This is a genomic window from Microbacterium sp. NPDC087592 (assembly GCF_044743585.1).
Taxonomy (GTDB): Bacteria; Actinomycetota; Actinomycetes; order Actinomycetales; family Microbacteriaceae; genus Microbacterium.
Window position 1 is genome coordinate 503,432 of record NZ_JBIUWT010000001.1, and the last position, 114,704, is coordinate 618,135.

The following is a 114,704-nucleotide window of genomic DNA, read 5'->3' on the forward strand; positions in this document are numbered from 1 at the left end:
TCGTCGCGGTCACCGAGCTGGTGACCATGAATACCAGACGTCTTCCCGTCATCGTGCGGGCACTCCCTTGACCACGACCCGCGGCAGGACATCCCTCGTCACGCACGCACTCGCACCCACGACTGCCCCCTCACCGACGGACAGCCCCTGCAGGACCACGGCTCCGGCCCCGATGAGGGAGCCTCGTCCCACGCTGACATCCCCCGACACGACCCCGCCGGGGTTGACCGACACGTCGTCCGCGAGAACAGCGTCGTGACCGATGATGGCCCCGGGGTTCAGGTGGACCCGCAGGCCAAGGCCGACATTCGTCGAGACCTGCACCCCTGCGCAGATGATGGACCCTTCGCCGATCCTGCTCTGTGACCCCACGATGGCCGACGGGTGGACGAGGGTCGCGAAGCGAGCACCTGCCTCGATCAGCCGGGCGGCGAGAAGCGCACGAGTGGCAGGGGAACCTACAGCGATCGCCATCGCGGAGGTCGCCAGGATGTCACGAGTCGCGTCGATCCCGCCCAGATGCGGGTACCCTCGCGCTCCGAGCCGTTCGAGATTCACCGCGGCGGGGGCATCGTCGACCACGCCGACGATCTCCCATTTCGGTGCGCCACCCGCAGCATTGATCGCCTCGATAACGTCGAGCGTCTCGCGCCCGAAGCCTCCGGCGCCGATGACGACGATCCGCTCAGCCATCCGCTTCTCCGAACTTCGACATCGTCACGTGTCCTTCCGCGGAGATCCCGTCCCGCTTCAGCACGGATCCGATCGTCGCGAGGACGATCCGCAGGTCGAGCCCGGCGCTTCGTCGATCGACGTAGCGCACGTCCTGCCTGAACTTACTCTCCCAGGAGATCGCATTGCGTCCGGTCACCTGCGCGAGCCCGGTGATGCCGGGTCGCACCTCATGCCGGCGAGCCTGCTCCGGCGTGTACCGATCCAGGTACTCCACGAGCAGCGGACGCGGGCCGACGATGCTCATGTCGCCTTTCAGCACGTTCCAGAGGCTCGGCAGTTCGTCCAGGCTCGTCGACCGGAGCCGCACGCCGAACGGGGTCAACCGGTCGGCATCGGTCACCCATCCGCGCGCCTCGTCGACCGAACGCATCGAACGGAACTTGTAGAGCGTGAAGATCCGACCGCCCTTGCCGGGCCGCTCCTGCGCGAAGACGACCGGCCGCCCCAGCTTCGTCGCGACCAACACAGCCGTCGCGACGATGACCGGAGAGAGCAGCACGAGCGCGACGGCGGACACGACGATGTCAAGCCCTCGCTTCACCACGTCGTACGGACGCACCCGCGCCCTCATCGGTTCAGGAAGCCACGGATCGCGGTGACCACGCGCTCACGCTGCGCATCGTCCAGAGCTGACCCGCTCGGCAGAGTCAGGCCTCGCGCGAACAGGCTCTCGGACGCGCCGTTCGTCTTGCTGCGCGCACCCTCGAAGATCGGCTGCGCATGCATCGGCTTCCACAGCGGACGGCTCTCGATGTCGTCGGCGGCGAGCGCTGCGGCGAGTTCCGACGGCTCCCAGCCCGTGACGGAGGAGTCGACGAGGATCGACGTCAGCCAGACGTTGTCCGCCTCGTCTCCCTCTGCCCCGAAGACCTCCACGCCATCGACCTCGGCGAAGAGCTGCTTGTACAGCTCACGCATCTCCCGGCGCCGCGCGATCATCGCGTCGAGGCGGGCGAGCTGTGCGCGACCGAGCGCCGCGAGCAGGTTGCTCATCCGGTAGTTGTAGCCGATGTCGATGTGCTCGTAGTGCACCACCGGCTGCCGCGCCTGGGTGGCCAGATACCGCACGTGCTGCGCGAAGTTGGCGTCATCGGTGAGCAGCATTCCGCCACCGGACGTCGTCATGATCTTGTTGCCGTTGAACGACACGATGGATGCTCGTCCGAAGCTGCCCGCCGCACGACCGGCGTGCGTGGCGCCCAGCGACTCCGCCGCATCCGCCACGACCGGCACGCCGAATTCATCGGCGATCGCGAGGACCGCGGTGTAGTCGATGGCCTTGCCGAGCAGGTCGACCGGGACGATGGCCGACACGTGCTCGCCGGCCTCGCGCAGCTCGACGAGAGCCTCACGCAGCAGCGCCGCATCGATGTTCCCGGTCGCGGGATCGGCGTCGATGAAGTACGGCTCGGCGCCGGTGTAGACGATGGCGTTGGCCGTCGCCGCGAAGGTCATCGACGAGGTGAGCACCACGTCGCCCGGCTTCACGCCGAGCGTGAGCAGCGCGAGGTGCAGTGCTGCGGTCCCCGAGCTCAACGCCACCGCGTGAGCCACTCCGACGCGCTCGGCGAGCTCGCGCTCGAAGGCGTCGACATCGGGGCCGAGAGGGGCGATCCATCCGGATCGCATCGCCGCGACGACCGCCTGCTCCTCCGCCTCGCCGACATCGGGCGAAGACATGTAGATCCGCTCGCTCACGCCTCTGACACCTTTTCTGCACGGATCGGCTCGATCGCCACCGTGTCGTTGATCCGCGGGCTCGCGTACATCCGGTCCATCCAGCCCGCTTTGTCGAGCCGCTCGGGCGTGATGATGTCGGCCCGTGTGTGCGACACCTTCGGGTGGAAGGGTCGCTCCAGGTTCTCCCGCGAACCGACGAGCTCTTCGTGCAGCTTCTCGCCACGACGGAGCCCGGTGAACACGATCTCGACGCTCTTGCCCGACATCGCGATCATGCGCTTGGCGACCTCGAGGATCGACACCGGCTCCCCCATGTCGAGGATCAGAACCTCGCCTGCACGCCCGATGCCGCCCGCCTGGACGACCAGCTGGCAGGCCTCGGGAATCGTCATGAAATACCGCGTCGCCTCGGGATGGGTGACCGTGATCGGCCGCCCCTCGGCGATCAACCGCTGGAACGTCGGCAGCATCGAACCGCGGCTGCCGATCACGTTGCCGAACCGCACCGAGAGGTACCGCATCCCGGTCACGGATCCCGCCCAGGCGGTGAGCTTCTCGGCGACGCGCTTGGAGTGACCGAGCACGCTCGTCGGGTTGGCCGCCTTGTCGGTGGAGATGTTGACGAAGGTGTCGACGCCGACGGCACGCGCGGCGTTGATCACGTTGAGCGTGCCCAGCACGTTCGTCTTCCACGCCTCGTCGGGATACTGCTCGAGCATCGGCAGGTGCTTCAGAGCGGCGGCATGGAACACGACCTCGGGGCGACGGTCGACGAAGATGTCGAGCAGATTCTGCTCCTCACGGATGTCCGCGAGGACGACGTCGCGAGAATCGAGCAGCCCGTGTCCGAGCGTCCCGAGCTGGGCCACCTGGAGTCCGGTCTCGTCGCGGTCGATCATGATCAGCTCGCTCGGCCCGTATTTGGCAAGCTGCCGGCACAGCTCCGACCCGATGGAGCCACCGGCACCGGTCACGAGCACGCGTCGACCGGTGATGTACCCGGCGATGAGCTCGACGTTCGTGTCGACGGGGTGGCGTCCGATCAGATCCTCGATGCTGATGTCGCGCACGTCGGTGACCGACTGCTCCCCCGACGCGAGCGTCGCCAGAGTGGGGGTGACCGCGACGCGCAGACCGGCGCTCTCGGCACGGTCGCTCAGGGCACGCAGCAGGGTGCTGTCGGCATTCGGGATGGCGATGACCGCGAGTTTTGCGCCGGTGCTCCGGGCGGCCGACGCGATGTCGCGTGTGGTGCCCAGCACCGGAACGCCCCGCAGGCGGAGATTGCGCTTGGCCGGGTCGTCGTCGAGCAGACCGACGGGCCGGATCGGCGAAGACGGATCGGTCGTGACGTTCGCGAGCAGCTTGTCGCCGAGGAACCCGGCACCGATGATCAGGGCCGCCTCGGCGTCCGCGCCGGGCTTGCGTGCACGCTCGATCGCGAGACGAGCCACGTAGCGCACGCCGAACATCAGCAGCAGCACGAACGGGAAGGCGAGCAGCAGCGTGCCGCGCGGGATTCCGACGAGCGGTCCGATCGGAATGACGATCAGCGACAGCAGCACCGCCTCGACGACGACGATCAACGCCACCGCACGGACCTCGTCGAACGAGCCGTAGGTGAAGCGCCCGCGGTAGAGGGCCGTCGCGAAGCCGACGGCCATCTGGATGACGCCGGCGGCGAGCGCGAGCACGATGGTCGAGATCCACCCCTGCGCGTCCATCATGAACTCGAAGCGGAGAGCGATCGCCAGGACGACGCCGAAAGTCCAGGCGAGCCCATCGACCGCCGCGGCCAGCATCCGGCGTCGCCGCTGCTTCACCGACACCTCGGACAATATTGGAATATTGCCGGTAGACACGTCGACAGACCCATCCGGAATCAAGATACGGAGCCCCCTCAGACTTATTCACTCTCCTGGAGATATGTTCTCACAGCGAATGACCAGGTCTGAGCGTTATGGCGTTCCCTCTCCGTCCGGCGGCGGGTCGGTGCCGGGGTCCGGGTCACCGCTACCGGGGTCCGTGACCGGCGGAGTGACGCCGGTTCCCGGATCGGCGCTTCCCTCCGTGGGCGGATTCTGAGTCCCGTCGCCCTGCTGCTGTTGCTGCTGCGGCTGCCACTGATCCGCCTGCTCGCGCTGGTCGCGCTCGATCTCGAACCGCAGCTGGTCCGCAGCCAAAGCGACGAACGCATCCCGGTAAGCCGCCAGCGCCGAACGTCCCTCCACCGTCCACAGATCCGCGGCCGCGACGCGCGCCGCGGCATCCGTCACAGCCGCACGCAGCGACTCCTCGGCATCCGGGTAGCGGGCGATCGCGGCCGCCGCAGCGGGCACGAACGATGCGGCGTACGCATCCACCGCCACGTCGGCGGTGGGCCGAAGCGCATCGAACCTCTCGCGGACAGCCCGCGCCTCGGCGGTCGCGATATCCAACGCGACCAGACGCTCCTGCACGCCGTCGATCGCGCCGCCGACCTCCACGAGCGAGTCCTCGTCGATGTCGGCACGCGCATACTCGGCGGGCAGCTCGGGAACCGTGATCGCCGCCACCCCCGAGGCATACGCATCGACGGCCGCGAGTGCCGTGGCGAGCGCGGCAGCGTCTGTCACGGCGATCGGCACATCGTCGGGTTCGCCAGCCGGATCCGGGGCGGTGCTCGTCGCGGTGAGCGCGCTCCGCAGCGGGGCGACCTCCGCCGTCTGCGCGTCGATGTCGGCGATGAGCCGGTCCTGAGCCGTCTTCAGGGACTGGTGAGCATTCAGAAGGGCGGCCTCATCGGCCTCCAACGACTCCACGGCACTCGCGGCCGGGCTGGCCGTCGCCATCTGGATGCCGCCGACGGTGCCGGCGACGACCAGCGCCACGACGGCGAGCGAGGCAGCCGACAGCGTCACGGCGTCGACCGAGCGCCTCGGCCGCTTCTTCGAACGGGAGGACTCCCCAGAACCCGCACCGACCGGAACGGCGGTGCGCGCGGCGGCCTGAACCATGTCGGCGAGTGCACGGGCATCTGCGTCGGACGTCGCCGCTGCGCCACTCTGCCGCGGCTCCCCGATCATCTCCCGCAACCGGCGCGCAGTGTGGTGGTCGTCCAGTACCACGCTCCCTGCGTCGCCGGCGCGGGGCCCGTCGGGGAAGAGATCGTTGAGGTGCGTCATGTCGCCTTCATAGGAATCGGTAGTCTCGGAAGACGATACCGCCGATCGCACTCGACCACGCTGGAGAGCTTTGGACATCCATGACTACCTTCGGGTGTTCCGTCGACAGATCGTCGTGATCGTCGCGAGCGTTCTGATCGGGCTCTCCACCGGTGCGCTGGTCGCGATGCTCACCCCTCTCCGCTACCAGGCTTCGACCGAGGTCATGGTGGCCGCGCAGGTCGCCGACACGGCCACGCCCGCGGAACGCTCGCTCGCCACCGGCTACGCGAAGCAGGCCGTCGAGACCTACCGCTCGCTCATCACGAGCTCCCTCGTGCTCGATCCCGTCACCGAAGACCTCGGCCTCACCGCAGCCCCCACGGGCATCAGCGCCTCCGCACCCCTCAACAGCGCGATCATCACGATCACCGTCGACAACCGCAACCCGGGGCAGGCCGCCCGCATCGCGAACGCCGTCGCCGAGAGCTTCGCCACCGTCGTCACCGACACGCTCGAGAGCCGCGACCAGGCCGCCGCGTTCAGCATCCGCATCGTCACGCTCGAACCCGCTCAGGTGCCGACGAATCCCGTCGCGCCGAACCTCTCCCTGTCTCTCATCATCGGCTCGCTGCTCGGGCTCGCCGTCGGCGTCGGCGTCGCTCTCCTGCGTGCGACGCTCGACCGCCGGGTGCGCGTCGCCGCCGACGTCGAGGCCGCCGTGCCGGTTCCCGTCCTCGGACAGATCCCGCTCGACCCGGACACGGGTGAGCACCCCCTCGCCATGAGCACCGCGCCGCACGGCCTCCGCGCCGAGGCCTACCGCAGCCTCCGCACCAACGTGCGCTTCTTCTTCTCCGGCAACCAGGGCGTGTTCGTCGTGACCAGTTCCGGCCCGGGCGAGGGCAAGTCGACCACCGCGGCGAACCTGGCACTCGCGTTCGCCGACGCCGGTCAGCGCGTGGCCCTGCTCGACGGCGACCTCCGGCTCCCCCGCGTGGCGGAGTACTTCGGCATCGAGGGCGGGATCGGGCTCAGCGATGTGCTGGCCGGACGCGTGCAGCTCAACGACGTCATCCAGCGCTGGGGCCGCAGCGCCCTGTTCGTCCTCCCGGCCGGCACCGTGCCGCCGAACCCGGCCGAGCTGCTGGGCTCTTCCGCGATGGAGGGCTTGATCGAGACGCTCACCGAGGCCTTCGATGTCGTCATCATCGACGCCCCTCCGCTGCTGCTCGTGACGGACGCCGCCGTGATCGCCCGCGTCACGACCGGAGCCCTCCTGATCGCCGCCGCTGGATCGTCGCAGGCGAACCGGCTCGCCGATGCGGCCAAGAGCATCGAGTCGGTCGGAGCCCGAGTGCTCGGCACGGTGCTCACGAAGGCTCCGGTCCGCGCGGCCGCGAGCACGGCCTACGGCACCGCCGCGGCGGCGACGACGCACTGACCACACGCAGCGGCCGGTCGTCCCACCGTCGCTGTGGAAGAATACCGGGATACCGTTTTCACGGCCCGCCTTGATCGGCAGCGGTCGCATTGCATCAGGGGGAATCTGCCGCGTGGAACTTCGCGACTATGTGCGTGTGCTGCACAGAAACTGGATCCTGATCCTCGTCCTGATGGTCCTCGGCCTCGCGGGCGGCGCCGGCTATGCCGCGCTCCAGCAGCCGAAGTACGTCGCATCGACGCAGCTGTACGTCTCGGTCCGCACCGAGGGCGCCGCCACCGGCGACCTCGTGCAGGGCACGACCTTCGCACGGCAGATGGTCACGAGCTACGTCGACGTCGTCGGAACCGCCCTCGTGCTCGAACCCGTGATCGATGAGCTCGGCCTCGACGACTCGGTCTCGGGGCTCAGCAGCCGCGTCACCGCGACCACGCCGCTCAACACGGTGCTGATCGACGTCAGCGTGACCGACGGAGACCCCGAGCAGGCCGCGGCCATCGCCAACGCCGTCGCGACCAGCTTCCAGGACGCGGTGCAGAAGACGCTCGAGCAGCCCGCCACCGAAGACGCCGTCAGCCCGGTGCGCATCACCGTGACCGAGCCCGCCATCGCCTCCTCCACTCCGACGAGCCCCAACGTGCGCCTGCTGATCATCCTCGGCGGCATCATCGGCCTCGCACTCGGCCTCGGCATCGCGATGCTCCGCACCGTGCTCGACAACCGCATCCACACGCTCCACGACATCGAGGCGCTCACCGATCGCCCCGTCCTCGGCGGCATCGCGTACGACCCGGATGCCACCAAGCGGCCCCTCATCGTGCACGCCGACCCGCGCAGCCCGCGCGCCGAATCGTTCCGCAGCCTGCGCACGAACCTGCAGTTCCTCAACCTCGACTCGGGCCCCCGCATCTTCGTCGTCTCCAGCGCCGGCCCCGGCGAAGGAAAGTCGACGACCACCGCCAACCTCGCCATCGCCCTCGCCGAGACGGGAGCCCGCGTGGCCCTGGTCGACGGCGACCTGCGGCTGCCCCGCGTGGCCGACTACCTGGGCATCGAGGGCGGCGTCGGACTCACCGACGTGCTCATCGGCCGCGTGGACGTGGCCGATGCGCTGCAGAAGTGGGGCACGTCCGATCTGTACGTCCTGCCGAGCGGGCAGGTGCCGCCGAACCCGAGCGAGCTGCTCGGCTCGGCCGCGATGGATCAGGTGCTCAAGTCGCTCGGCGACTACTTCGACTACGTGCTGATCGATGCCCCGCCGCTGCTGCTGGTGACCGACGCGGCCGTGGTGGGAAGCAAGACCCGCGGAGTGATCCTCGCCGCCGCCTCCGGCAAGACGAAGAAGCAGGAGCTCTCCGGAGCACTGCGCGCGCTCGAGAACGCCGGCGTGCAGATGCTCGGCGTGGTCGTCACGATGCTGCCGACCAAGGGCCCCGACAGCTACGGCTACGGCTCCTACACCTACGGTTCGACGCACGACCTCGACGGCGAGACGTCGACGGATCGCCGGAAGGCGAAGAAGGCCAAGAAGGCGAAGAGCGCCAAGAAGCGCGCAACCGCCCGAGCCTGACCTGCCCGCGACCGAGCCGCACCGCTACTTGGTCGGCGCCACCCGGAAGACGATGCCGTGATAGAGCACGAAGCGCAGCAGGACCACGATGACGATGCTCGTCAGGTTCACGAGGTTGACGGCGACCGCCCCCGGCTCTCGGCCGAGGACCGCACCGACGGCTTCGACACCCACCCAGACGAGCACGGCGCCGATGGCCGTGCAGACGGCGTTGGTCACGAGGAACAGCGTGACCTCGGAGACCCGTCCGCGACGATCGCGGTGACGGAACGTCCACTCGCGGTTGCCGATGTACGCGTTCACGAGCGCGACGAGCGAGGCGACGATCTTCGCGGCGACCACATCCCATCCCCACACGTAGACCAGCAGGTTGAAGACGCCGACCTCGATGAGGGTGCTCAGAGCACCCACGACGAGAAAACGGCTGCCGACGCTGGCGATGCGACGGATACGGGAGGGAGGGTTCATGGCTCAACTAGGCTACTGGCTGATCCCCGCGCCCTCCGCCACCCCAAGGACCCCGTGCCCCTTCGCCACCTCGCCGTCGTCATGCCCGCCTACAACGAGGCCGAGGGCATCCAGGGCTTCATCGACGAGATCCGCGACTGCGTCTCTCCCCTGGCCGACCGCGTCACCTTCCACGTCGCCGACGACCGCTCCACGGATGCCACCGCCTCGGTGTTCGACGGCGTCTCCGACGTGACCGTCGAGGTTCAGCCCCTGAACCGCGGCCACGGCCCGACAGCCCTCGCGGCCTACCGTTCCGGACTCGCCGCCGACCCCGATGTGCTGGTGCATGTCGACGGCGACGGGCAGTTCTACGGAAGCGACTTCATTCGGCTCATCAACGCACTCACGACCGAAGAGGCCGATGTCGTCCACGGCGTGCGCGACGGCCGCACCGACCCCTGGTACCGCAAGGTGCTCACGGGTGCCGTCGGCCTGCTGATCGCCCTCGCCGCCGGACGACGCATCCCCGACGTCAACACCCCGCTGCGCGCCTATCGCCCCGACGCCCTGCGACTGCTCGTCGACGCGACCCCGGCCGACGCCACGGTCCCGCACGTGCACTTCTCGCTCGCCGAGGCGCGCGCGGGCTTCACCGTGCGCTACCTCCGCGTGGCCAGCATCCCTCGTCGGGGCGAATCGACCACGGGCACCATGTGGGGGCGAGGGAACTCCGTCACCCTGCCGCCGAAGCGTCTGCGCCGGTTCGTGCGCGTCGCCCTCGTCGAGGCGTGGACCCTCTCTCTGCGGCCATCCGCTCCCCTGCGCGGCATCCGTCTTCCGGAGACCGTCGCGCGATGACCCGAGCACGCACGGTCGTGTTCTGGGCGGCGGCGGTCGCCCTGCTGATCGGTCACGTCATCGTGGCCTGGCACAGCCTCGTGGTGTGGCGCTTCTGGGAGGACGAGGCCTTCAACCTCACGGTCCCGCTCAATCTGCTGGACGGGCTCGGATACTCCAGCGACGGCGCTCTCTCCGGCTCGACCATCACACCGTTCGACCCGCGTATCTCGACCGGGCCCGTCGTGCTCCTGCCCGTCGCCGCGCTCCTCGCGACCGGGATGGACCCGGTGCTGGCGGCCCGGCTCGTGCCCTTGGCCTTCTGGGTGGCGCTCCTCGCCGGCCTCGCCGTGATCGGGCGACGCATCGGCGGACGCTGGGCTGCTCTGCTCGCCGTGGCCGTGCCCCTGGCGTTCACTGCGGATGCCGGCTTCTCCCCCATCCAGGGCCCCGCCGACCTGCTGGGCGAGATCCCCGCGGCCGCGCTCCTCGTCTGGGCCCTCACGCTGCTTCCGCGCCGCGCCTGGCTCGCCGGGCTCCTCGTGGGCCTCGCGATCCAGGCGAAGCTCATCGCCGCCCTCGCCCTTCCCGCCTTCGCCATCGCCCTGTGGGTGCTCTCCGACGGCACCGGCTGGGCCCGGGTGCGCGACACGCTCCGACGGTCGTGGCTGCCCCTCCTGCTGGCCGCCGTGCCGACACTGCTCCTCGAGCTGGGCGCGCTGCTGTCGCTGGGGTTCTCCGGTTATTGGCAGCACGTGCGCGACTTCGCCCACTTCCTCCGCACCGGCGGGCAGGGTGACGCCGCGACCACGGTGCTGCAGAAGCTCGGGACGCTGGCGGACTCGTGGTCGCTGCCCGGCTTCCTCGCCGTGATCGGAGCGGTCATCGCCCTCGGTCTCGCGGTCACCGGCGTCGTGCTGCGTTGGCGGGACGCGAGCGCGGCCGACCGGATCGTGATCGCGTACGCCCTGGCGGCCATCGTCGGCGCGCTCGCCCTCGTCGGCTGGTGGGCCACCGCCTCCCGCCTGCCGCTGTGGGTGCGGCACCCCGCGCCCGGCATCCTGGCGTTCTTCCCCGTCATCGCCGCGGCCGCGCTGTGGGCGGTGGCCGCCCTGCCCCGCCGCAAGGGCGCGCGCGTCATCGGGATCATCGCCGCGTCCGCTCTGGCCGCCATCATCGCCGGCGGCGGCGTGGCTCATGTCGTGTCGACGTACGAGCCCCGCACCACGCTGGAGAGCCAGCGTACGGCCCTCGTGCCGCTCACGGCCTGGGTCGAGGCGAACGACGTCGAATGGCTGGCGGCCGAGCCCTGGGGGTACGCGGTCGCGCCCATCGTGCTGACGGGTGCGCACGTCGGGCTCTTCGACGCCCCCGCCATGGCCGACGTGCCACGGCTGACCACTCAGCCCTGCACGACCGAGACGCTCGTCGACGCCGGCCAGTACCGCATCTGCGCGGCACCCTGACCGCCGTCCCTCGGCTCCCCGTACACAGAGAACCGGCCGACCGCTGAGATCAGCGACCGGCCGGTTCCGAGGTTCTGCGAGCGTCAGAGCGAGAGGCGCTCCTGCACGACCTCCGCCAGTCGTCCGGCGTAGGCGTGCACCGACTCCGCATCGGCGGCTTCGACCATGACGCGCACCAGGGGCTCGGTGCCGGACTTGCGCAGCAGCACGCGGCCGGAATCACCCAGCTCGCCCTCGATGTCGCGCACAGCCTGCTGCACGACCTCGTCGTCTGCGACCCGATCCTTGTCGACGTCGCGCACATTGATGAGCACCTGCGGGTACACGGTCATGATCGACGCGAGCTCGGCGATCGTCTTCTTCTGTCGTGCCATCTCGGCCACCAGATGGAGGCCCGTGAGGATGCCGTCACCGGTGGTGGCGTACTCGCTCATGATGACGTGTCCGGACTGCTCGCCGCCGAGCGCGTATCCGCCCTCGTTCATGTCTTCGAGCACGTAGCGGTCGCCGACCGCGGTCTGACGCACCGTGATGCCGTGCTCGCGCATCGCGACATGCAGACCGAGGTTGCTCATGACGGTCGCGACGAGCGTGTCGTCGGTGAGGCGTCCGCGCTCCTTCATCGACACCGCGATGATGGCCATGATCTGGTCACCGTCGATGTGATTGCCCTCGGCGTCCACGGCGAGGCAGCGGTCGGCGTCGCCGTCGTGGGCGATGCCGATGTCGGCCCCCAGACGCACGACAGCCTCGGCGAGGTTGTCGAGGTGGGTGGAGCCGACTCCGTCGTTGATGTTCCAGCCGTCGGGGTCTGCCCCGATGACCGTCACCTCGGCGCCCGCATCGCGGAACGTCTCGGGCGAGACGCCGGATGCCGCGCCGTGGGCGCAGTCGAGCACGACGTGGATGCCCTCGAGACGATTCGGCAGCGAGCCGAGGAGGTGCACGACGTAGCGGTCCTCCGCGTCGGAGAAGCGGTCGACACGACCGACGCCGGCACCCGTCGGGCGCAGCATCTCGCCGTGCATGGCCTCTTCGATGCGCTGCTCGACCTCATCGGGGAGCTTGCGGCCCCCACGGGCGAAGATCTTGATCCCGTTGTCGGGAGCGGCGTTGTGCGAGGCCGAGATCATGACACCGAAGTCGGCGTCACGATCGGCGACGAGGAACGCCAGTGCCGGGGTCGGGATGACACCGGCCTCGAGGACGTCGACCCCCGAGGAGGCGAGCCCGGCCGAGACGGCCGACGTCAGGAAGTGTCCGGAGACCCGGGGGTCGCGGGCGACCACTGCGGTGAGTCGCTTGCCTTCGGCTTTGCGAGCCTCCGCAGTACGGCCCTGGCCCAGGACGACAGCAGTCGCCTGGGCCAGGGTGAGCGCCAGGTCGGCGGTGAGGATGCCATTGGCAAGTCCTCGCACGCCGTCCGTGCCAAAGATCGGCATCGGAGCAGTGGACCTTAACGCTTCGAGTACTGAGGCGCCTTACGGGCCTTCTTGAGTCCGGCCTTCTTGCGCTCCTTGACGCGAGCGTCACGCGAGAGGAAGCCGGCCTTCTTCAGGGTCGGACGGTTGTTCTCCTCGTCGATGCCGTTCAGCGAACGGGCGATGCCGAGGCGGAGCGCACCGGCCTGGCCCGAGGGGCCACCCCCGGAGATGCGCGCGATGACGTCGTATGCACCGGTGAGGTTCAGCACCGTGAACGGGTCGTTGATCAGCTGCTGGTGCAGCTTGTTCGGGAAGTAGTCCTCGATCGTGCGGCCGTTGACCGTGATCGTGCCCGAGCCGGGGACGATGCGCACGCGGGCGATGGCCTGCTTGCGACGGCCGACAGCGGCACCCGGGACGCTGAGGACGGGGCGGGGAGCCGCCTCGACCACGTCGGTCTCCGGAGTCGACGTCGAGAAGTTCTGGGGGGTTTCGGTGGTGTCCTGGATGTCAGCCACGAGTATGTCCTTAAGTCTTTACGGCGCTTACTGGGCGACCTGGTCGAGGGTGTACGTCTGCGGCTGCTGCGCGGCGTGCGGGTGCTCGGCACCGACGTACACCTTGAGCTTGGTCAGCTGCTGGCGGCCGAGGCTGTTCTTGGGGAGCATGCCACGGATGGCCTTCTCCACAGCGCGAACCGGGTTCTTCTCGAGGAGCTCGGCGTAGGTGACCGACTTCAGGCCGCCCGGGTAACCCGAGTGGCGGTAGGCCAGCTTCTTCTGGAGCTTCTGACCGGTGAGCGCGACCTTGTCGGCGTTCACGATGATGACGAAGTCACCCGAGTCGATGTGGTTGGCGAAGGTCGGCTTGTGCTTGCCACGCAGGAGCGTAGCGGCGTGCGAAGCCAGACGGCCGAGAACGACGTCGGTGGCGTCGATGACGACCCAATCGCGCTGGACTTCGCCAGCCTTGGGGGTGTAAGTGCGCGTCACGATAGTGCTGCTTTCTTGTGTCGAACGGAGAAGTTCGTGAATCCCACTCCGGGGTGGTTCTTCCCGACAGGGAGGAACACGCCAGTGGAGGGCTCACGTTCGGACGATGCCCACTTCCCGCGAACGGGAAAGGCACCAAAGGGAAATCATACGCCACCGGGCGCGGATGCCCAAACCGCCGACTCAGTCGGGTTTGACCGTGACCAGGATCGGGCGGTGGTCGCTCGACCCCTGGGGCAGCGTCGTGATGCGCTCGATCTCGAAACCGGCCGAGGTCGCGAAGTCGTAGTGCCCGCGGAACACCCGGTAGCGCGTGTAGGTGTGGTCGTCGCTGAGCGAGAGGGCATAACCGTGGTCGCGCACGGCCTGACCGAGGTTCTCCTTGAAGATCGGGTAGTTGTAGTCGCCGACCATCAGCTGCGGCAGCCCCTCCCCGAGAGTCGCGAGCTCGGTGAGCGCCGCGCGGATCTGGTGCCGACGCAACGAGTTCAGGGCGGTGAGCGGTGCGGCATGGAACGAGGCGACGATGAAATCCTGGGCGTCGTCGATGTCACGCAGCCGAGCGCCGAGCACACGCTCGTGAGCGGGTTTCGCGATCCGGTCGTGCAGCGACTTCTTCAACCCGAGGGTGCGGATCGACTGCAGATGGTAGGTGCTCGAGCGGTAGAACAGCGCGAGCCCGAGGCGGTTGCCCTGCGTCGCATCCGCCAGCACGAGGTCGCCGATCTCTGCGGGCAGCTCCGGAACGTCGCACTCCTGCAGACACAGGATGTCGGGGTCGTGCTCGCCGACGATGGCGGCGAGTTCGCCGGCCGCGCGATGCTTCTGGAGGTTGTACGAGATGACCTTCATGACCGTTCCACGCTACTCGCCCAGGCTGTGGTCGGGCTCCGGATCGCGAACGCGGCTCGTACCGTCACGTCGAGCCCGCGTCTGCTCCGCGCGCGTCGCGAGCAGCTCGTCGGCGGGGTAGCCGACCTCGGTGAGGATCAGGCCGCGCGCCGCCAGGACCTTGAACTCGCTCGTGCGCGTCAGGGCGTCGCGCAGCAGCACGACATCCTCGACGTCGAGGCGTCCCTCCCCCACCGCCGCGCATGCGCCGACGAGTGCACGCACCATGCTGTGACAGAACGCGTCGGCCTTGACCTCGGCGACGAGCACGCCCTCGGCATCACGTTCCCAGCGGTAGTCGAGCAGGGTGCGGATCGTCGTCGCCTCTTCGCGGGGCTTGCAGTACGCCGCGAAGTCGTGCAGGCCGATGAGGCTGCGGGCCGCGGCATCCATCGCCTGCTCGTCGAGACTCCCGCGGATGTTCGTCGTGTCGTGCCGACGCAGCGGGTCGAACCCGGCCTGGGTATCGGCGAGACGGTAGCGATAACGCCGCCACACCGCCGAGAACCGGGCGTCGAACCCCTCGGGAGCGATCGACGTCTTCATGACGGTGACGTCGGAGTAGGCACCGAGCACCCCGCGCATGCGCCCGGCGATGGTCTCTGCGGGAGCCAGCGGAGCCCGCCCCTGCCTGGCCTCGATGCGCGACCACTGCTTCTCGTCGAGGTCGACGTGCGCGACCTGACCGCTGGCGTGCACTCCCGCGTCGGTGCGGCCCGCGACGACGAACTGCACGTCGGAGCCGACGATCCGCGCGAGGGCCGCCTCGAGAGTCCCCTGCACGGTGCGGAGCGTCGGCTGCTTCGCCCACCCGCGGAAGTGGGTGCCGTCGTAGGCGATGTCGAGCCGGATGCGCACGGAGCAAGCCTAGGACACGTCCGCGGACGTGCCCGGGCGACCTCAGATGCCGCCGTCGATGGAACGGATCGTCACGCTGGGCTCGTCCGGCACCATCACCTGCGTCTCGCGGTTCAGGCTCTCGCCGCGGAAGAACCGCTTCGACCGCGGGAACAGGTACCAGACGAACATCAGCACCAGCCCGAACGCCAGCGAGCCGATGCCGATCACGAAGGTGCCGCCGATGCCGAACAGCACGGTGTACCCGTAGTCGACGTCCCACATGTCGATCGCGGACTGGATGAACGCCCAGGTGAGCATCAGCCCGCCCAGCAGCGGGAAGAGCCCCTTGAAGAAGAAGTCCCGCGGCGACGACGTCAGATCCTTGCGGAAGTACCAGACGCACGCGAAACCCGTGATGGCGTAGTAGAACGCGATCGCGAGCCCGAGCGAGAGGATCGAGTCCTGCAGGATGTTGTCGCTGATCAGCGTCATGCCGATGTAGTACGCCGAGGCGACCACGCCCATGACGATCGTCGAGAACGACGGCGTCTTGTAGGTGGGGTGCACGTCCTTGAACTTCGCCGGCAGGGCGCGGTACACGCCCATCGCGAGCGTGCCGCGGGCGGTCGGCAGGATGGTGGTCTGCGTCGACGAGATCGCCGAGATGATCACCGAGACGACGAGCACCCAGCCGAACGGGCCCAGCAGTCCGTCCTTGATCGCGAGGAAGAAGTCGTCGGCGTTCGCCTCGTTGCCGAGGCCTGTGCCGCTCTCCCCCAGCCCTGCGTACATCATGGCCGCGATGGTGACGGCGACATACGTGACCAGCAGGATGACGGTGGTCAGCAGCGCGGCGCGGCCGGGAATGCGCTTCGGGTCCTTGGTCTCCTCGTTCAGGGCGAGGCAGGTGTCCCAGCCCCAGTAGATGAAGAGTGCGAGGAGGATGGCCTCGGTGAAGCCCGACCAGTCGGTGAAGGCGAACGGGTTCATCCACTCCCAGGAGAAGGGAGTGGGGTTCGGGGCGGTGCCGGCGAAGAACTGCCACAGCGCGGTGACCACGAAGATCGCCAGGGCCAGGTACTGGATGCCGAGCAGGATGTTCTGGATGCGCTCGCCGATCTCGACTCCACGCCAGCTGACCCAGGTCATCGCAGCGATGAAGAGCACGGCCACGACGACCACGCGCCAGTCGTTGTTCTCGAGGTCCTGTCCGATCAGTGACCAGAAGTAGACCGAGGCGATCTGGGCGAGGTTGGCGAGCACGACCATACCGGCGACGGCGACACCCCAGCCGCCCATCCAGCCCACCCACGGACCGAACGCCTTGGTGCCCCAGGTGAAGGTCGTGCCGCAGTCGGGCACCGCGTTGTTGAGCTCTCGATACGCGAAAGCGATCAGGAGCATCGGGACGAAGGCGATGATGAAGGCGATCGGCGCCTGCGCACCGACGGCGAGCACCACGAAGCCGAGCGTCGCGACGAGCGAGTAGACCGGGGCCGTCGAGGCGAGACCGATGACGGTCGACCCCCAGAGTCCCAGGGTTCCCGCAGCCAGACCCTTGCCGTCGGGTCGTTCCAGATGAATGGGCGTCGTTGCTGCCATGTCAGAACAGTAGGGCCACCGCGGTTATCGCGTCAACGGTTTCTTTCACCGACCGAATCCGCGGCCAACGGCGCATCCTGGCAACGGAATCCGCAGATTCACCCCCTTTCGAGCATCCCGTCGGCGTGGTCGGCAACCCACTCCATCAGCGGCAGCATCCGCTCCATCAGATCGCGGCCGAGCGGCGTGAGGCTGTACTCGACGTGCGGGGGCACCGTCGGGAGGGACTCCCGATGCACGAGCCCGTCCTCGGCGAGTGTGCGCAGCGTCGAGGCGAGCATCTTCTCGCTGATGCCGTCGACCTCGCGGCGCAGCTCGCCCCACCGGTGCGTGCCGTCGGACAGGCAGGAGAGCACGAGCACGCCCCACTTGCTCATGATGTGGTCGAGGACGACCCGAGTGCCGCAGTTCTGATCGAAGACGAACGGCGTGGATTCCTTTATCTGCGCGAAACTAACCGTCATGTGGGTACCTTACTTCAAAGTGGGTACCCGCAGATCGGAATGCGCGCGACCCGTCGCGAGGTTGTCGAGGGTGTCACTTACGAAAGGACCCTCATGACCATCCTCGTCACCGGCGCGACCGGCAACCTCGGACGCCTCATCATCGCCAGCCTCCTCGAGCGCGGCGCCGACCCGCAGTCGATCGTCGCCGGAGCCCGCGACACCGCGAAGGCCGCCGACCTCGGCGTGCGCGTCGTCCGCCTGGACTACACCGACCCCGCCTCGGTGGCCGCGGCCGTCGAGGGCGTCGACACCGTCGTGCTCGTGTCCGGGTCGGAGGTCGGACAGCGGGTGGCCCAGCACCAGGCGGTCATCGACGCCGCGAAGGCCGCCGGGGTCTCCAAGTTCATCTACACCAGCGCACCGAAGGCGACCACCAGCGACCTGGTCCTGGCGCCCGAGCACAAGGCGACGGAAGAGCTGATCGCCGCTGCGGGACTCCCCGCCGTGATCCTCCGCAACAACTGGTACACCGAGAACTACGCCGCCGACCTCGCTCGCGCCGCCGAGACCGGCGTGCTCACCTCGGGCACCGGTGACGGACGGGTCGCCTCGGCCAGCCGCAAGGACTTCGCAGAGGCGGCGGCGGTCGTCGCACTCGAAGACGGGCACGTCGGCGAGGTCTACGAGCTGGGCGGCGACGTCGCCTGGACCTACAGCGATCTGGCCTCGACCTTCTCCGAGATCACGGGACGCGAGGTCGCGTTCGTCCCGGTCTCGTTCGACGAACAGCTCGCGGCTCTGCGCGAAGCCGGTCTCGATGAGGGAACGGCCGGATTCGTCGCCGCGCTCGACGCCGGGATCCGCGGTGGCGCGCTGGCCGAGACCGACGGGACGCTCGCGCGGCTGATCGGACGCCCCACCACCCCGCTGGTCGAGGGGCTGCGCGCGATCGCCTGATCGCCACCGGGTTCTCCGTGGGATGCCGCCCTCCTCCGAGGGCGGCATCCCCCGTGTCATCCTGCGGGGGCTGCCTCTGCGGACTGCACGTGCACGACCGTGAGGGTGATGCTGTCCGGCCGGAGCCCCCGCGTCTCGAGCACCGCATCGACCGCGGCGTGCACGGCGCGAAGGGCATCCGCCGATCTCGCGTCGGAGTCCACCCCGATCGACACCTCCACGGCGATGCCTTCGCCCACCGGCGCGACCGACACCAGCGGCTCATCCTCCTGTCGCCCGCCGAGCGCCGCGGCCCCCGCGCGCAACAGATTCGAGATGAGCGAACCGGAGCGGTACACGCTGCGGACACCGGGAGTCGCCCGCACCGCCGTCTCGATCTCGGCGGCGAGCGCCGCCCCTGCATCGGTGACCCTCAGCTCTCCTGCGTCCATGACGACACCTCCCTGATGTCCCGGATCGCGATGTCGATCGCGACGACGTTCAACTCCGTGTGCGCACGAAGGACCCGATCCACCTCGCCCCGGAGGCGGTCGGCGACCACCGGGATCGGCTGCCCGTGCAGCGCGCTGGCGTCGATCTCGACGCGGATCGGCTCATCCGCGACGGTCACGTCGCCGATGAGGCGGCAGCGCCCGATGAGCAGTCCCTGCACGGTGCTCTCGGCCGAGCGGATGAGTCCGCGCACCGCCCCCTCGGTGATCCCGAGATCCGTCGACGGATCCGGGGACTCGAACGGGATGCGTCGGCCCGAGCGCGCATCCATGGCGATGCCGCTGAGGATGCGGTCGACCCAGCTCCCATCGACCTCCGGTTCCGCGGCGATCTCGGCGGCCATCAGCTCCGCGCCGAGGCCGTGCAGGCGTTCGAGCGCGTCCAGCGCCAGCTGACAGCCGGGCGACTCGTCGATCGAGCGGTCGGAGGGCTGTCGTCCCGCTTCGAGGTAGTCGGTGAGCTCGTCGAGCGTGTGCCCGTCGAGATCGCTCGGTTCCAGACCGAGACGGCGGACTTCTGGCATGTCTCTCTCGTCGGTCATCGCCACTCCTCCATCCGTACGATCATGTATTTCCGGGCCCGCGCGAGCAGTCCTCGCGCGGTGGAGACGGGAATGCCGAGCTCTTCCGAGATCTCCTCGTAGGAGTAGCCGCCGATCTCGCGCAGGACCCAGCATTCGCGCTGGGCATCGGGCAGCTCGCGCAGCGCGGCACCGACGGCGGCGACTCCGGCTCGCACCTCGACCACCGCCGAGGGCGAGGCGTGCAGAGGCGCCGGGCGATCGATGGAGTCGATGTCCACGGCGGGTCGGGCCGCACGAATGCGATCCACCGCCTTCCGACTCACGATCCGCATCAGCCAGCTCTTCACCTTCGACGGGTCGTCGAGCTCGCCGAACCGCTGCCAGGCGGTGACGAACGACTCCTGCACGATGTCGTCGACATCGGCCGAGGCGTTCAGCATCCGCTGCGTGTACGCACGCATCATCGGCGTGTATCTCCGCACGAGCACCGCGAAGGCTTCGACATCGCCGTCCATCGCACGTCCGGCGACGATGCCGTCGTCGGCCTGCTCGAGCGCTCTGCGAAAGCGTTCCTCTTCCATCTGTTCCCCACCCCTCGATCCGATCCCCACAGGAGATTCGGAACCGACGCCTCACCGGATCGGATCCTCGCCGACCGACCTGGGAGTGATCGGGGAGGAACCCGGTCGGGTCCCTCCCCGCGTCCGCTACTTCTTGAACGCATCCTTGACGTTCTCGGCCGTGTCGCGGATCTCGCCCTTGGCCTGCTCGGCCTTGCCCTCGGCGACGAGCTTGTCGTCGTTGGTGACCTTGCCGACGGCCTCCTTCGCCTTGCCGGCGACCTTCTCCGCAGCGGCCTTGATCTTGTCTTCAGCGCCCATGGCGTCTCCTTTTCTCATCGCACCCGTGTCTCGGGTTCGCGTGTTCACGCACGTGGTCCGTGCGTTGGTCTGTGTCGCCGTCGCACCCGATCACCGCACTCTCGTCGGCGAGCGGAAACCCTCGCTCCAGCGCCGATCGGAGAGGTGCAGCAGGATCGGGATTCGAGACCCCAGCAGCTCGTCCCATTCGTCGATCGCCGCCTCGGCCGCCGCGACGACGTTCGCCAGTGGAGCCCCCGGCCGCACGGTCACGGCCAACTCGACCGCGCGCGTCTGACCGACACGGTAGGTGCCGGTGCGGGCCGAGAGCACATCGGGTCGCCGGATCAGCGGCTCGGTGAGCACGGCGTCGACCACGTTGCGATCGACCGTCGTCCGCCCGGTGGCGGTACGCACGTCGAGCACGGTCTTCGAGCGCCCACGTCGGCGCGAGATCAGGAACACCACCAGCAGAACCGTCAGCACCAGCGCGGCCGCCGCCGCGAACAGCAGCGGCATCGACACCGGGCCGATGCCCATCACCTGCCACGTCCATCCGTCGACGGATTCCCACGCGGCCGCGACTTCTGCCGCCGGCCGCCGCACCCACGCCGGCGGATCACCGGCGGAGAGCACTCCTGCCGCGAGAGCGACAGCTCCGGCGATCAGAAGTGCCGCCCCCACGAGGAAGAGCACGCTGCGGTTCACGAATCGGTTCGTCGCGTTCATGCGACCACTCCGTTCGGTTCGACGATGACGCGCGGGGTGGCCGAGAAGCCGATCCCCGCGAGGATGTCGTTCGCTGCGTCCTCGGCGTCGGCCACCCGGACGAAGACGCCGCTGGTCGGAGTGATGCGGACTTCGACCGTGCGCCGGCCGACGAAGACGGCCACCCGGCTGCGTTCGACGCCGGCACGACGGGCGACCGCTGCGGCGATTGAGTCGGCGATCACACCGTCGTCCACGAGCAGCGCGGACCGTTCGGTGAGGCGTGCCCGCCGTGCCCGTCGTCCGGGCAGCAGTGCGAGCGCGAGGAGCACCACGGCGAGGGCCGTGAGCACCCCGCCCACGGTGAACAGCACCGGCGGCTGCTGCACCCCGACGGAGATCTCCTCGAGCGGGCGCGCTGCCGCGTCACGGAAACCGCCGTCGACGAGCCACCACACGGCGCCGGCGAGCAGCGCGATCAGGAGCAGGGCACCGATGGATGCGACCACCATCGCCGCGACCGTGCGGGACGTGTGCGTCTCACGACGCAGGACGCGGCGATACGTCGCCTGTTCGTTCGTCATCGCACTCTCCTCTCCGTACTCCGGTGGACGCCCGAGTACCGGACGTCCACGGTGCCGACCTCACGGCCGGCCAGCTCTCGCATGCCCTCGATCAGACCGGTGCGGAGGTCCTCCCCACCGGCGACCAGGTCCGTTCGACGCGTCGATGCCACGGCCACGGGCACGGTGACCGCGATCCGCAGTGCACCGTGATCGTCCGACAGCTGCACCCCGACGTCGCGAGCCGAGACCCGGGCGACATCGTGCGCGATGCCCACGGCCAGCCGTTGCAGCGCGCGGGCGGTGAAGGTCGTCGTCCCCAGGACGGCACCTGCCTCCGCCAGGGGTGAGCGGTCGGCCGTCATGAGGAGGAGCGCCGGCCTCGGAAGACCTCGGCGAGCGCCCGCAGGTCGAGTCGACCGTCGATGATGCGGCCGGCGACCGCGCCCACCAGCATCGCCAGTGCCACGAGCACGAAGGCCCAGAAGCCCAGAGCCACCCAGGTCAACGCGAGGGCGGCCGCGGCCGCCGCTCCGATCACCGACGCGGTCACTGGACTCGCGTCTCCTGCGTGCCGTCGCCCTCGTCATCGGAGGGGATGTGCACGTCGTTGACGGTCACGTTGACCTCGGCGACCTCCATGCCCACCAGTTCCACCATGGCGCGGTGGATGGCGGCGCGGACGTCGTCCGCCACCTTCTGCAGCGAGACCGGGTACTCGGCGACGATCGTCACGTCGACCGCGACCTGCGTCTCGCCCACCTCGACGCTGATCCCCTGCGAGAGATCGGCCGTGTTCAGTGCTTCACGGATGGCGCCCACCATGCGTGCGGCGCCACCGCCGAGTGCGTAGACGCCGCTGACCTCGCGAGCGGCGATGCCGGCGATCTTCGCCACCACCGCATCCTCGATCGTGGTCTTGCCCGCAGCAGCCCCCCGCTGCGGTGCGACGATCTGGGTCTTGGGCTGAGTACTGCCGGTCACGTTCGCCATCTCGAGCTCCTTCATCCGTGTATCCGTCCCCCTGCGGAGTGCGGGTCGCCGTTCAGCGACACCACTAGGACGGATGCCGGGCGGAGAACGTCACAGATTCGTCGGAACTTTTTCGTCTCCGCTCGAGTCGACGCTCACAGTGCACTCCAAGGAAGAGAGTGCAATATTGCACTCCATGAGCGACAGTGCAGATTCATTGCGGGAGCAGCGCAAGCGCGAGACGTCCCGCGCACTCACCGATGCCGCACGCCGACTGACGACGGAGCAGGGCTTCGCGGGTTTCACCATCGAAGAGCTGTGCGCCGAGGTGGGCGTGTCCCGACGCACCTTCTTCAACTATTTCGAGAGCAAGGAGAACGCGGTCTTCGGGTTCGCCACCATCGACTCGCGCCAGGAGGCCCTCGAAGAGGAGTTCGCCTCGCAGCACGGTGACCTGCTCGACGACTTCATCGAGCTGACGATCCGCCGCTTCGAGCTGTTCAACCCGGTCGAGGATGCTCCGGCGATGTTCGCCGTGATCGAGCAGGAGCCGCGTCTGCTCAAGGCCGCGTTCGAGCAGCTCGCCAAGAACGAGCGTCGCGACATGGGGCTGATCGTCCGCCGCACCGGAGACGACGCTGATGCCGAACTCCGCGCCGAGGTGATCGTGCACACCGTCGGCGCGCTCGTGCGGATGAGCATGGACCAGCTCCTGCACCACCAGTCCACCGAGCCGTTCAGCGACCTCATCACCCGACGTCTCGACCTCGCCCGCTCGCTCTACGCACCGTCACAGAAAGACCTCTGAATGTCCGCCACCGCCACGAAGGATGCGCCCTTCCTGCTCACGAAGCGCCGCATCTGGATCATCTTCAGCGCCCTCATCGCGGGCATGCTGCTCTCCAGCCTCGATCAGACCATCGTCTCGACCGCCATGCCGACCATCGTCGGGCAGCTCGGCGGCGTCGACCACCAGGTCTGGATCACCACCGCCTACCTGCTCGCCACGACCATCGTGATGCCGATCTACGGCAAGTTCGGTGACGTCCTCGGCCGACGCAACCTGTTCCTGGTCGCCATCGCGCTGTTCACCCTGGCCTCGGTCGGCTGCGCCTTCGCCACCGACTTCTGGATGTTCGTCGTCTTCCGCGCCCTGCAGGGCCTCGGCGGCGGCGGCCTGATGATCCTGTCGCAGGCGATCATCGCCGACATCGTGCCGGCCAACGAGCGCGGCAAGTACATGGGCCCGCTCGGCGCCGTGTTCGGTCTGTCGGCCGTCGCGGGGCCGCTCCTCGGCGGCTACTTCGTCGACCACCTGACCTGGCAGTGGGCGTTCTACATCAACATCCCCGTCGGCATCGCCGCGTTCATCATCGCTCTGGTCGCGCTGAAGCTGCCGAGCAAGAAGGCCGAGAAGCCGATCGACATCTTCGGCGTCATCTTCCTCTCGATCGCGACCACCTGCCTGATCTTCTTCACCGACTTCGGCGGCGACAAGGAGTTCGGCTGGGATTCGCTGGCCACCTGGGCCTGGGGCGCCGGCCTGATCGTCGCAGCCACGGCCTTCGTCATCACGGAATCGCGGGTCAAGGACCCGATCATCCCGCTCAGCCTCTTCCGCAACCCGATCTTCGTGAACGCGACCGCGATCGGTCTGGTGCTCGGAATCGGCATGTTCGCGGCGATCGGCTTCGTGCCGACCTTCCTGCAGATGTCGTCCGGCACCTCGGCGGCGGAATCCGGTCTGCTGATGATCCCGATGATGGTGGGCCTGATGGGCACGTCGATCTTCTCGGGCATCGCGATCTCCAAGACCGGCAAGTACAAGATCTATCCGATCCTCGGCACGATCATCACCGGCATCGCGATGGTCTCGATGACCACCTTGTCTGCCTCCACACCGATCTGGTTGATCTGCACGTTCCTGTTCGTGTTCGGCGCCGGGCTCGGCCTCATCATGCAGGTCGTCGTCCTGGTCGTGCAGAACGCGGTCCCCGCGGGCGAGCTCGGCACCGCCACCAGCACGAACAACTACTTCCGCGAGGTGGGCGCGTCGCTGGGAACCGCCGTGTTCGGCACGATCTTCACCACGCGCCTGACCGAGAACCTCACCGGGGTCTTCGCCGGGGCCGGCGCCTCGCCGGATGCCGCGTCCCAGGCCGCGTCCACGATCGACCCCGCGACGCTGAACACCCTCCCCGACGAGGTGCGCGACGGCATCGTCACCGCGTACGCGGACGCTCTGGCGCCGGTGTTCTGGTACCTCGTACCCTTCATCGCACTCGCGCTCGTGCTGTCGCTGTTCCTCAAGCAGATCCCGCTGTCCGATCAGGCCGGACTCGTCGCCCGCGGCGAGGCGATCAGCGGTGAGGAAGCGGAGCGCATGGAAGCCGAGCAGCGGGGCATCGCCCATCCGGACGATCTCGCAACGGCGGATGCCGGGCCGACGGACACAGGTTCCACACCGACGGTCCGCTGACACCCTCGCGCCCTCACCCTTCCGATGAAGGGTGAGGGCGCGGCGGTGTCAAGCCCCTCCCTTTCCGCGAAGCGAGCGGTCATCCTTCATCGTGGGGACAGGCAGGAGAACGATGGAGCACGACCCGGACCGCAGGTTCGCCCTGGCGCGCGTCGGCGACACCGACTGGGCGATCCATGATCTGCACTACCCGGAGGGCGATCACCGCCGAGTGGTCTGCACGATCTTCGAAGACGCGCCGACGGAGTTCGAGGTCCTGTGGCGACGCGACCTCCCCCTCGCCCTGCGGTACAGCTCCGCAGAGGACGTGCTCGACGCCGTCCGGAGGTTCCAGGACGCCTCTCGGGCGACGCGGCCGATCCCGATCCCGCACCTCCCACCGACGCGCAACCGGGGTGCGGGTCGGAGCGCTCCTCGCTGACACGCCGAGATGCCTCCGCTGGACGCACAGCGCCGGCCTGCGCAAAACTGACGTGAACACGCCGGCCCTCCCCCACCGCCTGGAGTCCTCATGTCCTCTCCCGCGCCCACCGCCACGTTCTGGAAGAGGTTCTGGGAAAAGGGCGGATGGTGGCGAGCGCTCCTCCTCACGGCCGCGTACTTCGTCCTCTTCCAGCTGCTCTCGCTGTCGTTCACTCCGCTCGCGCTGAACATCCAGGAACCGAGCAGCGCGGCGGGCCTCGCCGTGTTCTACGTCCTGCCCGAACTCGTCGGGGCCGTCATCCTCGCCGCCTTCACCCTCTCGGTCGGGTGGTGGCGCGAGGTCTTCGGCCGGCAGCCGGTCCGCGGCCGAGGCTGGATGTGGATCGCCATCGTTGTGGTGCTGCTGTTCAACATCCTCCGCTTCGCGACGATCGACTACGGCAAGGCGGGCTTCGACGTCGTGCTGACGTGGCTCCTGGCCGGACTCCTGATCGGCTTCACCGAAGAGGTGCTCACTCGCGGCCTGGTAGTGAACCTGATGCGCAAGGCGGGCCACCGCGAGGTCGTGGTAGCCGTGGTCTCGGCCGCCCTCTTCGCGGGACTGCACGCGGGCAACCTGCTCAACGGGCAGAACCTCCTCGCGACCGGGTTTCAGCTGGTCTACACCTTCGCCTTCGGCATCCTGATGTACCTCGCGCTCCGCGTGACCGGAACGATCATCGCGCCGATCCTGCTGCACGCGAGCACCGACCCGAGCATCTTCCTGCAGACCGCCTACCCGGCGGAGGGCGCGCTCACGGGCTTCGCCGGTCTCGGCAACATCGTGGTGGTCGTCGCCGGCTTCGTGACGATCTTCTTCATCCGCGGCCACGTCGGCGAAACCCGCCCGGACTTCAGCGAGACACGTCCGGCCTGACCGCGCGTCACGCGTCGGTGCCGCGCTGCACCGACAGCGCCCACACCTGCTCGATCGGGGTGAAGCCGTCCTCGCCATCAGCACCGTGGAAGCCTTCGACGAACCGGCCGATGTCGGCCTGCCATGCGTCGTTCACCGGCGAGGCCTCGACGACGCGCATCGCGGCCTCGAAGTCGTCGCATTCGACCAGGTGGAAGAGGTGTCGCCCGGAGCGCCAGATCGTCCAGTCGTGGATGCCCGCGACGCCGAAGAGGTCGCGCAACGCGTCGGGGATCCGGGCGTGGTGGGCTCGGTAGTCGTCGACCGCGCCCTCGGCGATGATCGAATGCAGGGCGATGCGCATGTGGTCCCCTCCGCGCTCAGATCGATTCCGGTGACAGGACGTGCCCGGCTTGCTCCAACGCGTTCCACAGCGACTCCGGAATGCTCGCCGTCGCGCGGGCGACGGCCTCCGTCACCTGCTGCACCCCGCGCATCCCCACGACGGCCGAGACCACCTGCGGCATCCGCAGCGGATACTGCACGGCGGCCGACGGCAGCGTCACGCCATGCGCGCGGCAGATGCGCTCGAGCTCGCGCGCCCGCTCCACCACGTCCTGGGGCGCATCGGCGTAGTCGTAGCTGACCCGGTCGGGCACGCTGTCACGGGCGAGGAGCCCCGAGTTGTAGACGGCGGCGGCGACCACCGCGACACCACGCTCGCGCGCGAGCCGCAGCATCCGCAGACTGGCGGCCTGCTCGAGCAGCGTGAGGCGACCGGCGCACATCACGATGTCCGCGTCGGTCTGCTCGATCAGGTCGGCGAGCATCCCGGCCTGGTTCATCCCGGCGCCGTACGCTCCGATCACGCCCTCGTCGCGCAGCGCCGACAGCGTCTGCGCACCGGTGGTCCTGGCGGCGTCGAAGTGGTCGTCCGGGTCGTGCATGTACACGACGTCCACCCGGTCGACTCCGAGCCGGTCCAGGCTCGCCTCGAGCGACCGCAGCACGCCGTCGCGGCTGAGGTCGTAGACGCGACGCACGTCGGACGGCACGTCGAAGAGGTTGGCCATGTCCCGCAGGTGAGCCGTCTCCGGGCTCGGGACGAGTAGTCGCCCGACTTTCGTGGAGAGCACGTACTCGTCCCGCGGATACGCGGCGAGCGCGCGGCCGAGTCGGCGCTCCGAGAGGCCGAGTCCGTAGTGGGGCGCCGTGTCGAAGTAGCGGATGCCGGCGTCCCAGGCCGCGTGCACCGAGGCTTCCGCCTCCTCGTCGGTCAACACACTGCCGAGGTTGCCGAGCTGGGCGCACCCCATGCCGAGGACGCTGACGTCGAGCCCGCGATGCGTGCGAACGGGGATCATGAAGCCTCCACCGACGATCCGTGGATGTGACTCATCACGGCCGCACTCATCGGCTGGTAATCGTGCGTGTTCTCGACGACACCGCGCACGATGAACTGGTCCATCACGACGATGCGGTCGGCGAGAGTCACCATCTCGGCGAGGTCGCTCGAGATGAGCAGGATCGCCATGCCGTCGTCGGCGAGCCGCCAGATGAGTTCGTAGAACGCGCGCTTGGTGCGCACGTCGATCCCGACCGTCGGCTCGTCGATGATGAGCACACGGGTCCGCGCGGCGAGCCACTTGGCCAGAGAGACCTTCTGCTGGTTGCCTCCGGAGAGCTGTCCGGCGAGCTGATCCTGCGAGCTGATCCTGATGTCCAGGGCGACGACGTGGGTCTGCACCGCGTCGCGCTCCGTGCGCCCGGGGACGAATCCGAGGACCTTCGAGATCTCCGACCAGATGGTGACGGCGACGTTGCGCGTGATCGACTGCAGGAGGAAGACTCCCTCCTCCTTGCGGTTCTCGGTGACGTAGCCGATGCGGAAACGGCGCAGGGCATCGCGCACGGAGCGGATCCGCACCGATCTGCCGTCGACCTTCACCTCTCCCCCGACGACCCGGTCGAGTCCGAGGATGGCTCGCGCGAGCTCGGTGCGGCCGGCGCCGACGAGCCCGTACATCCCGAGCACCTCTCCCGGATGAACCGCGAGCGAGATGCGGCGATGCCCGGCGGCGGTGCTGACGTCCGTCAGCTCGAGCGCGGGTGTGACGGTGCGGTCGACCTCGCGCTCCTCGACCTCCAGATCGGCGAGCGTGCGGCCGACCATCCGCGCGACGACCTCGTCATGGGTCGTGTCCGCGATCGGCTGCGAGGGCATGACGGTGCTGCCGTCGCGGAGCACCGTGATCGCATCGCAGTGCGCGAACACCTCGTCCAGCTTGTGGCTGACGAGGACGATGGCGGTGCCCTCGGCGCTGAGCTGGCGCACCACTTTGTAGAGCCGGTCGGCCTCGTCGTTGCTGAGTGAGGCGGTCGGTTCGTCGAGCAGAAGCACCTTGGCGCTGCGGTACAGGCCGCGGGCGATCTCCACAAGCTGGATCTGCGCGGCCGAGAGCTCACGCATGGGGGTGCGGGGGTCGATGTCGAGGTCGAGCATGTCCAGGCAGCGCTTCGACTCGCGCCACACCTGCCGCCAGTCGACCGTGCCCGCACGGCGGGGCATCGCGGAGAGGGCGATGTTCTCCCCCACGGTGAACTCGCGGACGACGTTGCGCTCCTGATGCACGACACCGATGCCGGCCGCCATCGCCTCCAGCGGGTTCGAGAACGAGATCTCCTCACCGCCCAGGATCAGGCTCCCGGAGTCAGCGCCCTGCACACCGGTCACGATCTTGATGAGCGTCGACTTGCCCGCGCCGTTCTCGCCCATGAGGGCGTGCACCGAGCCGGCCTCGAGGGTCAGGTTCGCGTCGGCGAGCGCGGTCACGCCAGGGAACGTCTTGCGCAGGTTCCGGACTTCCAGTGCGACGGTCATCGCTTCACCTCCGCCAGTGCGGCTTCCGCTCGCAACGATCTGATCCTGCTGGCATGTCGAGACGCCTGCACCTCGCGCAGCTTGCCGAGAGCCACGGTACCCAGCACCACCGCACCGACGACGAAGTTCACGACCTCGGCGTCGAAGCGGAAGATCGGGCTGGCGGCATCCACGAGCCGCACGACCATCGCCGCGAGCACCGTGCCGAGGACGGCCACGGTCCCTCCGGCGAGCGCGACGCCGCCGATGATCGGTGCGGCGAAGCTCGGCAGCAGCCAGTCGCCGCCGACGGTCGTGTTCACGCCGGGGAGGAACGAGATACTCACCATCGCGGCGACGCCGCAGAGGAGTCCGGAGAGCGTGTGGGCCACGACGAGAGCACGGTCGGTCGAGATTCCCGCGAGCTGCGCGGCCGAGGCGTTGCCCCCGCTGGCCAGGAGCTTGCGTCCCGACACCGTCTGTGCGAAGTACAGGGCGACGATCACGGCGACCACGAGCGTCATCAGGAAGATCGTGGGGATGCCCAGGATCTCCGACCGCCCGAAGGCGGCGAGCTCGGGCCAGGCCTTGCGCTCGATCGTACGGGTGCCCACGAGGGCGTACTGCACACCGATCAGGATCTGCGACATCGCGAGAGTCACGATGAAGCCGTTGATCCTGGTCCCGACGACCAGCAGACCGTTGACGAGGCCGAGGACGGCGCCGGTGAGCACGGCTACGAGGGCACCGATCCATGGGGGGACGCCCCAGGAGGTGACGATCACGCCGGTGAAGCAGGCCGCGACACCGCCGATGGCACCGACCGCGAGGTTGAGCTGCCCGACGCAGAGCGTGATCATCTGGGCGAGCCCGATCAGGATCGGCACGCTGACGAACCGGAAGAAGCTCGTCATCGACACCGGGCCGAAGAACTGTCCCGATGTCGCCATGCCCAGCACGGCGGCTCCGACCACGACGATCCCGACCAGCAGGAGGTTGTTCGCGCTGATCATGCGTTTCATCGGTGGGCCTCCGCCTCTTCGAGTTCGACGGCGAGCGTCGCGGCGGACTCCGTCGCTGCGGCGGGACGGCGTCGCGCGAAGAGCAGCCGCAGCCGGTCCGTGGCGAGTGCCGCCAGGAGGATGACGCCGAGCAGGACGTTGAGCGTCTCGAGCCCGACCCCGAACAGCTCGAGCCCCTTGCGGATCACCGAGGTCAGCGTGATGCCGAGCGCGGTGCCGACGATCGAGACCAGGCCGCCGGCGAGCAGCGTGCCGCCGAGGATCGGTCCGAGGAACGAGGAGAGCATGAACTCGCTGCCGATGGCGGGGGTGAACGACCCCGTGCTCGCGGCGAGCAAGAACCCGGCGATCGCCGCGAGCAGCCCGGAGAGGGCATGCGCGAGGATGGTCCGGCTCGCGGTGGGGATGCCAGAGAGCTCTGCGGCCTTCACACTGCTGCCGGTCATCAGGACTTCGCGTCCGCTGCGTGTGCAGGTGTAGAAGTACCAGATCACGGCCATGCAGCCGAGTGCGGGCAGGACCATCAGCGGCACGGCGTTCGACCCGCAGTAGCCGAACATGCAGACGTCGGCGAAGGTGCCACGCCCGATGGTCTCGAACCCGGCGGGCGAGACCGTGAAGGCCTGGCCGGTGCTCCACGACTTGTACAGCGTGGGGATCAGCCCCAGCAGCGTGAAGCTCATCGCGAGAGTCACGATGAAGGAGTTCACTCCGGTCTTGGCGATGATCCATCCGGCGAGCGCGCCGAGCGCCGTACTGGCGAGCACCCCGAGAGCGAGCCCGGCGAGGAGCGGCAGGTCGAAGTTCTCGAACGCGGCACCGGTGACGAGCGCTCCGATCCCCGCGAGCTGTCCCACAGCGAGGTTCATGTGGCCGATCGAGAGCACGACCATCTGTGCGAGCCCGACGACCGTGAAGATCGCGATCGTCGTGAGCAGCGGCGCGATGACGAAGGGGCCGTTGAGGAACGCCGGTTTGAGGATCGCCAGGGTCGTGACCAGGACGACGATCAGGACGACGAGGAGCGCACGCGGTGAGCGGAGCTCGGCGCGCGCGGCAGCACCCAGACGCGACATCAGAGCACGATCCTGTCGTCCATCGCATCGCGATCCCAATCGATGCCCAGGCCGAGCGTCTCCGGCGCGAGGGCGCGGCCGCCTTCGATGGTCATACCGGTCCGGGTGATCGCGCGCAGCTGCGGGATGTGCTCGACGTAGCGTCCGTTCGGCACTGCGGCGACCAGGCTCACGTGCAGCTCCATGAGGAAGTGCGGGCACACGTGCACGTTGAACGACTCGGCGAGGTGCGCGACCTTCAGCCAAGGGGTGATGCCGCCGATGCGGGCGACGTCCACCTGGACGATTCCCGCGGCGCCGCGGTCGAGATACTCGCGGAACTGCGCGATCGAGTACATCGACTCCCCCACCGCGATCGGTGTCGAGGTCGATGCCGCGAGCCTGGCATGCCCCTCGATGTCATCGGCGGGCAGGGGCTCCTCGATCCAGCCGAGGTCGAGTCCGTCGAACAGTCGAGCACGACGGATGGCCTCCGCGCCGGTCAGGGACTGGTTGGCGTCGACCATGATGTCGAAGTGCGAGCCGACGGCCTCACGAACGGCCGTCAGTCGCTCGCGATCCTCCTGCCCGCTCGGCTTGCCGATCTTCACCTTGACACCCTTGAGACCGGCATCCTTCGAGGCGAGCGCACCGGCCACCAGCTCGTCGGAGTCGAGGTGCAGCCACCCGCCTTCGGTGTCATAGAGGGGGATGTCACGGCGGAACCCACCCGCGAGGCGCCACAACGGGAGTCCCGCTCTGCGCGAGGCGATGTCCCACAGCGCCGTGTCGACGGCGGCGAGGGCCAGCGAGGTGATGGCCCCGGTCGTCGTCGCGCGGGTCGAGGCGAACAGGCGGTACCAGACCGCCTCGATGCGGTCGGCTTCCTGGCCGACGAGGATCGGGAGCAGGTGGTCGCGCAGCATCGACAGCACCGCGCGACCCCCTGTTCCGATCGTGTAGGAGTACCCGAGGCCGTGCAGGCCATCGCTCGTGGTGAGCTCGACGAAGATCGTCTCCTGAGACACGAAGCTCTGCACGGCATCCGTGCGTTCGGTCTCGACGGCGACGTCCACGAGGAACGCGCGAGCATCGGTGATCGTACTGGCCATCGGGTACATCTCCTGGTGTGGGTCAGATCACTTGCAGGTGAGCAGCTCGTCGTCGAACTGCTTCTTCACCTTCTCGGCGAACGCGACGCGCTCGTCGTCGTACGTGTCGACGTTGTCCTTCGTGACGACGAACGAGCCGGAGTCGACGATCACACCGGGGTCGGCCATCTCGCAGGTGCCGCTCGCGAGCTGAGCCAGCACCCAGCTGCCCACATAGGCCTGGCCGGCGGGGTTCTGCGCGACCGTTCCGTAGACGGAGCCGTCGCGGATGCCGTCGAGGATGGTGGCGTCGTCGTCGATCGCGACGAGCTGGATCTCGAGGCCGGATTCGGCGATCGCCTCGGCGCTCGCGACGGCCGGGTTGTAGGCCGTGGTGACGATCGCGTTGATCTCGGAGCCGCTCGCCGCGAGGAGGTCGGATGCCGCCTTCTGGGCGGTCGCGAGGTCGGTGTCGACATCGGTGATGGTCTGGAGCAGGGTCACGGCGCCGTCGGTCTCGTCGATCGCGCGCTGGACGCCTTCGATGCGACGCTGCGTGTTGGAGTCGACGTTGTTGCCGGTCATGTGCACGATCGTGCCCTTGCCGCCGATCGCCTCGATGGCCGCAGCGGCAGCCTGGTAGGCGGCTTCCTCGGTGTCGGTCGAGAGGCAGAACGCGGCGAGGTTCTCGTCGCCTGCCGGACAGGAGGCGATGGATCCGACCGCGACCCCCGCATCGGTGAGCTTCTTGAAGGTCGCGTTGATGTCCGTCGGGGAGACGCCGAAGATGCCGAACGCGTTGTAGCCGTTGGCCACGAGCGAGTTGATCACATCGTTCTGCTTGGTCTGGTCCCACTCGGCGGTCTCGTTGAACGTGACCTCGCCGAGGCTGAAGTCCTTGGCCGCCTTCTCGCCGGCCTCGATCCAGGGCTGGAAGTACGGGTGGGCGCCGCCGGGAACGAGGGCGACGCGCACGTCGGACAGATCCCCGCCGGCCCCGTCGCCGCCGGCATCCGGATCGGCGTTCTGCGGGGTGCACGCGCCGAGCGCGAGGGTGAGGGCGGCGGCTGCCGCGATGACGGCGCCGAGCCGCACGTGCTGTGTGATGCGCATCTTTGAGCCTCCAGGAAAGGGTTCCTTTTGAAATATCGTATTTGATCTTTCAAAGGATATGATGGCTGCACTCCGCCGCGATGTCAAGGGAAAGGTCGGATGTCTACGCTCGGTCAGTTGCCCTCCTTCACCCCCGGTGCACGCACGATGCTCGGCGACGAGGTGTACGGCGCGCTCCAGCAGTCGATCCTCGACGGAACCTACCCGCCGGACGCGCGCATCAACGCCGGCGAGCTGGCCCGGCAGTTCGAAGTGTCACCCACTCCGGTGCGAGAGGCGCTCGCGCGACTCGAGTCGGACGGGCTCGTCGAGAAGCTCCCCCTGCGCGGGTACCGCACGACCGATCTGCTCGACCGGACGCGGCTGACCGAACTCTTCGAACTGCGACTGCTGCTGGAGCCGGGCAGCGCGGCGAGCGCCGCCGAACGCCGCTCGGCCACGGATCTGAAGGAACTCGCTCACGAGGTCGAGACGGGGCGGACCGCGGTCGGAGAGGCGGACGCCTATCGCCTGCTCTCCCGCCATGACGTGCGACTGCACGACCTCGTGTTCCGGTCGGCGCAGAACGAGACGGTCCGCCAGGCGTATGCGCGCACGCACTGCCACCTGCACACGTTCCGACTCGCCTACACGGGCGCGTACGTGTCCGACACGGTCGACGAGCACGCGGCCATCGTCCGCGCCATCACCGAGGGCGACCCCACCGCGGCGGCGGAGTCGATGCGCACGCACATCGAGCGCTCCCGCGACCGGCTGATGCGCGTCGTCGACTGACACGCAGCCACTTGCCGGACGGCGCCGAACTTCTCGACGGAACGCAGTTGAGACGGTTCGGCGACCTTCTGTCATGTCCTTCATGAGAGACGATGTCGAAGGAGCACATGATGGACGAAAAGCTGCAGTCGGAGATCGCGTCGGCAGATCCCGTCGGGGAACGCGACGACGCGAGGCTGCACGATCTTGTTCGGCGCATGACGGCCGAAGCGCAGGATGCCGCCAAAGCCGTGCATCCCACGCACTCACCGTGGTGGAAGCGCCGGCGCATCCTGATTCCGTTCGGCATCGTCGGCGTGGTCGCTCTGACCGGCGCCGCGATCGTGATCCCTCTCAGCCTGTTGGTGAACGGGACTCAAGTCGAGCTCGATGCGGAGATCCCCATCGTCTACACGACGGACACCGGCGTAGACGTGACGTGCCGCTACGGGATCCACTTCGGCGACCCCGCCCACCGGACTGCAGCCGATGAGCGGCTTGCAGAGTTCGTCCAGAACCATGACTGGACGGGGATCGGTCAGCACATCTACGACGAAGCGATCGCCAACCCATTCGTCCCCGGCCCCAATGACGACTGGGAGGTGGACACGCAGGAGATCCGCGACGACTTCTCGTTCTCCCGCGCGACGGATCTGATCTGGGACGAGATCCCCGCTGGTCTCCAGCAGGACGGCCAGTCGGCTGGCGCGACGATGGACTGCACGGGACAACTGCGGTGACGGGCGGATGCGCCCCGGCCTCCGAGACCGCGGAGTGGATCGAAGTCGTCGTCAAAGAGAACGCCGACGACATCCTCCGCTACCTTCGACGTCGTGTGAACCAGCCGGAGGACGCGGCGGACCTTCTGGGGCGCGTGTTGTTGGCCCTCTGGGAGAACGCGACACGTGTGCCCGCGACTGATCCGGAATCGAGAATGTGGTGTTTCGGCATCGCGCGGAACGTGCTTCGGGAGTACTACCGGCACACTGCGAAGCGGATCGCGCTCGCAGACGACCTGAGGGAGCATCTGCGCAGCGCCGCGCAGCCCGACAACGCCGCCGATGCCGCCGCTGAGGTGAGGATGCGAGCAGAGGTCGTCCGTCGGGCGGTGATGTCTCTCGATGCGCGATCACGGGAGCTCGTCACCCTGATCCATTGGGACGGCTTCACCATCGCCGAGGCCGCACGACTCCTCTCGATGAACGAGTCCACCGCACGCACGCGCTACGGGAGGGCGCTTCAGCGCCTTCAGCGAGGCCTCTAGGAGCAACCCGCAGGGCCGAAGATCCCCACACCCGCAAACGACAAAACCCCCGGATGACCGGGGGTTTAAGTCTGTAGCAGGAGCGGGGCTTGAACCCGCGACCTCACGATTATGAGTCGTGCGCTCTAACCAGCTGAGCTACCCTGCCGCGAGGCATCCGTCCGCGTGAGAAGAATGCTGCGAGCCCCGAGTCAGGATTGAACTGACGACCCCTTCCTTACCATGGAAGTGCTCTGCCACTGAGCTATCGGGGCGTGCTGCCCCTCGCGGGGCAACCGTACGAGAATACCATTACTGTGGCGTCCTCATGAAATCCGGGCCGGTCAGTACGACGTCCGCCCGGCGTTCTCCTTGAGCCACGGCATCGGATCGATGGTCGACCCGTTGACGATGAGCTCGAAGTGCATGTGCGCGCCGTAGGAACGGCCCGTGTTTCCGGTCTTGCCGACGACGGTGCCGACCTTGACGGTCTCGCCGGCCTTGACCTGCAGCGAACCGTACTGCATGTGCGAGTAGTGGCTCGTGATGACCGAACCGTCGATGACGTGATCGATGTAGACGGTGACGCCGTAGGCGCCGCCCTGCTCGGTCGCGATGCGGACGGTGCCGTCGGCGATCGCCTGAACCGGGGCGCCGTCACCGGGAACGAAGTCGATGCCCTCGTGCAGACGGCCACTGCGCATGCCGTACCCGTAGCTCATGCCGACGCCGACCAGGAAGGGCCACTGGATGGCCGCGTCGGGGTCGTTCGTGAAGATCTCGCCCGAGTAGTTGATGCCCTGCTCGGCGGCGACCTGGACCAGCGAGACGGTGCTGAAGTCGTCGGACCGCGCAAGCGTCTCGTTCTCGACGCCCGAGGGTGCGACGAAGGCCTGGATCTCGTCGTCGGCCGCTCCCTTCGCGTCGGCGGCAGCAGCCGAGACCAGCGAAGTGGCGGCGACCGAGGTTCCCTGAACCGCGGCGACAGCCTCGGCGGGAAGAGTCATGGAGACGGCGAGGAGCCCTGCGAGGCTCATCACGCCGACGCTGGCGCCGACGGCCACGACCTTGCGGAAGCTACGCGGGCGGCGCGCGACGACGTGGACGGGCGCCTCGGGCTGCGGAGAGTCCGCAGCCGGCGACTTCCGCGCGGTGAACGCGGCGGCGGCGGAGTCGACCGTCGGGATCGAGCCCGTGCGGAAAGCGCGGGACGCACGCTCGAAGGCGTCGGCATCGTCTTCGAGGGGCAGGTCGGTCGCCGGCTCCGGCTCGGCCGCGGCGTGGTCCTCGTCGCCGGTGGCGATCTCGATGATCTGCTCGACCTTGTCGACAGCGACCGGCGAGGCGGGCACATCCGCGATGATCGGCTCAGGCGTCGGGGCGATGAAGGGAGGCTCGACCACGGTGTCATCGGTGGTCTGTCGCTGGCGTGCAGCACGGCGGGAAAGCGGAGCGACGACGGCGAGGGCCGCGGCTTCTGCCACGGAGTCGGGTGCCGTCGTTCCCGCCGCGGAGGCGTCGGGGGCCTCAGTGCGGAGTCGGCTGGACCGGCGCGTGGGCGCAGAGGCAGCCTGGGAATTCTCGAAGGGCAAAGCGTTTCTCTCGGTCGTGCGTCATGCTCGGGGGCGCAAACTCAGACTTTCACCTTCGGGTGGCAAAAGTAACGATCGGGTAAACCATACCCTGATCAGCCTGGGAATGCCATGAATCAGTCAGTGTTTCGGGTCGAGGATCTCGAGCAGTCGGGCGTGCACCTCGCGACCTCCGGCCACCAGCATCGGCCGCGTCGACTCGACGTCGATCCGGGAGACGCGGCCTCCCGCCTCCGTGATCAGAAGTGCCCCGGCGGCGTGGTCCCACGGGCGGAGCCGCCGCTCGAAGTACCCGTCGAGACGCCCGGCCGCGACGTAGGCGAGGTCGAGCGCCGCAGCACCCATGCGTCGGAGATCGCGCGCTATCGGCATGACGCGCGCCACCGTGGCGAGATCGCCCTCGTGGGTCGCGGGGTCGTAGCCGAAGCCGGTGCCCAGGAGCGCTCCCGCCGGAATCTCTTCGGTCACCGCGAGGCGGCTTCCCTCCAACCATGCTCCGTGGCCACGGGCCGCCGTGAAGATCTCCCCGAGCGCGGGCGCGTTGACGGCGGCGGCGAGTGCCACCCAAGTCTCCGGGTCGGGTTCGCCCTGCACCGCGGCGATGCTGACGTTGTACGCAGGGATGCCGTAGGCGTAGTTCACCGTGCCGTCGATCGGATCGACGACCCACGTGATCCCGCTCGCGCCCGGCTCGGCGCCCGACTCTTCGCCCAGGAAGCCGTCTTCGGGACGAGCGGCGCGCAGACGCTCTCGGATGAGCGCCTCGACCTCGCGGTCGGCGTCCGTCACGATGTCGGCGAGGGTCGTCTTGGTGGCGGCGAGACGCACCCCGTCACGCCGACGGGCTCGGGCGAGCGCCCCTGCTTCCCGGGCGACCTCGGTCGCGAGTTCGCCGAGCTCGAGTTCGAGCGTCACTGTGCAGGGTGCTGGGGCGCGGGCGGCGGCGGCGGGAACGCCTGAGGTTCGCCCTGCTGCGGGGCCGACGGCTGGCCTCCGGCAGGCGCAGGAGGGACGAGGTGTCCACCAGGAGCGGCGGGCGGCGCGAACTGCGGCGGCACGGGCTGCGGGGGCACAGGCTGCGGCGCGACCGGGAAACTCGACGCGGGCGCGGCAAGCTGCTGCTGCGACGGCGCCGGGGTCGGATATCCGGTGTAGTAGGCGTTCCAGTCGGGCGACGAGTCGGGCAGCGCCGGCAGCGGGGTGACGCCGTCGGCGTAGGTCGGCCACGACGGCGCCGGCGCGACGCCACGAGCGGGCGACGACTTCTTCTTCGGCGCGAACAGCGCGTTGAGCAGCGGGATGAGCGTGGTGCCGACGGCGACGAGGATCGTGAGCGCGACGACGATCCGCCAGTAGAGCTCGCCGTAGTGGAACGTGTTCGGGAAGGCGAGGAAGAACACGAGCATGCCGACGAGTCCGACCAGGAAGGTGATCGTGACGATGTAGATCACACGGGTGAAGGTCGTGACGTGCCGTTCAGCGGCGGGAGTGAACAGCCGCACATGCAGGAGGGCGAGCTGCAGGATGCCGATGACGAGCAGCAGCTGGAAGAAGCGCTCGGCCCCGAAGAACATGCCGTCTTCGGGGAGCCAGATCTTGACGGCTCCGACGAGCAGCGCGACGATCCAGCTCACCATGCTGGCCAGTTGCAGCCAGTCGGGGCGATTCGGCGCGAGGCCGGCCTCGAGGATCGCGATCCCCGCGAAGGCCGCCAGAAGCAGGATCGTGAGGAAGGCTCTTCCGATCAGCCCGTCCTGATCCCCCACGAGCACCCAGATGACGCACACGAGCGCCGCGGCGATCAGTGCGCCGATGGCGATCCAGAGGGATCCTCTGATCAGCAGCGACATATTCTTCTTCTCACCCTGCGGCTGCGTGGTGATGTCCGGCTGGGACATGGCGATCCTCTCGTCGAGCGGCGATGCCTTCATCCTGCCACGCGCATCGCCGCAGGCGAGGGCCGAGCGCCGTGCTGAGGAGAAGTCGTCACCCGACGCCGATGCGGGCAGGAGAAGTCAGCCCGACTTCCTCGCGGACGCGGCGGCGAAGGCCGCGACCCTCGCCTGCGCATCCGGAGTCTCCAGCGCTGCACCGATCGAGCGCGCCTCTTCCGTCAGCTGCTCGACGAACGAGCGTTCAGGCTGCGAGCGCACGAGCCGCTTCGCCTGCCCGTACGCGTCGGCTGCTCCGGCGAGCCAGAAGCGCGCGATCTCCTCGCCGCGGGCACGCACGGCATCCGCCTCGGCGGCACCGTCGGCGCCTGCCACCGACTCGGCGACGAGCCCCCATTCCACGGCCTCCGATGCCGACAGCAGCCGGTCCTGAAGCACGAGCTGCAACGCGCGACGCTGGCCGACCGCCCTGGCGAGCTGCGCCGACACCGAGAGGTCGGGAGTCAGGCCGATGTTCGCGTACAGGCTGCCGAGCTTGGAACGCGACCCGACGACCGCGTAATCGCTGGAGAGCAGGATGCCGAGGCCTCCGCCGGCCGTGGTGCCGTGCGCGGCGGCGACGACGGGCACCGCAGACTCGGTGAGCGACCGGATACCGGCGTTGATCACCTCGGCGAGCGCGGTGATCTCCGCACCGGATGCCCCCATCGTCGTAGCCATGTCGATGACGTCGCCGCCGGCACAGAAGGCCGGACCTGCCGCATCGATCAGGATCGCCTTCACGTCGGACCGCGACGTCGCCTCGGCCGTCGCATCCCTCCACGCGTGGGCGAGGTCGGCGTTGAACGCATTGAGGCGAGCAGGACGATTCAGCGTGAGCCGAGCCATTCCCTCTTCGACGGCGAACAGGATGGCATCACTCATGGCTTCTCCTTCGAGCACAGGACGTGTGGTCCAGCGTAACCGTGATCAGTTCTGCTCCCAGACGCGAGAGACGAAGGTCTCCATCCGACGCCGCGTGCCGTCGAGGCGGAAGTCGACCTGCCCGGGAGTCCGGATCTCGTTGGGCGCGAGCGGGTGCGCCAGACGCACGTTCTCGTGGCACGACAGATCGGCACACATGTAGGTGCCGAACGAGTCCCCTCGTCGCCCCGCCTCTCCCGCGCGCCGTGCGGAGAGGAGTGCGATCTGATTGCCCGGCTGCATGGTGTGGCAGATGTTGCACAGACCCGAGCGTCCGCGCCCCGGCTCGGTGGCACGGAGGACGACGCCGAGAACCCCATCGCCGTGCGGGACCAGCACATAGCCGCGTCGATTGGCGCTCGGGTCCTGCCAGGCGAAGAAGTCGAGGTAGTCCCAGTCGACGAGCAGAAAGTCGTGCGGCATCTCCATGGTCCGCAGCTCATCGGCATCCGCATTGACGAACGATGCCCTGACGTCGGCCTCTGTGAGCGGTCGCATCGCTCCAGTCTATGAACGGGAGGCACCCGAGGGCGCCGCGACGCCCTCGGTACCCTCGACCGTCCGATCCCGGATGAGGAAGCCGAAGCCGAACGCGATGAAGAACATCAGCACTCCGTAGACGGCGGCGGGCAAGCTCAGCTCCACGGAGCCGAGCACGGACTGCGCGATGACGATCGCGAGCGTCGCATTGTGGATGCCGATCTCGAACGACGTGGCGATCGCCTGCCGCTTGCCCACCCGCAGCATCCGCGGGATCAGGAAGCCGATGGTGAGGCTGATCAGGCAGAACAGCACGGTGATGAGGGCGAGCTGAGTGAAGTTGGCCACCAGCAACGTCCAGTTCGATGCCACCGCGCCGGCGATCACGACGATCAGGATGATCACCGAGGCGATGCGTACGGGCTTGTCCATGCCCGTGGCGAACTTCGGCCAGAAGCGCCGCACGATCATGCCCAGCGCCACCGGCAGCAGCACGATCGCGAACACCTCCAGCGCCTTCGACCACTGCAGGCCGAGCCGGTCGTCGAACGGCTCGAAGTACGCGATGGCGAAGTTGGTGATGATCGGCAGTGTGATCACCGCGATGACCGAGTTCACCGCGGTGAGCGAGATGTTCAGCGCGATGTCCCCGCGGAACAGATGGCTGTAGAGGTTCGCGGTGGTACCGCCGGGCGATGCGGCCAGCATCATCATGCCGACGGCCAGGATCGGTGGGAGCTGGAACGCCAGCACGAGTCCGAAGCAGATCGCCGGCAGCACGACGAGCTGACAGAGCAGCGCGATGATCACCGCCTTCGGCTGCTTCAGCACTCTCGCGAAGTCGGCGAGAGTGAGGCTGAGGCCGAGACCCAGCATGATGATGCCGAGGGCGACGGGTAATCCGATGGTGGTCAACGCTGATCCCATGGGACTCAGTGTGGCGGATGGAGGGTCTCGGTGTCACCCGTATATCGCGCCGAGATGACCACACGAAGTAGCCTGCAGGAGGTTCCCACGGCTCGCGGCGGGAGCACGAGGCGGCGCTGCGGATGAAAGATGGTGCGATGGAAGACTCGAACGGCTGGCGACCGCTGATCGCGATTCTCGCGAACCCGGAGACGCGCCGGGTCGCCGCCGAGGTGATGCTGGGCAGCAGTCTCGCGTCGGCCACGGAAGGTCTCTCGCCCTCCCGACGCCGGCGGGTGACGGAGGCGGTCACGCAGAGCGGGCTCGTCGACGCGGAGACCCAGGCGCTCGCGCCCGACGTGTTCCGAGAGATTCTGGCGTCGGCCACCGTTCCCCGGCGCGAGGGGATCGAACGGTTCACCGACGGAAAGCGCATCCGCCAGTACCCGGCGAACCTCCACGAGCGCGGGGAGCTCCTCGCCTGGGTCGCCCGCGCTGTGTTCTCCGAAGGAGAGGTCGTCACCGAACGCGAGGCGAACAGCAGGCTTCTGCCGTATTCGGAAGATGTCGCCGTGCTCCGCCGCTATCTCGTGGACTACCAGCTCGTGGAACGCCGCTCGGACGGTAGCCGGTACGCGCTCACCGGCATCGGACCGGTCGTCCCGACGGACGGGTGACAGCAGCAGCCCGGAAGCACCGTCAAGGGTCGACGAGCTCGAACGTCATCTCCTCCGGCCCCGGCCCCCAGGGGTCGAAGATGATGTCGGGGTCGTAGACGTCGAGCGGATGTTCGTCCATCGGCCCGATGAATCCCTCCGCGTCCATCGCCCGGAAGGTGAACCAGTACCAGCCGCGGGAGTTCAGCCGCAGCCGCTTCACCGCATGCCCGGTGTCGTCGAGAGGAATGGTCGCCGAGTGCCCCTGCATGGTGCTGACGTAGATGGTTCCGTTCGCGGGGCCGGTGGCGGCGATGACCAGACCCGTGGTCCTCGCCTCCTCCACCTGCATGTCCTCGGTGCCGACGATGTTCTCGAAGCCCTCGATGACGATGGGGAGGATGGTGAAGGTTCCCGTCGTGGCCGGAGACTGCCCGGCGGCGTCGAACGCCCAGGCCCGGTAGTCGTACGTGCCGGCGGCGAGCTCCAGGGCGCGAGGGTCGAAGGACCACGCACCGTCGGCGGCGACGACCGGTGTGTAACGCGCACCGTCGACTTCGATCGCGACAGCCGACCCTGGCGTGGCGGTGCCCGCCACGACCGGAGCGAGGTAGCCGGAGGATGCCGCAGGGCTGGTGACCCCCGGGCCGAGGGGCGAGCCCGGATTCTCCCCCGGATCCGGCGTCGTCCCCGGCGCCGTTCCCGGCCTCGTGGGGTTGCGCGGTCCGGGGGCATTCGGGTCGTCGACGAGGTCGATGGAGTCGATCGACGGGTCCGAGTTCCAGCGTCCGGTTCGCGGAGGGGACGGGGGTGCGGACGGCGCGGGGGTGGCCACCGTCCCGTCGGGCGCTCCGACGACGGGGGCCGGCGCTCCGACGTGAGGGACGGACGGCGCCGCACTCCACGGCTTGTCGCCCTCCGCGGAGGGCGCGGACACGGCCGGCGTGGCTCCGGGGAGCAGCAGCGAACCGAGTATCAGGGTTCCGGCGGTGAGTACGCCCAGGCCGCCCGCCAGAAGACTCGCAAGACCCGCTCCTGCTCCGGTGGCGATGACCGCGGCCGCCACCGCGGTGCCGGGAGCGAAAGCTCCGGTGGACGGCAGGATGACTCCCAGTGCGCCGAATCCGACGGCGGAGAGGGTGACGCCGTGCAGGCGCTGGGCATCACTGCGAAGGGTGACGAACAGGTCGCCGCACACGTCACATGAGGGCAGATGCCCGGCCACTTCCTGCGCCACGACCTCGTCGAGCGGCTCGGTGAGGTGTCGCGGGAGGAGGCGAGCGACATGAGCCTCATCGTCGCGCAGCGCGAGAGGCACCTGCGACGTGAGCCAGTGCATCTTGAGCCCGGAACGGGCTCGTCGTTGCAGGGCGGATACGGCGTTGGGCTTGATGCCGAGCTCGCGCGCGACCTCCGGGCGGGGGACGTCAGCGACCTCGGTCAGCCACAGCACGCGTTGCCAGCGTTCCGGGAGCTCTTGAAACGCCCCGAGGAACTGCTGGGCGTTCGTCTCCCGCTCGACCAGGCTGAGCGCATCGCGGAAGTCGGCCCGATCGGGCTCGACGGTGTCGTCGATGTGGTCGGCATCCTTGCGCCACCGGATCGCCGTGTTGCGGATCACCGCCTTGAGATACGACCGGAACGCGAACTCGGGCCCCGCGTCCGAGGTCGTCACCTGCTGGTAGATGGCGAGCAGCGCCTCGGAGGCGAGATCCTCCGACCGCGAAGGGAACAGCCGGTGCGCGTAGCGGAGTGCAGCGCCGATGTGTCGCTCCCACAGCACGGCATACGCTGCCTGATCACCGTCCCGAAGCGCACGGAGGAGTTCGGCATCACCGCGAGAATCTTCCACGTCTTCCCTCTCCAGAAGAACGGCCGCTCATCTCCGACGAGCAGCTGACCGTAGACAGATCCAGGCGGTCGGTCCACAACTGAATCTGTGTTCAACGACGGGGCTGGGCCCATATTAGCGGCAGCGGACAGGGCCGCGGAGTGGGGACTCCGCGACCCTGTCCTGTCCGGGCGCCCGGTCAGGCGTCGAGGCGGCGCCGCCTCGTCAGCATCAGAACAGCGCCGGCCAGAACAGCGAGCAGCGCCGCAGCGATACCCGCGATCGGTGCCGGGGCGCCGGTCGCCGCGAGGTCTCCCTTTCCACCCGGAGCCGGTGTGGTGGGCACACCGGGATCCGCCGCTTCGACCGCGACCGTCTGCGCCGCGTCATCGAGGTCGGTGTGCACCGCGACAGGGTCCCCGGTGACATCCGTGCCGACGAAGAGCCGCTCGAACGCCACCAGCACCGTGCCGGCGGACTCTGCCGTGACACGGAACGACACGTCGACCGAGCCGTCCGGAGCGGTCGGCGTGAACGTGGTCGACCCCGTGATGGCCGTCGACTCCCCGTTCGCCTTGTCCATCAGCACACCCGTGACCGTGTACTCGGTTCCCGGCGTCAGGTTGCGGTACGCGATCGTGTCGATGAGGGTTCCGCCGCCCGGAGCCAGAACATGGTCCTGGTCAGCGGCATCGACCAGCGATGTTCCGATGAACGGCTCAGGTGCTTCCGGCGCCTGCTCCACCGTGACGGTCTGCGCGAGGTCGTCGATGTCCTTGTGCTCGGCCACCGGGTCTCCGGATGCGTCCGGGCCCTCGAAGAGCTCCTCGAAAGCCACGAGCACGTCTCCGGCGAAGCCCGCCGGCACGACGAGGTTCACACCGACGGAGCCGTTCGCCGTCGTCGGGGTGAAAGTCGTCGAACCCGTGATGCCGGTCGGCTGACCGTCGGACTTGCGCATCAGCTCACCCGAGACCGTGTACTCCGTGCCCGGAACCAGGTTCTGGTAGGCGACGGTGTCGATCACCGCTCCCCCGTTCCATCCCAGCACCCGGTCGCCGTCGGCGGCGTCGACCAGCGACGTCCCGATCACCGGCTCCGCTGCACCGGGCTGAGCGGCCCATTCCACGGTCGCCTCCCCGGTCGTCTGCGTCGCCTCGGGGGCCACCAGGATGATCGACTGCGCGTGGTCGTCGGCCGTCGGCGTGCCACCCGGCACGTTCGGCACCGAGACCACCATGCCGGTGCTGCTCGATCCCTCGGCCGCGACCCGAACGGTCGCGCTTCCCGCTGCCGTCGATGCACGCAGGTCCAGATACAGCTCCTGACCGTCTACGACCGCATCGAGTGCCACGGCCGTTCCACTCGCGTCGGTGACCGAGACGGCGGGGTCCACGGAGACGACGACGGCGGCCTGGTTCGTGTTCACGACGAACGGCCCGACGAGGGTGCCGGCCGTCTGTGCCACACCCGGCGCCGTCACCGTGGCCGTGACCTCGAAGTCCCCCGGGGTCAGACCCGGGTTCGCGTTCGCGCCGTTCACGAGGTACCAGTAGGCCGCCTCAGAGTCCGGCGTCTCCCACGCCCACGCGGCATCGAACGTGAGGTCGGTGTATCGCCAGATCGCGTACTGCGTGGCCTCGATCGCATCGTTCCGCGAGATCTGCGCGACCCCGGCCGCGGCTGCGAGATCTTCCAGACTCACCGCGGGGTAGCTGTGGGCGAGCACCCACAGCACCTTCCCCTGGATGGCAGGGTCCACGAAGTAGTTGCTGCCGAGGAAGCTGTCGCCGTCGCCGACGGTGCCTACCCGACCCGTCTGCGCCGTCACCTGGTTCTCGAGGCAGTACGCCCAGAGGTCCGGGTCCCCGGCCTGGACCCCTTCGGACCAGATCGGGAAGATCCCCGTACCGCTGTAGCCTTCCTTGCTGCCGATGTAGACCGAGTCCCCCGGGGCGATCTCCGCGGCCGTTGCGGCGCTGACGCCCACGGGTGCGACGAGCGCGCCGAGGGCCAGCAATGCACCCGCGACCCATCCCGCCGACCGAGTCGACCTCCTCGACGGCATCATGCGAGGCAGGCGGGGTTCACCGCGGTGAAGCTGAACGGTCCGACCCAGATGTTCTGGTTCGGCCGATCCGTGCCGGCACGACCCGAGTTGTTGGCGACGAAGGTGAGGTCGAATGCACCGACCGTCGCTGCGGTGACCGCGATGTTGCCTCCCGTGTTGGTGGGAATGACCTCGACGTTCGGGGCGCCGGTGAACGGCCGCCACGGGTTGGCGGCCGTCCCCTGTCCGCGGATCCAGTCGGAGTTGTAGACGCCGGTCCCGGCCCCCGCCGAAAGGTAGACGCGCTCTGCGCCGCCGAGGGCATCGACTGCCTGGAAGCCGTCGATGTCCTTGATCTTGTACGTCAAGTTCTCGACGATGGTGGGCGCGCCATCCAGGGCGAAGCTGAATGTCACCCGCTCGCCTCCGCCGATGTTGTTGAGGTTCACGGTGTCGAGCGACAACCGCACGCTGGGCAGCGACTCATTGCCCTGCGTGCTGGAATCCAGAACGAAGTTGTTCGTCGTGTTGATGGTCATGTTGGCCGCCCCGTTGGGCACGGCGTTGAGCGTGAGCGTGAAGTCCTTGCCGTCGCCGAAGATGTCGGTCCACGTGAACACGGCCGAAGTGGCGCTCAGCCGCGAGTACGTGGCGGTGCTCGTGCTGACCGTCGCCGTGCAGTTCGCCGTCGACGCGGCCGCCAGGGGTGTTGCCACGGCGGCGGCGATCACGGGCAGCGACCATGCTGCACCCTTCACGATCGTCCTTCGCGACAGGCCACGCCCTGCGACTGCTACCTCGTTCTCATTCATCTGTTCCGAATCCCCTCGATTGGACGCCGATGCCTCCGGTGTGGACGCCTGTGCGTCGATACACCTGGAAGGAGTCCGGCGGTTCCCGAAAGTGACGCGATGCCGAGGAAAAAAGTTTCGGAATGGCCGCGAGAGCGACGTGGACCGGCTTACATGGCCTCCTCGCGTCACATCCGCCTGCGTTTCGACTCCTTACCGAGGGACGACAGAGAGCCCACGAAACAGAGGGCTCGTCTGAGCCGGACAAGGAACGAAAATGCAGGAAGAACTCGACACCCAGGGCCTCTCGCGCCGGACACTCGTCAAGGGCGCAGCGTGGTCGGTGCCGGTCGTCGCCGTGGCGGTCGCCACTCCGCTGGCCGCGGCATCCACCACGGCGCCGCCCGCCACGTTCTGGGCGACGGGAGCAACCGTGAGCGTCGTGAGCGGCAACGTCACCAACTTCACGGTGGAGGGCAGCGACGCGGACGGGAACCTCGCGCTGCTTCCCGCCGGTACGAGCGTGACGATCGTGCCCGACCCTGGCGTCACCCTGGCAGTCACCAACGCCATCGGCATCGTGGTGACGACGAACCCTGACGGCTCGATCACGGGCATCATCACCGCGAACGACATCACCAACATCCGCATCCAGTTCCGCCCCACGGGTGCGTCCGGTTCCGGCTACGCGATCACGACGAACATCGACATCGACCCGTTCACCGAGACGATCGACGTCACGCTGCGCTGATCCGATCACGAAGAGATGGCCGACCCGCCGATGCGGGCCGGCCATCTGCGTCACGCCGCCCGAGCATTGACCGGCAGCCGGGCCGGAGGCGCTATCCCGCGAGGAGTCCGAGCCCGCGGATGCCGTCGACGACGTTGTCGTGGTCCTGCGCAGACGGCAACCCCGACATCGTCGCGACCGCGACGACACCCACACCCTCCACGCGGATGGGGACAGCACCGCCGGCGACGGCGTAGACGGCGGGATCGAGCCACCCCGGTTCGTGCATGTCGCGCCCGCCGTTCTCGATGCGCGCTTCCAGCAGCGCGGTGCTGGTGTCGAAGCGGAGGGCCGTCGCCGCCTTCTTCTGCACCCAGGAGTCGTTATCGGCGGTCGCGCCCGGCAGCGACGCGTGGAACAGGATCCCGGACGAGGTGCGCACGTCGACGGCGACCGGATGACCAGCTGCGAGTGCCCGTTCTGCGATGGCACGTCCGAGCTCCCATGCGTCTTTGCGGTCGAACCGGCGCAGGACGAGTTCGAGGTGCTCGTTCTCCAGCTGGGCGAGCCTTGCGTCATCGGCCATCGGTGCTGCCTCTCGTAGGTGGTTCGAGTGAGACTGTAGCGGGCGAGGGCAGAATTCGAGGACTCCGTCGGCGGCTGGGCACGGGACCGAGGGCGCGGTCCCCCGTCGCGTCCTCTCGCCGAGACGAGCGGATCAAGCCGAAAGGCCGCTGACTCGAGTCAGCGGCCTTTCGAAACGTCCTGGTCGGGTCCGAGGACCTCCGTGGTGGCGAGTGAGGGATTCGAACCCCCGAATGCTGAGCAGTCTGATTTACAGTCAGATCCCTTTGGCCGCTTGGGTAACTCGCCAGAGCGCACCCGTCCGACTTGAACAGCCAACCGGGGGCACGAAAGATAAGCATACCTGCCCGAGCCGGGTCGAAGAAATCGAACCGTCAGCTGCCGTGGACCCCGCGCTGAGCGTCCGCCAACGACTCCGGAGTCCGCAGCAGACCGCCCTCCGCGCGACACGTCGCAGCCGCGATGTGCATGGCGCGGTGGAGGAGCACACGCCACTCCCTCAGCTCGGTCGGGGACGTGGACACCAGCCCAGCGGCAACGGCTGCGAGCGTCGCATCTCCTGCGCCGACCGTGTCGATCACGTCACCGGCGAGCGGGGTGATCGGCGCGGAGGCGATGCCCACTTCCGTGTCGAGCGTCGCGCCGGCAGCACCTGCGGTCGCCAGCACCGCAGCGGCACCGATCTCGCGAAGCCGCACTCGCAGCGCGTCGAGATCGCCATCGTAGAGGAGCGCGGCATCGTCGGCGCCGACCTTGACGATGACTGCCGATGCGGCGATCCGTTCGAACCCTCGGACGAACTCGACACGATCATGCAGCATCCCGAGGCGCGGATTGGGGTCCACGGCGACACGGGCATCAGCGAGGGCACCGACGAGAGCGTCCACCTCGCTCGGCACGTCGAAGGGGAAGCAGCTGATCGCGACGAGCCCAGCATCCGCGATCGCCTCGCGCGCCTCGTCCGAGTAACGGATGCTGCGCTGCCGGGCCGCCTCGCTGAACACGTACTCCGGTTCACCGTTCGCCGCCCGCCGCACGATCGCGCGTGAAGACCCGAGGGGTGCCGCGCTCGAGATCAGACGTACGCCGTGATCGGAGAGGTACTCGCGGATGTGCGCGCCGGCCTCATCCTCGCCCACCATGGCGACCAGACTGGTCTCGATCCCCAGTCGGCGCAGGCCCACGGCGACGTTCAGCGCGGCGCCGCCGACCAGTTCACGCACCCCCGCGGCATCGTGGATCTCGTCGATCAAGGCATCGCCGATCACGACCACGGACCGAGCGGAAGATGTGTCGTTGCTCACCCGCCGACACTACCGCGCCCGCTTCCCCGCCACCCCGCCGTCGAAGGCACGGCCTCGTGTCGAGCGCACGGGTCGTCCACGCGAACTCGCCGTGCGCTCGGCAGCAAACCGTGCACTCGGCGGATGGCAGCGCGCACGAAGAAGGCCCCGGGGCGAACCCCGGGGCCTTCCTCAATCACTCAGTACTCAGTTATAAGTACCGGGGGTGATGTCGTCCGTCGAGAACGCGTCGAAGTCGACGTAGCCGAAGTCGCCGTCGGCGTACGCGCCGTCGGATGCGAAGATCCGGTTCGGGTAACGCTCGCTCTTGGCTTCCTCGGTGGCCTCGACCGTGACGTCGCGGTACTTCGAGAGACCGGTTCCGGCGGGGATGAGCTTACCGATGATGACGTTCTCCTTGAGACCGACCAGCGGGTCACGCTTGCCCTGCATCGCAGCCTCAGTGAGCACGCGGGTCGTCTCCTGGAAGGAGGCGGCCGACAGCCACGACTCGGTCGCGAGCGACGCCTTCGTGATACCCATCAGCTCCGGTCGGCCGGACGCGGGGCGCTTGCCCTCTGCCACGGTCTCGCGGTTGATCGACTGGTAGCGCTTGAGGTCGACCATCTCACCCGGCAGCAGGTTCGTGTCGGCGTGATCGACGACCGTGACCTTGCGGAGCATCTGACGGACGATGACCTCGATGTGCTTGTCGTGGATCGGCACACCCTGCGAGCGGTACACGCCCTGGACGCCGCCGACGAGGTAACGCTGCACCTCGCGAGCACCCATGACGCGCATGATCTCCTTGGGGTCGAGCGTACCCACCAGGATCGGCTGACCGACCGTGACGTGCTGCCCGTCCTCGACGAGAAGCGTCGCACGCTTCAGCACCGGGTAGATGACCGGCTCTTCACCGCTGTCGGGCGTGAGGATGACCTTCTTGCCCTTGTCGGTCTCGTCGATCGCGATGCGGCCATCGGCCTCGGCGATCGGCGACGCGCCCTTGGGGGTACGCGCCTCGAAGAGCTCCTGCACGCGGGGAAGACCCTGCGTGATGTCGTCCGCCGATGCCGAACCACCCGTGTGGAAGGTACGCATCGTCAGCTGGGTACCGGGCTCACCGATCGACTGGGCCGCGATGATGCCGACGGCCTCGCCGATGTCGACGGTCTTACCCGTCGCGAGCGAACGGCCGTAGCACTGCGCGCAGACACCGACGGCGGAGTCGCAGGTCAGGACCGAGCGCACCTTGATGGTCTCGACACCCAGAGCGACCAGCTTGTCGATCAGCACGTCACCCACGTCGTCACCGGCAGAGGCGAGGACCTCGCCCTTGCTGTCGACCACGTCGGAGGCCAGCGTACGAGCGAACACCGAGTTCTCGACGTTCGCGTCGCGCACCAGCTCGCCCTGCGAGTTCGGAGCGGCGATCGGGAGCTCGAGGCCCTTCGACGTGCCGCAGTCCTCTTCGCGGATGATGACGTCCTGCGAGACATCCACCAGACGACGGGTCAGGTAACCCGAGTCGGCGGTACGCAGAGCGGTGTCGGCCAGACCCTTACGGGTACCGTGCGTCGCGATGAAGTACTCCGCAACCGACAGACCCTCGCGGTACGAGGAGATGATCGGACGCGGGATGATCTCACCCTTGGGGTTGTTCACCAGACCACGCATACCGGCGATGTTCCGGATCTGCAGCCAGTTACCACGGGCGCCCGAGGACACCATGCGGTTGATGGTGTTGTCCTCCGGGAAGTTCGCCTTCATCGCGGCCTGGACCTCGTCGGTCGCCTCGGTCCAGATCTTGATGAGTTCCTGGCGACGCTCGGAGTCGGTCGTCAGACCCTTCTCGTACTGCGACTGGACCTTCGCGGCCTGCTTCTCGTAGCCGGCGACGATCTCCGCCTTGTTCGGCGGGGTGAGGATGTCGCTCAGGGCGACGGTCACACCGGAGCGCGTGGCCCAGTAGAAGCCGGCGTCCTTGATGCGGTCCAGCGATGCAGCGGTCTCGACCTTGGGGTACTCCTCGGCCAGCTTGTTGACGATCTGCGACAGCTTGTTCTTGTCAGCCTGCTCGCGGACGAACGGGTAGCCCTTCGGCAGCGTGTCGTTGAAGATCGCCTGACCCAGCGAAGCGTCCACGAGACCGTGGCGCTCGTAGCCCTCGGGAGCTTCGCCCTCGAGGAAGGTCAGACCCGGGATGCGGATGCGGATCTTCGCCTGCAGGTCGAGGGTGCCCTCGTCCTTGGCCAGGATCGCCTCGCCCACCGAACCGAATGCACGGCCCTCACCGGCTGCGCCCTCCTTGACCGTGGTCAGGTGGTGCAGACCGATGATCATGTCCTGCGAAGGCAGGGTGACCGGGCGTCCGTCGGACGGCTTCAGGATGTTGTTCGACGCGAGCATCAGCACGCGGGCCTCGGCCTGAGCCTCGACCGACAGCGGCAGGTGCACAGCCATCTGGTCACCGTCGAAGTCGGCGTTGAACGCCGCGCAGACGAGCGGGTGCAGCTGGATGGCCTTGCCCTCGACGAGCTGCGGCTCGAACGCCTGGATGCCGAGGCGGTGCAGCGTGGGTGCACGGTTCAGCAGAACCGGACGCTCACGGATGATCTCCTCGAGCACGTCCCAGACCTCGGGACGGGTGCGCTCGACCGCGCGCTTGGCGGCCTTGATGTTCTGCGAGTGACCGAGGTCGATCAGACGCTTGATGACGAACGGCTTGAAGAGCTCCAAAGCCATCTGCTTGGGCAGACCGCACTGGTGCAGCTTCAGCTGCGGGCCGACGATGATGACCGAACGGCCGGAGTAGTCGACGCGCTTGCCGAGCAGGTTCTGACGGAAGCGACCCTGCTTACCCTTCAGCATGTCGCTGAGGGACTTCAGGGCACGGTTTCCGGTACCGGTGACGGGACGACCACGGCGACCGTTGTCGAACAGTGCGTCGACGGCCTCCTGCAGCATGCGCTTCTCGTTGTTGACGATGATCTCGGGAGCACCGAGGTCGATCAGACGACGAAGACGGTTGTTGCGGTTGATGACGCGGCGGTACAGGTCGTTCAGGTCGGAGGTGGCGAAACGGCCACCGTCGAGCTGGACCATCGGGCGCAGCTCCGGCGGGATGACCGGGACGACGTCGAGGACCATCGCGGCCGGGCTCATGCCGGTCTCGAGGAACGAGCTGACGACCTTGAGGCGCTTGATCGCACGGATCTTGCGCTGGCCCTTGCCCTCGGAGATCTGCAGACGCAGGTTCTCCGCCTCGGCGACCAGGTCGAACGCCGCGAGGCGACGCTGGATCGACTCGGCGCCCATGTAGGCCTCGAAGTACTGACCGAAGCGGTCCTGCAGCTCGTGGAAGACGTCGTCCTCCGGGCGCAGTGCGCCGACCTCGAGGGTGCGGAAGTCTTCCCACACGCGCTCGAGCTTGGCGATCTGCTCGTCGGCACCCTTGCGGATGAGGGACATCTCCTTCTCGGCGGCGTCCTTCACCTTCTTCTTGGCGTCGGCCTTGGCACCCTCTGCCTCGAGAGCAGCGAGCTCCTCCTCCAGCTTGGCCAGGCGCTCCGCGATCTTGGAGTCGCGGCGGTCGCCGAGCGTCTTCAGCTCGAGGCGGATGTTGTTCTCCTGCGTGCCCAGGTCGCGGTGACGAGCATCCTCGTCGACCGAGATGACCATGTAGGCGGCGAAGTAGATGACCTTCTCGAGGTCCTTCGGCGCCATGTCGAGCAGGTAGCCGAGACGCGAGGGCACACCCTTGAAGTACCAGATGTGGGTGACGGGAGCGGCGAGCTCGATGTGACCCATGCGCTCACGACGGACGGAGCTCTTGGTGACCTCCACGCCGCAGCGCTCGCAGACGATGCCCTTGAAGCGGACACGCTTGTACTTGCCGCAGGCGCACTCCCAGTCGCGGGACGGGCCGAAGATCTGCTCTCCGAAGAGACCATCCTTCTCCGGCTTCAGGGTGCGGTAGTTGATGGTTTCGGGCTTCTTGACCTCACCGTACGACCACGCGCGGATGTGGTCCGCGGTGGCCAGGCCGATGCGAAGCTCATCGAAAGTGTTTGACTCGAGCACTGATTCTCCTGTGTCGGAATTCTTTTTGAGAAGTCTGCTGGGGTGTGCTCGGAAGCGGGGCTCCCGAGCACACCAGCGGATTAGATCTCGTCGATCGAGGCGGCCTCGAAGCGGCTGGAGATGTTGATACCGAGTTCCTCTGCGGCGCGGAACGCCTCATCGTCGGTGTCGCGGAGGTTGACCAGCGTGCCGTCGGCCGAGAGGACCTCGACGTTCAGGCAGAGCGACTGCATCTCCTTCATGAGCACCTTGAAGGACTCGGGGATGCCGGGCTCCTGGATGTTCTCGCCCTTGACGATCGCCTCGTACACCTTGACGCGGCCGAGGATGTCGTCGGACTTGATCGTGAGGAGCTCCTGGAGCGCGTACGCGGCGCCGTAGGCCTCGAGGGCCCACACCTCCATCTCACCGAAGCGCTGTCCACCGAACTGCGCCTTACCACCGAGCGGCTGCTGGGTGATCATCGAGTACGGACCCGTGGAACGCGCGTGGATCTTGTCGTCGACCAGGTGGTGCAGCTTCAGGATGTACATGTAGCCGACCGAGATCGGAGCAGGGAACGGCTCACCCGAGCGGCCGTCGAACATCTGGGCCTTTCCGGTGGAGTCGATCAGGCGGACACCGTCGCGGGTCGGGATGGTCGCGTCGAGGAGACCGGCGATCTCCTCCTCGCTCGCACCGTCGAACACCGGGGTGGCGACCTTCGTACCGGGAGCCGCCTCGAAGGCCTGCTCCGGCAGACGAGCCGCCCACTCCGGGGTGCCCTCGACCTTCCAGCCCTGCTTCGCGATCCACCCGAGGTGGGTCTCGAGGACCTGACCGAAGTTCATTCGACCCGGGATACCGAGCGGGTTCAGCACGATGTCGACCGGGGTGCCGTCCGCCATGAACGGCATGTCCTCGATCGGGAGGATCTTCGCGATGACACCCTTGTTGCCGTGACGGCCGGCGAGCTTGTCACCCTCGGTGATCTTGCGCTTCTGGGCGATGTAGACCACGACGCGGCGGTTCACGCCGGAGCCGAGCTCGTCGTCGCCGTCTTCGGCGTTGAACTCCTTGACGGCGATGATCGTGCCCTGCTCACCGTGGGGCACCTTCAGCGAGGTGTCACGGACTTCGCGGCTCTTCTCGTTGAAGATCGCGCGGAGCAGACGCTCCTCGGCCGACAGCTCGGTCTCACCCTTCGGCGTGACCTTGCCGACGAGGATGTCGCCGGGACGGACCTCGGCGCCGATGCGGATGATGCCGCGCTCGTCGAGGTCCTTCAGCAGCTCCGGGCTGACGTTGGGGAGGTCACGGGTGATCTCCTCCTTGCCGAGCTTGGTGTCGCGAGCGTCGACCTCGTACTCCTCGATGTGGATCGACGAGAGGGTGTCGTCCTTCACCAGGTCCTGGCTCAGGATGATCGCGTCCTCGAAGTTGTAGCCCTCCCACGTCATGAACGCGACGAGGAGGTTCTTTCCGAGGGCCAGCTCGCCGTTCTCGGTGGCGGGGCCATCGGCGATGACCTCTCCGACCTCGACGCGCTCACCGGCGTTGACGACGACCTTCTGGTTGTACGACGTGCCCTGGTTGGAGCGGTCGAACTTGCGCAGGTGGTACTCCTGCGTTCCGCCCTCGTCGAGCATGACGACGACGCGGTCTGCGGAGACCTCGGACACGACACCGGCCTTGTCGGCGGTGAGCACGTCACCGGCGTCGATGGCCGTGTAGCCCTCCATACCGGTTCCGACGAGCGGCGAGTCGCTGCGGAGCAGCGGCACAGCCTGACGCTGCATGTTGGCACCCATGAGGGCGCGCTGTGCGTCGTCGTGCTCGAGGAAGGGGACGAGCGAGGTCGCGACCGAGACCATCTGGCGCGGGGAGACGTCGATGTAGCCGATCTCCTCGGGGACGAACAGGTCGACCTCGCCGCTGCCGCCCTTGGGGCGTGCCAGGACGTGGCTCTCGCGGAAGCGACCCTTGGCATCGAGCGGGGCGTTGGCCTGCGCGATGTTGAAGTCGACCTCTTCGGAAGCGGTGAGGTAGTCGATCTGGTCGGTGACGACGCCACCGGTGACCTTGCGGTACGGGGTCTCGATGAAACCGAACGAGTTGATGCGCGCGAACGTCGCGAGAGCACCGATCAGACCGATGTTCGGGCCTTCAGGCGTCTCGATGGGGCACATGCGGCCGTAGTGCGACGGGTGGACGTCACGGACCTCGACGCCGGCGCGGTCACGCGAGAGACCACCGGGGCCGAGCGCGGAGAGACGACGCTTGTTCGTCAGACCCGCGAGCGGGTTGTTCTGGTCCATGAACTGCGACAGCTGCGACGTTCCGAAGAACTCTTTGATCGCGGCGACGACGGGGCGCACGTTGATCAGGGTCTGCGGCGTGATGGCCTCGATGTCCTGCGTGGTCATGCGCTCGCGGACGACGCGCTCCATGCGGGACAGACCGGTGCGGACCTGGTTCTGGATCAGCTCTCCGACTGCGCGGATGCGACGGTTGCCGAAGTTGTCGATGTCGTCGGTCGCGAGACGGATCTCGGCCTTCTTGCCACCGCGGATGCCCGTGAAGGTCTCCTCGGTGCCTGCGTGCAGGCGGACGAGGTACTTGATCGTGGCCACGATGTCTTCGACGGTGAGCACCGACGAGTTCAGCGGCTGGTCCAGGCCCAGCTTGTGGTTGATCTTGTAGCGACCGACCTTGGCCAGGTCGTAGCGCTTCGGGTTGAAGTAGAAGTTGTCGAGGAGCGCACGGGCTGCCTCGGCGGCCACCTGCTCGCCCGGACGGAGCTTGCGGTAGATGTCGCGGAGCGCATCTTCCTTCGTGACGATCGTGTCCTTCGCGAGCGTCTCCTCGATCGAGGTGTAGCCGGCGAACTCGGCGAGGATCTCCTCGCTGGTCATGCCCAGCGCCTTGAGGAAGACCGTGACCGACTGCTTGCGCTTGCGGTCGACGCGCACGCCGACCTGGTCGCGCTTGTCGATCTCGAACTCGAGCCATGCACCACGGCTCGGGATGACGCGAGCCGACACGATGTCCTTATCGGACGTCTTGTCAGGGGTCTTGTCGAAGTAGACACCCGGCGAGCGCACGAGCTGCGAGACGACGACGCGCTCGGAGCCGTTGATGATGAACGTGCCCTTGTCGGTCTGCAGCGGGAAGTCGCCCATGAAGACCGTCTGGGTCTTGATCTCACCCGTGAGGTGGTTCATGAACTCGGCCTCGACGTACAGCGGAGCGGCGTAGGTCTTGCCACGCTCCTTGCACTCCTCGATCGAGTACTTCTCCGGCTCGAGGTACGGGTTCGTGAACGACAGCTGCATCGTCTCGCCGAGGTCCTCGATCGGAGAGATCTCCTCGAAGATCTCGCCGAGACCGCTGTTCTCGTTGACGTCGGTGCGACCCTGCTTCTTGGCCTCGGCGACGCGCGCCTTCCAGGCGTCGTTTCCGACCAGCCAACCGAAGGACTCGGTCTGCAGGGCAAGAAGGTCTGGGACAGTCAGCGTGTCGGAGATCTTGGCGAACGAAAGACGGGAAGCTCCGCGTCCGTTCTTGGTGGTGGTGGATGTGGATGCGTTGCGAGCAGCAGCCAAGGGAATAACCTCCGTGAGCCCCGCAGGGCTTCTCGATTCCTTTGTCGTCAGGTGGAGTGTGCGCCCGGGAACTCAACAGATGCCGACCACCATATGAGGGCAGGGAGAAGCGAGCGCAACTACCAACTATACGCACGATTGTGCGACATGGCAAGCGGAGTCCTTGACCAATCTCGGATGCTGCGGTATGAGCATCCGATCACCGGGCCGGCACGGGGCCGACCCGGTGATGTCAGGACGCGATGTTCAGCTCGTTGCCCGGGATCGACGCCAGCAGACGCCGCGTGTACGGGTCGCGCGGGTTCGTGAAGATCTCCTCCGAGGTCGCCGCCTCGACGAGCTTCCCGTCCTTCATCACGCACACGTAATCGCTGATGAGGCGCACCACCGCGAGGTCGTGCGAGATGAAGAGGTAGCTCAGCCCGTACTCGCTCTGCAGGTCGCCGAGCAGCGTCAGGATCTGGTCCTGCACCAGCACGTCCAGCGCCGACACCGGCTCGTCGCACACGATCAGATCGGGAGACAGCGCGAGCGCCCGGGCGATCGCGACACGTTGCCGCTGGCCGCCGGACAGCTCTGACGGATACCGGCGCAGCATCGACTGCGGCAGCGCCACGTCGTCGAGCAGCTGCCGGACGCGCTTTCGCCGGTCGGCGTTGCTCCCCCTCTTGTAGAAGTCGAGCGGCTCGGCGATCAGGCGTTCGATCGTGAACATCGGGTTCAGGCTCGAATACGGATCCTGGAAGATCGGCTGCACCTGCTGCCGGAACTCCTTGGTCTCCGCTCGGCTCAGCGACGCGATGTCCTTGCCCTCGTAGCGGATCAGCCCGCTCGTGGGTTCGATCACCTTGAGCAGCATCCGCGCGGTCGTGGTCTTGCCCGACCCGGACTCCCCCACGATCGCCACGGTCTCCCCGCGCGGGATCGCCAGCGACACGTCGTCGACGGCCACGAAGTCCTCTCCGCGCCCCCGCACCGGGTACACCTTGGTGAGGTTCTCGATCTCGACGATGTTGTCGACATGTGCCGCCGTGCGGGAGGCATCCTCTTCGTCGACCCGTTCCTTCACCTGGAACGCCTGGGGTTGCAGCCGGGCGACGGCGACCGATGGGGCCGCCTGCACGAGCGACTTCGTGTACTGATGCTGCGGATCCTCGAGGATCTGTCGCGCGTCTCCCTGCTCGACGACCTTGCCCCGGTGCATCACGATCACCCGCTCCGCCCGCTCGGCGGCGAGGCCCAGGTCGTGCGTGATGAGCAGCACCGCCGTTCCCAGCTCACGGGTCATCGCGCCGATCTGGTCGAGGATCGTCTGCTGCACCGTGACGTCGAGCGCACTGGTCGGCTCGTCGGCGATCAGCAGCCGCGGCTTGCACGCCAGACCGATCGCGATCAGCGCGCGCTGACGCATGCCGCCGGAGAACTCGTGCGGATACTGCTTGGCGCGCCGCTCCGGATCGGGGAGGCCGGCGGCGGTCAACGCCTCGACCACCTTCGCCTGCACGTTCTGCCGCGTGGCGAGCCCGTGCGCGAGCAGTGTCTCCGCCACCTGCGTGCCGATCTTCGCGACCGGGTTCAGGTTCGACATCGGGTCCTGCGGCACGAGGCCGATGTCGCGACCGCGGATCGTGCGCAGCTCGTGCTCCGGCGCGTGGGAGATCTCCTTCCCGTCGAGCCGGATGCTGCCCGACGCGATCTTCCCTCCCCCGGCGAGCAGCCCGATGATGGCCATGGCCGTCGTCGACTTGCCCGAACCGGACTCGCCCACGATCGCGACGGTCTCACCTGGTCGGATCTCGAGGTCGACACCCTCGACGGCGTGCACGACGCCGTCCATGGTGGCGAAGTCCACGGCGAGCCCCTGGACGGACAGCAGCGGCTCGGTGGACATCTGATTCTCCTTCGCGGCGCGCATCGCGCCTTCGTCGCGGGCGTTCATCGTGCCCTCGTCCGTGGGTCCATCGCCTCACGCAGCGCTTCGCCCAGCAGGGTGAAGCCGAGCGCGGTGACGGCGATGCAGATACCCGGGAGGAACGCGAGCCACGGGGCGATCGCGAGCTCGGCCTGCGCGTAGGTGAGCATGCGCCCCCACTCGGCGGTCGCGGGGCCGCCGCCGCCGAGACCGAGGAACGACAGCGCGGCCGCATCGATCACGGCCGTCGCGAGCGTCAACGTGCCCTGGACGATCACGGGGCCGATGGCGTTCGGCAGCACGTGCGACATCGTGATGCTGCCGCGGCCGAGACCGAGCGTCTGCGCCGAGAGCACGTAGTCGCTCGACCGCTGCTGCAGCATCGACGCACGGAGCAGCCGGGCGAAGATGGGCACCTGGGAAGCACCGATCGCGATCATCACCGCGAACGGCGTCTGCCCGAGGATTGCGGCGATCGACACCGCCAGCAGCAGGTTCGGTACCGAGAGGATGATGTCGACGACGCGCATGATGAGGGTGTCGACCCATCCGCCGAACGTGCCGGCGAGGAGGCCGAGGATCATGCCGCCCACGAGTCCCATCGCGGTGGAGATGACGCCGATCATCAGGGAGGCCTGCGCACCCCAGATGAGCTTGGACAGCACGTCGCCGCCGAAACGATCGAGGCCCAGCGGGAACCCCGGCACCTCGCCCGGACCCGGGATGTAGGTCGGCGTGATGTACTTCGCGCCGGGAAGCGCCGTCTCCGGGTACGGGGCGAGCCACGGAGCGAGAGCGGCGACCAGGAGGAACAGCACCACGATGACCGCGCCGATCCATGCGGTCGGGTTGCGGCGGAGCCGCCGGAACACATCCCGCCAGAAACCGCCGGACCCCTTCTTGAGGTCGGCCTGGGCGATCGCGACGGTGTCGATGCTGCCGCCGCTCTCGGCCGACGGGCCCTGGGCGGGTGGGAGGGCGATGCTCATGAGACCGCCTCCTTTCGGACGATGACGAGGGACATCACTGCACCCTCACTCTCGGGTCGATGATGCTGTAGGAGACATCGACCGCCAGGTTGATCAGCGCGTACGCGATCGCGATGAAGATGATGAATCCCTGGAGGACCGGGAAGTCCCTGGTGAAGATCGCCCGCGCCAGGAACGAACCGATGCCCGGGAACGCGAACACCGTCTCGGTGAGCACGGCGCCCGAGATCAGGAGTCCGGTCTGCAGGCCGATCGTCGTGATCACTGGCAGCATCGCGTTGCGCAGGATGAAGCGGTTGCGCAGCGTCGGGGCTCCGACGCCCTTCGCCCGTCCGGTGCGCACGTAGTCCGCGTTCTGCACCTCCAGGACGCTGGCCCTGGTGATGCGGACGATGATGGCGAGCGGGATCGTGCCCAGCGCGAGCGCCGGCAGGATCAGATGCAGGATCGCATCCCACGAGGCATCGAACTCGCCCGTGATGATGCCGTCCCACACGTAGAACCCGGTGGGATGGGTGGCGTCTATTCGCGGATCCTGACGGCCGTCCGACGGCAGCCATCCGAGCTGCACGGCGAAGACGTACTTCAGGATGAACGCCAGGAAGAACACCGGGATGGTGATGCCGATCAGGCTCAGCACCACCGACGCGTGGTCGGTGAGCTTGCCGTGACGACGAGCGGCCCAGTATCCGAGAGGGATGCCGACGCCGATCGCGAAGATCAGCGCCATGACGCTCAGCTCGAGCGTCGCCGGGAAGCGGCGCATGAACTCCTCGACGACGGGGCGGTTCGTCTGGATGGACGTTCCGAAGTCGCCCTGGAGCAGTCGCCCGATCCAGGTGAAGTACTGCTGGATGAGGGGTTCGTCGAAGCCGTAGAGCTCGTTGACCCTGGCGACGGCCTCCGGTGTGGCCTTCTCGCCGAGTAGGGCGACTGCGGGGCCGCCGGGAAGGGCTCTGACCCAGGCGAACAGCAGGATGCTGAGCCCGAACAGAGTGGGAATGAGGAACAGCAGTCGCCTGCCGATGGTGCGCAGCACGAAGATCTCCGTCGATCAGAAGGTACGCCGTGTCCCGGTCCCGCGCATGTGTGCGGGACCGGGACTCGGCATATCAGATGGTCAGGCCGACTACTTGGTGAGGACGATGTCCGTGAAGACCTCGTCGTTCACCGGGCTGGCCGGATAGCTCTTCACGCGGGGGTCGAACGCCAGGGTCGGCGCCGGGTGCGCGAGCGGGACGCCGGGGATGAACTCGGCGACCATCTCGTTGATCTCCTCGTACAGCGGCGTCTGCTCCTCGAGGCTGGAGACGCCGCGCGCCTCGGTCAGCTTCTGGAACAGCTCCGGGTTGTCGAAGCCCCACTCGGAGCTCTTCTGTCCGAAGAAGACGCCGACGAAGTTGTCGGTGTCGTTGTAGTCACCGGTCCAGCCCAGCAGGTGGATGCCGTGATCCGCGGTGCCGGTGGTGCGGTCGAGGTACTCGACCCACTCCTCCGAGACCGGGGTGGTCTCGACGCCGACCTCGGACAACTGCGACGACAGGACGGTGTAGATCTGCTCGGGGTCCGGCATGTACGGACGCGAGACGTTGACCGGGTAGTTGAACGTGAGCTTCAACGGGTTGGCCTCGTCGTAGCCGGCCTCCGCCAGCAGCTCCTTGGCCTTCTCGGGGTCGTAGTCGTAGGTCGTGACATCGGGGTTGTACCCGTTGACGACCTCCGGCACGAACTGCGTCGCCTTCTCGGTGCCCTCGGGGAGCACCTGGCTGATGAGCGCGTCCTTGTCGACCGCGTACGACAGCGCCTCGCGGACCTTCGGGTCCTGCAGCTCCGGGATCGCCTGGTTGAACGCCAGGTAGAGGATCGTGAACGGCGGGCGCGACACCATCGTGAAGCCGTCGTCCGCGAGAGCCTTGGTGTCGGCCGGGCCCACCAGGTCGTAACCGTCGATCGATCCGGACTCGAGCGCCTGGCGGCGAGCGGTCGGGTCGTCGATCGTGCGGAAGATGATCTCATCGACCTGCCCCGCCTCGCCCCAGTAGTCGCCGTAGGCCTTGAGCGTGACCTGCTCACCCGGTGCCCACTCGTCGAACTGGTACGGGCCGGTGCCGACCGGGTGCCCCATCGCGTACTCGGACAGCTGCGGCGCCTCGGCGGAGCCGGCGACCTCGTCCGCACCGAACTCCTGCAGCGCCGACGGGCTCTGCATCGCGAACGACGGCAGCGAGAGCGACGGGATGAAACCGGCGAACGGCTTGTTCAGCTCGATCGTGACCGAGTAGTCGCCATCGGGGGTGCACGACTTGTACACGGCATCGGCCGCGTTGGACGCGTAGCCCTTGAAGAGCTTGTTGTAGTAGTAGCCGAACGCTTCGGAGGCGGCGAGACCGGTCCAGTTGAACCAGCGGTCGAAGTTGACGCAGACGGCCTCGGCGTTGAACGGGGTGCCGTCCTGGAAGGTCACATCCTCCTTGAGGGTGAACGTGTGCGACATGCCGTCATCGGACGACTCCCACTTCTCGGCGAGGAGCGGTGCCGGGTCTGCCGTGCCGGGCTTGGTGCCCACCAGACCCTCGAAGATCTGGCGTGAGACGCGGAAGCTCTCGCCGTCCTGCGCGAACGCGGGGTCGAGGCTGGCCGGGTCGGAGGATGCCGCGAACACGAACGTCCCGTCGACATCGCCTCCCGTGTCCGCATCGTCGTCGCCCCGCTCGCTGGCGACGCACCCTGCGAGGGCGATCGCGGCGATCGTGGCTCCGGTTACGGCGATGAGTCCTCGCCGACGCTTGACTGATTGGTGCATTGTGTGACCTTCCCTGTCGGGCGCTTCTTTGCGCGTCCCGAGGCTTCTTCGCCTCGGCGACGGTGATGACTAGACGGTACCCAGCAGATCGGCAGATGCCAAACGCATCCGCATTGCAATCCGATATCGGCGTGCGCCCTGCCGATCGGGTAGTGTCCAGACCGTGTCCGACTCCACCCCGCTCGCCATCTGCTTCGGCGAAGGCATGGTCGCCCTCGTCGCCGCCACAGCCGGACCGCTGGAGGACTGCCGCACCTTTCACCGTTCCCTGGCCGGAGCGGAATGGAACACCGCCATCGCTCTGTCGTCGGCCGGCATCCGAACTGCTGTCCTCTCCCGGGTCGGCGACGACGGTTTCGGCCGGTTCCTCACCGCGGAGCTGCGCGCACACGGCGTCGACGACACGGCCGTGGAGATCGACGATCAGGCGCCGACCGGGCTCTATGTGAAGGAGCTCGTCGCCCGTGCGGACGGCGCGGTCGACGGGACGATGCACTACTACCGCGCGGGCTCCGCGGCCGCCGCGATGTCGCCCGAGACGCTGGCTGCGCCGGTGGCATCCACCCTGCTCCCCCGGGCCGCGCTCGTGCACACCTCCGGGATCACGCCCGCCATCTCCGCATCTGCGCTCGCCGCCCAGGAGGCGCTGTACTCCGACCATCGTCCCGGCCGGCTCGTCAGCTTCGACCTGAACTGGCGCCCGGCGCTGTGGCGTGGCCGCGAGGCGGAGGGCAGGGAGATCGTGTCCGGCTTCGCCCGCCGCGCCGACATCGTGTTCTGCACGCGCCCCGATGCGGAAGCGGTGTTCGGGACCAGCGATCCTCAGGAACTGCGCGCGCTGTTCCCCCAGCCGCGCTACCTGGCGGTCACCGACGCCAGCGGGGCCGTCGCCTTCGACGGCGAAGAGCGTGCCGAGAGCGACGCGCTCGATGCCCCGGTCGTGGAGACCATCGGCGCGGGAGACGCGTTCGCTGCAGGTTTCCTCGCCGGGGTGCTGACCGGGTTGTCGCTCACCGGGAGCGTCGCCCGCGGGCACCGCATCGCGACCCGCGCGCTCCTCAGCACCCGCGACCACGTCGACTGAGCCGTACGCCGCGGGGCGGAGAACTCCTCGTGGGGCGGAGGTCGCCCCGGGATTCTCCGCCCGACACGGAGGATGCCTCCCCACACGAGGAGACGGGCACGGGGAGTCAGGTGCGGCGTCGGCGCGCGGGAACCGCGTCGTGGGTGCGCTGCAGAGAGACGGCCACCGGTTCGCCGCGGTGCTGCACGACACGGACGAACAGCACGTCGACCAGAGCGAGCTGGGCGATGCGGCTCGACATCGCCGCCATCCGGAACGGCGACTCGTGCGCGTGCGTGAGCAGCACGACATCCGCCGCGAGCGCGAGAGTCGACTCCGCGACGCTGGTGACCGCGACAGCCAGCGCGCCGGCATCTCGGGCGACCTCGAGCGCCCGCAGGGTCTCTGCGGTCTCCCCGCCGTGCGAGAACGCGATCGCGACGTCATCCGCCGTGCGTAGCGAAGCCGTCGTCACCGCGAGATGCGGGTCCGGCGAATGCGACACGGAGCACCCGATGCGCGACAGCTTCAGCAGCAGATCCTGCGCCGTCAGCGACGACGCCGCCTGTCCGAAGAGGTCGATGTGCCGGGCATCGACAACCGCGCGGGCTACCCGGTCGAGGGCTGCGGCATCGAGGGCGAGGGCGGTCTTCTCGATCGCGTCGATCTCCTGCGCGGCGAGCTTCGCGGCGATGGCCGTCGGCCCGTCGTCCGGATCGATGGCCGTGGTGTCCAGACCGAACCGCGCCTGTTGCGCCTGGGCGAGCGTGATCGCGCGGGCAACCGCCACGCGCAGCTCCCGGTAACCGCTGTACCCCAGCGACTGGGAGAAACGGGCCACCGTCGACAGCGAGGTCCGACAGAGCTGGGCGAGGTCGTTGATGGCCAGGTCGACGACGAGCGTCGGGTCGCCGAGGATCGTCTCCGCGACCCGCGCTTCCGCGGCGCTCAGCTTCGAGAGCGAGCGCCGCACACGTGCCAGAACGTCATCGTCCATGGAGTGATCCTGTCCTCAGTCGGCGCTGGCCCTCTGCTTCACGGCGAAACGCCCCAGAAGCGCGTCGCGCGCCATCTGCGCACCGAGCCTACTGGCCGCGGCGACCTCGACGGTCGGCACCGGCAACGGGTTCGTCGTCGGTAGACCGACATTGACGACGACCGCTGCCGGATCACGAACCGCTGCCCGTTCGACGAGAGCCCGCTGCGCGGCATCGGTATCCGGACGGTCGATCAGCAGCACCGTGGTTCCGGGAGCTGCGACGACCTCGTCCAGCACACGGTCCTGCTCGGCGAGCGGGGTGGATGCCACATCGAGGCGCACGCGCAGACCGTCGTCGGCGAGCGCGTTCGCGACATACGAGCCCGCGCTGTCGACCGCGAGCGTCGAGCGGCGACGGGCATCGATCACTGCGAGCTCGGATGCTGCAGCGGGGGTGTCACCGGTGACCATCAGCACGCGACGCACGATCTCCGCGGCATCGAAGTCGTCGGCGGTCTCCTGGTCGCGGTCGGCGGCCGCGCGGAGCTTGGCGGCGAGGGCGGCGACCCGACGGGCGGCCTCCTCGACGCGCTCACGCGAGAGCGAGCCGTCACGCAGTGCGGCGACGATCCCGTCACGGGCCGCACGGAAGTCCCGCTCGTCCTGGTCGGGAAGCGCGGCGTCGCCGGGGTTGGTCGGGTTTCCGATGCAGAGCAGGTCGGCACCGGCGGCGAGGGCCAGGGCTGCTCCCCCACCGAGTCCGACGGTCTCGCGGATGGCGGCCATGTCGAGCGCATCCGTGATGATGACGCCGTCATACCCCCAGTCGCGCAGCTTGCCGAGCACCCGGGGGTTGAGCGTGGCGGGCTGCTCGCCCCACGCCGGGACCACGATGTGCGCGGTCATCACGGCATCCACGCCCGCGTCGACGGCCGCGCGGAACGGTTCGAGGTGCACCCGCTCGAACTCCTCGAGATCGAGGGTGATCTCGGGGAGGGAGTGGTGCGAGTCCATGTGGGTGTCGCCGTGACCGGGGAAGTGCTTGACGCATGCGGCGACCGCCGCATCCTGGATGCCGTCGATCGTGGCGACCACGTGCCGTGAGACGAGCGCTTCGTCGTCGCCGAACGCCCGCACGCCGATGACCGGGTTGCGGGGGTCGGTGTTGACGTCGGCGACCGGGCCGAGCACCACGTTGGCGCCGACCGCGCGCACGCGCCGAGCCAGCTCTGCGCCGGTCTTCTCCGAGGCCACCAGGTCGTCGAGCAGACCGAGCTGGGCTGCTCCGGGAACGGTCGACCCTGTGGCGGATTCCAGGCGGGTGACGCTGCCGCCCTCTTCGTCGATACCGATCAGGGCGTCGGGGTTCGCGTCGAGGATCGCCGCGCTGAGCGCCGGGAGTCCTTCGCCCACGTTCTGGCCGAAGTACACGACCCCGGCCAGGCCGTCACGCAGTTCGGCGCGCAGCCACTCCGGCGCCTCGGTGCCGAAGAACCCCGGCCACAGCACCCCGTTCGCGAGGCGCTCGAGTTCGTCGGTCATCCCTTCACGGCTCCCGCGACCATGCCGGAGGCGAGCTTGCGCTGCACCAGCACGAAGAAGATCATGACCGGGACGGTGATGATGGTCGACGCGGCCATGATGCTGCCCCAGTCGTTGGAGTGCAGGCCGAAGAACGACTTGAGGCCGATCGAGACCGTGTACTGGTCGGTCTGGGCACCGAGGATCGTCATCGCGAAGATGAACTCGTTCCACGCCGTGATGAAGCTGAAGATGCTCGTCGCGACGAGGCCCGGCATGACGAGCGGCAGCAGCACCGAGCGGAACATCCGCCACCAGCTCGCGCCGTCGATGTATGCCGCCTCTTCGAGCTCGACCGGAACGGCGGCGACGAAGCCGCGCAGCATCCAGATGCCGAACGCGAGCGACAGGGCGACGTAGACGACCATGAGGCCCAGGATGCTGTTGAGCAGGCCGAGGCTCTTGACCTGGAGGAACAGCGGGATGACGAGCGCCTCGAGCGGCACCATCTGCACCACGAGGATCATCATCAGGATCATCGTGCGGAACTTGAACTTGAACCGCGCGACAGCGACGGCAGCGAGCAGGCAGACGAGCGCGCTCACCAGGACCGTGACGAGAGCCACGATCGCCGAGTTGCGCAGGTAGGTGCCGAAGCCGCCATCGGTGAGGACGAAGGCGAAGTTGTCCCACGTGAACTCTTGCGGGATCAGCGACTGCCCACCGCTGGAGGCCTTGCCGTCGAATGCGCTGGAGACCATCCAGTACACGGGGAACAACGTGAAGATCAGGACCGCGGCGACCGCGATGCCGAGTCCGATCCGGGAGCGGAGCCGGGGGCGCGGGTTCACAGCTCGTCCTCCTTCATGAGGGAGCGGATGTAGACGATGGTGATGCCGATCAGGACGAGCGTGAGCAGCACGGCGAGCGCTGCACCGAAGCCGTAGCGGTTCTGGCCGAACGACTCCACGTACGACCAGACGCCGAGGTTCAGCACCTGGCGGTTTCCGCCACCGCCGCCGGGCATCAGGTACACCTGCGCGAAGACCTTGAAGTCCCAGATGGTCGAGAGGATGATCACGACCGAGAACACCGGGCGGAGCGTCGGGAAGATGATCTTCCAGAAACGACGCCAGGCACCGGCGCCGTCGAGAGCCGCCGCCTCGAGCATCTCCTTCGAGACGCCGAGGAGTCCGGCGAGCACGGTGATCGCCACGAACGGGAAGCCGTGGTGCACGACGTTGAGGAGCACGATCGCGTAGAAGGACCACTGGTTCGTGAACCAGTTGACCGGATCGTCCATGAGCCCGAGGTCGGTGAGGACCTGGTTGAAGATGCCGCGGTCGGCGTCGAAGATGAAGGTCCAGACGTACGTACCGGTCACGGCGGGCATCGCCCACGCGACCATGATGCAGCTGGAGACGATGACGCGCCACGTGGTGCCGAGCCGCGCGAGCAGCAGGGCCACGAGCGTGCCGACGGCCACGGTGACGAAGACCGCCACGGCGGCGAAGCCGACGGTGTTGGGCAGCACCACCGTCCAGAGAGTCGGGTTGGTGAGCGCCTCGACGTAGTTGTCGAGACCGATCCAGTTGTTCTCCCCGGTGTTGATCTCGCGCAGGCCGTAGTCCTGCAGCGAGTAGATGAACACCTGGATGAGAGGCCAGAGCATGAGCACCGCGAGGATGACCAGCCCGGGCGCGAGAAGAAGCCAGGGGCGGGCCGCGACGATCGAGAGACCGCGTCGCTTCCGGCCGCCGGCCACGGAGGCGGAGGTGGACTCCGCCTTCGTGGCCGGCAGTGGCGCTTGCACCATCGACATGGAAGGGATGCTTCCTTACTGGTTGAGCAGTTCGGTCATCTCGGCGGAAGCGTCCTTCGTCGCGGTCGCGACGTCCTTCTGTCCGCTGAGGATGGCCTGGATCATGGAGTTGGTCGTCTTCTTCGCCTGGACGGCGCCGAAGTTCGGGGTGACCGGGACGGATGCTCCGCCGTCGACCATCTGCTCGGCGAACGGTGCGACCAGCGGGTCGGTCGAGGCGAGGGCCTCTTCCATCGCGGACTGCACGCCCGGGAAGTAGCCGGTCTCGTCCGACCACTGCTCGGCGAACTCGCCGGTGGTGACGAGCTTCACGAACTCCCACGCGAGGTCGGCGTTCTTCGTCGTGTTGAAGATCGAGAGGTGCGATCCACCGAGCACCGACGGGGCGATGCCGCCGTCCTTCCCGGGGATGACCGCGGCGCCGATCTTGCCCTCGAGGTCGGGGTTCGCCTCGATGAGCGAGTTCGGCGTCCACGAGCCCGAGAGCATCATGGCGACGTTGCCCTGCGTGAACGCGTCACGGAGGTCGGTCTCCTTCCAGGTGGTGGCACCTGCGGAAGAGAAGCCGTGCTCGGTGGCGAGGCCCGTGTAGAACTCGATGCCGGCCTGCGACTCGGCGCTGTCGAGCTCGCTGGTCCAGGTGTCGCCGTCCTTCGTGGCGATCTCGCCGTCGGCGCCCCAGACCCAGGGGTAGACCTGGAACTCGGCGTCGCCCGGAACCGGGAACGGCAGCATGTCGGGCTTTGCGGCCTTGATGGCGTCACCCGCGGCGACGATGTCGTCCCACGTCTTCGGAGCCTCGAGACCGAGCTCCTCGAACACGTCGGCACGGTACATGAGCGAGCGGACACCGGCGTACCAGGGCATGCCGTACAGCTCGTCTTCGTAGGTGCCGGCGACCTCGAGGCCCTCGACCAGGTCGTCGCGCAGACCCTTCTCGCCGTCGACGTACTCGTCGATCGGGAGGAGCGCGCCCGCGTCGGCGAACTCGGCGGTCCAGGTGGTGCCGGTCTCGGCGATGTCAGGAGTCGTGCCACCGGCGATGGAGGTCACGAAACGGTCGTGCGCGTCTGCCCACTGGATCTCGTCGATCTTGACGGTGGCGCCGGTCTCCTTCTCGAAGGCTTCGGCGACGTCGTCGTAGAAGGCCGACGCGTCCGGGTTTGTGCCCTTCATGATCCAGACGGTGAGCTCTTTGCCCTCGCCGTCGGTGGAGCCGGTGTCACCGCCGCCGGCGCAGCCGGCGAGGGCGAGCGTGGCCACGGCGCCGAGCGCCACGGCCGGAAGAATGCGCTTGTGCATGCGGGGATCTCCTCTTTGAAAAGTCCAGGCGAATATCGGGTATTCACCGGGGGTTAGGAAAAAGTATCCACGACTAACTAATTACCTGCAAGTTCCTCTCACAATCGTCATGCGGCCGTAACATCAGCACCGCCGCGGCCGCTCCCAGGTATTGCCCAGGCTCGGCCTGCGCGGCGCCCGCAGGGTCCGCCGGTAGGCTCGCGGGCATGCGCCGCCACGACGAAGCCGACCGCTCCACGGTCGCGCGCCATGCGACTCTCCCCACGCCCGGGCCCGCCAAGGGCTTCCTGAAGATCGCCGGGGTCACGCTGGGCGTCATCCTCGTGTCCGCGATCGCCGTCGCCGCGTTCATCGTGACGGACTACTTCAATCGCTTCAGCGACGGTGCCGTCACCCTCGAAGACGCCCCCGAGGTGGAGCCTCCCCAGATCGGCGCCTTCCCCGGCGAGTTCAGCATGCTCATCATCGGCACCGATGAGTGCGGCGAGGTCTCCACCGGGCTTCTCGGAAAGCGCTGCTCGGAGGCCGCCGGCGGCATCCTCAATGACGTGAATCTGCTCGTGCACGTCTCGGCCGAGCCCCGCAACGTCACGGTGGTCTCGCTCCCCCGCGACCTGATGATCGAGACCCCCGAGTGCACCCTCCCGGACGGATCCGTCGCCTCCGCGACCAACAAGACGCAGATCAACTCGATCTTCCAGCGCGCCGGACTCTCCTGCGTCGCGAAGACGGTCACCCAGCTCACGGGCATCGAGATCCCGTTCGCTGCGAAGATCGCCTTCGACGGAGTGATGGAGGTCACCGACGCGATCGGCGGTGTGGAGGTGTGCATCGGCGGAGAAGGCATCCGCGACCGACACACGGCTCTCGACTGGGAGCCGGGACCGCGCACCGTCTCGGGCTACGAGGCGCTCCAGTTCATCCGCACCCGGCACGGTGTCGGCGACGAGAGCGACATGGCCCGCGTCTCGAACCAGCAGCAGTACATGTCGCGCTTGGTGAAGAAGATCATGAGCGACGAGGTGCTCAGCGATCCGGGCAAGGTGCTGGGACTCGCCAACACCGTGGTCGACAACATCGACCCGAGCGACGAGCTGGCCAATCCCGTCCGGCTCGCACAGCTCGCGCTCTCGATCAAGGACGTGCCCTTCTCGGACTTCGTCTTCCTGCAGTACCCGGTGTTCGGTGACCCCGACGACTCCGACCGGGTCGTCCCGAACTACGACGCCGCAGCCACCATCTGGGACGCGCTGAAAGCGGGCCAGCCCGTGCAGCTCACCGGCGGCGTCAGCAACAACGGGGGCGTCGAACTCGTCGAGCCCGCACCGGGCACCGACCCCGAGGCCCCGGAGACGACCCCTCCGGCCACGGGCGCCCCGGCGACCGAGACTCCCGCACCACGCGCGACGCTCGACCCGGCCATCTCCGGTCAGACGGTCGAGCAGGAGACCTGCGCCAACGGCAAGCTGCGCTGACGCATTCCGCTGACGCGTAGGCTCGGGCTATGGGCCGGAACCGATCGCGCGACGTCGAGCACCCGCAGGTCCGCCTGGACCACGGGGGCATCGCCAGCATCGTGCCGTCGGAGTTCACCAGCGGGTTCGAGCTCATCGTCGACGACACCCCGCAGTCGCACGTCGACCTCGATGACCCCACGCATCTGCATTTCGAGTACATCGTGCGCATGGGCGCGGTGATCGATCAGCTCGCGCCCGGGCCTCTCACCGCCGTGCACCTCGGCGCCGGCGCGCTCACGATCCCCCGCTACATCGACACCACCCGCCCCGGCTCCCGCCAGCAGGTCATCGAGCTCGAAGCGCAGCTCGCCCAGCTGGTCCGCGAACATCTGCCGCTGCCGAAGGGCGCCGCCATCCGCATCCGCATCGGTGATGCACGGGAGGGAGTGGGCCGGCTTCCGGGCGCCCTGCAGGCGAGCTGCGACCTCGTGGTCTCGGATGTCTACTCCGGAGCGCAGACGCCCGCCCACCTTACGAGCGTCGAGTTCTACCGCGAGCTCTCCGGCCTGCTCGCTCCCGGCGGCGTGCTGCTCGTCAACGTCGCGGACGGCCCGGGCCTCGCGTTCGCCCGCAGGCAGGCCGCGACGATCGCCGAAGTGCTGCCCGAGATCGGCATCCTCGCCGACACGCAGGTGCTCAAGGGACGTCGGTTCGGAAACCTCGTGATCGCGGCATCCGCCTCTCCCCTGCCGACGGAGTGGCTGCCGCGCATGCTGGCGGCCGGCCCGCACCCGGCGAAGATCGCGCAGGGGGCCGAGGCGGAGGCCTTCCTGCAGGGGGCGCGGATCGTCACGGATGCCGATGCCGTCGCGTCGCCTCGCCCCGACGCCTCACTCTTCCTCCGCTGACCTCGACCGGATCGATCGGACATGCCCCGGCCGCGCCGCGGTATGTCACGGGTCGGATGCGCCGACCAGGGCGCGCCGCCCCGACGAGCGCTCGACCGGAAGGCAGACTGGACGGGGACGCTGCGGAAGGAGAGCAATGAGTTTCATCCGGGGATACGACCAGGAGACGCTCCGCGAAAAGGTCGATCTCGACGAGTGCGCGACGCGCCTTGCCGAGATCGAGTCGCAGCGCAGCCTGCCCGCACTGCTCGAGCGCGTGTGGCTGCTGAAGGTGCTCGACCGTCTGGACGAAGCGCTCGTGCTGGCCGACGAGACCGTGCGCCAGGCGCGCATGGCCGGCACCCGCAAGGATGTGCTGCGCGCACGCGTGCTGCACGCCACGATCCTGCAGTATCGGGGGGCGCACACCGCCGCCGAGCAGGAGCTGGCGACGTGCGCGACCGAGGCCGAGGGCCAGCGCTGGCTGTCGATCGCGGCATTCGCGTATCAGCACCACGGCAAGAACGCTTATGAGGCCGGCGACTACGAGACAGCGCGGGAGAGCTTCAAGCAGTCGCTGTTCCTGCGACGCGAGTCCGGCGCAGAGGACCGCGAACTCGAGACCGTGCTGCTCGCGATCGAGGCCGCCGAGCGCCGCCGCCCCTCGCAGCTCGTCGCGGGCTGAGCATGCCCTGCGACCACGATGTCGGTCGCAGGGCATAATCTGGGCGCATGGCGGAACTCGACCGTGTGCGCGTCTGGGGCGAAGCACTGATCACGCTGCATCTCGACGACAGCTGGACCTTCGGCTTCGACCATGCCAAGCGCCGGGCCGGGCAATGCGACTACACGAAGAAGCGCATCACGGTCTCGCGCTATCTCGCCGCCCGCTTCGAAGACGACGAGATCCACCAGGTGCTGCTGCATGAGGTCGCGCATGCACTCGCCGGACATGCGGCCGCACACGGACCGGCATGGAAACGCGTGGCGGAAGAACTCGGCTACGTCGGCGGAACGACCCATCACGGGGAGACCGCTGTCGAGCTCGCGCCGTGGGTGGGTAGCTGCCCTGCCGGCCACGTGACCTACCGGCATCGGCGGCCGACGAGGGCGACCTCGTGCGCACGCTGCTCACGCACGTTCGACGCCAGACACGTCTTCGCATGGACCCGCCGCGAGATCCCGTCAGACGTGCGTCTCGCCGCTCAGATGCCGCGCTGACCGCCGCTCAGCGCTCAGCGTGGCAGGTCGTCTGGGTGCTCGTCCTCGAGAACGACGGCGTCTTCCTGCGTCTCCCCGGCAGCACGGCGTCGACGCAGCAGGGCGGTGATCGCCCGCCAGCCGACGAGGAACACCCCGAGCACGATCGTGGCCACGATGATGAACGGCACCTCGGCGGTGTCACCGCTGAGCACGCGGATGAGCATGCCGCCGGCGACCGTCACGATCCAGACCACCGTGCCCCACAGCACCGACCAGGGCCGACGCGGCCTGCCGGGGAGCAGCGCCGCGAGCACATGACCGACCGCGAGAGCGATCAGGAACGGCCAGGCGGTCAGCAGGAACCCCGCCGGATTCTCATCGTGCGAGGCACGACCGATCGCGGCGAAGACGAGCACGAGCACGATGTCGACGATGACGGCGGGGAGGTACCTCATGCCACGACCCTACGTCGCGCCGGCCGAACCGTCGTCTCCCGCGCGGCGTCGGGCGGAGATCTCCGCGTGGGGAGGAGAGTGCGACGACGAGCATCCGCCCGACGGGGAGAAGTCCGCCCGAGCGGCGAGCCTCACTCGAACCGGGCGAACGACCCCTCGCGCAAGACGGGGACGACGTCGACCGCGTCGAGCACGGCGGCATCCGTCGTCGATGTCGGCGTCAGGCCGGATGCGTCGATACGAGCGGTGGAGGCCACACCATCGGCGAGCTCGCGCCCCGACCCGCTCGCGCCGATCATGTGCCGCAGCGCACCGCGGAGCGCGCGGAAGCCCTCGGCGGCGACCGCCGCATCCGGCGACGTGTGATCGATGCCCCGATCCGAGAGCGCCAGGATGACGGCGCCCGCGCCGAGCTGATCCTCCACCGCGAACCGCAGCACACCCCCGGCATCGACCTCTCCTGCGGCGATGACCGCCACCGAGGTGCGCGCCTGTCGACGCTCCTGCACGGTCTGCACCGCGCGGGCGACGGCAGACGCGTTGCGGATGCCGCCGACGAGGACGGTCGCCTCCGGGGAGGCCGCGGCGGCGACGGCGGCGCCATTCCGCGACCATCCCTCGGCCTCGGCCAGAACCACCTCGGTGTCAGCGACTGCGGCATCGATCACGGTGGACGAGAATCGCAGCACGTCCACGACCACGACGATGTCGGCGGGTGCGAGACGGGCGAGACCCGCCGTGCCCCAGTCGAGACGGACCTGATACGTGGACTGATCGAACGGCGACGGCATCCGACAAGCCTAGAGCCGTCAGTCGGCCGCAAGTGCTTCGACCGGCGCCACCCGAGTGGCCAGTCGCGTGGGTGTGGCAGCAGCGACCAGCGTGAGCACCGCAGTGGCGACGACAATGATGGCGACGGGGATCCACGGGATCTGCGGGGCCACGAGCCCGGCAGGAGTGAACTCCGGCAGGGTCGGAACCGAGCCGAGCAGCGACTGTGCCGCGATCCACCCATACGTGACGCCCAGCACGAGACCGGTCAGCGTCGCGGCCACCGTGATGTGCGTGGCCTCGAGCAGCACCATGCGACGCACCTGACGGTTCGACAGCCCGATCGAGCGCAGCAGTCCGAGCTCGCGGCGACGCTGCACCACGCCGATCGTGAGCAGGTTGACGAGGCCGACCGCCGCGATGACCGCGGAGACGGCAACCAGTACCATCATGATCGCGGCGAACGCGTCGAACGGAGCGAAGAACTCCTCGGGGATCTCGCCGGTCACCTGACTCATCATCAGACGTTTCGCGGACTCGAGCGCGACGGCGAACATCGTCACCAGGGTCACACCCATCACCACGCCGATCGCCATGCGAGACGATCGCTCCGGATAGCGCAGCGCGTTCTCGGCAGCGAGGCGCGCGGTCGCGCTCGAGCCGAACATCCGGCCCACCAGGCGCAGCACCGGCGGCATGAACAGCACGGATCCGAGAGCGAGCCCGGTGAAGGACAGCACACCGCCGAAGAAGGCGATGACGACGCCGAGCGGAGTCAGAAGTCCGACGACCACGCCCGCGGCGAGGAGCACGGCTCCGGTGATCAGCAGGATCCAGGCACCGACGTGCCGTCCGGCCTTGCCGGATACCTCGTCGTGGGTCCGCTCGACGGAGCCGCCCAGTGCCTGCAGCGGGGTCACCGAGAGCACCCGCCGGGAGCCGGCCCAGGCGGCGGCCCAGGTCGTGAGTGCGACACCGATCGCGGGCAAGGCGACGAACGGCTGTGCGAGCGAGAAGGACGCCGGGGTGTTCTCGATCAGCTGCGACCCGATCTGCACACCGATCACCGCCAGCACGAGCCCGGCGAGCAGGCCGATCGCGGCGCCGAGGACACCGACGACGAGACCCTGTTGTCCGACCTGAGCCCGCTGCGAGCGCGCGGTCGCCCCGATCAGACGCATGAGCGCGATCTGCCGCGTGCGTCCGGCGATGATCGTCGAGAAGGTGTTCGCCGTGACGATCGCGGCCACGTACATCGCGACCACGGTGAGCAGCACCGACAGCAGCGCGACCACGAACGCGAGCGTCTCACTGTCTCCGATGAAGGGGTCGGCCTGCAGGACCGCACCGATGTATGCCGTGATCTCTACGAGGAGCACACCGAACGCGGCCGAGAGCGCGGCGACGAGGATGCTGGCGCCCATGCCCCGGTCGCGCAGCCAGGCCAGTCGAGGACCTGTCGCCCGCGTCTCGGGGACGACCGTGGCGACGGCGGTCATGCCGCCACCTCGGCAGCGAGCATGTAGGCGGAGATCTCCTCCGCGGTCTGGCGCGGGTGGTCGGCGACGATCCGACCGTCTCCGAGGTAGAGCACGCGGTCGGCATGGCTCGCCGCGATCGCGTCGTGCGTCACCATCGCGATGGACTGCCCGTGCTCGCGGCTCGCGGTGGCGAGCAGACGCAGCACCTCGCGCCCGGTCTTGGAGTCGAGGTTGCCAGTGGGCTCATCCGCGAACACCAGGTCGGGGGCGGTGGCGAGGGCGCGGGCGATGGCCACACGCTGCTGCTGTCCGCCCGACAGCTGATGCGGGCGGTGGTTGAGGCGCGAGCCGAGTCCGAGCGTCTCGATCAGTCCGTCGATGCGCGCCCGCTCGATCGCGCTCGGCCGACGGCCGTCGAGCTCGAACGGGAGCATGATGTTCCCCAACGCGTCGAGAGTGGGCACCAGGTTGAACGCCTGGAAGATGAAACCGACGCGGCGACGGCGCAGGATCGTCAGGTCGATGTCACCGAGGCCGGTGATCTCGGTGTCCCCGATCCACGCGCGCCCCTCCGTCGGGCTGTCGAGCCCCGCCATGATGTGCATCAGCGTGGACTTGCCGGAACCGGAGGGGCCCATGATCGCGGTGAACTGTCCGCGACGGATGCCGACGCTGACGTCATCGAGCGCACGGACGGTACCTTCGCCCGAGCCGTAGGTCTTCTTCAGGTGCTGGACGCGGGCGGCGAGCCCCAGGTCGGTGGTCGTGATCTCCATGCCTTCGACGCTATTTCCGCAGCCCCGCGCCGGTCATCGCCCGGCCGGAGCATCCGCGTACATCGCAGGGATGATCCGCACTCGGCCCTTCCCCGGTCGATCGGCGGTCAGGCGAGGCCGTGCTCGAAGGCGAATACCACCAGCTGCACCCGGTCGCGAAGCGCGAGCTTCGTGAGGATCCGGCTGATGTGCGTCTTCACGGTCGCCTCACTCAGGTATTCCCGGCCCGCGATCTCGGCATTCGACAGGCCACGAGCCGCGAGCGCGAAGATCTCCTTCTCCCGGTCGGTGAGGGTGGTGTACTGCGGCGGGACGGGCTTGGGCGCCTCGGCGAAGTGCGCGAACAGGTCGCGCGTCGCCGACGCGGCGATCACACTCGACCCGGAATGCACGGTGCGGATCGCGGCGAGCAGGAACTCCGGATCGGCGTCCTTCAGGAGGAATCCGCTGGCCCCCTGCCGGATCGCTCGGGCCGCAGCCTCGTCGAGGTCGAACGTCGTGAGCATGACGATGCGGGGAGGCTCCGGCCGGGTGAGGATCTCGGCGGTCGCCGTGAGTCCGTCCATGACCGGCATCCGGATGTCCATCAGCACCACGTCGGGCCGCGTGGCACGGACGACGTCGAGTGCCTCCTGTCCGTTGCCGGCTTCGCCGACCACCTCCAGGTCGGGTTGCGAGGCGACGAGCATCCGGATGCCGGCGCGGAACAGCGCCTGGTCGTCGACGAGCACGACTCTGATCATTCGGAAGCTCCGATCGGAAGCGAGGCGTGGACCACGAACTGTGCCCCCCGATGCTCGGCTTGCAGACTACCGCCGACGAGCTGTGCCCGCTCGCGCATGCCGATGACGCCGTGCCCACCGGGGGCGACCGTCGTCTCCCGCGGCACCGTGTTCCGCACGTCGATGTCGACCCGATCGGGAAACCACGCCAGGTGCACGTCGACCGCACCGTCGCCATGGCGGATCGCGTTCGTCAGCGCCTCCTGGAGGATGCGGTACACGGCGAGCTGGATCGCCCCCGGTGGTTCCCCCGGAGGCATCGGGTCGACGGTGACACGCGGCTCGATCCCCGCCTGCCTCACCTGCGCGAACAGCGCTTCGAGGTCGGCGAGCGTGGGCTGCGGGCCGTCTCCCTGCCGGTGCCGAAGCTGAGTGAGCAGCATCCGCACGTCGCTCAACGCCCCACGGGCGGTCTGTGCGATCGTGCCGAGCGCCTCCGTCGCCATCTCGGGTTTCGCCGCTGCCGCGTAGCGCGCACCGTCGGCCTGCGCGATCACGACGGCGAGAGAGTGGGCGACGATGTCGTGCATGTCGCGGGCGATGCGGACCCGCTCCTGCTCCTCGACCGCGAGTGACTCAGCCTGCAGCTGCGCGGCACGGGTGCGGCGTGCACGCAGCACGACCCGCCACAGCAGTCCGCACACCCACGCGAATCCGAGCGCCATGACGGAGACGATGAGCAGCAGCGTGCCGGTCGTGACCTTCTCCCAGCCGGTACCTGTCCCGAAGGCGACGCCGTTCACGATGACCATGTACACCGCCGCGACGATGCCGCCGAACAGCGCGGAGGCGAACCCCCACCAGAGCACCCGCCTCGTGCCCCACGCCGCCGTGGCGTAGAGCACGAGCAGGATGGCGAAGTCGATCGGCAGCGGGCCGAACCCGGCGATCATCTGGAGAATCGCCCCGGCCCAGGCGGCGACCAGTGACCAGCCCGGCGCAAGTCGTCCGATCGCGACACCGCCGAACATCAGCACCGCCGCGAAGACGACCGCCACGACGGACACGCCGCCGATCGCCGTGTTCCCGGTCCCCGGCCCATAGAACACGAGAGACATCGGCATCAGCACGAGGAAGAGCAGCGCCGCCCCGACGATGTCAAGGGTCAGCGCCATGCGGGAGAGCGGGCGGATCACTCCCCCACGCTACGCGAGCGCACTGCACGGATACATCCGTCCGTGGATGTATCCGTGCAGTGTCGTACGCGGGCGAGGATCTCCCGTCAAGCGGTCGAGGAATCGGATTCCACGGGCGCCCATCGCCTCGAGCGCAGGAGCGCCGCCCCGCCCATCAAGAGCAGAAGGGCTCCCAGGGCGAGAGCCGCAGAGCTGTCGGCACCGGTGGTTCCCAGCGTGCCGCCGCCCCCGCCGGACGGCTGCGGGACGTACGGCGTCACGGGAGCGATCGTGGGCGTCGAGACGTTGCCTGCCGCATCGATGACCGTGATGGTGACCTCCTGCGGGTCGGCAGGACCGGACGACGTGCAGCTCCACTCCGGCACGACCACAGCGGTGCGGCACAGTTCCGTGCCGTCCGGCGCAGTGACGACCACGGTCGTCCCCGGCTCGCCGGTGCCCGAACAGGTGATCGTGAGATCCGCGTTCTGGACACAGACCGGGTTCAGGACCGGAGCGGGCGGCACCGTGTCGACGACCACGTCGATGGGATCGCCCGCGGTCGTGTTCCCGGCGGGGTCGGTCGCGGTCGGCGTGATCGTGTTCGTCCCCTCCGGCAACGGATCGGTCGGGGTGCAGGACCACGCGCCGTCGACGACGGTGGTCGTGCAGAGCACGGTGCCGTCATCGTCGGTCAGAGTGATGGTGTCGCCGTCATCACCGGTACCCGTGAAGGTGGGCGTGGCATCCGTCACTGCAGCGCCATCCGCCGGGCCTGTGATCACCGGGGCCGTGGGGGCGACCGCGTCCACGGTCACGTCGATCGGGTCGCCCGGCGTCGTGTTCCCCGCCGGGTCCGTCGCCGTCGGCGTGATCGTGTTCGCGCCCTCCGGCAACGGATCGGTCGGGGTGCAGGACCAGGCGCCATCGACGGCGGTCGTCGTGCACAGCACAGTGCCGTCACCATCGGTCACGGTGATCGTGTCGCCATCGTCACCGGTTCCGGTGAACGTCGGCGTCGCATCCGTCACCACAGCACGATCAGCCGGACCGGTGATGACCGGAGCGGAGGGGGCCACGGTGTCCACCGTGAGATCGATCGGATCGCCCGCCGTGGAGTTACCTGCGGGGTCAGTCGCCGTCGGCGTGACAGTGCTCGCACCTTCCGGCAGCGGGTCGGTCGGCGTGCAGGACCAAGCGCCATCGACCACGGTGGCCGTGCACAGCACGGCCCCGTCACCATCGGTCACCGTGATCGTGTCACCGTCGTCACCGGTTCCGGTGAACGTGGGCGTCGCATCCGTCACGACAGCACCATCAGCCGGCCCGGTGATCGCCGGCGCCGACGGGGCCTCCGTGTCGACCGTGAGATCGATGGGATCGCCCGCCGTGGAGTTACCCGCCGGGTCTGTCGCCGTGGGCGTGATCGTGTTCGCGCCCTCCGGCAGCGGATCGGTCGGCGTGCACGACCAAACGCCATCGGCCACGGTCGCCGTGCACAGCACCGTGCCGTCATCGTCGGTCAGAGTGATCGTGTCGCCGTCATCGCCGGTGCCCGTGAAGGCGGGAGTCGCGTCCGTCACCACAGCGCCGTCAGCCGGGCCGGTGATCACCGGAGCGGAGGGGGCCACCGTGTCCACCGTCACGTCGATCGGGTCACCCGTTGTGGGGTTGCCCGCGGGATCGGTCGCCGTCGGCGTGATCGTGTTCGTCCCCTCCGGCAGCGGATCCGTGGGCGTGCACGACCATTCGCCGTCGACGACGGTCGTCGTGCAGAGCACGGTACCGTCATCGTCGGTCAGAGTGATCGTGTCCCCGTCATCACCCGTACCCGTGAAGGTGGGCGTCGCCGTGTCCACCACGTCACCATCCGCCGGCCCCGTGATCACAGGTGCGGTGGGGGCTACCGTGTCCACCGTCACGTCGATCGGATCGCCCTCCGTGGTATTCCCGGCCGGGTCCGTCGCGGTGGGCGTGATCGTGTTCACGCCTTCCGGCAGCGGATCGGTCGGAGTGCACGACCAAACGCCATCGACGACGGTCGTCGTGCACAGCACAGTGCCGTCACCATCGGTCACCGTGATCGTGTCGCCATCGTCACCGGTGCCCGAGAAAGTCGGCGTCGCATCCGTCACCACGGCACCATCAACCGGACCTGTGATGACGGGGGCTGCAGGGGCAACCGTGTCGACCGTTATATCGATCGGATCGCCCTCCGTCGAGTTCCCGGCCGGATCCGTCGCGGTCGGGGTGACAGTGTTCGTGCCTTCCGGCAACGGATCGGTCGGAGTGCACGACCATTCGCCGTCGACCACGGTCGTGGTGCAGAGCACGTTGCCGTCACCATCGGTCACGGTGATCGTGTCACCGTCGTCACCGGTACCGGTGAAGGTCGGTGTCGCCGTGTCCACCACAGCACCATCTGCCGGCCCCGTGACCGCTGGAGCCGACGGAGCCACGGTGTCGACGATGAAATCGATCGGGTCGCCCGCTGTCGCGTTGCCGGCCGGGTCCGTCGCCGTCGGCGTGACCGTGTTGGTCCCTTCCGGCAGCGGATCGGTCGGAGTACACGACCAGGCGCCATCCACCACGGTCGTCGTGCACAGCACGGTTCCATCACCGTCCGTCACGGTGATCGTGTCACCGTCGTCACCGGTGCCCGTGAAGGTCGGCGTCGCCGTGTCCACCACAGCGCCGTCAGCCGGCCCCGTGATCGCCGGAGCCGACGGAGCCACGGTGTCGACGTTGAGATCGATCGGATCGCCAGCCGTCGAGTTACCGGCCGGGTCCGTCGCGGTCGGCGTGATCGTGTTCGTCCCCTCCGGCAGCGGGTCGGTCGGCGTGCACGACCATTCGCCGTCGACCACGGTGGTCGTGCAGAGCACGTTGCCGTCACTGTCCGTCACCGTGATCGTGTCGCCGTCATCGCCCGTTCCGGTGAACGTCGGCGTCGCATCCGTCACCACGGCACCATCAGCCGGACCGGTGATCACGGGGGCTGACGGGGCCACGGTATCGACCGTGAGTCCGATCGGGTCGCCCTCGGTCGAGTTGCCTGCCGGATCCGTCGCCGTCGGGGTGATCGTGCTCGCGCCCTCCGGCAGCGGAGTCGTCGGCGTGCACGACCACTCACCGTCCACCACGGTCGCGGTGCACACGACGTTGCCATCGCCATCGTTCAGCGTGATCGTGTCGCCATCGTCACCCGTGCCCGTGAACGTCGGCGTCGCATCCGTCACCACATCGCCGTCCTCAGGACCGGTGATCACCGGGGCCGACGGGGCGACCGTGTCCACGGTCAGATCGATCGGAGTACCCGCCGTCGAGTTTCCGGCCGGGTCCGTCGCGGTCGGCGTAATCGTGCTGGTGCCCTCCGGCAGCGGATCCGTGGGCGTGCAGGACCAGGCGCCAGCCGCCACGGTCGTCGTGCACAGCACGTTTCCGTCACCATCGGTGACGGTGATCGTGTCGCCGTCATCCCCAGTGCCGGTGAATGTCGGCGTCGCGTCCGTCACCACATCGCCATCGGCGGGGCCAGTGATCACCGGCGCGGACGGCGCCACCGTATCCACCGTCACGTCGATCGGAGCACCCGCCGTCGAGTTCCCCGCAGGGTCGGTCGCGGTCGGGGTGACCGTGTTTGTGCCTTCCGGCAGTGGATCGGTCGGGGTGCAGGACCACTCCCCATCGACCACAGTCGCGGTGCAGAGCACGGTGCCGTCACCGTCCGTCACGGTGATCGTGTCACCGTCATCACCGGTTCCGGTGAACGTCGGCGTCGCCGTGTCCACCACATCGCCATCCGCCGGGCCCGTGATGTCCGGCGCCGACGGGGCGACCGTGTCCACCGTCACCTCGATCGGTTCCCCCGGGGTGGAGTTCCCCGCCGCGTCCGTCGCAGTCGGCGTGATCGTGCTCCCGCCCTCCGGCAACGGATCGGTCGGGGTGCAGGACCACTCCCCATCGACCACAGTCGCGGTGCAGAGCACGGTGCCGTCACCGTCCGTCACGGTGATCGTGTCGCCGTCATCACCCGTGCCGGTGAACGTCGGCGTGGCATCCGTCAGCACCGCACCATCCGCTGGACCAGTGATCACCGGCGCCGAAGGGGCCACCGTATCCACCGTGAACGCGACGGGCGCACCGGTCGTGCTCGTGCCGTCGATGTTCGTCGCCGTCGGCGTCGCCGTGGCTGCACCTTCGGGTAGCGCCGTCGTGGGCGTGCACGACCATGCACCGTCCACCACCGTCGTCGTGCAGAGCACGGCGCCGCCGCCATCGCGGACCGTGATCGTGTCGCCATCGTCTCCGGTGCCCGTGAAGGTCGGCGTGGAATCCGCCACCGCGGCGCCATCCTCAGGTCCGGTGATCACCGGCGTCGACGGCGAGGGGACGGTCACGGTGATCGCGTTGCCGGCAAACGCCTGGCCGTTGACCACGGTGTACGGCTGCACGACGTTGGCGCCCACGGCAAGATCCGACGTCGACGTGCAGCTCCACGTCCCCACCGCGGTCACCGTCGCGGTGCAGAGCACCGCGCCCGAATCGTCGCGCATCTCGACCACGTCGCCCGGTGTTCCCGTGCCGGAGAATGCCGGTCGAGGCGGAACCGTGGCTCCATCGGCAGGGCCGGTCACGACGGCTGCCGCACCCCACTGGAGTCGCACGGTCCCATTTCCGCCGCTCGCTGCAGCTCCGCCGCCGGCTGCTCCTCCACCCAGTGTCAGCGCCGCGCCGACCACACCAGGAGCCGCAAAGCCTGACCCGCCGCCGCCTCCGCCGTCGCCGATACCCAGCAGAGCCAGACACCGACCGCCACCGCCCCCGTAGTAGCCGCCACCGCCGCCACCGCCGCCGTCGATGCTCAAATTCGAAGCGCCCCCACCGACACCTCCCGCATATTGCGTCCCCGCCGCCGGAGCACCAGCCGTACACGCACCCGTCCCCGCTGCTCCGCCCGCAGTCTGGCTACCGCCGCGTCCGGTTTCGGCTAGCCCTTCTGCGGGCGCCGGGGCTCCCGCGGTGCCTCCTCCGGCGCCTCCGGCGGAACCGGCCGCACTGCTTCCTCCGGGTGCACCACCTCCACCGCCTGCGATGAGCAAGGGAGTGACGCCGTACCCGCCTTGCCAGATCGCGCTCATGCCTCCACCAGCTCCACCAGGACGCACGTTTCCGGTGGCCGCGCCGCCACCGACGGCACCGCCGCCGTAAGTCGGAGCCCCCTGCAACGGCGCACCGCCCTGGCCGACGGTGACCGTGAGAGATGCTCCGGGCGTGACGGATAGGACGCCGACCGCCTGCCCACCCGCGCCGCCGCCCTGCGTGCCCTGACCCGCGCCCGCCCACTGGCCCCCGCCGCCGGCACCCGTGAGCGTCGCGCTCACCTGCGTGACGCCTGTGGGGACGGTGAAGGTCTGGTCGCCGCCGGTGTAGGTGAAGTCGACGCAATGCACGTACGCGCCCGTCGGGACACACGCGACCTCCGCTGCCGAAGCGGATTCCGACCCGCCGAAGCCCGCGGTCAACGCCGACGCCACGCCGAGGAGCAGCGCCAGAGTCGCAGCCATCTTTCGTGGGGCCGCGGCACGAGGGGCCGCAGTGGCCACGGCAGCCCGGCGAACCGGACCTGTCCCGCGAGTGATCCGCTTCATTGCTCTTTCCCCTCAACTGTTCCGCGCTGGGGCACACGTAACGATCGAAGAGTATTACGACACTCAGCGGAAACATAGGGTTATCGCAAAAATACCGATATAATGCGCCGCGCCCGGCACGGGCGTCTTGTCAGGCGCGCGCGAGGATCTCGCCGTGCGGCACGAGGAACCAGCCGTCGCCGTCATCGGCCCAGCGCTTCCACGCATCGCTGATCTCCTGCAGATGCGCCGGAGTCGCCATGTCGCTGTCCACCAGCTGCCGCGCGAGCGCGGACTCGAGGATGCGGTCGGCCCACATCCCGCCCCACCAGGCACGCTCCGCAGGCGACGCGTAGCACCAGGTGGATGCCGTCGCCGTGACGTCGTCGAAGCCCGCGGCGCGCGCCCAGGAGAGCAGCCGACGACCCGCATCGGGTTCGCCGCCGTTCGCACGCGCCGCCGCCTGGTACAGGGCGAGCCACCGATCGAGTTCGGGCAGGACCGGGAACCAGATGAAGCCCGAATAGTCGGCATCGCGCGCGGCGACGATCCCGCCGGGCACGGTCACGCGGCGCATCTCGCGAAGCGCCTGCACCGGGTCGCCGACATGCTGCAGCACTTGGTGCGCGTGCACGACGTCGAACGAGTCGTCGGGGAAGCTCAGCGCGTGCACATCCTCGACTAAGAAGTCGAGGTTGGCCAGGCCGCGTTCCTCGGCGAGGCCGCGCGACAGCGACAGCGCGTTCTCGTCGATCTCGGTCGCTGTGACGTGGGCGACGACGCCGGCGAAGTCAACGGTGATGGTACCGGGGCCTGCCCCGACGTCGAGGAGTCGGGTCCCGGACGTGAGGTGCGGACGGAGGTAGGCGGCGGAGTTCGCGATGTCGCGCACGTTGTGCGAGCGGAGAACTGATTCGTGGTGTCCGTGCGTGTACGAGGCCATGCGTTTCAGTCTGGCAGAGCGGCCAGACCGGCCAATTCCCGCACTCTGTCGACCACCTGCGTCACCGTGGACGTCGGCATGTCGACGAGGATCTCACCGATGCGCAACGGCGACGCGCGCTGACGCGCCCCGACCGCGAGGACCCTCTCGATCGCGTCGGCATCCGCCCCGATCAGGTCGTCACCGGCGAGCACCGCGCCGTCCGCTCCTTCCGCCCTCCGGACAGCGTGGCCGCGGCGCGTGCGATCGTCGGCATCGAGTCGGAAGAACCGGACGTCCGCTCGCGGGAAGGCAGCGTGCACGTCTTTCGGCGAGATCTCGAACGGCGCGACCGCGATCACGGTCTTCGCCCCCACCTCAGCGAACACCGCCTGCAGCACCGCTGCGGCGGCTGCTCCGTCCACAGGATCGGCGTTCCACACGAAGCTCAGTTGGGCGCCATCGAGGAACCCCGTACGCTCGCCCCCAGCCCATTGCGTGCGAGCCAGCTCCCAGCCGACATGTGAGGCACCGGCGCACCTCGGACCCGTGATCCAGACGACTCGACCGGTCGCATGCGCTTCGGAGAATACGGCGTCGGATGCCACCTCCGCCCCGACTGCCGGCCGCGCGATCACTGCCTGCACCGTCTCCTCGATGGTCGACCGCTCGGTGTCCAGACGTTCCCATGCAGGGTGCGCGGCGCTCGCCTCCTCGGTGCCGGCCGCGAGCGCGGCATCCACCTGTTCGCGTTCCCACCGCCGGGGAGCCAATCGTCTCCGTCTCGTCTCCTCGTCCGCATCCAGCCACAGGGAGAGCGTCGGATGCCCGTTCACCGGGGACGGTTGCGATGGATCGGCGACTCCGGATACGACGAGGCGCTCGACGCCCGCGTCGCGGAACCGCACGGCGAGCCGGGCGAGCGCCGTCTCCTTCAAGGCCCAGCGGTCGCGGTCATCGGGCGGAGCGGGGTAGCACATGCCGAGCTGATCGATATCGAGGTACCCGGTCGGCACTCCGTCGGATGCGAGACGCTCGGCGACAGCCCACGCGACGGTGCTCTTTCCCACACCCGGCGCTCCGGCCAGCCGCAGCACATCCATGCGACTCAGTCTGGCAGTGGATCGCACTCAGTGCAGGTCGGCGACGGCCCGCCGGATGGCCTCGCGATCGGGCTTGCCCGACGCCAGGACATCCATCTCGTCGACCAGGATCAGGCGGGAGGGACGCGCGTGCTTGCCGAGTTCTTCGGCGACAGCGTCACGGGCCTGAGTGAGTTGCTCAGACTCGCTCCGCCTCAGTACCTCACCACGCGCGGCGACGATCACGGATGCCTCGCCCCAGTGCTCGTCCTCCACGCCGACCACGACGGCCTCGTGCAATCCCGGAACCCGCCGGATGATCCGCTCCACCCGATCGAGGGAGATGTTGATGCCGCCCGACACGATCACGTTGTCGGCTCGGCCGTGCACGCGCACCACGCCGTCTTCGACCAGACCGAGATCGCCCGTGCGATACCAGCGGATGCCGTGCTCGTCCCGGACAAAGGTGCGTGCGCTCAACGAGGCGTCACCGAGATAGCCCTCGGCGAGCATAGGCCCCGCGATGCGCAACTCCCCCTCGACCGTGCGCACGCCGACCGTGTCGAGCGGCACGCCGTCGTAGACACAGCCCCCGCTGGTCTCGGTGGAGCCGTAGGTTCGGACCACCCGTACACCCAGTTCGGCCGCGCGCTCGCGAAGCGGCTCCGGCAGCGACTGTCCGCCCACCAGGATCGCCCGGTACGCCGTGAGCGCGGCACGCACGGCCGTGTCGTCGGCGGCGTCGAGCAGCGTCGCGATCTGTGCGGGGACGAGCGAGGTGTAGAGGTCGGGAATCCCTGTCCCCGACGACGGACGCATCATCGCGAGTGTCGCCTCGGCGAAGGACGCGGGAGAGAATCTGCCGTCGATGACGGCCGGCCGAGTGCCCGCGAGGATCGACCGCACGATCACCTGCAGCCCCGCGACGTACCCGGCGGGCAGTGCGAGCAGCCAGCGCCCGCTCCCGATCCTCGCCGCCGTGGCTTCGGCACTCGCGCGCAGCGCCTCACCGCTCAGGGCGACACGCTTGGGTATGCCGCTCGATCCGGAGGTCGCGATCACCGCCGCGATGCCGTCCGCCACGTTCTCGGGCGCACCGTCCAGCATTCCGAAACCCAGCGCCGGTCCGCCCTCGAGCGCGCGCTGCAAGGCGTCCCGCAGCACATCCGGATCTTCGGCATCCGTGGGGGTCAGGGCGGTCATGCGGGTCTCCGGCTCAGTAGTGCCAGGGGAACGACGACCAGTCGGCGTCGCGCTTCTCGAGGAAGGAGTCGCGACCCTCGACCGCCTCGTCCGTTCCGTAGGCCAGACGGGTCGCCTCACCGGCGAACACCTGCTGACCGACCAGGCCGTCGTCGACCGCGTTGAAGGCGAACTTCAGCATGCGGATCGCGGTGGGCGACTTCGTGAGCACGGTGCGCGCCATCTTCAGGGCCTCGCGCTCGAGATCGGCGTGCGGCACCACGCGGTTCACGGCGCCGGCCTCGTAGGCACGCTGTGCGGAGTACTCCTCGGCCAGGAAGAACACCTCGCGGGCGAACTTCTGTCCGGTCTGCCGTGCCATGTACGCCGAACCGTACCCGGCGTCGAAGCTGCCCACGTCGGCATCCGTCTGCTTGAACCGGGCTTCTTCGGCCGAAGCGATCGTGAGGTCGCACACCACGTGCAGCGAGTGCCCGCCGCCGGCAGCCCACCCGGGCACAACCGCGATGACGACCTTGGGCATGAAGCGGATGAGCCGCTGCACCTCGAGGATGTGCAGGCGGCCGACAGCCGCGCGGCTCGCACCGTCGACGATCGCCGTCTCCGCATCGGAGTACTTGTAGCCGTCGCGACCGCGGATGCGCTGGTCCCCACCCGAGCAGAACGCCCAGCCGCCGTCCTTCGGGCTCGGGCCGTTTCCGGTCAGCAGCACCGCTCCGATGTGCGCATCCTGCCGGGCGATGTCGAGCGCACGGTAGAGCTCGTCGACGGTGTGCGGGCGGAAGGCGTTGCGCACCTCCGGACGGTTGAAGGCGATGCGCGCGACCCCGCCGTCGTGCGACACGTGGGCGGTGATGTCGGTGTAGTCCTCGGCGCCGGGCGCGAGCACCCATTCAGCCGGATCGAACAGGTCGGAGACGAATGCGCTGGTCACGGCATCCACCCTATTCCTCGCCCGCCCCTGCCAACGGAGGAAGCGCCGCCCCGAGCGGGACGGCGCTTCCTCGATCGCGCGTGATCAGCGACGACGAGCGCGGACCGTCTTGATCCAGCCGTCGACGATGTCCCAGCCGACGCCGAGCGCGACACCGAATCCCAGCAGCACGGCGAGGATGCGGAACACCCCGCCCTCGTCAGCCGATTCGGCCTGTCCGGCCGCGAAGCCCTCACCGCCGACCTCGGTGATCTGCGCGAGGAACTCCGGATTCACCAGGTCTCCGGTCAGCAGCGGGACGAGCACCCAGGCGAGGAACGCCAGGGCGAGGATCGTGTTCGTCACGGCCAGCCCCGTGGTCCATCGTCCCCTGCGGTAGAGGACGACCGCGAACACAGCCTCCGCGACGATGAGCAGGAACAGGACCCCGATGCCCCAGGGCCAGAGTTGCGGGTTCAGGATCGGCAAGGTCTCGCCGTCGACGTGGACGAAGCCGCGGTAGCGATCCCAGAGGAGAGCGCCGATCGCGATACCGAGGAAGACGAGCGACGCGATCAGCTCGCTACGCCCCACTCCCTTCTCCGTCGGCTCCGGCAGCTGGTCGAGATCCCACTTCTCGATCGCCGTCGTGCTGTTCGAGCGCTCGAGGATCACGAAGACGAGCGTGGTCCAGAAGCAGATGTGGAGGATCGCGCCGCCGGTCGCCACGATCGAGGTCGAGATGATCTCGCCCACGGGGGCACCGGAGATGGTCTGCCCCAGTGCCACGCCGCCGAGGACGCAGACCGGAACGATCATCAGCAGCAGCTTGAGCAGTCGCCACCAGGTCAGATAGAAGCGCGGGCCGAGGAGGTACAACGGGCGATCCGCGTACCCGGCGGCCAGCACCCCGGGGTCGCCGAGCTCGGTGAGGACGGCACGTTCGACGTCTTCCCGCGCCTCCCCCTGCTCGAGCCTCGCCTCGATCGCATCGGCGATGGAGGCTTCGAGCTCGGCACGGACATCGTCCTGCGCCTCAGGTCGGAGGCTGCGGATCGTCGCGCTGATGTAGCGCTCCGTGAGCGTGGCTGTCGTGGTCATGTCAGTTCTCCTCTGCTGTGAGGGACGCGATCGCCGTGGTGAGCGAACGCCATTCGTCGGTGAGGGTGTCGGCGAGGCGGATGCCGGCATCCGAGGTGCGGTAGAACTTGCGGGGCCTGGCCTCGTCGGTGTTCCACTCGCTCGTGAGGTACTCCTGCTTCTCGAGTCGGCGAAGCAGCGGGTACAGCGTGTTCGCGTCAGTCGCGAAGCCTCGTTGTTCAAGCTGCTCGAGCAGCGAGTATCCGTATCCCGGCGTGCGCAGCAGCTGCAGGCAGGCCAGCACCACCGTGCCGCGGCGCAGCTCCTGCAGGTGCGTGTCGAGCGTCTCGTTCATGTCGATCACATTACTGTGCGACACACACCATTGTCAATCACACATTTATGCCTGACCTACCCCCTCCCCCTCGGGATCGCCGAGCGCACGGCTTCTCGTCGAGCGCACGGCTTCGTCGCGTTTACAAGCCGTGCGCTCGGCAACAAGCCGTGCGCTCGGGGGCGGGGCGGGGCGGGGCGGGGCGGGGAGACTCGCCCGGGGGACGAGCGGCGCGGCGGGGCTTCCACGGAGCAGAATGGGCACATGATCCCGCCGCTCGCAGACCTGATCGACTCGGCCAGGGTCGTCGCCCTCCCGATGCACAGCCGCTTCCGCGGCGTGGAGGTGCGGGAGGCCCTCCTTTTCGAGGGGCCGGAGGGATGGGCGGAGTTCTCGCCGTTCACCGAGTACGAGGATGCCGAGGCCTCGACCTGGCTCGCTGCGGCGATCGACTTCGCGTGGCGCGAGCAGCCGGCGCCGCTGCGTGACCGGATCGGCGTGAACGCGACGATCCCCGCGGTGGAAGCCGCCCGCGTCGCCGAGGTGCTGGACCGGTTCCCCGGATGCCGCACCGCCAAGATCAAGGTCGCCGAACCGGGTCAGAACCTCGCCGACGATGTGGCACGAGTCCGCGCCGTGCGTGAGGCGATGGGACCGGAGGGACGCATCCGCGTGGACGCCAACGGCGCCTGGAACGTCGACGAGGCCGAGCACGCCGTCCACGCCCTGGGCGAGTACGACCTGGAGTACGTGGAGCAGCCCTGCGCGACCGTGCCGGAGCTCGCGGATCTGCGCAAGCGGGTCAAGTACATGGGCATCCCGGTCGCCGCCGACGAGAGCGTGCGCAAGTCCTCCGACCCGCTCGCCGTCGCCCGCGCCGGTGCGGCCGATCTGCTCGTCATCAAGGCGCAGCCGCTCGGCGGCATCACCCACGCGCTGCAGATCGTCACCGCAGCGGGGCTCCCGGTCGTGGTCTCGAGTGCTCTCGACACCGCGATCGGCCTGTCCCAGGGCGCCGCACTCGCCGCAGCTCTCCCGACGCTGGATTACGACTGCGGGCTCGGTACCGCGTCGCTCTTCCTCGACGACGTGGCGGACCTGCGTCCCGTCGACGGCTCGATCCCGGTGGGTCGGGTGACGCCGGATGCCGATGCGCTCAGCCGTCTCGCGGCCTCAGATGAGCGCCGTGAGTGGTGGGTGGCACGGCTCGCCCGCTGCCACTACGAACTGACTTCCCGCGCGAACTGAACCGATCCGGATCGTCGAGCGACACCGCTGCGGAGGTCAGTGCGCCTCCGCGTGCTGACCGAGAACCTCGGCGAGGTGACGCGTCGCCAGATCCGCACTGCGGGGCCCAGGCTCGCCGTCCGCGCCGAAGATCGTGAGGATCTCGGCGTCCTGCTCGCCGTCGGCGCCGAACCAGTGCGGCGTTCGGGTGTCGAACTCCGCGACCTCTCCCGCGTCGAGCATCACGTCGCGGTCGCCGACGATGAGCCGGATGCGGCCGGTGAGCACGTACATCCAGGACGAACCTTCGTGCGCGGTGAGCTTCGGTTCCGACGCCTCCCGCGGCACGATGATCTTCCACGCATGCCTCTCCCCCGGCTGGCGAGTGAGCGCCACCACGGTCCGACCGTTGACGCGTCGCGGGCGTAGTCGTACGCGCGGATCTCCGGTCTCGGGAGCACCGACGAGGTCGTCGAGGGAGACCCGATACATCCGCGCGAGGGGCAGCAGCAGCTCCAGGCTCGGCCGCCGCTGACCGGTCTCGAGGCGCGACAGCGTGCTCTTCGAGATCCCGGTGGCCGTGGCGACCTCGGCGAGCGTCAGCCCTCGGCGAGCGCGCAGCGACTGGAGACGGGGGCCGATCTGTTCCAGCGTCGCGTCGAGCACTGATTCCTGTTCTTCCATGGCTTCATAGGACCACAGATATCCCGGTTTCGGCAACGCAAGTTGCTGGTGGGACGTTCCGCGATCGATGCTGAGGATATGACGGAGACTTCCACCCCCGCACCCCTCCTTCGCGCGGGCACGGCCGGGCTCGCCCTCAGCGTCCTGGTCGCATCACTGGGGACGAGCGCCGCGAATGTCGCGCTCCCCACGATCGCCGTCGAACTCGACGGCACCTTCACCCAGGCGCAGTGGGTGGCCCTCGCCTACCTGCTCACGATGACGGCGACGAGTCTCACGGTGGGGCACCTGGGCGATCTGATCGGGCGCCGTCGGGTGCTGCTGCTCGGCATGGGTGTCTTCACGATCGCGGCGGCACTGAGTGCGATCGCGCCGACCCTGTGGATGCTGATCGCCGCCCGCGCACTGCAGGGCATCGGTGCCGCCGTCATGATGGCGCTCCCCTTGGCGCGCGCCCGCGACCTGGTCCCGCAGGATCGTCTCGGCCGTGTCATGGGCCTGCTCGGCACCACGGCAGCGGTGGGGACCGCCTCCGGTCCGGCGCTCGGCGGTCTCCTGATCACGGTGGCGGGTTGGCCGGCGATCTTCGCCGCCATGGTGCCGCTCGGACTCCTCGCCGCGGCCCTGGCGGCCGCGACCGGCGCGGAAGCACGGCAGGCAGGTAGCCCCCGACGCGGCTTCGACCTTCCGGGCATGGTTCTGCTGACCGTGGCGGTCGCCCTCTACACGCTCGGCGTCACCGCGCCGGGCGACCAGGCCGCGTGGCCGGCCCTGCCCCTCCTCGGCGGAGCGGTCGTCGCCGCCGTGCTGTTCATGATGCGCGAGCGTCGCGCGAGCCACCCGCTGCTGCCGCCGGTACTGCTCAGGAACCGCAGTATCTCGCGCGGCGCGGTCCTGAACCTCATCGTCGGCACCGTCATGATGAGCACCCTCGTGGTGGGCCCCTTCTTCCTCGCGGGCGCGCTGCACCTGCCTCCCGCGGCGATCGGCGTCGTCATGGCGGCCGGACCGCTCGTATCGATCTGCACCGGCGTGCTGGCCGGACGCGCGGTCGACCAATTCGGCACGCACCGGATGACATCGGTCGGACTCGGCGGGATGCTCCTCGGGGCGCTCGCGCTCGCCCTGCTCCCCGGGTCGTGGGGGCTGCCGGGATACGTCACGGGCACCGTGCTGCTCGCTCCCGGCTACCAGCTGTTCCTCGCCGCCAACAACACCGGCGTTCTGAACTCGACCCCCGCCGACCGTCGCGGTGCGGCCTCGGGCCTCCTGGGACTCTCCCGCAATCTCGGTCTCGTCACCGGTGCCTCCGTGCTCGCCGCGCTTTTCGCGGCAGCATCCGGTTCCGGCGAGATCGCAGCCGCCTCCCCGGACGCGCTGACCTCTGCGTTGCGGACGACGTTCCTCGTGACGGCCGCGCTCCTGGCAGCCGGCGCCCTGCTGTCGCTCGCGCCGAACCACGCACGATCGAGCGATTCCGCGACCGATGCTCCGGCGACGCGCGCTACGACTCGATGATGAGCTGCACGAGACGGCCGAGCTGCTCGCTCCCCGCCTGCCGCAGCTGCGCGTCGTCCTGGCCGGCCATCGCCCCGCGCACGGTCATGCCCTCCCAGAGGATCATGAGCATGCGCGCCGCGGTCTCGGCCGGCAGGCGCAGCTTCAGCGCACTCACCGAGACGATGTCGTCGATGATCTGCGCGATGCTCGCGACCATCTCGCTCTCCTGCGCGAGGTACGCCTCGCCGAACTTCGCGTCGCGCAGAGCCCGGATGCGGATCTCACTCAGCAGCATCACGCCGAGGCGGTCATCGCCGCCGAGCTCCATGATCTGCTGCACGAGCTCGATCGGATCGCACCCTTCCACCAGGGCGCCCTCGGCCGTCAGTTCCTCGACGCGGGTGCGAACTCCCCTCACCCGCACGTCGGAGACGCTCGCGGCGAGCATGAGGAACAGCTCGTCCTTGGATTCGAAGTTGGAGTAGAACGCACCGCGGGTGAAGCCGGCGCGTTCGCACACGGCCTCGACCGAGGCGCCGTCGAGACCGACCTCGGCGAAGACCTGCGCGGCGGCCTCGAGCAGACGGGCACGCGTGTTCTCACGGCTGCGGGTTGCGGGTGTCGACATCGAAACCTCCTGACCCTTCACTCTCGCACGATTCACACCCGGCACACAGATTCCGACGTGCCGGTCAATTTACGATACATGTATGTATCGGATACACCTGTGTATCCAATCAGTACCCCTCGGAGGAACGCGTGTCCACACTCCTGTCCTCGCTCGGCCGCTGGTCCTTCCGGCACCCCTGGCGAGTCCTCGTGTCCTGGCTGCTCGCGCTCGGCATCGCCGGAGCCGGAGCACTCGTGCTGGGAGCGGGCACCGACAACACGTTCTCGATCCCCGGCACTGAGTCGCAGGCCGGCCTCGAGCAGCTCTCGCGGTCGTTCCCGCAGGTGAGCGGCACGAACGCGCAGTTCATCGTCGTGGCAGCCGACGGCGACGAGATCACCGCCGACGACTACCGCGACCACATCGAGGATGCCGTCGACGAACTCGGCGACCTCGACGGTGTGCTCGCCGCCACCTCGCCCTACGACGAGATGGTCGAGGGCATGATCAACGACGACGACACCGCCGCCATCGTGCGCGTGCAGTTCGACGGCGAGTCCACCGATGTCTCGGACGAGACGAAGGACGCGCTGCGCTCCGTCGTGAGCGATCTCGACGCCGAGCTCCCGGACGGCGCACAGACCTCGCTGGGCGGCGACCTCTTCGCGATCTCGATCCCCGGTGTCACGCTCACTGAGGCGGTCGGCCTCCTGATCGCGTTGCTCGTGTTGATCGTCACCTTCCGCTCCTTCGTGGTGGCCGGGCTGCCGCTGCTCACGGCGATCCTCGGCGTCGGCATCTCGATGGCGGGCATCTTCACCGCGACGGCCTTCGCGACCGTGTCGTCCACCACCCCGCTGCTCGCACTCATGCTCGGGCTCGCGGTCGGCATCGACTACGCGCTGTTCATCATGGCGCGACATCAGGACCAGGTCCGTGAGGGCGTGGATCCCGAGGAGTCCGCCTCGCGTGCCGTCGGAACGGCCGGATCCGCGGTCGTGTTCGCCGGCGTCACGGTGCTCATCGCACTGATCGGCCTCGGCTTCGCCGGCATCCCGTTCCTGACGACCATGGGCATCGCGGCCTCCGTCTCGGTCGCCGTCGCGGTCGCGATCGCGGTCACGCTGACCCCGGCATTCCTCGGCTTCATGAAGGGCAAGGTGGTGGGTCGCCCGAGGCGCGCGCCGAAGGCGAAGAAGAACGCAGACGGCGATGATGCGCCCACCGCTCCGGTGCGCGCGAAGGGCAGCGCGCGGTGGGTGAACGGCGTCACCAAGCGCCCGATCCTCGTCTCGCTCGCCGTCGTGATCGGCCTCGGCATCGTGGCCATCCCCGCACTCAGCCTGAACCTCGCGCTCCCGAACGCCGGTGTGCTGCCGAAGGACTCGGAGGCGCGTCAGACCTACGACCTCGTGGCCGAGGAATTCGGACCGGGGTTCAACGGACCGATGATCCTCACCGGCACGATCGTCACCTCGACCGACCCGCTCACCCTGATGGAAGACCTCGGGGATGCCGTCGCCGAGGTTCGCGGAGTCAAGGAGGTCGCGCTCGCGACCCCGAACGAGACCGCCGACACCGGGATCGTGCAGATCGTCCCGGAGACCGCTCCGGACGACCCGGCGACGGCCGACCTCGTGCGCGAGCTGCGGAGCCACCACGACGAGTGGCTCGATGAGTTCGGGATCGACCTCAAGGTCACCGGCTTCACCGCCGTCGGCATCGACATCTCCGACCAGCTCGGCAACGCGCTGCTGCCGTTCGGCATCTTCGTGATCGGGCTCTCACTCATCCTGCTCACCATCGTCTTCCGCTCGCTGTGGGTGCCGATCACCGCGGCTGCCGGCTACCTGCTGTCGATCGTCGCCGCGTTCGGGGTCGTCGGCGCCGTGTTCGAGTGGGGCTGGTTCGCCGATCTGCTGCATGTCGCCAAGGTCGGTCCGATCATCAGCTTCATGCCGATCATCCTCATGGGCGTGCTGTTCGGGCTCGCAATGGACTACCAGGTGTTCCTCGTCTCGCGGATGCGCGAGGACTTCGTGCACGACCCCGACTCGAAGAGCCCTGATCGGGCCACGCGACGCGCTGCCGCGCTGCGCACCGTCCGCAGCGGCTTCACGGGCTCGGCCAAGGTGGTCACGGCCGCGGGGCTCATCATGTTCGCGGTCTTCGTGGCGTTCGTCCCCGAGGGCGACTCGTCGCTGAAACCCATCGCCCTGGGCCTCGCGGCCGGCATCGCGATCGACGCCTTCCTGGTGCGGATGACACTGATCCCCGCCCTCATGGCGATCCTCGGCGAGCGCGCCTGGGAGCTGCCCGCGTGGCTGGAGAAGATCCTCCCGCGGGTCGACGTCGAGGGCGAGGCCGTGGAGCGCGAGCGCCACCTGGCCGAATGGCCGGGAGACGGCTCGATCGTCGCCGCGGATGATCTCGACATCAGCGCCGATGCGCCGATCGTCGAGAACCTGTCGCTGCGCATCCCGGAAGGCGGGGCGCTCGTCGCGACCGGTGGCGACGTGCGGGCACGACGGGCACTGGCGCTCACGATCGCGGGCCGGGTGACACCTACCGACGGTCGACTCCGCGTCGCGGGCCATCTGCTGCCCGGACGCGGCGCCTGGGTGCGCGCGCACGTCGGCTGCGTGCTGGTCGACGACGCCGACACCGCCCTCGCCGATCTCGCCGAGGCGCTGCGCGGAAAGTCGCAGATCGTCGTGATCGACGGGATCGATCGCCTGACCGGCGGCCAGCGCGACCAGGCCGCCGCGATGCTCCGCGATGCCGCCGCCTCCCGCACGCTCGCGGTGTTCGCCACCGCCTCCGATGCCGACGCGGCACGGATCACTCTCGCGGAGGCCGGTTGGCCCGCCGCCGAAACTCTCGACACGCGTGCTCCCCGCCGGAGCGCCGCAGAATCCACCGAGGTGACCGCATGACCCTCCCCATCGAGCGCGCGCGCTCCCGCAAGCCGATCACGTGGCTGACCATCCTCGGCGTGCTGCTGCTTCCCGCAGCGGTCGGCGGCATCCTGGTCGCGGCCCTGCAGAACCCGACCGAGCGTCTGGACTCGATGACCGCGGCGATCGTCAACCTCGACGAGCCGGTCACCATCGACGACCAGGTCACCCCGCTCGGACGCCAGCTGGCCGCAGGGCTCGTCGAGGGCTCGGACGACCTCGACTCGAACCTGACCTGGGTGATCTCGAACGAAGAAGATGCGGCCGACGGCCTCGCCGACGGCTCGTACCAGGCGGTCATCACGATCCCCGAAGAGTTCTCCGCCGCGGCCACCTCGGCCGGTCAGGCGATCTCGGACGGCGGCGGTGAGGCCGAGCAGGCCACCATCACCGTGACCACTCCCGATGACGGACTCGTCGCCGACGACCTCATCACCGGCCAGATCGCCGATGTCGCGGCCTCGACGATGGGCACCATGCTGTCCGAGGCGACGACCGAGAACATCCTCGTCGGCTTCACCACCATCGGCGACCAGATCGGCGAAGCGGCCGATGGCGCACTGAAGCTCGCGAACGGTGCGCGGGATGCCGCGACCGGTGCTGCCGCGATCCCCGACGGTGCCACGAAGCTGGCCTCGGGCGCGGGCGAGCTCGGGACGGGTGCGTCGTCGCTCGCCACGGGCCTCGACACGATCGCCGGGAAGACGCGGGAGGCTGCGGCGGGTGCTGCGCAGATCGGTTCGGGGCTGACCGGCGGCGGCAACCAGCTGCAGCAGAGCGTCGGCGGGACACAGCAGCTCGTCGGAGCGATTCAGGGGGCGTCGACATCGGCGAAGAGTGCAGCGAGCGGATCGGCCGCTCTCGCGCAGAAGCTGGGCGGGCTGGCGCAGACCGCCTGCACGCCGCCGGTCGCTGACCAGGATGAGTGCGACCTCCTGACCTCGCTCGCCACGGACGCGGGCGCGGTCGCGACCTCGGCTGGAACCGCCTCCGGTGTGCTCAACAGCCCGAAGGTCGCCGGCGGAATCGCCGCCCTCCCCGGCTCGCTCAGCACGATCGCCTCGAGCATGACCCAGGCGGGTGCGGGCGCCACCCAGCTCTCCGGCGGGCTCACGCAGCTCGCCGACCAGGGCATCGCCGCGTCCGCCACCGGAGCACGCGGGATCGCGACCGGTGCGACCCAGCTCTCCACCGGCGCGACCGCACTGGCCGACGGCACGACCGAGCTGGCGACCGGGATCGACACCCTGGCGACCGGGACCGGTGACCTCGCCGGCGGGCTGCGCACGGCATCCGACTCGCTCCCCTCGTTCAGCGACAGCGACTCGAAGTCGCTCGCCTCGGTGATCGCCGACCCGGTGTCGTCGAACTCCTCGATGGACACGATCTTCGGTCCGACCGCCATCCCGCTGCTCGCCGCCGTCGTGCTGTGGTTCGGCGGGCTCGCGACCTTCCTCGTGATGCGCGCCCACACTTCGCGCACCCTCACGTCGCGCCGCTCGTCCGCGGCGCTGACGCTGCGCGCGTTCGCTCCGGCCGCCCTGATCGGCGCCGGACAGGGGCTGCTCGTGTCGCTGATCGTGCAGATCGTGGCGAGTTACGACGCCGCCACCTGGTGGGCGTTCGCCGGAACAGCGGTGCTCGCCGGCGTGGCGTTCGCAGCCGTGAACCAGGCCCTCGTGGCCCTGTTCGGTGGCGTCGGACGCTGGATCTCCGCCCTCGTCGGAGTGCTCGCCGTCGCGACAGGTCTCATCTCGACCGTGCCAGGGTGGCTCGCCGGCATCGGCGCAGCGCTCCCCACCGCTCCGGCGTTCGCGGGGCTGATCGCCGGCAGCGGCTCGGCCGTCGCTGCCCTGGTCGTCTGGGGCGTGCTGTCGCTCGTGGCGACCACACTCGCAGTCACTCTGCGCCGGACGACCTCGGCCAAGGCGGTCCTCGCCGCGGCCTGACCGGTCTGCCCCGCCCCTTCTCCCCTGCCAAAACGGAGACCATCCGCTGGCGGCCCGGCGCGTCGAAGTATGACGCGCCGGGCCGTCCGTGTTTCGGTCGCCGTTTCCATACAGGTGACGCGCGACCCTAGGCTCTCGGCATGCGCCGACCGTTCATGGACACCCCCGAGCAACTCGCGAGCTTGGAGGGCCAGCAGTACCTCGTGCTCCGGCCCACCGCGGGCGTCGGCGAGGTCTACCGCGAAGTCCAGGATGCTGCGCTCGCGCGCCTCGGCATCCCGGCACGGCGTCCACACACCGGGCACGTCACGCTCCGTGGGTTCTACGAGCCGGAGCGGCGCGCGGAGCTGGCCGAGCTGATCCGCTCATGGGCAGCACGGCAGTCTCCGATCGAGGTCATCGCCGAGGCCGTCGACGAGTTCCCCGTGCCCTGGCAGATCCTGATCGTCCGCCTGGAACGCACCGCCTCCCTCGTCTCGGCGTACTCGTCCCTCACCGACGCGCTGGACCGCACGGACTTCCGCCGTCTCGGCGAGCTCTCGCTCGAGGACTGGACGTTCCATCTGTCGGTGCTCTACGGCAAGACCCTCGACGCCGCCGAGTGGGGCGCTCTCGTGCAGGCGGAGTCCCGCGTGCTCCTGCCCGCGGCGGCCGAGGTCATCACCGAGGCCGAGCTGGTCTGGTATCAGGACGGCATCGAGCACGCCGAGACGCTGCGACTCGGCGGCTGACATGCCGCCGGCCGCCGGCCCGGCGAACCCCTCGACGACCCCGTCCCCGGCCCTGCAGTCGGGCCTCAGGATGCCGGCGCGAAGGTCCGAGCCGTCTCCAGCAGCAGCCGCGCCCCGAATCCCGTGGCTCCGGCGGTGCGCCAGGAGTCGTCCTTCTCGGTCTGCATCGTGCCGGCGATGTCGAGGTGCGCCCAGGGAGTGTCGCCGACGAAGTGCTCCAGGAACAGCGCCGCCGTCGTCGCCCCCGCGAACGGACCGCCGAGGTTCGCGATGTCGGCGATCTCGGAGTCGAGCTGTTTGCGGTACTTCTGCTCCAGAGGCAGCTGCCACACCGACTCGTCTACAACCTCGGAGGCCGCGCGCACCAGGTCGACCGTCGCCTGGTCGTTGCCGAAGACGGGCGCGGTCGCGGCGCCGAGCGACACCAGCGCGGCACCGGTCAGCGTCGCGATGTCGATGATCGCATCCACCTCGTCTTCGGTCGCGAGCACGAGCGCATCGCTCATCACCAGGCGCCCCTCGGCGTCGGTGTTCTTCACCTCGATCGTGGTGCCGCCGCGGGCGGTGAGCACGTCGCCGAGCTTGTAAGCCGTGCCCGAAGGCATGTTGTCGGTGCACATCAGCCAGCCCGTCACTTTGGCCGTGACCCCGGCGTCGCGGAGCCCGACGAAGGCGCCGAGCACGGCGGCCGCGCCGCCCATGTCCATCTTCATGAGCAGGTGCATCGGGTCGCTGGGCTTGAGGCTGATGCCGCCCGAGTCGTACATGATGCCCTTGCCGACGAGCCCGAGATGACCGGCACCGCCGCCGTCGGGGGTGTAGACGAGCTTGATCATGCGCGGCTCCTCCACCGAGCCCTGGTTCACACCGAGCAGTCCGCCGCAGCCGAGATCGACGAGCGCCTGCTTGTCGAAGAGCTCCACCTCGAATCCGAAGCGGGCGCCGAGCTCGACGGCGATCTCGCCCATGTTCACCGCGGTCAGATGTCCGGGAGGGGTGTTCGCCAGGTCGCGGGCGACGACGGCGGTACGCACGGAGGTGAGGGCAGCGGCGACGGGCTCGGTCGTCCCTCCGGGGACGTCGATCGTGAACGCCGCGAGCGGGACGTGCTTCGACGACCCGTTCAGCACCGTGTAGCGGTAGCGGGCGAGCAGCGCCCCTTCGGCGAGCGCGCGCACGGCAGCTGCGGCATCCACTCCCGCGAGATCGTCGAGCCGCAGACCCAGCGTCTCCCGCCGCGACGCGGCCCTGGCGAGAGTCGCGGCGGCGTCGCGCAGGCCGCCCGCCCCGGCATCGGCCCTCGCCCCGAGACCGACGGCGACGAGGTCGGGTTCTCCCGCGCGCGGAAGCACGATCGAGGTACCCGGCTTCGCCGTGAAGCCGGCGTTCTCGAGTGCGTCGCGATCGAACCCGATGTCTGCGGGCGCCTCTCCGTCGGAGTACACCCCGATCCCGATCGCCCCGACATCGGCGGCGACCTCACCCACCCGGATCCGGACCACATCGACGGCGTCCAGTCCCGGTGTGGTCTTCAGATCGGCGGGGATCAGCTTATTCGGCCTGCGGTCCATGAGTCTGCTCCTTGTTCAGCGATGCGGCGTCGAGATCCGTCCCTGCACCCTGCGGGACGGGAGACGGGTCAGCCGACCATGTCGACCGGTGAGCCCGGGCCCCAGGGGATGCCGAGGAGGAACCAGACCACGTACAGGGCGGTCCACGACAGCAGCATCCACACCGCGTACGGGATCATCAGCGCGATGATCGTGCCGATGCCGGCCTCCTTCTTGTAGCGCTGTGCGACCGTGACCATGAACGGCAGGTAGACCATGAGCGGGGTCAGCACGTTCACCGGCGAGTCACCGACGCGGTAGGCGGCGAGCAGCGTCTGCGGCGCCACATCGAGCGACGCGAAGATCGGGATGAAGACCGGGGCGAAGATCACCCACTTCGGAACCAGGCCGGGAAGGATGAAGTCGAGGATCACGATCACGACGATGAACGCGAGCAGCAGCACGATCGCAGGCACGTTCGCCTGCTCCAGCAGTTCGGCGGCCGAGATGGCGGCGACGGTGGGGAGATTGCTCCAGTTGAACAGGGCGATGAACTGGGCGATCATCAGGAACATCACGAGCAGGCCGCCCAGGCTCCCGAACGTCTTCGCGATCGCACCGACCGCCGCCGAGCCACCGCGCAGTGTCTTCGCCCCCGCCCCGTACGCGAGGCCGCACACGAGGAACGCGAGCGAGATGATGAAGACCAGGCTAGCCATGAACGGCGTGGTGCCGATGATGTCGCCCGTCTCCGGGTCGCGCAGCGGCGCGCCGGGCGGCAGGGTGAGCGCGAGGATCACGGCGACGAAGCCCAGCAGCGCCCAGAACGAGAACTTCAGCCCACGGGCCTCGGCGTCGTGGTCGACGTTCTCGGCCTCGTCCGCGATCGTCATCTCTTTGCGGTCGTACTTTCCGAGCCTTTTCTCGGTGATGAGGACGGTCACGAGCAGCGCCACCGTCGTGAGCAGGAACGTCGACACGATCCCGAAGTAGAAGTTCTGCGTCACCTCGATCGGCTGCATCCCGGCGCTCGTGAGCACTTCGTTCGTGATCTCGGTGAGCATGCTGTCGCTCGGTGTGATGAGGAGGTTCGCGCCGAACGCCGCCCCGACGCCGGCGAACGCACCGGCGAGACCTGCGAGCGGATGCCGCCCCACGGTGAAGAACGCGGCGGCAGCCAAGGGAACGAGGATCAGGTAGCCGGCATCCGTGGCCACCGAGGAGAGCACGCCGACGAAGATCAGGATGAACGCGAGCCAGCGACGCGGTGCGACCTTGACCACGCGGCGGATCATCGCCCCCATGAGTCCGGCATGCTCGGCCACGCCGACACCGGCCATCGCGATGAGCACCACCGCGACGACGCCGAAGCCGGCGAAGTTGTCGACGAAAGACGAGAAGAAGAAGCGGATGCCGTCGATGGACAGCAGGTTGCGCACCTCGAAGGTCTGCTCCTCGATCGTGTAGTCGGGAACTTCCGCGGGCATGCCGGTCGTGGTGTCGTAGATCTCCCAGTTGCCACCGAACTGCTCGTTGACCTGGGAGAACTCGTCCTTCGGGACCGGGATCACGACGTCGTCCGTGACCGACACCCCCACCCAGGACAGGATGGCGGAGAGCACCGCGATCAGACCGATCAGGTAGACGAACATGATCGTCGGATCCGGCACCTTGTTGCCGACCTTCTCGATCCAGTTCAGGAACCCCTTGCTCTCGGCATCCGAGGCACTCACCGACTTCTCCGCAGCCATAGCCCCCATGATCGTGTCGAGCGAGAAGCTCCTGCAAGCACACCCCCTAGAACTAGGGGGGTCGCCGTGATCCGGGGTGCGCCCTATCGTGGGGCCGTGGACCCGATCGTCGCGACCCTCGTCATCCTGCTGTGCGCGGTGCTCGCCTTCGTCTCCAACCGCATCCCCCTCGGTGTCGTGGCCGTCGGTGTCTCGGTCGCTCTCTATCTGACCGGCGTGCTCGACCTGGGTTCGGCTCTCGCCGGATTCGGCGACCCGACGGTGCTCTTCATCGCCTCCCTGTTCGTCGTCAGCGAGGCGCTGGAATCGACCGGCATCATCGCGTGGGCCGGGCAGGAGGTGGTCGCCCACTCCGGCACCGGCCGTCGGCGGCTGCTGCTCACGATCGGGCTGCTGACCGCCGCGATGACGGCGGTGATCAGCGTGAACGGCTCGGTCGCATCGCTCCTGCCGCTCGTCGTCGTGGTCGCCGCCCGCGCGGGGATCCGCCCCTCGCAGGTGCTGATGCCGCTCGCCTTCTCGGCCCACGCGGGGTCGATGCTCACCCTCACCGGCACGCCGGTGAACATCATCGTGTCCGAGGTCGCCACCGACAACGGCGCCCGACCGTTCGGCTTCTTCGAGTTCGCGCTGGCGGGGCTCCCGCTGCTCGTCGGCACGCTCGCGATCATCCTGCTCCTGGGTAACCGGCTGCTGCCGGAGCGCACTCCGGCCTCCGCACCGATCGACCTCGAACGCCTCGCGTCCCTGCTGCGCGCCGACTATGCGCTCTCCCCCGACCGGGCACTGGTGTCTGCGTCGCGTGGAGTCGCCGAGGTCGTCGTGCCGCCGCGCTCCAGCCTGATCGGCCTGCACGTGTTCCCCGGGATGTGCACACCGTCGGGCGACCTCGTCGTGCTCGGCGTGCGGCGCGGGCAGGAGGCGCTGGACGAGTCCGGCACCGACCTGCAGGCCGGCGATGCCCTGCTCCTCGACGGCTCCTGGGACGACCTCCAGCGGCACACGTCCCAGCGCGACGAGGTCCTGGTGGTCGACGCGCCACTCACCCTCCGCCGCTCCGTGCCGCTCGGTGCGGGCGCGAAGCGGACGGCGGTGATCCTGCTCGCGATGATCGTGCTGCTCGCGACGGGGATCGTGCCGGCCGCGATCGCGGGGCTGCTCGCCGCGGGGGCGCTGATCCTCACCCGTGTCGTCTCGATCACCCAGGCCTACCGCGCGATCTCCTGGACGACGGTCATCCTCGTGGCGGGAATGATCCCGCTCTCCACGGCATTCCAGGAGACCGGTGCCGCGCAGCTCATCGCCGACGGGCTGCGCTCGTTCCTCGGTGACGCGGGTCCGCACGCGGCCGTGGCGGTGATCGTGCTGATCACGCTGGTGCTCGGGCAGCTCATCAGCAACACCGCGACCGTGCTCATCGTGGCTCCGGTGGCCGTCGCTCTGGCGGCCGCGATGGATGCGTCGGTGCTGCCGTTCCTGATGGCTCTCACGATCGCCGGGGCGGCCGCGTTCCTCACCCCCGTCGCGACGCCGGCGAACCTCATGGTGATGGAGCCCGGCGGCTACCGCTTCGGCGACTATGCGCGCTTCGGCTGGCCACTGACGGTCTTGTTCTTCGTCGTCGCGGTGTTCTACGTACCGCTGATCTGGCCGTTCACGGGCTGAGCGAGTCCGGCCTCCCTCACCGGTTCTGCAGGACCAGCCCGTCTTCCACGGCCCGCCGGAACAGGTCGACCTTGGTCGGTGCGGCGCGATCGACCGCCGCGTACTTCGCCCGGATGCGACGGATGTGATCGAGCACGGTCTCACGGGACAGGAACAGTGCCTGCGCCACCCTCTCGGCCGTCTCTCCCGAAGCGTAGAGCGACAGCACCTCGGATTCCCGGCGGCTGAGATGCGCAGCGACGAACTGGTGATCCGCGTCGAGGGCGGCCGCCCACTCGGTCGTGGCGAGGATGTGGCCCTGCGCCGCCCGTCGCACCGAGGAGGTGATCACCTCGAGGGAGTCGGACTTGTTGATCATGCCCACGGCACCCGCTCGCGCCGCTTCACGGAGATGATGCGGCTGATCGCCTGCGGTGTAGGCGACGACGCTCGCGCCGAGGGGTTCGAGGGTGCGCAGATTCTCAGCCGGAGCGGAACCGTCGGACAGCGAGAGATCGAGCAGGATCACGTCGAGCCGCCGAGCGCGGCTCGCGACCTCGGCAGCCGTCGCACCGCTGGCCGCGACCCGGATGCCCCCGCTGCGATTGAGGATGGTGGCGATGCCGAACAGCATCGCAGGGTGATCTTCGACGATTCCGACGAGTACGGGCATGTGGACTCCTGCCTCCGGCGCGCTCCCCTGCGATGAGCATACAACCGCGTATCCGCGGTTTCGGCGGCATGTTTCCGCACGCGTCGGACGCACGAGACCCGTCCGCGCGGATGGTGCCGCGGACGGGTCTCGGGTGTACGAGTGGTCGAGACTCAGCTCAGGCCGGAGTAGGCGTGCAGGCCCTTGAAGAACACGTTCACGACCGTGAAGTTGAAGATCACGGCCGAGAAGCCGACGATAGCGAGCCACGCCGAGGGGTTGCCGCGCCAGCCGCGCGTCGCACGTGCGTGGATGTACCCCGCGTAGATGACCCAGATCACGAACGTCCAGGTCTCCTTGACGTCGAAGCCCCAGAAGCGGCTCCAGGCGTAGTAGGCCCAGATGGAGCCGGCGATCAGCGTGAACGTCCAGAGTATGAACCCGATGATCGTGAACATGTACGCCAGGCTCTCCAGGCGCACCGCATTCGGGAAGGTGCGGAGGAAGCCCGGGCCGGTCTTCGCCGCTCCTCCTGCGACGAGACGCTCCCGACGCGACTGCATGAGCTGGATCACCGAGAGCGCGAAAGCGAGGGCGAAGAACGCCGTGGCGAGCGAGGCGACGAACACGTGGATGACGAGCCACACGCTCTTGAGCGGGTCCATGAGCGGCGAGACGTCGACGTAGAAGTTCGTCGCTCCGAGGCCGAGCAGCACCACGACGAGCCCGGTGATGAAAGTGCCGAGGAAGCGCAGGTCGAGGCGCGTGAGGACGACGAGGAAGACGGCCACGATGAGCAGCGTGCCCATCATCGCGAACTCGTAGAGGTTCGCCCAGGGCACGCGACCGGCGGCGATGCCACGGGTGACCGCCGCCGCGAGGTGGAAGACGAAGCCGAGCACCGTCAGCGAGGTGCCGATCCGCGCCATCACGAAGCGCTGCGGCGGTGCCTCCGCGCCGGCAGCGCCCGAAGCCGCGACGGTGGCTCCCCCGCCGGCGCCGACGAGCACCGACTCGCGGACGGTCTGTGCGTCGGCCGTCGCCTGCGAGCGCCGTGCGAGATCGAAGGCGTAGGCCACGAAGGCCGCCGCGTAGATCGCGATCGCCGTCCACAGCAGGACCGGCGAGATCACGTTGAGCTCGAGCATGGTGTCAGTCTACTTTCCGGGTGTCGGGAGCCGGGGCGTCCGGCGCTGCGGGATCCTCGGCGATGTCGTCGGCGGCGGCATCCGTCTCGGCGCGCACGACGGTGCCGCCCGCCGCGTCGAGGAGTCGGGCGTGACCGGCGACGAGATCGTCCACGGCGGCCGCGAGGGTCGGGTCCTCACCGCGAGCGAGCGCGGCGTATTCCAGCGCGATCTCCCCGTCGTGCGCGGTGGCCTTGACCCACACGCGCCGACGCGGCACGAACAGGGCGATCATGAGCCCGCCGAGCGCCAGCAGCGCGAAGCCGAGCACCCACACACCCGACTCGTCACGGTGGATCTGCAGCGACGCGAATCTCTTCACCGATTCGGAGGAATCCGTCGCCCCGGCCGGAGACTCGTCCTCGAAGGTGACCGAGCCGAGGCCGTTCGGCAGCTGCGCGGTCTGGCCGGGGACGAGCTCGATCGATTCGACGTCGGTGCTGCGACCGGTGAGCTTGGTCATGCCGGTGGTGTCGAGCACGTACACAGAGCGCGGCACGCCCTCGTTGATGCCGAGGTCGCCGGTGTAAACATCGAGCGTGAGAGTCGGGTTGGTGAGGTCGCCGTAGGCGGAGAAGAAGGCCCCGCTCTCGAGCACACCGGTCGTCGGGTAGAAGAAACCGACCAGGCCGACCTGTTCGGCGAGGCCGTCCGGAATCTTCAGCACACCGAGAGAGGTCATGTTCGTGTCCTGCGGGAGGAACGGCGTGCTGTTGGTGAAGACCACGTTGCCGTCCGGGTCGCGCACGGTCACGGTCGGCGCGTAGCCGTTGCCCAGCAGGAACACGTCGTCGTCGGCCACCCCGAGCGGCTCGTTGACCTTGACGGCCCCCGTACGCTCCTCGCCGTTCTCCTGCACCGTGACGTTGGCCGAGAAGTCGCCCGCCTGTCCCGAGCCCGGCTCGCCGAAGGGCTGATAGGTCACGTCGAACGAGTCGAGGCGCATGGAGTAGGGCGAGAAGGCGTCGTCGGCGACGAAGCGGCCGCGGTTCATCGAGTCGTAGTCGAGCAGGGTGTTCGCGAAGGTCTCGCCTTCGACCAGCACGCGCTGGCCCGTGTAGGAGAAGCCGCCGCCGACACCGACAGTGACCAGCACCCCGACGAGCGCGAGGTGGAAGAGCAGGTTGCCGGTCTCGCGCCAGTATCCGCGCTCGGCGGAGACCGAGAACGTGCGGCCGCGGTCGTAGCGCTCCACGCGGTAGCCGAGAGCCTTGAGCTGCTGGGTGGCGACGTCGATCGACGCGGCGGCTTCTGCCTCGGCGTCGCCCGTCTTCGTTCCCGAGTCGGCAGCGGGATCGCGCGTGACGGCACGGTAGTCCTCGAGCCGCTGCAATCGCGCGGGAGTGCGCGGGGGACGGGCGCGCAGCGCCTTGGCGTGGTGCTTGATGCGCGGGATCACGCAGCCGACGAGCGAGGCGAACAGCAGCAGGTAGATCGCCGAGAACCACGGCGACAGGTACACGTCGAACATCTTGAGTCCGTCGAGCACCGGGAAGAGATCCGGGTTGTCGCGTTCCCACTGCGTGACGCCGTTCGGGTCGGCCATGCGCTGCGGGAAGATCGAGCCGGGGATCGCCGCGATCGCGAGCACGAGCAGCAGCACCAGCGCCGTGCGCATCGACGTCAGCTGCCGCCAGCCCCAGCGCAGCCAGCCGACGAAGCCGAGACGCGGCTGGGTGATCGAGTCGTCGCCGTCGACGTGGTCGGACGGGCGGAGCGGATCGCTGGAGTCGCTGTTCACGGCACCCTTGTTCTTCGTGGTGGTCTTCTCGGGGCGGGTCTTCTCGGAGTGGTCAGAGCGGGAGGATGACACTGCCCATCACCGCCGTCAGTCGAGACATGATGTCGGTCCACAGGCCGGTGACCATCAGGATGCCGAGCAGGATCAGCAGCACCCCTCCGATGACGTTGACCACGCGGATGTGGCGGCGGAGGAAGCCGATCGCCTTCGTCGCCCAGCCGAAACCGAGTGCGACGAGCAGGAACGGGATGCCGAGCCCGAGCGAGTAGGCGAGGCCGAGGAAGCCCGCGCGCACCGGATCGCCGGCGTTGAACGACAGGGCGAAGATCGCCGTGAGCGTCGGGCCCAGGCAGGGCGCCCAGCCGATGCCGAGCGCGATGCCGAGCAGCGGAGCGCCGATGATGCCGGCCTTCGAGTCCACGTGGAAGCGCAGCTCGCGCTGCGCGAAGCCGAACAGGCCGAGGAAGACCAGGCCCATGGCGATGATCACGACACCGAGGATGCGCGTGATGATCTCGCCCCACTGCAGCAGGAAGACGCTCGCCACGCCCCCGAGGGCGGTGATGGAGACGAAGACCAGACTGAAGCCGAAGATGAACAGCAGCACGCCGAGGACGAGCCGGCCGCGTGTCGCGGTCTCAGCCGTCTGCGTCGTGGCGCGCCCTTCGCCGTCGGCGGCGACGGCCGGACGGGGGGCCACGGCCCCGCCGAGGAAGCCGAGGTAGCCGGGCACGAGCGGCAGCACGCACGGAGACAGGAAAGAGACGAGTCCCGCCAGCATCGCGACCGGGATCGCGATCCACAGGGCCCCGGAGCCGATGATCGCATCGGGGTTCACAGCGCTACCGAGGTGCTCACGGGTCCTCCGTGAGCGCGTCCTTGACGAGCGTCGAGAGGATCGAGGGGCCGTCGATCGGGCCGATGATGCGCGCGGCGACACGCCCCTGCTTGTCGAGTACGAGCGTGGTCGGGGTGGCGGCGATCGGCGTGACCTTCGCGAACGCGAGCTTGGCCTCGGCGGTGTCGACGTCGATCAGACTGGGGTACGTGATGTCGTACTCGTCGGCGAACGCGACGGCGGTGTCGGCCTGGTCGCGGGTGTTGATACCGACGAACGAGACGTCTTCGTCGGAGAAGTCCTGCCACACGGCTTCCAGGTCGGCGGCTTCGAGGCGACACGGCGCGCACCCGGCGTACCAGAAGTTGACGACCGTGACGTTGCCGGCGATGTCCGCACTGTCGAACTTCTCGCCGGTCTCGGTGACGCCACCGAACTCCACGGGTTCGTCGCGCTCGGCGACGGGGATCTCGACGATCGCGCCGTCGGCCGCGACGTAGCCGGTGTTCTCGCCGCTCAGGAAGGATTGGCTGACCGGATCGGGAGCGCAGGCGCTCAGACCGATGGCGAGCACCGCAGCGAGCGCGGCACCGACCGCACGGCGTGAACGCCGGGTGCGGGAGGAGCGGCCGCTGCGGATCTGACGGACCGTCGAATCGCGTGGCACGACTCCGAGTTTACGCAGAGGATCCTATGCACGAGGTGGATGCGGAAGGGCCTGAGACCCCGGTCAGAACCGCGCCAGGACGTCGTCGACGCCGGCCCGGAACCGCGGACAGGTCGCGATGTCATGAGCCCGGCAGCCCATGGCATGTTCGGTCATCTCACGCGACCGGCGCATCTCCTCCATGCGCCGATCGAGGTCGTCCAGATGCTGCTGCAGCACCTGATGCCGCCCCGCACTTCCGTCGTCGAGCAGCACGGCGATCTGGTCGAGCGTCATCCCGGCGGCCTTGCTGCGCTGGATCACGGCGATGCGGACGACCTCGTCCTCGCCGTAGCGGCGGCGACCGGCAGAGTCACGCGGCGGCCGCAGCAGACCCACCGACTCCCAGTGCCGCAGCACGTTCGTGGGCAGCTCGAAACGGGCGGCGACATCGCCGACGGACCACGGATGCTTAGCGCTTGACTTCATGTTGACATGAAGTCACAGACTGGCGGAGAACGCAACATCCACCGGAAGGACCACCATGTACGACGCCATCGTGATCGGCGCAGGACCGGCAGGACTGCAGGCCGCTCTGACCCTCGGACGCATGCACCGCTCGACGCTGCTCCTCGATTCGGGCGAGTACCGCAACGGCACCGTCCTGCACATGCACAACATGATCGGTGAAGACGGCGCACCCCCGGCGGAGCTCCGCGCCACCGCCCGCGCCGAGCTCGCCGCCTACGCCGACGTGGAGGTCCGCGACACCGGTGCGACCGGCATCTCCGGAAGCGAGGGGGGCTTCCAGGTCGCCCTGGCCGACGGCTCGACGGTCGACGGACGTCGCGTGATCCTGGCCACGGGAGTCGCGGACGATCTGCCCGACGTCCCCGGATTGCAGGCGCTGTGGGGCACGCTCGCGTTCAGCTGCCCGTTCTGCGACGGACACGAGCACGCGGGCAGCGCCATCGGCATCCTCGGTGCTGCCCCTCGCGCCGAGCACCTCATCGGGCTTCTCGGTCGCTTCGTCGGCGACATCACCGTCTTCCCCGTCGGCGAGGCGTTCTCCGACGAAGACGTGCGGACGCTGGAGGCGAAGGGTGTGCGGGTGAGCAGCACCCCGGTCGTCTCGGTAGAGGAGGACACCGAGGGCGTGCGGATCCGCACGGACGACGGCGAGCGCGTGGCGGCCGGCATCTTCGTGGCCGCGGGAGCGATGCGCCAGCGGGCACCGTTCGCCGCGGACCTCGGGCTGGCGATGCTCGAGTCCGGCTCGATCGAGATCGACGAGTTCGGCCGCACCTCTTTCCCGGGCATCTTCGCCGCCGGTGACCTCGCCCACCGCGCCAGCCTCCCCGGCCCGATGGCCTCGGTGCTGCTCGCGGCCGCCGCCGGTCAGCTCGCCGCAGTCGGCACCATCCAGTCGCTCGCCTGAGCGGTCAGACCGCGCCGACGTCGACAGCGGAGCCCGTCGCGGCGGGCTCCGCGTAAGCGACCTCGCGCCACACATCACCGACCCGCTCGAACGAGGTGACGCTCGACAGCGCGCAGCGACGGGTGCGCGGGTCGTGCCGCAACGGCAGACCCGCGACCCGGAGGTGCGTGATCCAGATCGGCGCCTGGTGCGAGACCATCACGAGGTCCCCCTCCGGCGCGGCATCCCAGGCCTCGTCCATCACGCTGAGCATCCGCTCCGCGATCGAGGTGTACGGCTCGCCCCAGCTCGGCAGCGCAGGCTGGCGCAGATGCCACCAGTTCATCGGGTTCATCAGGGAGCGACGCATCTGCGTGCCCTCGAACACGTTGGCCGGCTCGATCAGGCGGACGTCCGTCTCGGGCACGAGGTCGAACCGCTCGGCGAAGGGCTCCGCCGACTCCTGCGCCCGCTCGAGAGGCGAGGCGTACAGCGCGACGACGGGACGATCGAGTGACGCCACGTGATCGGCCGCTGCCGCCGCCATCCCCCGGCCCGCCTTGCTCAGGTGGTAGTCGGGGAGACGGCCGTAGAGCACGCGCGCAGGGTTGTGCACCTCACCGTGTCGGACGAGGTGCAGACGAGACGCCGTCATTTCACGCCTTGCGGTAGCGGGAGTCGCCGAAGCCGAGGATGAAGTATCCGATGAACGAGAACACGAAGAGCAGGAAGAACGAGAAGACCCCGCCCTTGCCGAAGCGCGCGCCGACCTTGACGGCGACGACGATCGCGAGCACCACGTTCGCGATCGGCACCAGGTAGAGCAGCACCCACCAGCCCGACATGCCGGCGATGCGCAGCAGGAAGATCGCGTTGACGATCGGGATGAGGGCGAGGATGCCGGGGTATCCGGCCTTGGTGAACACCTTCCACCACGCGACGGCGAGGAGGATGTAGAAGATCAGCGCCACCACGCCGGAGGTTCCGGAGAAGATCTGGCTGACGAAGTCGGGGACGACCGGGACGTCGGCCGCGGGGACGAGGGTGAGATTCATGGGGCACCTTCCGTTCACAGCCACCCTACTGATCGACGGCCCACCCCGCCGGGAGGAGCCGCGCACCCCCGTAGAATGGCCGGGTTCCCCATTTCCCAGATCAGAAGGAATACTCCGTGCTTCGCACCCACTCGGCAGGCTCTCTGCGAGCCGAGCACATCGGTCAGACCGTCACCCTCTCGGGTTGGGTCGACCGCCGTCGTGACCACGGAGGAGTCGCTTTCATCGATCTGCGGGATGCCTCGGGCATCGCCCAGGTCGTCATCCGCGACGAGGAGATCGCCCACCCGCTGCGCAACGAGTTCGTCCTGAAGGTGACCGGCGAAGTGTCGCGGCGCCCCGAGGGCAACGCGAACCCGAATCTGCCGACCGGCGAGATCGAGCTCATCGCGACCGACGTCGAGGTGCTCAACGAGTCCGCGCCACTCCCCTTCCAGGTCTCCACGGCTGTCGCCGACACCGAGACCGTCGGCGAGGAGGCACGCCTCAAGTACCGCTACCTCGACCTGCGTCGTCCTGCCCAGGCAGCGAACCTGCGCCTGCGCTCGAACGTCTACAAGGCGATCCGCGACGTGCTGCACGCCGAGGACTTCACCGAGGTCGAGACGCCGACTCTCACGCGCTCGACCCCGGAGGGCGCCCGCGACTTCCTGGTACCGGCACGTCTGAGCCCGGGAAGCTGGTACGCCCTGCCGCAGTCGCCGCAGCTTTTCAAGCAGCTGCTGATGGTCGGCGGCGTGGAGAAGTACTTCCAGATCGCGCGCTGCTACCGCGACGAGGACTTCCGCGCCGACCGCCAGCCCGAGTTCACGCAGCTCGACATCGAGATGAGCTTCGTCGACCAGGAAGACGTCATCACGCTGATGGAGTCGCTCATCGTCGCGATGTGGAAGACGATCGGCGTCGAGGTCGCGACCCCGCTCCCGCGCATCACGTACGCCGACGCCATGGCCAAGTACGGCTCCGACAAGCCCGACCTGCGCTTCGGCCTCGAGCTCGTCGAGGCGACCGAGTACTTCCAGGACACCCCGTTCCGCGTGTTCCAGGCGGAGTACGTCGGTGCGGTCCGCATGCCCGGTGGTGCGAGCCAGCCGCGCAAGCAGCTCGACGCCTGGCAGGACTGGGCGAAGCAGCGCGGTGCGCGTGGTCTCGCGTACGTCCTGTTCAACGAGGACGGTTCGCTCGGCGGCCCGGCCGCGAAGAACCTGTCCGAGGCGGAGCAGGCCGGACTCGCCGCCTTCGTGGGCGCTGAGCCGGGCGACTGCGTGTTCTTCGCCGCCGGTTCCACCAAGGAGAGCCGCGCGCTGCTCGGCGCCGCCCGCGTCGAGATCGGTCGCCGCCTCGGCTACCTGAACCCGGACGAGTTCGCGTTCACCTGGGTCGTCGACGCTCCGATGTTCGAGCCGGCCGCCGACGCCGTCGCCTCGGGCGACGTGGCCGTGGGCGCGGGCGCCTGGACCGCCGTGCACCACGCGTTCACCGGTCCGAAGCCCGAGTTCCAGGACACGTTCGACACCGACCCCGGCTCGGCCCTCGCCTACGCGTACGACATCGTGTGCAACGGCTCCGAGCTCGGCGGCGGTTCGATCCGCATCCACCGCGAAGACGTGCAGAAGCGCGTGTTCGAGGTCATGGGCATCAGCGACGAGCAGGCCGACGAGCAGTTCGGCTTCCTGCTCGACGCGTTCAAGTTCGGGGCCCCGCCGCACGGCGGGATCGCGCTCGGCATGGACCGCGTGCTGCAGCACCTGTCCAAGACCGAGTCGATCCGTGAGGTCATCGCGTTCCCGAAGTCCGGCAACGGCTTTGACCCGCTGACCGCAGCGCCCGCGCCCATCACCGACGCGCAGCGCGCCGAGGCCGGCGTCGACTTCGAGCCCGAAGACGACGAGGCCTGAGCCCGACGCAGACTCGCACCCGGGTCGCACGCACTCTTCGGATTCGTGCGACCCGGGCGCTTTTCTGCGACGTTCAACCGAGGAGCGCGAACGCGGGGACGATGTTCTCGTTCCACACGTCGACGCCGAGCTTCGCGATCAGGCCGACCACGACCACGAGGAACACGACGCGGATGAAGGTCGTCCCCCGCGAGATCGCCATCCGCGATCCCAGGTAGCTGCCCGCGACGTTCGCCACCGCGAGGATGCCGCCCAGCAGCCACAGCACCGCGCCGTGCGGGATGAACAGCATCAGCGCGCCGGCGTTCGTCGCGAGGTTCACGATCTTGGCCTTGGCGCTCGCCTGCAGGAAGTCGTAGCCGAGCAGCGCGACGAGGGTGATGACGAGGAAAGTTCCCGTGCCCGGGCCGATCATCCCGTCGTAGAACCCGATGCCGAGCCCGGCGGCGCCCGCCATGATGTGGTGCTTGTGCCCGTGGAACCGCAGCTTCGTCGCCGCGCCCATCTGCGGCCGGAACGCGGTGAACAGGGCGACGACCAGCAGAGCGATGACGATGATCGGCTTGAATGCGGCGGGCGGCAGTACCGTCGCGACGGCCGCGCCCCCGAACGATCCGATGAACGCGATCGCCGCCATCGGCAACGCCGTGCGGATGTCGGGTTTGGCGCGGCGGTAATAGGTGACGCTGCTGGTCGCGGTGCCGAAGACGGAGGCGAGCTTGTTCGTCGCGAGTGCCTGCACGGGCGAGATGCCGGGGATCAGCAGCAGCGCCGGCAGCTGCAGCAGACCGCCCCCGCCGACGACCGCATCGATCCAGCCGGCGCAGAACGCGGCGATGACGACGAGGAGGAGCATCCCCCAGGTGAGCTGCTCCAGTCCGAGCACGGCGCCGATATCCACTCGGCCATGATTCCAGAGAGTCGGCCGCGCGCAGGCATCCGCTCCGCCCGCTGGCAGACTGGTCGCATGCTCGACGCCCTCCCACTGCCCCACTCCTTCGAATCGCGCATCGGGACGGCCGTGCTCCGCCGTGCGGTGGTCGACGATGCGGATGCCGTGATCGCGTTGCTCGCGGACGACCCGATCAGCGCGGCGCGGGGCGATGTGGCATCCGACGAGGATCGCCCTGTCTACGCTCAGGCACTCACCGAGATCCTGGCCGAGCCCTCGAACGATCTGCTCGTCGTCGAGCTCGACGGTGCGGTCGTCGGCACGCTGCAGCTCACCTC

106 protein-coding genes and 3 tRNA genes (2 of these 109 running past the window's edge) are annotated in these 114,704 nt (G+C 68.6%); 28 read left to right on the forward strand and 81 right to left on the reverse strand.

The window, feature by feature from the left end:
- The 6 genes from ACIOTO_RS02435 to ACIOTO_RS02460 all read right to left on the reverse strand — a co-directional run.
- Positions 1-28, reverse strand: the start of a protein-coding gene (locus tag ACIOTO_RS02435; protein WP_400856269.1) for a glycosyltransferase family 4 protein. 1,097 nt of this gene lie to the left of the window's left edge; only the first 28 of its 1,125 coding nucleotides appear in the window; it begins with the start codon at positions 26-28; the stop codon falls past the left edge of the window.
- 20 nt (positions 29-48) lie between these two features.
- Complete coding sequence (locus ACIOTO_RS02440; RefSeq protein WP_400856272.1) at positions 49-693, reverse strand: acetyltransferase; 645 nt, start codon at positions 691-693, stop codon at positions 49-51.
- On the reverse strand, positions 686-1,306 hold the full coding sequence (locus ACIOTO_RS02445) for a sugar transferase (protein WP_400856274.1): 621 nt from the start codon (positions 1,304-1,306) through the stop codon (positions 686-688). Before ACIOTO_RS02445 ends, ACIOTO_RS02440 begins: the two co-directional genes overlap by 8 nt.
- The gene (locus ACIOTO_RS02450; RefSeq protein WP_400856275.1) at positions 1,303-2,433 is read right to left on the reverse strand and encodes a DegT/DnrJ/EryC1/StrS family aminotransferase; all 1,131 of its coding nucleotides are present in this window, start codon (positions 2,431-2,433) and stop codon (positions 1,303-1,305) included. The genes ACIOTO_RS02445 and ACIOTO_RS02450 overlap by 4 nt, the downstream gene beginning before the upstream one ends.
- Positions 2,430-4,244 carry a polysaccharide biosynthesis protein gene (locus ACIOTO_RS02455; RefSeq protein WP_400856277.1) on the reverse strand — a complete coding sequence of 605 codons (1,815 nt, stop codon included), beginning with the start codon at positions 4,242-4,244 and terminating at the stop codon, positions 2,430-2,432. The genes ACIOTO_RS02450 and ACIOTO_RS02455 overlap by 4 nt, the downstream gene beginning before the upstream one ends.
- 129 nt (positions 4,245-4,373) lie before the next feature.
- Entirely contained in the window at positions 4,374-5,579 is a 1,206-nt protein-coding gene (locus ACIOTO_RS02460; protein ID WP_400856278.1) for a hypothetical protein, read from the reverse strand.
- A 70-nt stretch (positions 5,580-5,649) separates the two neighbouring features.
- Here ACIOTO_RS02460 and ACIOTO_RS02465 point away from each other — a divergent pair, with 70 nt between their 5' ends.
- Both ACIOTO_RS02465 and ACIOTO_RS02470 read left to right on the forward strand, forming a co-directional pair.
- Positions 5,650-7,002, forward strand: coding sequence for a polysaccharide biosynthesis tyrosine autokinase (locus ACIOTO_RS02465; protein ID WP_400856279.1), 1,353 nt, complete (start codon positions 5,650-5,652; stop codon positions 7,000-7,002).
- Positions 7,003-7,114: 112 nt separating this feature from the next.
- The gene (locus ACIOTO_RS02470; RefSeq protein WP_262003491.1) at positions 7,115-8,572 is read left to right on the forward strand and encodes a polysaccharide biosynthesis tyrosine autokinase; all 1,458 of its coding nucleotides are present in this window, start codon (positions 7,115-7,117) and stop codon (positions 8,570-8,572) included.
- A 24-nt stretch (positions 8,573-8,596) separates the two neighbouring features.
- Here ACIOTO_RS02470 and ACIOTO_RS02475 read toward each other — a convergent pair whose 3' ends face one another.
- Positions 8,597-9,040, reverse strand: coding sequence for a GtrA family protein (locus ACIOTO_RS02475; RefSeq protein ID WP_051662295.1), 444 nt, complete (start codon positions 9,038-9,040; stop codon positions 8,597-8,599).
- Positions 9,041-9,094: 54 nt separating this feature from the next.
- Here ACIOTO_RS02475 and ACIOTO_RS02480 point away from each other — a divergent pair, with 54 nt between their 5' ends.
- Together ACIOTO_RS02480 and ACIOTO_RS02485 are read left to right on the forward strand one after the other, a co-directional pair.
- On the forward strand, positions 9,095-9,880 hold the full coding sequence (locus ACIOTO_RS02480; protein ID WP_400856282.1) for a glycosyltransferase family 2 protein: 786 nt from the start codon (positions 9,095-9,097) through the stop codon (positions 9,878-9,880).
- Positions 9,877-11,325, forward strand: coding sequence for a hypothetical protein (locus ACIOTO_RS02485; RefSeq protein WP_400856284.1), 1,449 nt, complete (start codon positions 9,877-9,879; stop codon positions 11,323-11,325). Before ACIOTO_RS02480 ends, ACIOTO_RS02485 begins: the two co-directional genes overlap by 4 nt.
- Before the next feature lie 83 nt (positions 11,326-11,408).
- Here the strand turns inward: ACIOTO_RS02485 and glmM are convergent, their stop codons facing one another.
- The 7 genes from glmM to ACIOTO_RS02520 all read right to left on the reverse strand — a co-directional run bounded on the left by glmM (position 11,409) and on the right by ACIOTO_RS02520 (position 17,538).
- Positions 11,409-12,767 carry a phosphoglucosamine mutase gene (glmM, locus tag ACIOTO_RS02490; RefSeq protein WP_400856285.1) on the reverse strand — a complete coding sequence of 453 codons (1,359 nt, stop codon included), beginning with the start codon at positions 12,765-12,767 and terminating at the stop codon, positions 11,409-11,411.
- A 14-nt stretch (positions 12,768-12,781) separates the two neighbouring features.
- Positions 12,782-13,267, reverse strand: coding sequence for a 30S ribosomal protein S9 (gene rpsI / locus ACIOTO_RS02495; RefSeq protein WP_028502255.1), 486 nt, complete (start codon positions 13,265-13,267; stop codon positions 12,782-12,784).
- A gap of 27 nt (positions 13,268-13,294) precedes the next feature.
- Positions 13,295-13,741, reverse strand: a complete 447-nt coding sequence (rplM, locus tag ACIOTO_RS02500; protein ID WP_029261158.1) for a 50S ribosomal protein L13 — start codon at positions 13,739-13,741, stop codon at positions 13,295-13,297.
- Positions 13,742-13,924: 183 nt separating this feature from the next.
- Positions 13,925-14,593, reverse strand: a complete 669-nt coding sequence (locus ACIOTO_RS02505; protein ID WP_029261157.1) for an endonuclease/exonuclease/phosphatase family protein — start codon at positions 14,591-14,593, stop codon at positions 13,925-13,927.
- Between the two features lie 12 nt (positions 14,594-14,605).
- Positions 14,606-15,490, reverse strand: a complete 885-nt coding sequence (gene truA / locus ACIOTO_RS02510) for a tRNA pseudouridine(38-40) synthase TruA (protein WP_400856288.1) — start codon at positions 15,488-15,490, stop codon at positions 14,606-14,608.
- A 42-nt stretch (positions 15,491-15,532) separates the two neighbouring features.
- Positions 15,533-17,074 (reverse strand): APC family permease, encoded by a 1,542-nt coding sequence (locus ACIOTO_RS02515; protein ID WP_400856289.1) that lies wholly within the window; start codon positions 17,072-17,074, stop codon positions 15,533-15,535.
- Positions 17,075-17,172: 98 nt separating this feature from the next.
- Entirely contained in the window at positions 17,173-17,538 is a 366-nt protein-coding gene (locus ACIOTO_RS02520) for a winged helix-turn-helix transcriptional regulator (RefSeq protein WP_400856291.1), read from the reverse strand.
- Positions 17,539-17,631: 93 nt separating this feature from the next.
- Between ACIOTO_RS02520 and ACIOTO_RS02525 the strand changes: the two genes are divergently transcribed.
- Positions 17,632-18,477 (forward strand): SDR family oxidoreductase, encoded by an 846-nt coding sequence (locus ACIOTO_RS02525; protein ID WP_400856293.1) that lies wholly within the window; start codon positions 17,632-17,634, stop codon positions 18,475-18,477.
- Positions 18,478-18,533: 56 nt separating this feature from the next.
- On the opposite strand, the gene ACIOTO_RS02530 is transcribed toward ACIOTO_RS02525, so the two are convergent.
- The 9 genes from ACIOTO_RS02530 to ACIOTO_RS02570 form a co-directional block, all read right to left on the reverse strand.
- Positions 18,534-18,908: a hypothetical protein gene (locus ACIOTO_RS02530; RefSeq protein WP_400856294.1), complete on the reverse strand. Its 375-nt coding sequence runs from the start codon at positions 18,906-18,908 to the stop codon at positions 18,534-18,536.
- Positions 18,890-19,510 carry a hypothetical protein gene (locus ACIOTO_RS02535; protein WP_400856295.1) on the reverse strand — a complete coding sequence of 207 codons (621 nt, stop codon included), beginning with the start codon at positions 19,508-19,510 and terminating at the stop codon, positions 18,890-18,892. The genes ACIOTO_RS02530 and ACIOTO_RS02535 overlap by 19 nt, the downstream gene beginning before the upstream one ends.
- Positions 19,507-20,073 (reverse strand): RNA polymerase sigma factor, encoded by a 567-nt coding sequence (locus ACIOTO_RS02540; RefSeq protein ID WP_400856296.1) that lies wholly within the window; start codon positions 20,071-20,073, stop codon positions 19,507-19,509. Before ACIOTO_RS02540 ends, ACIOTO_RS02535 begins: the two co-directional genes overlap by 4 nt.
- A 126-nt stretch (positions 20,074-20,199) precedes the next feature.
- The gene (locus ACIOTO_RS02545; protein ID WP_029261149.1) at positions 20,200-20,373 is read right to left on the reverse strand and encodes a CsbD family protein; all 174 of its coding nucleotides are present in this window, start codon (positions 20,371-20,373) and stop codon (positions 20,200-20,202) included.
- A gap of 90 nt (positions 20,374-20,463) precedes the next feature.
- Positions 20,464-21,081 (reverse strand): hypothetical protein, encoded by a 618-nt coding sequence (locus ACIOTO_RS02550; RefSeq protein ID WP_400856297.1) that lies wholly within the window; start codon positions 21,079-21,081, stop codon positions 20,464-20,466.
- Positions 21,078-21,644 carry a hypothetical protein gene (locus ACIOTO_RS02555; protein WP_400856299.1) on the reverse strand — a complete coding sequence of 189 codons (567 nt, stop codon included), beginning with the start codon at positions 21,642-21,644 and terminating at the stop codon, positions 21,078-21,080. The genes ACIOTO_RS02550 and ACIOTO_RS02555 overlap by 4 nt, the downstream gene beginning before the upstream one ends.
- A complete protein-coding gene (locus ACIOTO_RS02560; protein ID WP_091035184.1) occupies positions 21,641-21,988 on the reverse strand; it encodes a hypothetical protein in 348 nt (115 codons plus the stop codon). The genes ACIOTO_RS02555 and ACIOTO_RS02560 overlap by 4 nt, the downstream gene beginning before the upstream one ends.
- Complete coding sequence (locus ACIOTO_RS02565; RefSeq protein WP_029261145.1) at positions 21,985-22,176, reverse strand: DUF2273 domain-containing protein; 192 nt, start codon at positions 22,174-22,176, stop codon at positions 21,985-21,987. The genes ACIOTO_RS02560 and ACIOTO_RS02565 overlap by 4 nt, the downstream gene beginning before the upstream one ends.
- Complete coding sequence (locus ACIOTO_RS02570) at positions 22,173-22,631, reverse strand: Asp23/Gls24 family envelope stress response protein (RefSeq protein WP_091035185.1); 459 nt, start codon at positions 22,629-22,631, stop codon at positions 22,173-22,175. The genes ACIOTO_RS02565 and ACIOTO_RS02570 overlap by 4 nt, the downstream gene beginning before the upstream one ends.
- A gap of 160 nt (positions 22,632-22,791) precedes the next feature.
- Here ACIOTO_RS02570 and ACIOTO_RS02575 point away from each other — a divergent pair, with 160 nt between their 5' ends.
- The 4 genes from ACIOTO_RS02575 to ACIOTO_RS02590 all read left to right on the forward strand — a co-directional run bounded on the left by ACIOTO_RS02575 (position 22,792) and on the right by ACIOTO_RS02590 (position 26,413).
- A complete protein-coding gene (locus ACIOTO_RS02575) occupies positions 22,792-23,403 on the forward strand; it encodes a TetR/AcrR family transcriptional regulator (RefSeq protein WP_400856301.1) in 612 nt (203 codons plus the stop codon).
- The gene (locus ACIOTO_RS02580; RefSeq protein WP_029261142.1) at positions 23,404-25,074 is read left to right on the forward strand and encodes an MDR family MFS transporter; all 1,671 of its coding nucleotides are present in this window, start codon (positions 23,404-23,406) and stop codon (positions 25,072-25,074) included.
- A 112-nt stretch (positions 25,075-25,186) separates the two neighbouring features.
- Positions 25,187-25,495, forward strand: a complete 309-nt coding sequence (locus ACIOTO_RS02585) for a hypothetical protein (RefSeq protein ID WP_105712263.1) — start codon at positions 25,187-25,189, stop codon at positions 25,493-25,495.
- Positions 25,496-25,585: 90 nt separating this feature from the next.
- Entirely contained in the window at positions 25,586-26,413 is an 828-nt protein-coding gene (locus ACIOTO_RS02590) for a CPBP family intramembrane glutamic endopeptidase (protein ID WP_400856302.1), read from the forward strand.
- A 7-nt stretch (positions 26,414-26,420) separates the two neighbouring features.
- On the opposite strand, the gene ACIOTO_RS02595 is transcribed toward ACIOTO_RS02590, so the two are convergent.
- The 7 genes from ACIOTO_RS02595 to ACIOTO_RS02625 are packed head-to-tail and all read right to left on the reverse strand — an operon-like array spanning position 26,421 to position 33,533.
- Positions 26,421-26,756 (reverse strand): L-rhamnose mutarotase, encoded by a 336-nt coding sequence (locus ACIOTO_RS02595; protein WP_029261139.1) that lies wholly within the window; start codon positions 26,754-26,756, stop codon positions 26,421-26,423.
- Between the two features lie 16 nt (positions 26,757-26,772).
- Complete coding sequence (locus tag ACIOTO_RS02600; protein ID WP_400856304.1) at positions 26,773-27,756, reverse strand: aldo/keto reductase; 984 nt, start codon at positions 27,754-27,756, stop codon at positions 26,773-26,775.
- On the reverse strand, positions 27,753-29,273 hold the full coding sequence (locus ACIOTO_RS02605; RefSeq protein WP_400856306.1) for a sugar ABC transporter ATP-binding protein: 1,521 nt from the start codon (positions 29,271-29,273) through the stop codon (positions 27,753-27,755). Before ACIOTO_RS02605 ends, ACIOTO_RS02600 begins: the two co-directional genes overlap by 4 nt.
- Positions 29,270-30,274, reverse strand: a complete 1,005-nt coding sequence (locus ACIOTO_RS02610) for an ABC transporter permease (RefSeq protein WP_105712268.1) — start codon at positions 30,272-30,274, stop codon at positions 29,270-29,272. The genes ACIOTO_RS02605 and ACIOTO_RS02610 overlap by 4 nt, the downstream gene beginning before the upstream one ends.
- Positions 30,271-31,350 carry an ABC transporter permease gene (locus ACIOTO_RS02615; RefSeq protein ID WP_400856308.1) on the reverse strand — a complete coding sequence of 360 codons (1,080 nt, stop codon included), beginning with the start codon at positions 31,348-31,350 and terminating at the stop codon, positions 30,271-30,273. Before ACIOTO_RS02615 ends, ACIOTO_RS02610 begins: the two co-directional genes overlap by 4 nt.
- Complete coding sequence (locus ACIOTO_RS02620; RefSeq protein WP_400856310.1) at positions 31,350-32,441, reverse strand: mandelate racemase/muconate lactonizing enzyme family protein; 1,092 nt, start codon at positions 32,439-32,441, stop codon at positions 31,350-31,352. The genes ACIOTO_RS02615 and ACIOTO_RS02620 overlap by 1 nt, the downstream gene beginning before the upstream one ends.
- A 27-nt stretch (positions 32,442-32,468) precedes the next feature.
- Complete coding sequence (locus ACIOTO_RS02625; RefSeq protein WP_105712271.1) at positions 32,469-33,533, reverse strand: substrate-binding domain-containing protein; 1,065 nt, start codon at positions 33,531-33,533, stop codon at positions 32,469-32,471.
- Positions 33,534-33,632: 99 nt separating this feature from the next.
- Between ACIOTO_RS02625 and ACIOTO_RS02630 the strand changes: the two genes are divergently transcribed.
- The 3 genes from ACIOTO_RS02630 (at position 33,633) to ACIOTO_RS02640 (ending at position 35,550) form a co-directional block, all read left to right on the forward strand.
- Positions 33,633-34,307, forward strand: a complete 675-nt coding sequence (locus ACIOTO_RS02630) for a GntR family transcriptional regulator (protein WP_029261133.1) — start codon at positions 33,633-33,635, stop codon at positions 34,305-34,307.
- Between the two features lie 110 nt (positions 34,308-34,417).
- Positions 34,418-35,026: a hypothetical protein gene (locus ACIOTO_RS02635; protein ID WP_400856313.1), complete on the forward strand. Its 609-nt coding sequence runs from the start codon at positions 34,418-34,420 to the stop codon at positions 35,024-35,026.
- Positions 35,023-35,550, forward strand: a complete 528-nt coding sequence (locus tag ACIOTO_RS02640; protein WP_400856314.1) for an RNA polymerase sigma factor — start codon at positions 35,023-35,025, stop codon at positions 35,548-35,550. Before ACIOTO_RS02635 ends, ACIOTO_RS02640 begins: the two co-directional genes overlap by 4 nt.
- A 74-nt stretch (positions 35,551-35,624) precedes the next feature.
- Here ACIOTO_RS02640 and ACIOTO_RS02645 read toward each other — a convergent pair.
- From ACIOTO_RS02645 to ACIOTO_RS02680, 8 genes are all read right to left on the reverse strand, one after another.
- Positions 35,625-35,698 (reverse strand) — tRNA-Met (locus ACIOTO_RS02645).
- Between the two features lie 34 nt (positions 35,699-35,732).
- A tRNA-Thr gene (locus ACIOTO_RS02650) sits at positions 35,733-35,804 on the reverse strand.
- Between the two features lie 69 nt (positions 35,805-35,873).
- The gene (locus ACIOTO_RS02655; RefSeq protein ID WP_400856316.1) at positions 35,874-37,013 is read right to left on the reverse strand and encodes a M23 family metallopeptidase; all 1,140 of its coding nucleotides are present in this window, start codon (positions 37,011-37,013) and stop codon (positions 35,874-35,876) included.
- 228 nt (positions 37,014-37,241) lie between these two features.
- The gene (locus ACIOTO_RS02660) at positions 37,242-38,036 is read right to left on the reverse strand and encodes an inositol monophosphatase family protein (RefSeq protein WP_400856318.1); all 795 of its coding nucleotides are present in this window, start codon (positions 38,034-38,036) and stop codon (positions 37,242-37,244) included.
- Positions 38,033-39,019, reverse strand: a complete 987-nt coding sequence (locus ACIOTO_RS02665) for a hypothetical protein (RefSeq protein ID WP_400856320.1) — start codon at positions 39,017-39,019, stop codon at positions 38,033-38,035. The genes ACIOTO_RS02660 and ACIOTO_RS02665 overlap by 4 nt, the downstream gene beginning before the upstream one ends.
- 117 nt (positions 39,020-39,136) lie before the next feature.
- Complete coding sequence (locus tag ACIOTO_RS02670) at positions 39,137-39,937, reverse strand: enoyl-CoA hydratase/isomerase family protein (protein WP_400856322.1); 801 nt, start codon at positions 39,935-39,937, stop codon at positions 39,137-39,139.
- A 45-nt stretch (positions 39,938-39,982) separates the two neighbouring features.
- On the reverse strand, positions 39,983-40,474 hold the full coding sequence (locus ACIOTO_RS02675; RefSeq protein ID WP_400856324.1) for an FBP domain-containing protein: 492 nt from the start codon (positions 40,472-40,474) through the stop codon (positions 39,983-39,985).
- Positions 40,475-40,483: 9 nt separating this feature from the next.
- Positions 40,484-41,383 (reverse strand): bile acid:sodium symporter family protein, encoded by a 900-nt coding sequence (locus tag ACIOTO_RS02680; RefSeq protein ID WP_400856325.1) that lies wholly within the window; start codon positions 41,381-41,383, stop codon positions 40,484-40,486.
- 137 nt (positions 41,384-41,520) lie between these two features.
- Here ACIOTO_RS02680 and ACIOTO_RS02685 point away from each other — a divergent pair, with 137 nt between their 5' ends.
- Positions 41,521-42,039 carry a DUF2087 domain-containing protein gene (locus ACIOTO_RS02685; protein WP_400856327.1) on the forward strand — a complete coding sequence of 173 codons (519 nt, stop codon included), beginning with the start codon at positions 41,521-41,523 and terminating at the stop codon, positions 42,037-42,039.
- A 22-nt stretch (positions 42,040-42,061) separates the two neighbouring features.
- Here ACIOTO_RS02685 and ACIOTO_RS02690 read toward each other — a convergent pair whose 3' ends face one another.
- From ACIOTO_RS02690 to ACIOTO_RS02700, 3 genes are all read right to left on the reverse strand, one after another.
- Positions 42,062-43,870: a sigma-70 family RNA polymerase sigma factor gene (locus ACIOTO_RS02690; protein ID WP_400856329.1), complete on the reverse strand. Its 1,809-nt coding sequence runs from the start codon at positions 43,868-43,870 to the stop codon at positions 42,062-42,064.
- A gap of 178 nt (positions 43,871-44,048) precedes the next feature.
- Positions 44,049-45,920, reverse strand: coding sequence for a VaFE repeat-containing surface-anchored protein (locus ACIOTO_RS02695; RefSeq protein ID WP_400856331.1), 1,872 nt, complete (start codon positions 45,918-45,920; stop codon positions 44,049-44,051).
- Positions 45,917-46,657, reverse strand: coding sequence for a hypothetical protein (locus ACIOTO_RS02700; RefSeq protein WP_091035249.1), 741 nt, complete (start codon positions 46,655-46,657; stop codon positions 45,917-45,919). The genes ACIOTO_RS02695 and ACIOTO_RS02700 overlap by 4 nt, the downstream gene beginning before the upstream one ends.
- Positions 46,658-46,967: 310 nt before the next feature.
- On the opposite strand from ACIOTO_RS02700, the gene ACIOTO_RS02705 reads away from it, so the two are divergent.
- Entirely contained in the window at positions 46,968-47,441 is a 474-nt protein-coding gene (locus ACIOTO_RS02705; RefSeq protein WP_400856334.1) for a hypothetical protein, read from the forward strand.
- Between the two features lie 91 nt (positions 47,442-47,532).
- Here ACIOTO_RS02705 and ACIOTO_RS02710 read toward each other — a convergent pair whose 3' ends face one another.
- The 9 genes from ACIOTO_RS02710 to ACIOTO_RS02750 form a co-directional block, all read right to left on the reverse strand.
- The gene (locus ACIOTO_RS02710) at positions 47,533-48,006 is read right to left on the reverse strand and encodes a heme-binding protein (RefSeq protein WP_400856336.1); all 474 of its coding nucleotides are present in this window, start codon (positions 48,004-48,006) and stop codon (positions 47,533-47,535) included.
- Positions 48,007-48,208: 202 nt separating this feature from the next.
- Positions 48,209-48,293: transfer RNA gene (locus tag ACIOTO_RS02715), tRNA-Tyr, on the reverse strand.
- 86 nt (positions 48,294-48,379) lie between these two features.
- Positions 48,380-49,309: a PfkB family carbohydrate kinase gene (locus ACIOTO_RS02720; protein ID WP_400856338.1), complete on the reverse strand. Its 930-nt coding sequence runs from the start codon at positions 49,307-49,309 to the stop codon at positions 48,380-48,382.
- 186 nt (positions 49,310-49,495) lie between these two features.
- Entirely contained in the window at positions 49,496-53,371 is a 3,876-nt protein-coding gene (rpoC, locus tag ACIOTO_RS02725) for a DNA-directed RNA polymerase subunit beta' (protein WP_029261838.1), read from the reverse strand.
- Between the two features lie 80 nt (positions 53,372-53,451).
- A complete protein-coding gene (locus ACIOTO_RS02730; protein ID WP_029261837.1) occupies positions 53,452-56,955 on the reverse strand; it encodes a DNA-directed RNA polymerase subunit beta in 3,504 nt (1,167 codons plus the stop codon).
- 232 nt (positions 56,956-57,187) lie between these two features.
- Entirely contained in the window at positions 57,188-58,894 is a 1,707-nt protein-coding gene (locus ACIOTO_RS02735; protein ID WP_400856340.1) for an ABC transporter ATP-binding protein, read from the reverse strand.
- A complete protein-coding gene (locus tag ACIOTO_RS02740) occupies positions 58,891-59,856 on the reverse strand; it encodes an ABC transporter permease (protein ID WP_029261835.1) in 966 nt (321 codons plus the stop codon). The genes ACIOTO_RS02735 and ACIOTO_RS02740 overlap by 4 nt, the downstream gene beginning before the upstream one ends.
- A gap of 34 nt (positions 59,857-59,890) precedes the next feature.
- A complete protein-coding gene (locus tag ACIOTO_RS02745; RefSeq protein WP_400856342.1) occupies positions 59,891-60,895 on the reverse strand; it encodes an ABC transporter permease in 1,005 nt (334 codons plus the stop codon).
- A gap of 90 nt (positions 60,896-60,985) precedes the next feature.
- A complete protein-coding gene (locus ACIOTO_RS02750) occupies positions 60,986-62,659 on the reverse strand; it encodes an ABC transporter substrate-binding protein (RefSeq protein WP_400856344.1) in 1,674 nt (557 codons plus the stop codon).
- A gap of 163 nt (positions 62,660-62,822) precedes the next feature.
- On the opposite strand from ACIOTO_RS02750, the gene ACIOTO_RS02755 reads away from it, so the two are divergent.
- Positions 62,823-63,743, forward strand: a complete 921-nt coding sequence (locus ACIOTO_RS02755; protein WP_400856347.1) for a sugar kinase — start codon at positions 62,823-62,825, stop codon at positions 63,741-63,743.
- A gap of 106 nt (positions 63,744-63,849) precedes the next feature.
- On the opposite strand, the gene ACIOTO_RS02760 is transcribed toward ACIOTO_RS02755, so the two are convergent.
- From ACIOTO_RS02760 to ACIOTO_RS02780, 5 genes are read right to left on the reverse strand one after another with little or no spacing between them, the layout of a single operon-like run.
- Positions 63,850-64,719, reverse strand: coding sequence for a MurR/RpiR family transcriptional regulator (locus ACIOTO_RS02760; protein WP_029261831.1), 870 nt, complete (start codon positions 64,717-64,719; stop codon positions 63,850-63,852).
- Positions 64,720-64,734: 15 nt separating this feature from the next.
- Positions 64,735-66,243: a glycoside hydrolase family 3 N-terminal domain-containing protein gene (locus ACIOTO_RS02765; RefSeq protein ID WP_400856350.1), complete on the reverse strand. Its 1,509-nt coding sequence runs from the start codon at positions 66,241-66,243 to the stop codon at positions 64,735-64,737.
- Positions 66,240-67,073, reverse strand: a complete 834-nt coding sequence (locus ACIOTO_RS02770; RefSeq protein ID WP_029261829.1) for a carbohydrate ABC transporter permease — start codon at positions 67,071-67,073, stop codon at positions 66,240-66,242. The genes ACIOTO_RS02765 and ACIOTO_RS02770 overlap by 4 nt, the downstream gene beginning before the upstream one ends.
- On the reverse strand, positions 67,070-68,044 hold the full coding sequence (locus tag ACIOTO_RS02775; protein WP_029261828.1) for a carbohydrate ABC transporter permease: 975 nt from the start codon (positions 68,042-68,044) through the stop codon (positions 67,070-67,072). The genes ACIOTO_RS02770 and ACIOTO_RS02775 overlap by 4 nt, the downstream gene beginning before the upstream one ends.
- A gap of 15 nt (positions 68,045-68,059) precedes the next feature.
- Positions 68,060-69,346, reverse strand: coding sequence for a sugar ABC transporter substrate-binding protein (locus tag ACIOTO_RS02780; protein ID WP_029261827.1), 1,287 nt, complete (start codon positions 69,344-69,346; stop codon positions 68,060-68,062).
- Between the two features lie 206 nt (positions 69,347-69,552).
- Between ACIOTO_RS02780 and ACIOTO_RS02785 the strand changes: the two genes are divergently transcribed.
- From ACIOTO_RS02785 to ACIOTO_RS02800, 4 genes are all read left to right on the forward strand, one after another.
- Positions 69,553-70,821, forward strand: coding sequence for an LCP family protein (locus ACIOTO_RS02785; protein WP_400856353.1), 1,269 nt, complete (start codon positions 69,553-69,555; stop codon positions 70,819-70,821).
- A gap of 29 nt (positions 70,822-70,850) precedes the next feature.
- A complete protein-coding gene (locus ACIOTO_RS02790) occupies positions 70,851-71,711 on the forward strand; it encodes a spermidine synthase (protein WP_400856354.1) in 861 nt (286 codons plus the stop codon).
- A gap of 136 nt (positions 71,712-71,847) precedes the next feature.
- Positions 71,848-72,375, forward strand: coding sequence for a hypothetical protein (locus ACIOTO_RS02795; protein WP_400856356.1), 528 nt, complete (start codon positions 71,848-71,850; stop codon positions 72,373-72,375).
- Between the two features lie 47 nt (positions 72,376-72,422).
- Entirely contained in the window at positions 72,423-72,911 is a 489-nt protein-coding gene (locus ACIOTO_RS02800; RefSeq protein WP_029261823.1) for a SprT-like domain-containing protein, read from the forward strand.
- A gap of 14 nt (positions 72,912-72,925) precedes the next feature.
- On the opposite strand, the gene ACIOTO_RS02805 is transcribed toward ACIOTO_RS02800, so the two are convergent.
- The 13 genes from ACIOTO_RS02805 to ACIOTO_RS02865 form a co-directional block, all read right to left on the reverse strand.
- On the reverse strand, positions 72,926-73,348 hold the full coding sequence (locus ACIOTO_RS02805) for a DUF3054 domain-containing protein (RefSeq protein WP_400856358.1): 423 nt from the start codon (positions 73,346-73,348) through the stop codon (positions 72,926-72,928).
- Positions 73,349-73,479: 131 nt separating this feature from the next.
- Positions 73,480-74,139: a 2-phosphosulfolactate phosphatase gene (locus ACIOTO_RS02810; RefSeq protein WP_400856359.1), complete on the reverse strand. Its 660-nt coding sequence runs from the start codon at positions 74,137-74,139 to the stop codon at positions 73,480-73,482.
- A gap of 18 nt (positions 74,140-74,157) precedes the next feature.
- Complete coding sequence (locus tag ACIOTO_RS02815) at positions 74,158-75,618, reverse strand: FtsX-like permease family protein (protein WP_400856360.1); 1,461 nt, start codon at positions 75,616-75,618, stop codon at positions 74,158-74,160.
- Positions 75,615-76,376 carry an ABC transporter ATP-binding protein gene (locus ACIOTO_RS02820; protein WP_029261819.1) on the reverse strand — a complete coding sequence of 254 codons (762 nt, stop codon included), beginning with the start codon at positions 76,374-76,376 and terminating at the stop codon, positions 75,615-75,617. Before ACIOTO_RS02820 ends, ACIOTO_RS02815 begins: the two co-directional genes overlap by 4 nt.
- Before the next feature lie 107 nt (positions 76,377-76,483).
- Positions 76,484-77,119: a response regulator transcription factor gene (locus tag ACIOTO_RS02825; RefSeq protein WP_105712370.1), complete on the reverse strand. Its 636-nt coding sequence runs from the start codon at positions 77,117-77,119 to the stop codon at positions 76,484-76,486.
- On the reverse strand, positions 77,116-78,294 hold the full coding sequence (locus ACIOTO_RS02830) for a sensor histidine kinase (RefSeq protein ID WP_400856363.1): 1,179 nt from the start codon (positions 78,292-78,294) through the stop codon (positions 77,116-77,118). The genes ACIOTO_RS02825 and ACIOTO_RS02830 overlap by 4 nt, the downstream gene beginning before the upstream one ends.
- An 86-nt stretch (positions 78,295-78,380) precedes the next feature.
- Entirely contained in the window at positions 78,381-83,840 is a 5,460-nt protein-coding gene (locus tag ACIOTO_RS02835) for an Ig-like domain-containing protein (RefSeq protein WP_400856364.1), read from the reverse strand.
- A gap of 214 nt (positions 83,841-84,054) precedes the next feature.
- The gene (locus tag ACIOTO_RS02840; RefSeq protein ID WP_400856365.1) at positions 84,055-84,846 is read right to left on the reverse strand and encodes a class I SAM-dependent methyltransferase; all 792 of its coding nucleotides are present in this window, start codon (positions 84,844-84,846) and stop codon (positions 84,055-84,057) included.
- Positions 84,847-84,851: 5 nt separating this feature from the next.
- Positions 84,852-85,928, reverse strand: a complete 1,077-nt coding sequence (locus tag ACIOTO_RS02845) for an AAA family ATPase (RefSeq protein WP_400856366.1) — start codon at positions 85,926-85,928, stop codon at positions 84,852-84,854.
- A 27-nt stretch (positions 85,929-85,955) separates the two neighbouring features.
- Positions 85,956-87,110, reverse strand: a complete 1,155-nt coding sequence (locus ACIOTO_RS02850; protein ID WP_400856367.1) for an AMP-binding protein — start codon at positions 87,108-87,110, stop codon at positions 85,956-85,958.
- Between the two features lie 13 nt (positions 87,111-87,123).
- On the reverse strand, positions 87,124-88,044 hold the full coding sequence (locus ACIOTO_RS02855) for a 1,4-dihydroxy-2-naphthoyl-CoA synthase (RefSeq protein ID WP_029263889.1): 921 nt from the start codon (positions 88,042-88,044) through the stop codon (positions 87,124-87,126).
- Between the two features lie 84 nt (positions 88,045-88,128).
- Complete coding sequence (locus ACIOTO_RS02860; RefSeq protein ID WP_400856369.1) at positions 88,129-89,124, reverse strand: permease prefix domain 1-containing protein; 996 nt, start codon at positions 89,122-89,124, stop codon at positions 88,129-88,131.
- A 1-nt stretch (position 89,125) separates the two neighbouring features.
- Positions 89,126-89,458 carry a PadR family transcriptional regulator gene (locus ACIOTO_RS02865; protein ID WP_029259789.1) on the reverse strand — a complete coding sequence of 111 codons (333 nt, stop codon included), beginning with the start codon at positions 89,456-89,458 and terminating at the stop codon, positions 89,126-89,128.
- 243 nt (positions 89,459-89,701) lie between these two features.
- On the opposite strand from ACIOTO_RS02865, the gene ACIOTO_RS02870 reads away from it, so the two are divergent.
- The gene (locus ACIOTO_RS02870; RefSeq protein WP_400856370.1) at positions 89,702-90,685 is read left to right on the forward strand and encodes an o-succinylbenzoate synthase; all 984 of its coding nucleotides are present in this window, start codon (positions 89,702-89,704) and stop codon (positions 90,683-90,685) included.
- A gap of 36 nt (positions 90,686-90,721) precedes the next feature.
- Here the strand turns inward: ACIOTO_RS02870 and ACIOTO_RS02875 are convergent, their stop codons facing one another.
- Entirely contained in the window at positions 90,722-91,348 is a 627-nt protein-coding gene (locus ACIOTO_RS02875) for a helix-turn-helix domain-containing protein (RefSeq protein WP_400856372.1), read from the reverse strand.
- Positions 91,349-91,426: 78 nt separating this feature from the next.
- Between ACIOTO_RS02875 and ACIOTO_RS02880 the strand changes: the two genes are divergently transcribed.
- Positions 91,427-92,866, forward strand: coding sequence for an MFS transporter (locus ACIOTO_RS02880; RefSeq protein ID WP_400856374.1), 1,440 nt, complete (start codon positions 91,427-91,429; stop codon positions 92,864-92,866).
- Here the strand turns inward: ACIOTO_RS02880 and ACIOTO_RS02885 are convergent.
- Positions 92,853-93,476: a TetR/AcrR family transcriptional regulator gene (locus ACIOTO_RS02885; RefSeq protein ID WP_029263884.1), complete on the reverse strand. Its 624-nt coding sequence runs from the start codon at positions 93,474-93,476 to the stop codon at positions 92,853-92,855. The two genes, ACIOTO_RS02880 and ACIOTO_RS02885, sit on opposite strands and share 14 nt — an antisense overlap.
- A 131-nt stretch (positions 93,477-93,607) precedes the next feature.
- Here ACIOTO_RS02885 and ACIOTO_RS02890 point away from each other — a divergent pair, with 131 nt between their 5' ends.
- The 3 genes from ACIOTO_RS02890 (at position 93,608) to ACIOTO_RS02900 (ending at position 99,095) form a co-directional block, all read left to right on the forward strand.
- The gene (locus tag ACIOTO_RS02890; RefSeq protein WP_400856375.1) at positions 93,608-96,394 is read left to right on the forward strand and encodes an efflux RND transporter permease subunit; all 2,787 of its coding nucleotides are present in this window, start codon (positions 93,608-93,610) and stop codon (positions 96,392-96,394) included.
- Positions 96,391-98,364 carry a YhgE/Pip family protein gene (locus ACIOTO_RS02895; RefSeq protein WP_400856377.1) on the forward strand — a complete coding sequence of 658 codons (1,974 nt, stop codon included), beginning with the start codon at positions 96,391-96,393 and terminating at the stop codon, positions 98,362-98,364. The genes ACIOTO_RS02890 and ACIOTO_RS02895 overlap by 4 nt, the downstream gene beginning before the upstream one ends.
- Before the next feature lie 140 nt (positions 98,365-98,504).
- Entirely contained in the window at positions 98,505-99,095 is a 591-nt protein-coding gene (locus ACIOTO_RS02900; RefSeq protein WP_400856379.1) for a 2'-5' RNA ligase family protein, read from the forward strand.
- A 65-nt stretch (positions 99,096-99,160) separates the two neighbouring features.
- Here ACIOTO_RS02900 and ACIOTO_RS02905 read toward each other — a convergent pair whose 3' ends face one another.
- Together ACIOTO_RS02905 and ACIOTO_RS02910 are read right to left on the reverse strand one after the other, a co-directional pair.
- Complete coding sequence (locus tag ACIOTO_RS02905; RefSeq protein WP_400856380.1) at positions 99,161-100,666, reverse strand: leucyl aminopeptidase family protein; 1,506 nt, start codon at positions 100,664-100,666, stop codon at positions 99,161-99,163.
- 68 nt (positions 100,667-100,734) lie between these two features.
- Positions 100,735-102,396: an AbgT family transporter gene (locus ACIOTO_RS02910; RefSeq protein WP_400856383.1), complete on the reverse strand. Its 1,662-nt coding sequence runs from the start codon at positions 102,394-102,396 to the stop codon at positions 100,735-100,737.
- Positions 102,397-102,492: 96 nt separating this feature from the next.
- Here ACIOTO_RS02910 and ACIOTO_RS02915 point away from each other — a divergent pair, with 96 nt between their 5' ends.
- A complete protein-coding gene (locus ACIOTO_RS02915) occupies positions 102,493-104,061 on the forward strand; it encodes an SLC13 family permease (protein ID WP_400856384.1) in 1,569 nt (522 codons plus the stop codon).
- A 16-nt stretch (positions 104,062-104,077) separates the two neighbouring features.
- Here the strand turns inward: ACIOTO_RS02915 and ACIOTO_RS02920 are convergent, their stop codons facing one another.
- From ACIOTO_RS02920 to ACIOTO_RS02945, 6 genes are all read right to left on the reverse strand, one after another.
- On the reverse strand, positions 104,078-104,713 hold the full coding sequence (locus ACIOTO_RS02920; RefSeq protein ID WP_400856387.1) for a response regulator: 636 nt from the start codon (positions 104,711-104,713) through the stop codon (positions 104,078-104,080).
- Between the two features lie 152 nt (positions 104,714-104,865).
- Positions 104,866-105,840, reverse strand: a complete 975-nt coding sequence (gene ccsB, locus ACIOTO_RS02925; protein WP_400856388.1) for a c-type cytochrome biogenesis protein CcsB — start codon at positions 105,838-105,840, stop codon at positions 104,866-104,868.
- 4 nt (positions 105,841-105,844) lie between these two features.
- Positions 105,845-107,692 carry a cytochrome c biogenesis protein ResB gene (locus ACIOTO_RS02930; protein ID WP_400856389.1) on the reverse strand — a complete coding sequence of 616 codons (1,848 nt, stop codon included), beginning with the start codon at positions 107,690-107,692 and terminating at the stop codon, positions 105,845-105,847.
- Positions 107,673-108,458, reverse strand: coding sequence for a cytochrome c biogenesis CcdA family protein (locus tag ACIOTO_RS02935; protein ID WP_400856391.1), 786 nt, complete (start codon positions 108,456-108,458; stop codon positions 107,673-107,675). Before ACIOTO_RS02935 ends, ACIOTO_RS02930 begins: the two co-directional genes overlap by 20 nt.
- Positions 108,459-108,474: 16 nt before the next feature.
- On the reverse strand, positions 108,475-109,125 hold the full coding sequence (locus tag ACIOTO_RS02940; protein WP_400856393.1) for a TlpA family protein disulfide reductase: 651 nt from the start codon (positions 109,123-109,125) through the stop codon (positions 108,475-108,477).
- 63 nt (positions 109,126-109,188) lie between these two features.
- Entirely contained in the window at positions 109,189-109,593 is a 405-nt protein-coding gene (locus tag ACIOTO_RS02945) for a MerR family transcriptional regulator (RefSeq protein ID WP_400856394.1), read from the reverse strand.
- 55 nt (positions 109,594-109,648) lie between these two features.
- On the opposite strand from ACIOTO_RS02945, the gene ACIOTO_RS02950 reads away from it, so the two are divergent.
- Positions 109,649-110,542 (forward strand): NAD(P)/FAD-dependent oxidoreductase, encoded by an 894-nt coding sequence (locus ACIOTO_RS02950; RefSeq protein WP_400856395.1) that lies wholly within the window; start codon positions 109,649-109,651, stop codon positions 110,540-110,542.
- A gap of 4 nt (positions 110,543-110,546) precedes the next feature.
- Here ACIOTO_RS02950 and ACIOTO_RS02955 read toward each other — a convergent pair whose 3' ends face one another.
- Together ACIOTO_RS02955 and ACIOTO_RS02960 are read right to left on the reverse strand one after the other, a co-directional pair.
- Entirely contained in the window at positions 110,547-111,176 is a 630-nt protein-coding gene (locus ACIOTO_RS02955) for a histidine phosphatase family protein (protein WP_400856396.1), read from the reverse strand.
- 1 nt (position 111,177) lies between these two features.
- The gene (locus ACIOTO_RS02960) at positions 111,178-111,576 is read right to left on the reverse strand and encodes a DUF5684 domain-containing protein (RefSeq protein WP_029263870.1); all 399 of its coding nucleotides are present in this window, start codon (positions 111,574-111,576) and stop codon (positions 111,178-111,180) included.
- A 116-nt stretch (positions 111,577-111,692) separates the two neighbouring features.
- Between ACIOTO_RS02960 and aspS the strand changes: the two genes are divergently transcribed.
- Positions 111,693-113,474: an aspartate--tRNA ligase gene (gene aspS / locus ACIOTO_RS02965; RefSeq protein WP_400856397.1), complete on the forward strand. Its 1,782-nt coding sequence runs from the start codon at positions 111,693-111,695 to the stop codon at positions 113,472-113,474.
- Between the two features lie 73 nt (positions 113,475-113,547).
- Here aspS and ACIOTO_RS02970 read toward each other — a convergent pair whose 3' ends face one another.
- Positions 113,548-114,375 (reverse strand): sulfite exporter TauE/SafE family protein, encoded by an 828-nt coding sequence (locus tag ACIOTO_RS02970; RefSeq protein WP_400856398.1) that lies wholly within the window; start codon positions 114,373-114,375, stop codon positions 113,548-113,550.
- 66 nt (positions 114,376-114,441) lie between these two features.
- Between ACIOTO_RS02970 and ACIOTO_RS02975 the strand changes: the two genes are divergently transcribed.
- Positions 114,442-114,704: the 5' portion of a GNAT family N-acetyltransferase gene (locus tag ACIOTO_RS02975; protein ID WP_400856400.1), read on the forward strand. The gene runs 253 nt beyond the window's last position; the window shows 263 of its 516 coding nt (coding positions 1-263); it begins with the start codon at positions 114,442-114,444; the stop codon falls past the right edge of the window.

Coding starts and splice junctions, on each gene's coding strand:
- ACIOTO_RS02805 (WP_400856358.1), bottom strand. CDS start 73,348: ATGAGGTACCTCCCCGCCGTCATCGTCGACATCGTGCTCGTGCTCGTC.
- ACIOTO_RS02680 (WP_400856325.1), bottom strand. CDS start 41,383: ATGGGATCAGCGTTGACCACCATCGGATTACCCGTCGCCCTCGGCATC.
- ACIOTO_RS02585 (WP_105712263.1), top strand. CDS start 25,187: ATGGAGCACGACCCGGACCGCAGGTTCGCCCTGGCGCGCGTCGGCGAC.
- ACIOTO_RS02825 (WP_105712370.1), bottom strand. CDS start 77,119: ATGATCAGAGTCGTGCTCGTCGACGACCAGGCGCTGTTCCGCGCCGGC.
- ACIOTO_RS02625 (WP_105712271.1), bottom strand. CDS start 33,533: ATGCGCATCACACAGCACGTGCGGCTCGGCGCCGTCATCGCGGCAGCC.
- ACIOTO_RS02605 (WP_400856306.1), bottom strand. CDS start 29,273: ATGACCGTCGCACTGGAAGTCCGGAACCTGCGCAAGACGTTCCCTGGC.
- ACIOTO_RS02880 (WP_400856374.1), top strand. CDS start 91,427: ATGACGGAGACTTCCACCCCCGCACCCCTCCTTCGCGCGGGCACGGCC.
- ACIOTO_RS02920 (WP_400856387.1), bottom strand. CDS start 104,713: ATGCCCGTACTCGTCGGAATCGTCGAAGATCACCCTGCGATGCTGTTC.
- ACIOTO_RS02710 (WP_400856336.1), bottom strand. CDS start 48,006: ATGGCCGATGACGCAAGGCTCGCCCAGCTGGAGAACGAGCACCTCGAA.
- ACIOTO_RS02560 (WP_091035184.1), bottom strand. CDS start 21,988: ATGACGGCCGACCGCTCACCCCTGGCGGAGGCAGGTGCCGTCCTGGGG.
- ACIOTO_RS02905 (WP_400856380.1), bottom strand. CDS start 100,666: ATGGACCGCAGGCCGAATAAGCTGATCCCCGCCGATCTGAAGACCACA.
- ccsB (WP_400856388.1), bottom strand. CDS start 105,840: ATGCTCGAGCTCAACGTGATCTCGCCGGTCCTGCTGTGGACGGCGATC.
- ACIOTO_RS02800 (WP_029261823.1), top strand. CDS start 72,423: ATGGCGGAACTCGACCGTGTGCGCGTCTGGGGCGAAGCACTGATCACG.
- ACIOTO_RS02595 (WP_029261139.1), bottom strand. CDS start 26,756: ATGCGCATCGCCCTGCATTCGATCATCGCCGAGGGCGCGGTCGACGAC.
- ACIOTO_RS02515 (WP_400856289.1), bottom strand. CDS start 17,074: ATGGCAGCAACGACGCCCATTCATCTGGAACGACCCGACGGCAAGGGT.
- ACIOTO_RS02870 (WP_400856370.1), top strand. CDS start 89,702: ATGATCCCGCCGCTCGCAGACCTGATCGACTCGGCCAGGGTCGTCGCC.
- ACIOTO_RS02555 (WP_400856299.1), bottom strand. CDS start 21,644: ATGACGAACGAACAGGCGACGTATCGCCGCGTCCTGCGTCGTGAGACG.
- ACIOTO_RS02790 (WP_400856354.1), top strand. CDS start 70,851: ATGGGCCGGAACCGATCGCGCGACGTCGAGCACCCGCAGGTCCGCCTG.
- ACIOTO_RS02815 (WP_400856360.1), bottom strand. CDS start 75,618: ATGACCGCCGTCGCCACGGTCGTCCCCGAGACGCGGGCGACAGGTCCT.
- glmM (WP_400856285.1), bottom strand. CDS start 12,767: ATGCCGATCTTTGGCACGGACGGCGTGCGAGGACTTGCCAATGGCATC.
- ACIOTO_RS02600 (WP_400856304.1), bottom strand. CDS start 27,756: ATGATCCCCGTTCGCACGCATCGCGGGCTCGACGTCAGCGTCCTCGGC.
- ACIOTO_RS02520 (WP_400856291.1), bottom strand. CDS start 17,538: ATGACGGTTAGTTTCGCGCAGATAAAGGAATCCACGCCGTTCGTCTTC.
- ACIOTO_RS02735 (WP_400856340.1), bottom strand. CDS start 58,894: ATGAACGCCCGCGACGAAGGCGCGATGCGCGCCGCGAAGGAGAATCAG.
- ACIOTO_RS02775 (WP_029261828.1), bottom strand. CDS start 68,044: ATGTCGATGGTGCAAGCGCCACTGCCGGCCACGAAGGCGGAGTCCACC.
- ACIOTO_RS02780 (WP_029261827.1), bottom strand. CDS start 69,346: ATGCACAAGCGCATTCTTCCGGCCGTGGCGCTCGGCGCCGTGGCCACG.
- ACIOTO_RS02845 (WP_400856366.1), bottom strand. CDS start 85,928: ATGGATGTGCTGCGGCTGGCCGGAGCGCCGGGTGTGGGAAAGAGCACC.
- ACIOTO_RS02530 (WP_400856294.1), bottom strand. CDS start 18,908: ATGGACGCAGGAGAGCTGAGGGTCACCGATGCAGGGGCGGCGCTCGCC.
- ACIOTO_RS02945 (WP_400856394.1), bottom strand. CDS start 109,593: ATGAAGTCAAGCGCTAAGCATCCGTGGTCCGTCGGCGATGTCGCCGCC.
- ACIOTO_RS02840 (WP_400856365.1), bottom strand. CDS start 84,846: ATGGCCTCGTACACGCACGGACACCACGAATCAGTTCTCCGCTCGCAC.
- ACIOTO_RS02525 (WP_400856293.1), top strand. CDS start 17,632: ATGACCATCCTCGTCACCGGCGCGACCGGCAACCTCGGACGCCTCATC.
- ACIOTO_RS02475 (WP_051662295.1), bottom strand. CDS start 9,040: ATGAACCCTCCCTCCCGTATCCGTCGCATCGCCAGCGTCGGCAGCCGT.
- ACIOTO_RS02750 (WP_400856344.1), bottom strand. CDS start 62,659: ATGCACCAATCAGTCAAGCGTCGGCGAGGACTCATCGCCGTAACCGGA.
- ACIOTO_RS02575 (WP_400856301.1), top strand. CDS start 22,792: ATGAGCGACAGTGCAGATTCATTGCGGGAGCAGCGCAAGCGCGAGACG.
- ACIOTO_RS02835 (WP_400856364.1), bottom strand. CDS start 83,840: ATGGCTGCGACTCTGGCGCTGCTCCTCGGCGTGGCGTCGGCGTTGACC.
- ACIOTO_RS02580 (WP_029261142.1), top strand. CDS start 23,404: ATGTCCGCCACCGCCACGAAGGATGCGCCCTTCCTGCTCACGAAGCGC.
- ACIOTO_RS02810 (WP_400856359.1), bottom strand. CDS start 74,139: ATGCCGTCGCCGTTCGATCAGTCCACGTATCAGGTCCGTCTCGACTGG.
- ACIOTO_RS02895 (WP_400856377.1), top strand. CDS start 96,391: ATGACCCTCCCCATCGAGCGCGCGCGCTCCCGCAAGCCGATCACGTGG.
- ACIOTO_RS02820 (WP_029261819.1), bottom strand. CDS start 76,376: ATGGAGATCACGACCACCGACCTGGGGCTCGCCGCCCGCGTCCAGCAC.
- ACIOTO_RS02875 (WP_400856372.1), bottom strand. CDS start 91,348: ATGGAAGAACAGGAATCAGTGCTCGACGCGACGCTGGAACAGATCGGC.
- ACIOTO_RS02460 (WP_400856278.1), bottom strand. CDS start 5,579: ATGACGCACCTCAACGATCTCTTCCCCGACGGGCCCCGCGCCGGCGAC.
- ACIOTO_RS02620 (WP_400856310.1), bottom strand. CDS start 32,441: ATGGCCAGTACGATCACCGATGCTCGCGCGTTCCTCGTGGACGTCGCC.
- ACIOTO_RS02685 (WP_400856327.1), top strand. CDS start 41,521: ATGGAAGACTCGAACGGCTGGCGACCGCTGATCGCGATTCTCGCGAAC.
- ACIOTO_RS02900 (WP_400856379.1), top strand. CDS start 98,505: ATGCGCCGACCGTTCATGGACACCCCCGAGCAACTCGCGAGCTTGGAG.
- ACIOTO_RS02955 (WP_400856396.1), bottom strand. CDS start 111,176: ATGACGGCGTCTCGTCTGCACCTCGTCCGACACGGTGAGGTGCACAAC.
- ACIOTO_RS02550 (WP_400856297.1), bottom strand. CDS start 21,081: ATGAACGCGACGAACCGATTCGTGAACCGCAGCGTGCTCTTCCTCGTG.
- ACIOTO_RS02740 (WP_029261835.1), bottom strand. CDS start 59,856: ATGAGCATCGCCCTCCCACCCGCCCAGGGCCCGTCGGCCGAGAGCGGC.
- ACIOTO_RS02635 (WP_400856313.1), top strand. CDS start 34,418: ATGGACGAAAAGCTGCAGTCGGAGATCGCGTCGGCAGATCCCGTCGGG.
- ACIOTO_RS02590 (WP_400856302.1), top strand. CDS start 25,586: ATGTCCTCTCCCGCGCCCACCGCCACGTTCTGGAAGAGGTTCTGGGAA.
- ACIOTO_RS02960 (WP_029263870.1), bottom strand. CDS start 111,576: ATGAATCTCACCCTCGTCCCCGCGGCCGACGTCCCGGTCGTCCCCGAC.
- ACIOTO_RS02535 (WP_400856295.1), bottom strand. CDS start 19,510: ATGACCGACGAGAGAGACATGCCAGAAGTCCGCCGTCTCGGTCTGGAA.
- ACIOTO_RS02910 (WP_400856383.1), bottom strand. CDS start 102,396: ATGGCTGCGGAGAAGTCGGTGAGTGCCTCGGATGCCGAGAGCAAGGGG.
- ACIOTO_RS02705 (WP_400856334.1), top strand. CDS start 46,968: ATGCAGGAAGAACTCGACACCCAGGGCCTCTCGCGCCGGACACTCGTC.
- ACIOTO_RS02675 (WP_400856324.1), bottom strand. CDS start 40,474: ATGCGACCGCTCACAGAGGCCGACGTCAGGGCATCGTTCGTCAATGCG.
- ACIOTO_RS02850 (WP_400856367.1), bottom strand. CDS start 87,110: ATGACCGCCCTGACCCCCACGGATGCCGAAGATCCGGATGTGCTGCGG.
- ACIOTO_RS02440 (WP_400856272.1), bottom strand. CDS start 693: ATGGCTGAGCGGATCGTCGTCATCGGCGCCGGAGGCTTCGGGCGCGAG.
- ACIOTO_RS02505 (WP_029261157.1), bottom strand. CDS start 14,593: ATGAAGGTCATCTCGTACAACCTCCAGAAGCATCGCGCGGCCGGCGAA.
- ACIOTO_RS02445 (WP_400856274.1), bottom strand. CDS start 1,306: ATGAGGGCGCGGGTGCGTCCGTACGACGTGGTGAAGCGAGGGCTTGAC.
- ACIOTO_RS02785 (WP_400856353.1), top strand. CDS start 69,553: ATGCGCCGCCACGACGAAGCCGACCGCTCCACGGTCGCGCGCCATGCG.
- ACIOTO_RS02865 (WP_029259789.1), bottom strand. CDS start 89,458: ATGAACGAGACGCTCGACACGCACCTGCAGGAGCTGCGCCGCGGCACG.
- ACIOTO_RS02860 (WP_400856369.1), bottom strand. CDS start 89,124: ATGACCACGACAGCCACGCTCACGGAGCGCTACATCAGCGCGACGATC.
- ACIOTO_RS02795 (WP_400856356.1), top strand. CDS start 71,848: ATGAGTTTCATCCGGGGATACGACCAGGAGACGCTCCGCGAAAAGGTC.
- ACIOTO_RS02545 (WP_029261149.1), bottom strand. CDS start 20,373: ATGGGCGCTGAAGACAAGATCAAGGCCGCTGCGGAGAAGGTCGCCGGC.
- ACIOTO_RS02615 (WP_400856308.1), bottom strand. CDS start 31,350: ATGTCGCGTCTGGGTGCTGCCGCGCGCGCCGAGCTCCGCTCACCGCGT.
- ACIOTO_RS02630 (WP_029261133.1), top strand. CDS start 33,633: ATGTCTACGCTCGGTCAGTTGCCCTCCTTCACCCCCGGTGCACGCACG.
- ACIOTO_RS02765 (WP_400856350.1), bottom strand. CDS start 66,243: ATGACCGACGAACTCGAGCGCCTCGCGAACGGGGTGCTGTGGCCGGGG.
- ACIOTO_RS02610 (WP_105712268.1), bottom strand. CDS start 30,274: ATGAAACGCATGATCAGCGCGAACAACCTCCTGCTGGTCGGGATCGTC.
- ACIOTO_RS02570 (WP_091035185.1), bottom strand. CDS start 22,631: ATGAAGGAGCTCGAGATGGCGAACGTGACCGGCAGTACTCAGCCCAAG.
- ACIOTO_RS02695 (WP_400856331.1), bottom strand. CDS start 45,920: ATGATGCCGTCGAGGAGGTCGACTCGGTCGGCGGGATGGGTCGCGGGT.
- ACIOTO_RS02950 (WP_400856395.1), top strand. CDS start 109,649: ATGTACGACGCCATCGTGATCGGCGCAGGACCGGCAGGACTGCAGGCC.
- ACIOTO_RS02670 (WP_400856322.1), bottom strand. CDS start 39,937: ATGAGTGATGCCATCCTGTTCGCCGTCGAAGAGGGAATGGCTCGGCTC.
- ACIOTO_RS02885 (WP_029263884.1), bottom strand. CDS start 93,476: ATGTCGACACCCGCAACCCGCAGCCGTGAGAACACGCGTGCCCGTCTG.
- ACIOTO_RS02760 (WP_029261831.1), bottom strand. CDS start 64,719: ATGGACGATGACGTTCTGGCACGTGTGCGGCGCTCGCTCTCGAAGCTG.
- ACIOTO_RS02540 (WP_400856296.1), bottom strand. CDS start 20,073: ATGGAAGAGGAACGCTTTCGCAGAGCGCTCGAGCAGGCCGACGACGGC.
- ACIOTO_RS02665 (WP_400856320.1), bottom strand. CDS start 39,019: ATGTCCCAGCCGGACATCACCACGCAGCCGCAGGGTGAGAAGAAGAAT.
- ACIOTO_RS02485 (WP_400856284.1), top strand. CDS start 9,877: ATGACCCGAGCACGCACGGTCGTGTTCTGGGCGGCGGCGGTCGCCCTG.